Annotated in this window: 81 protein-coding genes and 2 pseudogenes (1 of these 83 running past the window's edge); 49 read left to right on the top strand and 34 right to left on the bottom strand. The window is 50.4% G+C overall.

Annotation, left to right across the window (positions count from 1 at the left end):
* On the bottom strand, window positions 1-201 hold the 5' portion of the coding sequence (locus BN3772_RS11550; RefSeq protein WP_042199538.1) for a GntR family transcriptional regulator. It extends 186 nt beyond the left edge of the window; 201 of the gene's 387 nt are visible here — the first part of the coding sequence; it begins with the start codon at window positions 199-201; the stop codon falls past the left edge of the window.
* Window positions 202-393: 192 nt separating this feature from the next.
* On the opposite strand from BN3772_RS11550, the gene BN3772_RS11545 reads away from it, so the two are divergent.
* Window positions 394-3,414 carry an efflux RND transporter permease subunit gene (locus tag BN3772_RS11545; RefSeq protein WP_042199537.1) on the top strand — a complete coding sequence of 1,007 codons (3,021 nt, stop codon included), beginning with the start codon at window positions 394-396 and terminating at the stop codon, window positions 3,412-3,414.
* A 200-nt stretch (window positions 3,415-3,614) separates the two neighbouring features.
* Here the strand turns inward: BN3772_RS11545 and BN3772_RS11540 are convergent, their stop codons facing one another.
* The 6 genes from BN3772_RS11540 to BN3772_RS11510 all read right to left on the bottom strand — a co-directional run bounded on the left by BN3772_RS11540 (window position 3,615) and on the right by BN3772_RS11510 (window position 11,493).
* Complete coding sequence (locus BN3772_RS11540) at window positions 3,615-4,310, bottom strand: 4'-phosphopantetheinyl transferase family protein (RefSeq protein ID WP_052380465.1); 696 nt, start codon at window positions 4,308-4,310, stop codon at window positions 3,615-3,617.
* 745 nt (window positions 4,311-5,055) lie between these two features.
* Window positions 5,056-8,187, bottom strand: a complete 3,132-nt coding sequence (locus tag BN3772_RS11530) for an amidase family protein (RefSeq protein ID WP_086074527.1) — start codon at window positions 8,185-8,187, stop codon at window positions 5,056-5,058.
* A 395-nt stretch (window positions 8,188-8,582) separates the two neighbouring features.
* Window positions 8,583-8,921 (bottom strand): hypothetical protein, encoded by a 339-nt coding sequence (locus BN3772_RS11525; RefSeq protein ID WP_042199536.1) that lies wholly within the window; start codon window positions 8,919-8,921, stop codon window positions 8,583-8,585.
* A 285-nt stretch (window positions 8,922-9,206) separates the two neighbouring features.
* Entirely contained in the window at window positions 9,207-10,058 is an 852-nt protein-coding gene (locus BN3772_RS11520; protein ID WP_042199534.1) for a DUF4179 domain-containing protein, read from the bottom strand.
* Window positions 10,055-10,348, bottom strand: a complete 294-nt coding sequence (locus tag BN3772_RS11515) for a sigma-70 family RNA polymerase sigma factor (RefSeq protein WP_052380464.1) — start codon at window positions 10,346-10,348, stop codon at window positions 10,055-10,057. Before BN3772_RS11515 ends, BN3772_RS11520 begins: the two co-directional genes overlap by 4 nt.
* A 254-nt stretch (window positions 10,349-10,602) precedes the next feature.
* Window positions 10,603-11,493 (bottom strand): AraC family transcriptional regulator, encoded by an 891-nt coding sequence (locus BN3772_RS11510; RefSeq protein WP_244444723.1) that lies wholly within the window; start codon window positions 11,491-11,493, stop codon window positions 10,603-10,605.
* Window positions 11,494-11,621: 128 nt separating this feature from the next.
* Here BN3772_RS11510 and BN3772_RS11505 point away from each other — a divergent pair, with 128 nt between their 5' ends.
* A complete protein-coding gene (locus BN3772_RS11505) occupies window positions 11,622-14,348 on the top strand; it encodes a glycosyl hydrolase family 95 catalytic domain-containing protein (protein WP_042199532.1) in 2,727 nt (908 codons plus the stop codon).
* 79 nt (window positions 14,349-14,427) lie between these two features.
* Here the strand turns inward: BN3772_RS11505 and BN3772_RS11500 are convergent, their stop codons facing one another.
* Window positions 14,428-14,832, bottom strand: a complete 405-nt coding sequence (locus BN3772_RS11500; RefSeq protein WP_042199531.1) for a hypothetical protein — start codon at window positions 14,830-14,832, stop codon at window positions 14,428-14,430.
* A 193-nt stretch (window positions 14,833-15,025) separates the two neighbouring features.
* Between BN3772_RS11500 and BN3772_RS11495 the strand changes: the two genes are divergently transcribed.
* From BN3772_RS11495 to BN3772_RS11465, 8 genes and pseudogenes are all read left to right on the top strand, one after another.
* Window positions 15,026-16,057 carry an ABC transporter substrate-binding protein gene (locus tag BN3772_RS11495; protein WP_042199529.1) on the top strand — a complete coding sequence of 344 codons (1,032 nt, stop codon included), beginning with the start codon at window positions 15,026-15,028 and terminating at the stop codon, window positions 16,055-16,057.
* Window positions 16,058-16,077: 20 nt separating this feature from the next.
* Complete coding sequence (locus BN3772_RS11490) at window positions 16,078-17,109, top strand: FecCD family ABC transporter permease (protein ID WP_052380463.1); 1,032 nt, start codon at window positions 16,078-16,080, stop codon at window positions 17,107-17,109.
* Window positions 17,102-18,163, top strand: coding sequence for a FecCD family ABC transporter permease (locus BN3772_RS11485; RefSeq protein WP_052380462.1), 1,062 nt, complete (start codon window positions 17,102-17,104; stop codon window positions 18,161-18,163). The genes BN3772_RS11490 and BN3772_RS11485 overlap by 8 nt, the downstream gene beginning before the upstream one ends.
* 232 nt (window positions 18,164-18,395) lie before the next feature.
* Window positions 18,396-19,253, top strand: a pseudogene (locus BN3772_RS31710) (helix-turn-helix domain-containing protein); the annotation flags it as partial.
* Between the two features lie 150 nt (window positions 19,254-19,403).
* Window positions 19,404-20,468, top strand: coding sequence for an iron-siderophore ABC transporter substrate-binding protein (locus BN3772_RS31240; protein ID WP_052380467.1), 1,065 nt, complete (start codon window positions 19,404-19,406; stop codon window positions 20,466-20,468).
* 6 nt (window positions 20,469-20,474) lie between these two features.
* Window positions 20,475-21,509 carry a FecCD family ABC transporter permease gene (locus BN3772_RS11475; RefSeq protein WP_042199527.1) on the top strand — a complete coding sequence of 345 codons (1,035 nt, stop codon included), beginning with the start codon at window positions 20,475-20,477 and terminating at the stop codon, window positions 21,507-21,509.
* A 15-nt stretch (window positions 21,510-21,524) separates the two neighbouring features.
* A complete protein-coding gene (locus BN3772_RS11470; protein ID WP_042199525.1) occupies window positions 21,525-22,583 on the top strand; it encodes a FecCD family ABC transporter permease in 1,059 nt (352 codons plus the stop codon).
* Between the two features lie 49 nt (window positions 22,584-22,632).
* Window positions 22,633-23,475 (top strand): ABC transporter ATP-binding protein, encoded by an 843-nt coding sequence (locus BN3772_RS11465; RefSeq protein WP_042199524.1) that lies wholly within the window; start codon window positions 22,633-22,635, stop codon window positions 23,473-23,475.
* Here the strand turns inward: BN3772_RS11465 and BN3772_RS11460 are convergent.
* The 3 genes from BN3772_RS11460 to BN3772_RS11450 form a co-directional block, all read right to left on the bottom strand.
* Window positions 23,472-25,055: a DUF4179 domain-containing protein gene (locus BN3772_RS11460; RefSeq protein ID WP_042199523.1), complete on the bottom strand. Its 1,584-nt coding sequence runs from the start codon at window positions 25,053-25,055 to the stop codon at window positions 23,472-23,474. The genes BN3772_RS11465 and BN3772_RS11460 overlap by 4 nt on opposite strands.
* A complete protein-coding gene (locus BN3772_RS11455) occupies window positions 25,027-25,611 on the bottom strand; it encodes an RNA polymerase sigma factor (RefSeq protein WP_042199521.1) in 585 nt (194 codons plus the stop codon). Before BN3772_RS11455 ends, BN3772_RS11460 begins: the two co-directional genes overlap by 29 nt.
* A gap of 590 nt (window positions 25,612-26,201) precedes the next feature.
* The gene (locus BN3772_RS11450; RefSeq protein WP_244444722.1) at window positions 26,202-28,943 is read right to left on the bottom strand and encodes a cation-transporting P-type ATPase; all 2,742 of its coding nucleotides are present in this window, start codon (window positions 28,941-28,943) and stop codon (window positions 26,202-26,204) included.
* 194 nt (window positions 28,944-29,137) lie between these two features.
* Here BN3772_RS11450 and BN3772_RS11445 point away from each other — a divergent pair, with 194 nt between their 5' ends.
* On the top strand, window positions 29,138-30,088 hold the full coding sequence (locus BN3772_RS11445) for a helix-turn-helix transcriptional regulator (RefSeq protein WP_042199519.1): 951 nt from the start codon (window positions 29,138-29,140) through the stop codon (window positions 30,086-30,088).
* 103 nt (window positions 30,089-30,191) lie between these two features.
* A complete protein-coding gene (locus BN3772_RS11440) occupies window positions 30,192-30,560 on the top strand; it encodes a VOC family protein (RefSeq protein WP_042174174.1) in 369 nt (122 codons plus the stop codon).
* Between the two features lie 22 nt (window positions 30,561-30,582).
* Here BN3772_RS11440 and BN3772_RS11435 read toward each other — a convergent pair whose 3' ends face one another.
* Both BN3772_RS11435 and BN3772_RS11430 read right to left on the bottom strand, forming a co-directional pair.
* On the bottom strand, window positions 30,583-31,869 hold the full coding sequence (locus BN3772_RS11435) for an MFS transporter (RefSeq protein WP_042199518.1): 1,287 nt from the start codon (window positions 31,867-31,869) through the stop codon (window positions 30,583-30,585).
* Window positions 31,866-34,121, bottom strand: coding sequence for a B12-binding domain-containing radical SAM protein (locus BN3772_RS11430; RefSeq protein ID WP_042199516.1), 2,256 nt, complete (start codon window positions 34,119-34,121; stop codon window positions 31,866-31,868). The genes BN3772_RS11435 and BN3772_RS11430 overlap by 4 nt, the downstream gene beginning before the upstream one ends.
* 322 nt (window positions 34,122-34,443) lie before the next feature.
* On the opposite strand from BN3772_RS11430, the gene BN3772_RS11425 reads away from it, so the two are divergent.
* Window positions 34,444-36,831 carry a GH36-type glycosyl hydrolase domain-containing protein gene (locus tag BN3772_RS11425; protein ID WP_042199515.1) on the top strand — a complete coding sequence of 796 codons (2,388 nt, stop codon included), beginning with the start codon at window positions 34,444-34,446 and terminating at the stop codon, window positions 36,829-36,831.
* A 70-nt stretch (window positions 36,832-36,901) separates the two neighbouring features.
* Here the strand turns inward: BN3772_RS11425 and BN3772_RS11420 are convergent, their stop codons facing one another.
* The 4 genes from BN3772_RS11420 to BN3772_RS11405 form a co-directional block, all read right to left on the bottom strand.
* The gene (locus BN3772_RS11420) at window positions 36,902-37,267 is read right to left on the bottom strand and encodes a GntR family transcriptional regulator (RefSeq protein WP_042174178.1); all 366 of its coding nucleotides are present in this window, start codon (window positions 37,265-37,267) and stop codon (window positions 36,902-36,904) included.
* Complete coding sequence (locus BN3772_RS11415) at window positions 37,267-37,920, bottom strand: ABC-2 transporter permease (protein ID WP_042199514.1); 654 nt, start codon at window positions 37,918-37,920, stop codon at window positions 37,267-37,269. Before BN3772_RS11415 ends, BN3772_RS11420 begins: the two co-directional genes overlap by 1 nt.
* On the bottom strand, window positions 37,913-38,767 hold the full coding sequence (locus tag BN3772_RS11410; RefSeq protein ID WP_042199512.1) for an ABC transporter ATP-binding protein: 855 nt from the start codon (window positions 38,765-38,767) through the stop codon (window positions 37,913-37,915). Before BN3772_RS11410 ends, BN3772_RS11415 begins: the two co-directional genes overlap by 8 nt.
* 158 nt (window positions 38,768-38,925) lie before the next feature.
* On the bottom strand, window positions 38,926-39,360 hold the full coding sequence (locus BN3772_RS11405; RefSeq protein ID WP_042199511.1) for a prolyl-tRNA synthetase associated domain-containing protein: 435 nt from the start codon (window positions 39,358-39,360) through the stop codon (window positions 38,926-38,928).
* A gap of 168 nt (window positions 39,361-39,528) precedes the next feature.
* Between BN3772_RS11405 and dcuS the strand changes: the two genes are divergently transcribed.
* From dcuS to BN3772_RS11375, 6 genes are all read left to right on the top strand, one after another.
* Window positions 39,529-41,136: a DcuS/MalK family sensor histidine kinase gene (gene dcuS / locus BN3772_RS11400; protein WP_042199510.1), complete on the top strand. Its 1,608-nt coding sequence runs from the start codon at window positions 39,529-39,531 to the stop codon at window positions 41,134-41,136.
* 2 nt (window positions 41,137-41,138) lie between these two features.
* A complete protein-coding gene (locus BN3772_RS11395; protein ID WP_042199509.1) occupies window positions 41,139-41,846 on the top strand; it encodes a response regulator in 708 nt (235 codons plus the stop codon).
* A gap of 231 nt (window positions 41,847-42,077) precedes the next feature.
* Window positions 42,078-43,433 carry a 2-hydroxycarboxylate transporter family protein gene (locus BN3772_RS11390; protein WP_042199508.1) on the top strand — a complete coding sequence of 452 codons (1,356 nt, stop codon included), beginning with the start codon at window positions 42,078-42,080 and terminating at the stop codon, window positions 43,431-43,433.
* A gap of 47 nt (window positions 43,434-43,480) precedes the next feature.
* A complete protein-coding gene (locus tag BN3772_RS11385) occupies window positions 43,481-44,902 on the top strand; it encodes an NAD(P)-dependent malic enzyme (protein ID WP_042199506.1) in 1,422 nt (473 codons plus the stop codon).
* Window positions 44,903-44,969: 67 nt separating this feature from the next.
* Window positions 44,970-47,675 carry a pyruvate, phosphate dikinase gene (gene ppdK / locus BN3772_RS11380; protein ID WP_209443641.1) on the top strand — a complete coding sequence of 902 codons (2,706 nt, stop codon included), beginning with the start codon at window positions 44,970-44,972 and terminating at the stop codon, window positions 47,673-47,675.
* Window positions 47,676-47,697: 22 nt separating this feature from the next.
* Window positions 47,698-48,510, top strand: a complete 813-nt coding sequence (locus BN3772_RS11375) for a pyruvate, water dikinase regulatory protein (RefSeq protein WP_042199505.1) — start codon at window positions 47,698-47,700, stop codon at window positions 48,508-48,510.
* Here BN3772_RS11375 and BN3772_RS11370 read toward each other — a convergent pair.
* Window positions 48,486-49,095: pseudogene (locus BN3772_RS11370) on the bottom strand (helix-turn-helix domain-containing protein); the annotation flags it as partial. The gene BN3772_RS11375 and the pseudogene BN3772_RS11370 sit on opposite strands and share 25 nt — an antisense overlap.
* 242 nt (window positions 49,096-49,337) lie before the next feature.
* Here BN3772_RS11370 and BN3772_RS11365 point away from each other — a divergent pair.
* The 3 genes from BN3772_RS11365 (at window position 49,338) to BN3772_RS11355 (ending at window position 53,477) form a co-directional block, all read left to right on the top strand.
* Complete coding sequence (locus tag BN3772_RS11365; protein WP_042199503.1) at window positions 49,338-49,943, top strand: DUF1349 domain-containing protein; 606 nt, start codon at window positions 49,338-49,340, stop codon at window positions 49,941-49,943.
* 211 nt (window positions 49,944-50,154) lie between these two features.
* The gene (locus BN3772_RS11360; protein WP_157643579.1) at window positions 50,155-52,809 is read left to right on the top strand and encodes a glycoside hydrolase family 28 protein; all 2,655 of its coding nucleotides are present in this window, start codon (window positions 50,155-50,157) and stop codon (window positions 52,807-52,809) included.
* Between the two features lie 8 nt (window positions 52,810-52,817).
* Complete coding sequence (locus BN3772_RS11355; RefSeq protein WP_042199555.1) at window positions 52,818-53,477, top strand: YczE/YyaS/YitT family protein; 660 nt, start codon at window positions 52,818-52,820, stop codon at window positions 53,475-53,477.
* Between the two features lie 683 nt (window positions 53,478-54,160).
* Here BN3772_RS11355 and BN3772_RS11345 read toward each other — a convergent pair.
* On the bottom strand, window positions 54,161-54,364 hold the full coding sequence (locus tag BN3772_RS11345; RefSeq protein ID WP_042199501.1) for a hypothetical protein: 204 nt from the start codon (window positions 54,362-54,364) through the stop codon (window positions 54,161-54,163).
* A 262-nt stretch (window positions 54,365-54,626) separates the two neighbouring features.
* Between BN3772_RS11345 and BN3772_RS11340 the strand changes: the two genes are divergently transcribed.
* The gene (locus tag BN3772_RS11340; protein WP_042199499.1) at window positions 54,627-55,499 is read left to right on the top strand and encodes a YitT family protein; all 873 of its coding nucleotides are present in this window, start codon (window positions 54,627-54,629) and stop codon (window positions 55,497-55,499) included.
* A 50-nt stretch (window positions 55,500-55,549) separates the two neighbouring features.
* Here the strand turns inward: BN3772_RS11340 and BN3772_RS11335 are convergent, their stop codons facing one another.
* Entirely contained in the window at window positions 55,550-55,993 is a 444-nt protein-coding gene (locus BN3772_RS11335) for a MerR family transcriptional regulator (protein ID WP_042199497.1), read from the bottom strand.
* A gap of 129 nt (window positions 55,994-56,122) precedes the next feature.
* Here BN3772_RS11335 and BN3772_RS11330 point away from each other — a divergent pair, with 129 nt between their 5' ends.
* The 3 genes from BN3772_RS11330 to BN3772_RS11320 all read left to right on the top strand — a co-directional run bounded on the left by BN3772_RS11330 (window position 56,123) and on the right by BN3772_RS11320 (window position 59,390).
* Window positions 56,123-57,154 carry an SDR family oxidoreductase gene (locus BN3772_RS11330; protein ID WP_042199495.1) on the top strand — a complete coding sequence of 344 codons (1,032 nt, stop codon included), beginning with the start codon at window positions 56,123-56,125 and terminating at the stop codon, window positions 57,152-57,154.
* Between the two features lie 210 nt (window positions 57,155-57,364).
* Window positions 57,365-58,765, top strand: coding sequence for an MFS transporter (locus tag BN3772_RS11325; RefSeq protein WP_042199493.1), 1,401 nt, complete (start codon window positions 57,365-57,367; stop codon window positions 58,763-58,765).
* A 16-nt stretch (window positions 58,766-58,781) separates the two neighbouring features.
* Window positions 58,782-59,390: a TetR/AcrR family transcriptional regulator gene (locus BN3772_RS11320; RefSeq protein ID WP_086074523.1), complete on the top strand. Its 609-nt coding sequence runs from the start codon at window positions 58,782-58,784 to the stop codon at window positions 59,388-59,390.
* 67 nt (window positions 59,391-59,457) lie between these two features.
* Here BN3772_RS11320 and BN3772_RS11315 read toward each other — a convergent pair whose 3' ends face one another.
* From BN3772_RS11315 to BN3772_RS11295, 5 genes are all read right to left on the bottom strand, one after another.
* The gene (locus tag BN3772_RS11315) at window positions 59,458-60,381 is read right to left on the bottom strand and encodes a carbohydrate ABC transporter permease (protein ID WP_042174225.1); all 924 of its coding nucleotides are present in this window, start codon (window positions 60,379-60,381) and stop codon (window positions 59,458-59,460) included.
* 14 nt (window positions 60,382-60,395) lie between these two features.
* Window positions 60,396-61,394 carry an ABC transporter permease gene (locus BN3772_RS11310; RefSeq protein ID WP_244444721.1) on the bottom strand — a complete coding sequence of 333 codons (999 nt, stop codon included), beginning with the start codon at window positions 61,392-61,394 and terminating at the stop codon, window positions 60,396-60,398.
* Between the two features lie 69 nt (window positions 61,395-61,463).
* Window positions 61,464-63,158: an extracellular solute-binding protein gene (locus tag BN3772_RS11305; RefSeq protein WP_042199489.1), complete on the bottom strand. Its 1,695-nt coding sequence runs from the start codon at window positions 63,156-63,158 to the stop codon at window positions 61,464-61,466.
* 127 nt (window positions 63,159-63,285) lie between these two features.
* Window positions 63,286-64,740 (bottom strand): response regulator transcription factor, encoded by a 1,455-nt coding sequence (locus tag BN3772_RS11300; protein WP_042199487.1) that lies wholly within the window; start codon window positions 64,738-64,740, stop codon window positions 63,286-63,288.
* Between the two features lies 1 nt (window position 64,741).
* Window positions 64,742-66,484, bottom strand: coding sequence for a sensor histidine kinase (locus tag BN3772_RS11295; RefSeq protein ID WP_042199486.1), 1,743 nt, complete (start codon window positions 66,482-66,484; stop codon window positions 64,742-64,744).
* Window positions 66,485-66,742: 258 nt separating this feature from the next.
* Here BN3772_RS11295 and BN3772_RS11290 point away from each other — a divergent pair, with 258 nt between their 5' ends.
* From BN3772_RS11290 to BN3772_RS11255, 8 genes are all read left to right on the top strand, one after another.
* Entirely contained in the window at window positions 66,743-69,058 is a 2,316-nt protein-coding gene (locus BN3772_RS11290; RefSeq protein ID WP_086074520.1) for an AraC family transcriptional regulator, read from the top strand.
* Window positions 69,055-70,551, top strand: coding sequence for an extracellular solute-binding protein (locus BN3772_RS11285; protein WP_042199485.1), 1,497 nt, complete (start codon window positions 69,055-69,057; stop codon window positions 70,549-70,551). Before BN3772_RS11290 ends, BN3772_RS11285 begins: the two co-directional genes overlap by 4 nt.
* Before the next feature lie 250 nt (window positions 70,552-70,801).
* Window positions 70,802-71,767, top strand: coding sequence for an ABC transporter permease (locus BN3772_RS11280; protein WP_425280433.1), 966 nt, complete (start codon window positions 70,802-70,804; stop codon window positions 71,765-71,767).
* 41 nt (window positions 71,768-71,808) lie between these two features.
* Window positions 71,809-72,681 (top strand): carbohydrate ABC transporter permease, encoded by an 873-nt coding sequence (locus tag BN3772_RS11275; RefSeq protein ID WP_042199483.1) that lies wholly within the window; start codon window positions 71,809-71,811, stop codon window positions 72,679-72,681.
* 112 nt (window positions 72,682-72,793) lie between these two features.
* On the top strand, window positions 72,794-74,335 hold the full coding sequence (locus tag BN3772_RS11270; RefSeq protein WP_042199482.1) for an extracellular solute-binding protein: 1,542 nt from the start codon (window positions 72,794-72,796) through the stop codon (window positions 74,333-74,335).
* A 124-nt stretch (window positions 74,336-74,459) separates the two neighbouring features.
* Complete coding sequence (locus BN3772_RS11265) at window positions 74,460-79,157, top strand: pectinesterase family protein (RefSeq protein WP_052380460.1); 4,698 nt, start codon at window positions 74,460-74,462, stop codon at window positions 79,155-79,157.
* 18 nt (window positions 79,158-79,175) lie between these two features.
* On the top strand, window positions 79,176-81,776 hold the full coding sequence (locus BN3772_RS11260; RefSeq protein WP_086074519.1) for an Ig-like domain-containing protein: 2,601 nt from the start codon (window positions 79,176-79,178) through the stop codon (window positions 81,774-81,776).
* The gene (locus tag BN3772_RS11255) at window positions 81,773-83,647 is read left to right on the top strand and encodes an S-layer homology domain-containing protein (protein WP_052380459.1); all 1,875 of its coding nucleotides are present in this window, start codon (window positions 81,773-81,775) and stop codon (window positions 83,645-83,647) included. Before BN3772_RS11260 ends, BN3772_RS11255 begins: the two co-directional genes overlap by 4 nt.
* A 78-nt stretch (window positions 83,648-83,725) precedes the next feature.
* Here BN3772_RS11255 and BN3772_RS11250 read toward each other — a convergent pair whose 3' ends face one another.
* Window positions 83,726-84,271, bottom strand: coding sequence for a TetR/AcrR family transcriptional regulator (locus BN3772_RS11250; protein WP_042199481.1), 546 nt, complete (start codon window positions 84,269-84,271; stop codon window positions 83,726-83,728).
* A gap of 166 nt (window positions 84,272-84,437) precedes the next feature.
* Between BN3772_RS11250 and BN3772_RS11245 the strand changes: the two genes are divergently transcribed.
* The 8 genes from BN3772_RS11245 (at window position 84,438) to BN3772_RS11210 (ending at window position 94,819) form a co-directional block, all read left to right on the top strand.
* Window positions 84,438-84,665 carry an MFS transporter gene (locus BN3772_RS11245; RefSeq protein ID WP_042199480.1) on the top strand — a complete coding sequence of 76 codons (228 nt, stop codon included), beginning with the start codon at window positions 84,438-84,440 and terminating at the stop codon, window positions 84,663-84,665.
* A gap of 295 nt (window positions 84,666-84,960) precedes the next feature.
* Window positions 84,961-86,838, top strand: a complete 1,878-nt coding sequence (locus BN3772_RS11240; RefSeq protein WP_244444720.1) for a sensor histidine kinase — start codon at window positions 84,961-84,963, stop codon at window positions 86,836-86,838.
* The gene (locus BN3772_RS11235) at window positions 86,831-88,000 is read left to right on the top strand and encodes a response regulator transcription factor (protein ID WP_042199479.1); all 1,170 of its coding nucleotides are present in this window, start codon (window positions 86,831-86,833) and stop codon (window positions 87,998-88,000) included. Before BN3772_RS11240 ends, BN3772_RS11235 begins: the two co-directional genes overlap by 8 nt.
* A 126-nt stretch (window positions 88,001-88,126) precedes the next feature.
* Window positions 88,127-89,803 (top strand): extracellular solute-binding protein, encoded by a 1,677-nt coding sequence (locus tag BN3772_RS11230; RefSeq protein WP_042199478.1) that lies wholly within the window; start codon window positions 88,127-88,129, stop codon window positions 89,801-89,803.
* Between the two features lie 46 nt (window positions 89,804-89,849).
* The gene (locus tag BN3772_RS11225; protein WP_042199477.1) at window positions 89,850-90,806 is read left to right on the top strand and encodes an ABC transporter permease; all 957 of its coding nucleotides are present in this window, start codon (window positions 89,850-89,852) and stop codon (window positions 90,804-90,806) included.
* A gap of 33 nt (window positions 90,807-90,839) precedes the next feature.
* Window positions 90,840-91,727 carry a carbohydrate ABC transporter permease gene (locus tag BN3772_RS11220; protein ID WP_042199476.1) on the top strand — a complete coding sequence of 296 codons (888 nt, stop codon included), beginning with the start codon at window positions 90,840-90,842 and terminating at the stop codon, window positions 91,725-91,727.
* A 106-nt stretch (window positions 91,728-91,833) separates the two neighbouring features.
* Complete coding sequence (locus BN3772_RS11215; protein ID WP_042199474.1) at window positions 91,834-93,615, top strand: extracellular solute-binding protein; 1,782 nt, start codon at window positions 91,834-91,836, stop codon at window positions 93,613-93,615.
* A gap of 136 nt (window positions 93,616-93,751) precedes the next feature.
* Complete coding sequence (locus BN3772_RS11210; RefSeq protein ID WP_042199472.1) at window positions 93,752-94,819, top strand: SGNH/GDSL hydrolase family protein; 1,068 nt, start codon at window positions 93,752-93,754, stop codon at window positions 94,817-94,819.
* Here the strand turns inward: BN3772_RS11210 and BN3772_RS11205 are convergent.
* Entirely contained in the window at window positions 94,809-96,596 is a 1,788-nt protein-coding gene (locus tag BN3772_RS11205; RefSeq protein ID WP_086074518.1) for an alpha-glycosidase, read from the bottom strand. The two genes, BN3772_RS11210 and BN3772_RS11205, sit on opposite strands and share 11 nt — an antisense overlap.
* A gap of 309 nt (window positions 96,597-96,905) precedes the next feature.
* Here BN3772_RS11205 and BN3772_RS11200 point away from each other — a divergent pair, with 309 nt between their 5' ends.
* Complete coding sequence (locus BN3772_RS11200; protein ID WP_042174258.1) at window positions 96,906-97,205, top strand: heme biosynthesis protein HemY; 300 nt, start codon at window positions 96,906-96,908, stop codon at window positions 97,203-97,205.
* A 69-nt stretch (window positions 97,206-97,274) separates the two neighbouring features.
* Here BN3772_RS11200 and BN3772_RS11195 read toward each other — a convergent pair whose 3' ends face one another.
* Window positions 97,275-98,876 carry a bifunctional metallophosphatase/5'-nucleotidase gene (locus BN3772_RS11195; protein ID WP_042199471.1) on the bottom strand — a complete coding sequence of 534 codons (1,602 nt, stop codon included), beginning with the start codon at window positions 98,874-98,876 and terminating at the stop codon, window positions 97,275-97,277.
* A 194-nt stretch (window positions 98,877-99,070) separates the two neighbouring features.
* Between BN3772_RS11195 and BN3772_RS11190 the strand changes: the two genes are divergently transcribed.
* From BN3772_RS11190 to phnE (BN3772_RS11175), 4 genes are all read left to right on the top strand, one after another.
* Window positions 99,071-100,162 carry a phosphate/phosphite/phosphonate ABC transporter substrate-binding protein gene (locus tag BN3772_RS11190; protein ID WP_042199469.1) on the top strand — a complete coding sequence of 364 codons (1,092 nt, stop codon included), beginning with the start codon at window positions 99,071-99,073 and terminating at the stop codon, window positions 100,160-100,162.
* 105 nt (window positions 100,163-100,267) lie between these two features.
* The gene (gene phnC / locus BN3772_RS11185) at window positions 100,268-101,050 is read left to right on the top strand and encodes a phosphonate ABC transporter ATP-binding protein (RefSeq protein ID WP_042199467.1); all 783 of its coding nucleotides are present in this window, start codon (window positions 100,268-100,270) and stop codon (window positions 101,048-101,050) included.
* Window positions 101,043-101,858: a phosphonate ABC transporter, permease protein PhnE gene (gene phnE, locus BN3772_RS11180; RefSeq protein WP_042199466.1), complete on the top strand. Its 816-nt coding sequence runs from the start codon at window positions 101,043-101,045 to the stop codon at window positions 101,856-101,858. Before phnC ends, phnE (BN3772_RS11180) begins: the two co-directional genes overlap by 8 nt.
* Before the next feature lie 17 nt (window positions 101,859-101,875).
* Window positions 101,876-102,682: a phosphonate ABC transporter, permease protein PhnE gene (gene phnE, locus BN3772_RS11175; protein ID WP_042199465.1), complete on the top strand. Its 807-nt coding sequence runs from the start codon at window positions 101,876-101,878 to the stop codon at window positions 102,680-102,682.
* A gap of 62 nt (window positions 102,683-102,744) precedes the next feature.
* Here the strand turns inward: phnE (BN3772_RS11175) and BN3772_RS11170 are convergent, their stop codons facing one another.
* A complete protein-coding gene (locus BN3772_RS11170) occupies window positions 102,745-103,626 on the bottom strand; it encodes a hypothetical protein (RefSeq protein WP_042199463.1) in 882 nt (293 codons plus the stop codon).
* Window positions 103,627-103,848: 222 nt separating this feature from the next.
* Between BN3772_RS11170 and BN3772_RS11165 the strand changes: the two genes are divergently transcribed.
* The gene (locus BN3772_RS11165; protein ID WP_052380458.1) at window positions 103,849-105,786 is read left to right on the top strand and encodes a DCC1-like thiol-disulfide oxidoreductase family protein; all 1,938 of its coding nucleotides are present in this window, start codon (window positions 103,849-103,851) and stop codon (window positions 105,784-105,786) included.
* A 243-nt stretch (window positions 105,787-106,029) separates the two neighbouring features.
* Here the strand turns inward: BN3772_RS11165 and BN3772_RS11160 are convergent, their stop codons facing one another.
* Complete coding sequence (locus BN3772_RS11160; protein WP_042199462.1) at window positions 106,030-106,854, bottom strand: AraC family transcriptional regulator; 825 nt, start codon at window positions 106,852-106,854, stop codon at window positions 106,030-106,032.
* Between the two features lie 35 nt (window positions 106,855-106,889).
* Here BN3772_RS11160 and BN3772_RS11155 point away from each other — a divergent pair, with 35 nt between their 5' ends.
* On the top strand, window positions 106,890-109,301 hold the full coding sequence (locus BN3772_RS11155) for a glycoside hydrolase family 2 TIM barrel-domain containing protein (RefSeq protein ID WP_341872568.1): 2,412 nt from the start codon (window positions 106,890-106,892) through the stop codon (window positions 109,299-109,301).
* A gap of 64 nt (window positions 109,302-109,365) precedes the next feature.
* Here BN3772_RS11155 and BN3772_RS11150 read toward each other — a convergent pair whose 3' ends face one another.
* From BN3772_RS11150 to BN3772_RS31030, 4 genes are all read right to left on the bottom strand, one after another.
* Window positions 109,366-110,643, bottom strand: a complete 1,278-nt coding sequence (locus BN3772_RS11150; RefSeq protein ID WP_042199459.1) for a glycoside hydrolase family 27 protein — start codon at window positions 110,641-110,643, stop codon at window positions 109,366-109,368.
* Window positions 110,644-110,752: 109 nt separating this feature from the next.
* Entirely contained in the window at window positions 110,753-111,634 is an 882-nt protein-coding gene (locus BN3772_RS11145; protein ID WP_042199457.1) for an AraC family transcriptional regulator, read from the bottom strand.
* A gap of 128 nt (window positions 111,635-111,762) precedes the next feature.
* Window positions 111,763-114,429 carry a cation-translocating P-type ATPase gene (locus tag BN3772_RS11140; RefSeq protein WP_042199456.1) on the bottom strand — a complete coding sequence of 889 codons (2,667 nt, stop codon included), beginning with the start codon at window positions 114,427-114,429 and terminating at the stop codon, window positions 111,763-111,765.
* Window positions 114,430-114,958: 529 nt separating this feature from the next.
* The coding region (locus tag BN3772_RS31030) for a hypothetical protein (protein WP_209443640.1) at window positions 114,959-115,343 on the bottom strand (385 nt) is incomplete at its 5' end.

Here is a 115,343-nt window from a genome sequence, read left to right as displayed (position 1 = left end):
CTCCAATTCCTGATAAGCCCGCATGACTGTATTGGGGTTAACTTTTAGCTCTTTAGCTAGATCACGGACTGAAAGTGTTCTTGTACCCAATGGGATATTCCCCTGTGCAATGTCAAATCGAAATTGGCTGATGATCTGCTCATACAAAGGCTTGCTGTAATCCAACTGGAACGTGAGGTCGCCTACTTGAATAATATCCATTTCACATCCCCCTCACTGACTTTATGACTCCTCATGAATTGTATTATATATGTTAATACAAACAAGTCAATGCATTTACAGTATTTTGAATAAAAAGTTATCATTGACTTAAGTGTATTATGGTATATAATACAATTGTTGATACATAATTTGGTAAAAATTAAATTAATTCTACTTTAAGGAGCTAAAAGGATGCACAGAATCACGAAATGGGCTATGGCGAACAAAGCAGCAATTCTGGTTATCGTTTTTTTAAGTTTGCTTGTCGGCATTTTCAGTTACTCTAAAATGCCAAGGGAATTACAACCTTCTATGGAAGTATCTACAATCAGCATCACAACAGTAGGACAATCCATGGATTCAAATTCGATGCTGGTATCTGCAACAGAACCGATAGAGAGAGCGGTAGCGAATGTGAAGGGGCAATCCTCTGTTATATCTACTACCGGGGACGGTTACTCCCAGGTCACGATAAAGTTCCAGCTCGGAATCAAGATGAAAGAAGCAGTTGCCGAAACAGAAAAAATTGTGAATGGGCTGCAGCTTCCAGCAGGGGTAAGCAAGCCTTATATTTATCAGCCGAGTACAGACAGCATGCCGGTTTCTATCCTGGGAATCGGATTATCAGATCAAATGTCATCCACAGGAATGGATAAAATTAATAACGAAATCATCCCCCGATTACAGAAGATCACAGATGTAGGAAGCATTCGAAATACTGGTGGTGTTACGCAAAATGTGATTATCCGTGTAGATCCAGATGAATTGAGTAAACATCAGATATCAATGGAAAGCCTAATGAGCCTGTTAAGCGGCCAAAATCTAGTCGTGTCCTTAGGCAGCCATGTGGTGGATAATACAGCAGTATCCCTTAAAGTTGTCGGCAACTTAAATGACCTACAATCGCTCGGGGAACTTAATGTTGCGGCTGATGTTAAACTAAGCGATGTTGCGAAGATTAGCCTTTCTAAAGATACAAAGACGATGACTCATTTAAATGGTCAAGATGGTGTTGTTCTTTTAGTGAATAAGGTTGCAGGCGGGAATGCTGTAGAGGTTGGAAAAAATATAGCATCTGAAATCAAGAAAATGAACGAGGATTATAAGGGCGACATTGAGACATCCCTTGTTTGGTCGAGCGACTCTTTCATTACAGGTTCTGTTAATAGTATGATGCGTGAGGTGCTGCTGGGTACTTTGTTCGCAACCTTGATTATCTTTCTGTTCTTAAGAAATTGGAGAATGACACTTATTACAATTATCAGCATACCTTTATCGCTGGCAATTACTTTATTCCTCTTATCGTTATCAGACATAAGTTTGAACGTAATCACTATAGGAGGTATTGCTGTTGCAATCGGACGATTAGTTGATGACAGTATTGTCGTTATAGAAAACCTATACCGCAGATCACAGATAGAAGGCTATACCAAAGACGTTATTATAGACTCAGTCAAAGATGTCGCAGGAGCTATTACACTTTCAACTTTGACCTCCGTTTGTGTATTCTTGCCGCTTGGATTAGTTAAAGGCTTGTCTGCGATGGTTCTGCCCTTTGCTCTGACAGTAACCTATTCCTTGTTGGCTTCATTATTTGTTGCTATAACGGTAGTCCCATTGTTAGGTCATAGTTTCATGAAGAATGCCAAGTCAAAGAAGCATAAGCAGGTGAAATCGTATCAGGCCGTGTTAAAATGGACTTTGAATCACAAATTTATCACACTTGCAGCAACCTTTGTTCTATTGATTGGTTCTATCGTAGCTTATGGGGTTATACCTAAAGGCACGATAAATAATAACGATACCTCACAGATTGATATTAACCTGACCCTTCCAAGCGATACTCCTTATGAGACCGTCAAACAAACTGCACTTCAACTAGAAGATTTGGTAAGGCAGCAACCAGAAACCAAGCATGAATTTATTCATTTAGGTGTTAGTGAAGAGGACCTGAAATTAGGATCTGTTCAGTCGCCGACATCCATCGCATTTACCATCTTCTTGAAAGAGGATGCGAATGCAGACCAATTAATAGACAAGATTATTACCTTCAAAGATCAGTACCCAAATGCTGATTTCGAATATACGGAATCAAGCGGAATGAGTTCAGCCAATAATGCTATCGTTCTTGATCTTTCAGGAAGTCATCAGGAGGATTTGGAAGCAGCGGCTAAAAGTGTTACTGAAGCACTGAACCCAATTGAAGGAATTCAAAAAATCAGCACTAATCTGACGGAGAAGAAAACGATCTACAGTATTAATGTGGATCCCGGCTCAACGAATGTTTCAAACCTGGCAATGCAATTAAATATGCAGTTGAATCAAATACCAATCGGTTCGATGATACTGGATGGAGTTGCGACACCGATTCTATTAGATACAACGAATCCATTACAAACCGGAGACAGTCTGCAAGATTTGAAAGTGATTGGAAAAACAGGTGAGGTTGCATTAAGTGAAGTTGCGAAAATTGAAAAAACGGAGCAACAATCTACGATTCTTAGGAAGAACAGTCATGATTTCATTCGTATCACTGCTACTGTAGATGGAAGCAAATTAAGTACCATTAACAATCAAATTGCCTTGGAAACCTCCTCGCTTAAGCTGCCCGATGGAGTCTCCTTGGATATAGGCGGAGCAGGGGCACAGCAGAGTGTGGATACCAATAACTTATTCACAGCTATGATCGTTTCGATTGGCATTATTTATTTACTTTTAGTCATTATGTTTAAGAATCTTAGAATGCCATTTGTTATTCTTTTCTCGTTGCCATTCGCAGCGGTTGGTTCAATACTGGGTCTGATTATTACTAGAATACCCGTAGATACGTTTGCCTTGATAGGCGCATTGATGCTTATAGGAATTGTAGTTACTAATGCAATTGTTTTGCTGGACCGGGTGAAACAGAACGAAAAAACAATGATCATTCGAGAGGCCCTAATCGAAGCAGGAAATGTCAGACTTCGTCCAATCCTGATGACGGCTGCGGCTACCATATTTGCACTTCTGCCGGTGCTCTTTTCGAAGCCGGAGCTTGGCAGTATCGTTTCAAAAGGCTTGGCAGTTGTTGTAGTCGGCGGGTTGGCGGTATCAACATTACTGACCTTGGTAGTCGTACCTGTAATATATGAAGCTTTTTTCTTCCGGAAATCTAAACGACAACGATTGAATAATATGAATACAAGCGTAGAACAAGATCAGATAAATATGTAAGTAACAAAGCAAAAGGTGTTGATACTGTCTCCTGGCGAGGAGAGTATTGACACCTTTTCTTTAGATGCAGGTAATTAAATATATAATACGCAACGTTTTCTAACGGGGCTGTTCCTTTTTAAGGAAGATCACCGAGAGCGAATTCAACACTCCATGTTGGCTTGTTAGTTAATTAGATGAGCCTGGACTATGGATATATATTATATTTTTGCTGAGAATTGTTTTATAAGCTCATCACATGACTTTATCAATACAATAGAAGGTGGGTTTTGAGATAACGAACATAAGGATAGTTTGTAATCCGGATCAATATCATATTGATTGAAAAAGACACAAGATGCCTCCTCCTGAGAGGTTAGTTTAAATACACCGTTGTCGCAATGGATACTAAACGAGTTCAGATCTTGAGATAATCCTTTTCCGATATATTTGATATAGCTCTCTTTGAGGGTCCACAAGTCATAAAAATATGATAATTGCTCAATTGATGGTTTTCTGATTAGATCGGCATACTCGTTTTTTGTGAAAAAGTATTCTGCTGTTGGAAGATCGAAAGGCTGAATTTTTTCAATATCAATGCCTATTGGGTTCGAATCGATGGCGAGTACAACCCAATGACCGGAATGGGATATATTAAAATGAAAGGGTTCAGGATGTACTAGAAATGGCTTGCCGTAACCATTGGAATTAAATTGGATGCGGTTATTAGGAAGTTGATACATCTCCATTACAGATGTCCGAACTAACAATTCACCAAACAGTGTTCTTAATGCATCCTCGTATCGCCGAAATGAACGAATCTTAGCCTGTTTCTCCACTGGGAGGTAATCCAATAATATACGAAAAGTATTAGAGCTAAGTCTATTATTAATTTCTAATGCGATAATTTGCGGCATGTTCTCATTCCTTTAATAAAAGATTAGCTAGCACGGATTATGAATGGAAAAAATAGATCAAGCGCCTCAGGAGTGGAAGGTTAACTCCCCCGTCCTCAATCGCTCCACAATAAAATCTACTTTTTCTTACGCTTACTTATGAATCCAACCCAACAACTAATAGCCGCGAGGAAAGCAAGAATAACGGGTACCAGCTGATTATTAGTCAAAGTACAACACCCCCATGTTGAAAATATTACCATTGGGTAATTTTGTATTATGTAATTAATGTCACGAGAAGGGATAAAGCAAGGATTCAATGGCTGACTGTATTTCAAATGGTTCTGTCGTTGTTTCGTATCTGTTAAGTATTCGTCCGTTCCGGCCGATCAAAAACTTTGTAATAGCTGCACATACTGGCAGTGTTGACAATAAGGAGTGCTTTCCCTTGGGATGTTGACAATTCTATAGTCTTACCACTGATTGTGTTTACTTGAAAATCACAAATAGACATCAGATCGTTCCCTTTCGCCAGATTATATAAACATAACGGGATTGTACCCGCGGTGGACCCGACAGAATTCCACATTGAGGATATTAACGAAGCACTGAATGTTGTCGCTGCAGCTCATCCTAAAGGGACGGTTGTTATTCGATTTTAAGGGAAGCTGCGGGCTTGAACGATTAGCTGTGTAACCTATCTGCAACCGCAGGAAGGGCCATCCCTTTTGGGATGGCCCTTCCTGTAAATAAGGCTGCATCTGGTTTAATTCACAGTCTCCAGTAATCTGGATACGATTGTTGCAAACTCTGCTCTGGTAATATCTTTTTCAGGCTTAAAGGTGTTGTCTGCGTAGCCTGTAATAATATTATTGGATGCGAGTGCAGCAACGGAATCATAGTACCAGGCATTTCTGTTAACATCTGTGAAGGATACATTACCTGTACCGGTTAATTTAAAAGCTCTGGTTATCAGCGCCGCTAATTCACTACGGCTAATCTTCTGGTCTGGACGGAAGCTTCCATCACTATATCCGTTCATCAAGCCTGATCCGGCAGCTGCACCGATAAAGGAATTCGCCCAATGCGTTGAAGGTACATCCGTAAAGCTACTTGCTTGTCCTTCAAGTCCCATCTGAGTTGCAATGACCTTAATGGCTTCCGCGCGGGTCAAACCTGCATTTGGACGGAAGGTACCATCGGCATAACCCGTTAGTAATCCCTTGGCAATAAGCGTGTCAATACCTGCTCGTGCCCAGTGATTCAGTGTATCGGCAAAACTAACAATTTCCGGCTGAGGTGCTGGTGTTTCTATAGGCGTTGTTGTTGCTGGAGGAGTCACTGTGCCTGCTCCAGTACCTGGAGCCGGGGTGTTTGTTCCATTATCTACGGGATTAGTAGAATTTGAAACGTATTTAAGTGCCGGAGCAAAGGTTGTAAGTATTCTGGCTTTACTCTGCTGCTCAAGGGCATAACCCATGCCGAGAATTTCCGCATCATCCCATGCTCTGCCAACAAGCTGCATAGAGATAGAATATCCGCTGTCATTTGTGCCTACAGGAACTACTACCGTAGGCAATCCGACAGTAGACGTCAGTACGCCTGTTCCACGGTCAGAGCTTAATTGGGAAGCCGCTGCGTCATTGTTATATACGTCACTGATAAATCCTGCGTATACAACAGCATCCACTTTATTATCGTCCATCCACTGTCTGATAACTTCCTTATAGTCCGTTCTGTATTTGATATAATCTTGAACAGCCTGTTCAGTCATACGGGTTGGAGTATTATACGCCCTTTGATTATAAATAAGCACCTTATCTGAAGCCAGTACACTTGCTCCATCAATGTAAGGGAAGTCCGTATGAAGCTCAATATAGCGTGCCCAGCCTTCAGTAGATCCATTAATGCCAGAAGGACGGCTCGGAGCTGATGGTATCGCTGACATTTCAACCATTGTCGCACCCGCTGCTTGAAGCTCTGAGAACTTATCCATTACGGCTTGTCCGGTATCATCATCAGCAAATGTAGAGACAAAGGATGCAGGAATATATCCGATTTTCTTGCCTTGCAATGCATCTGAATCCAGAGCTTCCTTCCAGTCAGAAGGACGTTTATTATCAGCATCGGCAGTCACTGTAAAGATATCGTTTGGATCTGTACCCGTTGTAGCATTTAGAATAATAGCCAGGTCCGTTACTGTTTTGGCAATGGGACCTGCATAATCCTGTCCCCAGGTGAGCGGCATTACACCAGTGACACTTGCTATACCGTCTGTACCGCGGAAGTTAGTTAAGCTTGAACCTGTAGAAGGCGCATAAAGAGATACCCCTGTTTGTGATCCCATTGCTGCCGCTGCGAAATCAGCTGCGACAGACACGGCCGATCCTCCACTGGAGCCAAACGATGTTTTGGATGGATACAGCGCATTCCAGGTTTGCATCCAGCCGCTTTCACTAAAGCTTCCGCTATTGGCGAACTCGGAGGTATTGGTCTTGCCAATAATAACAGCTCCAGCTTCTCTTAGTTTAGCAACCTGGAAGGCATCAGAATCTGGTTTCCAGCCTTCGAGGGCTTTTGTACCGCCTGTAGTCGGCATATCTTTTGTATCATATATATCTTTAATGGCAATTGGAATACCTAGCAGATCTCCTTTTGCGCCTTGTGCCCGGGCATCGTCAGCAGCTTTGGCCTGGGTAAGGGCCGTTTCAGATACATGCAGGAAGGAATGCAATCCCATTTGACCTTCATCGTAAGCCGTAATTCTATCTAAATACGCTTGCGTAATCTGGACAGAAGTCGTTTTACCATTAATCATATCCTGCTGCATTTCTGCTATTGATTTATTCGTCACATCATATGGGGAGGAAGTTACTAATGCTTTGGCTGCAGGAGCATTTGGAATAACCAGGCTATCTCCAGTATCAAGTCCCTCTATACCGGATATATCCCAGTTACTGATGGAACGGATTTGTGCGTTGGTTAATCCGGATACATCCAGCTGGCTATGAAGTCCATTCAGCACGGTAACCAGATTGTTCAGCCCTTCTTCACCAGCTTCTCCAACCTGTACATAATGTACCAAAGATTTCGACTCGCCCGGTCCAATATTTAAGGTATTAATGAACCCGTAGAAATTCGCATCATTTCCAGACTTAGCTAATGGGGTTGTGAATGGATCCTTTTGCTGATTACCCAGACCGGTCAGTCCATTATTAAATGGATATGGAGATCCAACCGCAATACCAAATGGTTTATTGTTTCTGGCACTGCTGTCTACAACAATCCATGAATCATCTGTAGTTACCTCTAGATCATTGGAGTAGGTTGCCTTTACTACTGAAGCATTTGCCGATGTGCCATAACCCAAAGAGCCGCCGAAAGATACATCGACGTTTACAGCTTCCGGATTAATATTAGTGAAGGTATCAAAGAATCTCGTTCTATTATTTTTTGTATCCACGTACACCGCTCTAGTAACAGTTACATTCCCCAGATTTACAGACTGAGTTGAAGTGAAAGTATTAACGCCATCGAATGTCAGGTCAAACCCGCGCATCATTTGACCATTCATCAGTGAAGCTGAAGGAGAGGACACTTTTACAAAAATATTACCGAAGCCCTGTACTTGGGTAGCTCCTACTGTGCGTAAACTTCCTGTGTCTAAACTGGGTGCAAATACATCGTGAATCTCCCATACGGTGCCGCTATCTGAAGTGACTCTAGTTAAAGCATCGGCTGTTTGAAGCGGAATGACTCCGGAAGCTATTACGGATAACGCAATGGAAGTAGCTATGACTTGCTTTTTACTCCAATTCTTTTTTTCGGGAGAATATCCGGACCGGGTAGAATCAAAATGATTGCTTTTAGTTTTACGTAGACGTTTCAACTTACTCATTTGGGTAATCTCCTTTTCCATATGTATGTTTTTTAAATTATGTTAGGGAATATAACACTGGTATTCTATTTAGTCAATTAATATTAAAAAATTAATATACTTACAGGCTTTTCGCAAAAATAAAATACTAGATTCAATATAAATTATAAAAATTATGGCAGAATACATGTTGTTTATATTACACTAAAGGATATATTTGCGTTAGGTTGGTTAAGGGGAAGTTCAATGTGAAATCCAGCCTATTGGGGGAGTCAGACCGGGAAAGACGTCATAGCCTGCCGCTGTGTTGGTGGGATTTCTGAATGCAAGAGACAATTGGAGATAAAGCGGAGGGGTAAGCACAAAAAAAGAGCCCGTTTCAAGGGCTCAGGATGAAAAAATATTTGTTTTTAACATTAAAACATCAGTAAAAGAATCAATGAAGTAATAAAGCTTACGATTGCAATAGAAATATGAAGACAGCTGTATGCGATTTTTTTAAGAAAGCTCTTTCGTTTTTCTTGAATGAAGTACGAGTAGATTAACACTGGAACTACCACAGGGAGATATTGATGTAAATCCGGTCCATGACCACTTGGTAAAATATTATTGATAAATCCACCCGTGCTTTCGGTGCTGATTATAAAGGCGTAAATTATTCCAATCAGCACCGAAGTGACAAATTGCCATTTTAATTGCACCGGACTTTTCATTAACAAAAAGGGTCTAGGCTTATTGGTTTGGTCAGTAACCATAATATTCTGAGCCTCCTATAATTTGAACGATCTCGCTTTTCTATATATTACCACACCGTTCCAAGTGACGGAAATGCTGCTCAGTACTAAGAGACTTTGCGCCCACCTTTGCCAGTCTGCTATTGTACCGGCACTATAAACTCAAGCTCAGGAATATATATTTTATTCTCTCTGGAGCGGATATACGGCTTTACAGTGACCGTGTTCGGCGTGGTCTCCATCGGCTCAAACATGGTTGTATAGGATAAGGAATCCTGAAACTTTATATTTATCCGGAATTTTTTGCTAAAGCTCCTGAATGTCTTCTCCGGGCTCTCCCTTAATCCCGACAACCAAACGGGTTGACGTTTCGCTAAGCTCGATTCGCTTGATTCTTATGTGGATTTGATCGTGTGTTTTCGTTTCTGCCGGGGTCAGCACGATACTGTTCGCAGTATTCTTTTTCACCGGAATATTGAATTCGAAATCCTGGTTAAGCTTTGCTAGTCTGACCACCATGGAAAAATCGAACTCGTCAGGCACCTCTACCGATTCAAAGGTGGTGACAATGAGGGAGTCAGGGGCCTGCTCTCCGCCGGAGGAGAATCCCCAGCTGGTATTTATCAGTTCGCCGTTGATAAAAAAGTCCATGTTGTTCACAAACCCCTCCGGACTTTGCTCGATCCTCCAAAGATCATAAAATGTTTCGTTCGCGTTCTCCGGCATATTGCGGGTTAAAACCAGGGATAAACGGCTCCCGTCGTACATCAGTTCGGATACACTAAGCGTTACTCCTTGATGGGTAACCGTCTGGTGAACAGCGGCAGTCATCCCTTTTTCATTCGCGTGTTGCAGCCCGAGGTCTCCCGCCAACCGGAATACACTGTCTACAAAGGGAAGCTGCTTCAAGGTTTCTGCCATTGCAGGTGAAATGAATGCCAAGCTGATGAAAAGTATGCCTGCAGCCGCCACACTTGCCGCTGTAATTATAACCTTCCGCAGCCAGCGGCTTTTTTTCTGGACAGGGACAGGCTTCGGGGGCACGCTGCTCAGCATTTGATAGGTTTGCTCCATGCGGGCGCGTACTGATTCCGGCATCTCTTCAATTCTCTGCTCTTTCAGAACTTCCAGATCAAGCTCAAATTCCGGATTGCTCATGCGTTCACCTTTCTTTCTGCGGGGTCTGCAAGCCAGCCATGTAACGTTTTCCTTGCCCTGTGCAGCCTTGTCTTTACTGCGCTCTCGGACAACTCCAGGATGTCTGCAATCTGCTGCAGCGGCAGATCCTGAAAATAATGCAGGATAATGATCGTCCGCGACACTTCCTCCAGCCGGTAGACGGCTTCGCGAAGGTCGAGAGCTTCAACTTTGGCGGAAACCGATTGCCTCTGGGGAAGGTCAATCATAATGTTATTCTGTGCACGCTTACGTAAAATCAGATTGCGCACGCCTGACTTGCTCCTCTTGACCGATATCCAACCGTCAGCCTCCATTCTCTATGAGGTCTTGTTATTCATTCGTTATTACCGTTTCTGCTGATTAGATGTACGGGAAGGGGAAAAGGTTACATTTGAATTCATTTATTAAGATCACTCAATGTAAGAAAAGGGAAAAAAGACGCTGGGAATCGTGCCCGGCGTCTTCCCATATTAACTGAAAGAGGATTGCCCTCTCTGTTAATCCCTAACCTTGCGCATTGCTTTCAACGCTTTATCCTATACCCGGTAGCCGTCATTCCGAAATATTTTTTGAACGCATTACTGAATTGTTCCGGTGTGGCGTACCCCACTTGGGCTGAAATTCCGCTAACCGAAGTGTCTGTTGTGAGCAGCAGACGTGAAGCGGCGCCCATTCGCGACTGCAGTTTCTTATCTTTAAAGGGCATGCAGTATTGCTTGTATACCATCCGCTCCGTCTGTCTGGTGCTTAGCCCGAGCTGGTCAGCAAGCTGCTTCAGCGTAATGGAATCATAGTGGTACAGGAAGCTGTTTTCAATCGTTAGCAGTCTGCTGTCGTCAAGGGTCTTTAGCGGGAGGAATTGGGTGGACGCGTGATTCTTACTATATTGTCTTATCAGCCGGATCACAATCATCTCAAGAAGGTTAGTTGCCATATGATGAACACCGGCTTGCTCCAGAGAGAGCTCATCCGCAAGCATTTCAAACAATTCCAGCATATTTCCGCTATCCTGCCCGATCCAGAAGGGCGTGGACATCAGCAGCTCTGGAAGAGCCGGCTCCTTCACGAAGGTTCGTTTGACTGGCGAGAGAACGGAGTTGCCTGGCAAAATCTCGAAAAAGATGCAATATTCCGCCATCGGATCCGCGGGGAGAGGGAGCTGTTCGTGAACGACATCCGGTCCCGTCACATAGATCGTGCCAGGTGTGATGGCATAACGTTTCCCCTGCGCATACAGAATGCCCTGGCCGGCCGGAATATAATGAAGCTCATAGCTATTTTGACTGTGGCTGTGCTCAGGCATCGGTTTGTAAAAATAGCCAAACTTGACATACAGTACGTTCAGCACCATGCCTTCGAGGTTCAGCTTGATATCCATATTTTCAAGGTTGATGCTGGGTAATTTCCTGCTCACAGACGTTCCCTCCTGTAAAAATGCGACACCTTTCCTGCTTCCTTGTCATCTCTAAGGATAACGAAACTAAACGCCCATTGATATAATTATTTTGCATTCAGCCTTAGCCGTTCAGGAGGAGTCCAGAAATGACAAGAGTACCAGGTACAAGACGCATGTATCAGAAAGGGAATTACGCTAACACGTATACAGAGGTTCCTGCCGTCCATCCCGGTAATGCGTGGCGGGAGGGCATGATCAGCGGAAACGGGGAGAACGGGTACATCACCTCCGGCTCGCCGTACTCGGACAGTTTTATTTTTCAGTATATGTGGTTTAATTATCCTTCCAAGGACCCCCGGGTTATTCCGGACGAATTAACCGCTCAGCTCCCGGATGCCCGGCGGAACGTCTTCAGCCTTAATGATGGCTGGAAGATTACGGACGAGGACGGCGGGACGAGAAAGAGAACCTTTTACTATAGCTACCATCCGGGACATCAGCTCAGAGTTAACATGTTCAATAAAGGGGGGGGGTCCGGTTATGAGAGATGGACGAACTATGAAACGGCAGAGACAGGAGTCCGCTACAGCGATAAGTATGGGGACTGGGTCCGTACATCTTTTACTTCCCGGGAGGATAATGTTTCAATTACGAAGCTCACTTCATCCTCTGCAGGGGCCAAGCTTCACTTGACCCTCTCTATAGATGATATTTCCGCTTTGAGCGGGGCATATGCTGGCCCTAACGATTTGAAGGCGCTCCAATATAAAAAGCTTGCAGACTCTAATGCGGATTATCTTGCGCAGGTCGTTCATTACCCGTCCTATCCGGGAAGTGAGCTGGCCTATGGGGGATACGCAGGCTTGACCCGGGTTGTTGCAGTAAACGGTACTAAGGAAAAAGTACTGCTGGATGGCAGCGCCCTTGAACCGATGAACGTGTCCGGGACAGCAACCCCTGGAATTCAGGTTAAGGATGCCGATGCCGTATATCTCATTACACGCTCCAGCAGAACGCATTCTATGGGCAGAATAGAAGATTTCTCCGCAATGACACAATACGATATTATAGACCAGCTCTTCCAAGACGTGAATGCAGTTGTGCACAAATATTCGGCTCCGGACGGCCGGTTCGATTATGACACTGCTCTTGCTGCCCATTCGAAGAAGCATTCAGCAGAATTCAATGCAGTAAGCTTCAGCATTGAAGGCGACGAGCAGGATAGGAATGCTGATAACCCTGCCTTAATTCTTGCGCAACAATCAGATCCGCAAAGGGTCAATCATGCTTTTATGGAGCAGGTGTATAACCAGGGCAGATATGCCATGATCTGCTGCAGCGGTGCAAGCGCACCGCGCTTGTATGGAATGTGGACGGGAGAATGGAATCCCGGGTGGCGCGGGATCTATACACTTGATGCCAATGTAAATTTGCAGGTTGCTGCCATGAACACGGGCCATTTGACACAAGCGCAGCTAGGTTACATTACTTTTTTCTTGAGAAACACTCCCGATTTCGAATATAATGCGCGGATGGCGTACGGTATGCATGATGCGCTGCAAGTATCCGTTAACTCTGACGGCGACCGCGGGATGCACGTGGAATATGACAATGATTATCCGTTTGAATACTGGAACGCAGGGGCCAGCTGGTGTCTTTTGCCTATCTATGAATACTGGCAGTGTTACGGCAATCAGCAGATTCCGATTAACGATAACATGCGGTTCGATGAACTGAAACCGGTTCTTGGTGTTCGTGATGGAGGCCTGCATAATGAGGAATTCAAGCAGCTTATAGAACAAGGCTATTTGAATCTTGCGGAGGATCTTCTGCTCCCCTTGCTGACCAAGCAGGCTAACTTCTGGGAGCAGCTCTGCACGCCGGAATACTACACGGATATTAACGGCAATGCTTGTCACCAGCACGGCAAAACCGCGCTGAATCCGGGTGAAACATACCTGATTATTCCGGCGTATTCACCCGAAAATCATCCCATCGGCTACAACAGCACGATTACAGCTAATGCCACCATGGATATTTCAGCTGCGCGGGATGGTCTATCCATGGTTATCGCAATGGAGCAGGCAGTCAAGAGGGAAGGCTATGAACACGCAGTTGCCAGATGGGAGTCACTGCTTAAGCTGCTGCCGGATTATAAATACGATTCGGACGGTGCCTTACGCGAGTGGGCTATGAATGATTATACGGAGAATAACAACCACCGGCACTTGAGCCATCTCTATGCGGCATGGCCTGGCTATGAAACGCAGAACAATCCGGGGCTGGCCCGGGCTGCCAAGACTGCGATTGCCAACAGAGACCAGTATAACACCGGGGATGATACCGCAGGGCATGGCTGGATGCATAAGGCGCTGGTTCAAGCCAGGCTGAAAAATGGTGACGGCGTGCTCTCCTCACTGCTTCCGATGATGAGGGCTGCCGGATACTACGGTTCCTTGATGACAGATCATGATTCTAACAGAAGATGTAACTGCTATTGTTCGGATACCTCCTTCGGCACAGTGGCAGCCGTCAATGAAGCATTATTATTCTCGAATACCGGAGAAATAGAGGTTCTCCCGGCCTTGCCTTCCGGCTGGCAAACCGGCTCCATCAAAGGACTTATGGCAAGAACGTGGATCGAGGTTAAGGCATTGTCCTGGGATTTGCCCGCAGGAACCGTACACGTGACACTGAACTCTCTCCGGGAGGATAATATCATCCGCTTAAAGATCGGACTTCCATGGACAAAGGCTGTGGTTAACGGGAGTGAGGCCAAGGTGGAACAGAATGAGCAGGGGGAATATATTCAATTGATCCTTGGTGCAGGGGTAGAGGTTGATGTTGCGTGGCAGCTGAGTGCCGAACGTTAAGGTGGGATAAAAGCAAAAATAAACCAATTTGAGCCGGGAACGGCCGGAATTGGTTTATTTATGCGCCATCATCTTTTACTTATTTCGAATCAGTGAGCGTATAGGAGCAGGCCCTTTCCTCATCTTTAATTTTAAACTTTGCCGAGAGCTCATTCCCGTTTCTGCCGATTGTGACAGGAAAGGCGGGAGCTTCAGGATTGGTCAGGCGGATCAGAAGCTGATCGTCCCCGTCGTATTCATAGCTGCCGTAAGACGTCTGGATCGAATTACCCGAGGTTTCTTCTATGGAAACAGCCCCACCGGAGACGGCAGGGTTTTCCATAAACCTTAACCCTGTATAACAGCCTGCATCGCCGGAGGATAAGGTCCATTGTCCTTCTGCCTGCACGCGGTCGGAGCGCTGCATGAACCAGTACATGATGGCAATAGCCACTGCGGCTAACAGAATAAGCGAAAAAATAAGCGGTTTTCTCGATTTGAGCATGTAAGAACCCCCTTTTAGGAAAAAACATTTCATTATCTATTTATTAAACCGTTGATGTGAAAATAACCGCCAGGCCTGTTGAAAGTTATAGCATTCACTAGTGCTGCAAAACATAAGTGTTCAAATCGTAAAGTTTCTGATATAGTTTAAACGTAATTATTACGAATAAACCATAGGTAAGGAGATTTAAACGATGAAGCATACGAAAATCCTGCTATCAATCTCTATGTTGTTAACCGGTATTCTGCTGGCTGCATGCAGCTCGTCCCCTACGGATCAAACGGCTAATCTTCAGCAGTCCGAGCAATCGGAGCCAGCCGCGACACTTGTGGCGGAAGCGCCGGAGGGGTCTTTTGAACCGCAGCAAATCATGGATGCCTCAGGTGAACAGCTTGAATTTCAATCGAAGGTAGAGAAGGTGGCCTGTGTGGTATCCCTTTGTGTAGATATAGCGGCTGAGCTCGGAATGGAGCCGGTGGCGATCGGAGAGAGCGGCGTGCGCACCATTGCTGTCGCAGAGGAATTTTACGGGGAGCATGGGACAACCATTCCTTCCATTGGCGGGAGCTTCTTCGAACCTAATCTGGAGGACATCATAACAGTTAAGCCTGATCTGGTTATTGGATTGCTTGGTGTGCACGATTCCTTGCGTGAGGGGCTTGCAGGTGCAGTGCCTGTGTATCTGGCTCAACCCAAAACATATACAGATTCCGTTAAGCTTCTGGAGGACATCGGAAGGCTTACAGGACGGACAGACGAAGCCAAGGCTGCAGCAGAGAGATTCTTAGGCAAGCTTGAGGAGGCGAAACAGAAAGCGCCAAAGGATAAAAAAGCGCTGATTATGTACGGAACGGATGTCAATTTTTCAATAGTAACCGATAGCGGTCTTGGGGGCTCCGTTTTAAAGGAAGTTAGCCATTACCCGTTCAAGGTGAATGATCCGTCGGAAGATCCTTATGGGGAAGGAAGTATCCAGTATTCACTGGAAAAGCTGCTGGAAGAGAACCCTGATGTTATTTTTGTAGAAAGCTATTCGTACAGCCCGGGTACAAAAGCTTTGTCCGAGCAAATGCAGGAGCTGCCTTTATGGAGTAAGCTGAAAGCCGTTCAGGAACAGAACGTGATTGAAGTCCGTTCCCCGATCTGGGGTGACGGCCGTGGCACCCGTTCGCTTGGGATTCTACTGGATGAAGCGCTGGAAGCCTTGTATCCGGATTTGTTTTAAACAGGAGAAGGTGAATTCGGATGCAAACGGAACCGCAAATCAGCAGGGCGGGCAGGAGAGGTTTTCTTGTTCCGGCAGCTATATTGTGCTCGCTGCTTACAGGGGTGGCTATCTTCAATATTAGCTCGGGATCGCCGGAAATCACGCTTCAGGAGCTTGGCGGCATTCTTTTTCAGCGGACAGGCACTGATCTGCAGAATACCGTTGTCTGGGAGATGAGAATTCCCCGTGTGCTGCTGGGTCTCTTGGTCGGGATGATGCTTGGCGCTGCAGGCACGCTTATGCAGGCGGCAATGAATAACAAGCTGGCAGGACCTGAGATTCTGGGTGTTTCGTCGGGCGCCTCACTTGCCATGGCTGCGGTTACCGTGCTGCATTTGCCGGTTGCAGTCCTTATGCATCCGGTAATCGCCTTATGCGGAGGTCTGCTTGGCGGATTATGCGTCGTGCTGTCGGCAAGAGGGAGCCGGGGGGCGGCTGGTATGCTTCTAATCGGCATGTCTGTGTCTGCAATTCTGAATGGATTGCTAATTGTCCTGATCGCACTGGCGACGAGTAATGACGTGAACCTGCTCTACACCTATCTGCTTGGTTCGCTGGCTAACCGCAGCTGGGATCATATCCTGCCTATGCTGCCGTGGACCCTTATCGCACTCCCTGTTGCTTTTATGTTTGCCCGCACACTTAATTTGCTGCAACTGGGAGATGAGGCAGCCGCAGGGCTGGGGATTAAGGTGCTGCGTGTACGCGTTCTTGTTCTGGGAGTATGTACGGGATTGGTAGCCATAACCGTTGCCCAATGCGGTCCGATCGGGTATATTGCCCTAATCGCGCCTCATATCATCCGTACCTTGCTGGGGACAGCGGATATACGTCAGATCCTGCCGTTAGCGGTGTTGGCGGGTGGCGTTTTGTTAGTCACGGCAGATACGGTTGCGCGGCTGTTGTTTTATCCTATGGAAATTCCGGTCGGAGTGTGGACGACATTGCTCGGCGGGGGCGTGTTCCTGCTGCTTTTTTTGAAGCGTCAAGGAGGAGGTAGTAATGATTAAGAAAGGGGGGAAGGCAGGGGCTCAAGGACTGAGAATAAGAGGCGCCTTTTTTTGTCTTCTGCTGGGCATCTCCGTGATGTTCGTCCTGCATATTGGACTTGGTAAAGCTTCACTGACGCCTGAGCAGGTTATGCAGGCCTTGTTTCATCGCCGCAGCAATGAGGACCTTCGTTACATCGTATGGAATTTAAGATTGCCCCGTGCTCTAATTGCTATTGCTGCCGGATTGATGCTGGGTACTGCCGGGGCCATCCTCCAGGTTGTCATGCGCAATCCGCTTGTGGAGCCCGGCCTTGTAGGTGCATCCTCCGGGGCTGTGCTGTCTGCGGTGCTCTGGCTTATTTTTGCGGCTGATCCTCTCGTCAAGAGTGTACCGCTTACTGTTGTCGCCTTATTTGGCGGACTGGCGGCAGTGTTATTGGTGGTTACACTCAATGCCGGACATGCCGGCAACAGGACAAGGCTTGCGCTCATAGGCCTGATTGTGACAGCTATACTACAGTCAGCAACCTCGCTATTTCTTTTACAGGGTCAGCAAGGCTTGTCTACCATTTTTTTATGGACGTTTGGCTCCCTGAATGGACGAAGCTGGTCCAGCTGGACCTTGCTCTGGCCATGGACGATCCTTGGTCTGCTGCTGTCCCTGATGTATGCAAAAAAAGCGGAGCTGCTGCAATTAGGGGATGCAACCGCCACGGGTTTGGGCCTTAACGTAAACAGGTCCAGGGTAATGCTGCTGATCATCGCCTCGGGGCTGACGGCAGCTACGGTTTCCGTAGTAGGAGCTATAGGCTTTATTGGACTCATAGGACCGCATATTGCTTCACTGCTTGTAGGACGAAAGCCGTTGGTGCTATTTCCGGCCAGCGCTCTGCTCTCAGCCTTATTATTACTGGCTTCCGATTGGATCGGACAAAGCATCACGCTCAGGCTGCCCTTTCCGGGCATGGAGAATCATCAGACCAGCCTGCCGGTGGGGGCGGTTACTACGCTGCTGGGGGCGCCTTTTTTTCTGTTTTTATTACGGAAATCATTGTTGAAAAGTAAAGCTTAAACGGTTTGTCTTCGGACGAGCCGTTTTTTTAATTTAAAAAATTGAGGATCTTAGTTCATGTAGGAGCAGTTGTATTATGCCACTTCATCGTTATTTGCTTTTTAGAAATAGGATTAAATGAAACGGTGGCATTAAAGAGCGTATCGGTTACGATATGGAGTGGTTTATCGGGACTTATTAAAATGCTCTATAAACAGAATTCCTAGTGAGAATTATTATCAAATATAATATAATGAGTTTAGCTTTTTTGGGAAAAAGAAAGAGGTGGGGGATCATGCAAGCGAGCCAGCTATCGCTGGTTTGGAGCCATTCGCATATTAATGTGCTGGATATACGCCGTATTGTGCGATATGAGGACGAGGCCTGTGCATCCTATCGTCTGCCTGCCAACTGTTTTTTGTATGCTATAAAAGGAGAAGCAAGAGTTGGTTTAGGCGAGGGTAAGCATGCTGTTCAGCAGTATCTTGTCTTACACGGGGTTAAGGGAAATAAATTAACAGTCGACAGAATTGAATCCCGATTTGAATACTATCTGATTTTTTATAGTGCTACGTTGCCTGAGCTGCTCAAGCAGAGATTGTTATCCGCAAAAGACCGGCATGCCGCATACTATCAGAACTACAGTGTCACTCCAATTTCTTCCGCTACACTGCTGGATCAGGTAAAAGAGATGCATGCAGCGTGGGAGCACCAGACTTCAGATAAGCTTCAGCGGATTCGTGTGAAATCACTCATGTATCAATTTGTATACGAGGTTCTTCAGCAGGGGAATACCAGTGGTGCTGTGCAGATTCACAGTGAGCTGGTGTCCAGGGCGATTCAATATATGCAGGGTAACTTCCCCAGACCCATTACACTAGAACAACTAGCTGCAGCTTTATATTGCAGTCCACGCCATTTCTCAAGATTATTCAAGAGCGAGACTGGAAAAAGCCCCATTGAGTATCTCATCCATCTCCGTATTTCCAAGTCCAAGCAGTTATTAGTGAGTACAGAGGCAACGCTTCAAGAGATCGCTGAGCGCATCGGTATGCCCGATAGCTATTACTTCAGTAAAATGTTTAAAAAATATGCAGGTATATCACCGCTCCGATACCGGAATGAGCATCGTTCTGAGTCTGTTTGTCCATATATGACATCCGGTTTGGCACGATATGACATGGGAGAGGCTCTTTTGCCACTGTATAGTAATGATAAAGATTATCATTCTTATTTAGGTGCCGAAGAGGAGGCTTCATCCATGTTTCACAGTAAAAAATGGGCAGCTGCCATGCTGCTATGTCTAACGTTAGCCATTAGTGCTTGTTCTACAGGAGGCAATACTACCAATGGGGCAGCAGACAATAATAAGCCGGGGTCGCAGAATACAGCTGTGACTCAGTCCAATGCAGCGAATGTGCCTGCAAATACAGATCAGGCAGCCGTACAGCCTTATCATACCTCTATCGAAACGAAATTCGGTACAGTAGAAATCACAGCAGAGCCCAAACGGATCGTTGCTCTAGGCTGGGGGGATGCAGAGACAGTGCTTAGTCTGGGAGTTGAACCGATCGGGGCCAGTGACTGGGTTGCCTTTGGCGGTGAGGGTGTAGGTCCTTGGCTGGAGGGCAGCTATCAGACAGCGCCGACCATTATCGGCACACTGGAGCCGGATTATGAGCTTATTGCCAGCCTGCAGCCGGACCTGATTCTGGACGTTAAATCTTCGGGAGACGAGGAACGTTATAAGCGGTTGACGGATATTGCGCCTACGGTTGGAATTCCCAGCGGAGCTGACCGCTATAAGACCTCCTCTGAGGATCAGCTTCGCATAATCGCCCAAGCATTAAATAAGGAGGAAGAAGGCGAAAAGCTGCTGGCACAGGTAAGTGATGCCTTTACCAAGGCTGCCGGGGAGCATCCTGAATTCAGCGGAAAAACTGTAGTAGTGGGCTCCTACCAATCAAGCGGCTTCGGTGCCTATGTCACAGGAAGCACACGTATTGATTTTGTGAAACGTCTGGGCTTTGTAACGAAGCCGGAGATTGAAGCGGTTGAGAATACGAATTTTGCGATCAAGATCGCTGACGAACGTCTGGAGCTGCTGGATGCAGACTTAACAATCGTTGTGCCGATTGGCGTTGAGCCGGGCGTTGTGACAGACCAGCCCCTGTTCCAAAAAATCCCTTCTGTAACGGATGGCAGAGCAGTCGTTTTAGACCGTCAATCCTCACGGGCTTTTTCCACGGGAAGTATTCCTGCGCTGCTGTGGGCTGTGGAGCATCTTGTTCCTCAATTCGCCGATGCACTCAAAGGCAAGGAGTAATTTAAGGTGGTAGTTTCTGGTCGATCCGTGCAGCAAGAAGGACAGGAGCAGGCTAGAACAGCGGGTCTGCTTATCCTGCTGTTCTTATTAGGGGGTGGCGTAGTGATCAGCCTGATGGTTGGTGCTAAGCCGCTTTCTGCTGCTACGGTATGGAATGCACTCACCGCCTTCGATGGAAGTTATGATCACACTGCGGTGCAGGAAGCACGAGTGCCGCGCACCATACTGTCATTAGTTGTAGGCGGTGCACTGGGCTTGTCGGGTGCACTTATTCAAGCTTTTACACGAAATCCGCTTGCGGATCCCGGGATTCTGGGCGTCAATGCAGGTGCTGCATTCGCTGTAGCAGCGGGGATAGGTTTATTTTCCGTTTCTACTATATCAGGCTATATGTGGTTTGCCTTTGGCGGGGCTTTGCTGGCGACGGTTGCGGTATACATCATTAGCGGCGGGGCAGGGCGAATGTCTCCGGCACCCGTGCAGATTACACTTGCCGGCGTAGCACTTGGAGCGGTACTTAGCGGGATTACCGCTGTATTCCGGATGATGAACAGCGAGGCTTTTTCCGCAATGCTGGAGTGGAGCGTCGGCTCCTTGGCAAGAAGGAGCTTAAGTGATCTGGTCCCTGTTCTTCCTTTTATACTTGTTGGTGTGGTGCTTACACTTGCTCTATCGCCGGCACTGAATGCAGTTGCTCTTGGCGATGACCGCGCTGCATCTATGGGTGTAAATATTCAGCGTACGCGTCTGATCAGCCTGTTAGGTGTAACCCTGCTCGCAGGCGGGGCTACCGCTATAGCAGGTCCAATCGGATTCATTGGCCTGATGGTTCCCCACAGTGTCCGGTGGGTGACGGGTCCGGATCAGCGCTGGATTTTTGTGTATTCTATTGTGGCTGCGCCGCTTCTGTTGCTTGTATCCGATATTATCGGCAGGGTGCTGATGCCTCCGGCAGAAATTCCAGTGGGCATAATAACCGCCTTCCTTGGGGCTCCTGTCCTAATCGTTCTGATACGCAGAAAAAAAGCAAGCGGCCTGTAACGGGTGATGAAAGGAATGAGACAATTGCGGTCAGCGGAGAATAGCCGCCGGGAGCTGGTGCTCAAGTGGCCAGTATCCATCAGGATAGGATTAAAAGCTATGGTAGCCAGCTTAGTTATGTGTGGAGTGATTGTTGGAATTGCAACACTGTCACTCATGGCAGGGACGATGCAGGTGAGTGTGGCAGATGTACTTCGGGCACTAAACGGGCAAGCAGAGGGTATCATTCATACAGTAGTTGTGGAGTGGAGATTACCAAGAGCCATTGCTGCGATTGTATTTGGAGCAGGACTTGGTGTCAGCGGAGCCATTTTTCAATCATTGACTAAGAATCCGCTCGGCTCGCCTGACATTATCGGTTTTAGTTCAGGGTCTTATACAGGAGCATTGCTGGTGCTGCTGGGTACGGGTTCGATTTCTTTTATCGCAGTGGCTTCAGGTGCAATTGTAGGTGGAATAGGTACGGCTATCCTTGTATACGTTCTTGCTTTTCGCGGCGGATCAAAGGGCTTTCGCCTCATTATCGTTGGTATTGCAATATCCGCGATGTTAAGCAGCGTTAACTCCATCCTTCTATTGCGCGGTGAGGCAGGTGCAGCTTTTACAGCGGCAGCGTGGGGAATTGGTTCGCTGAATGAAGTGAGCCGGGAGCAAGTAACCCCTGCATCGATCATGGTCATTGTAATAATAGCGACAGCTATGCTGCAGAGCAGACCCTTAAGGGAAATGGAACTGGGAGACGACACAGCCAGAGCGCATGGTGTTAGTGTGGAAAAAAGCCGTATACTGCTGATGGCGACTGCAGTTGCCTTGACCGCGATCCCTACAGCAGTCATGGGTCCTGCAACTTTTGTTGCCTTGGCAGCACCACAAATGGCTAAGCGGGTTGCAGGCGCTTCGCGCAGCTTATTCCCCGCTGCTGCAATGGGAGCGCTGCTTCTCCTGGGAGCAGATTTCATTGCACAACGGCTTATCCGCGGAACGATTCTTCCTGTTGGTGCTGTCACCCTATCACTTGGCGGGCTGTACTTGGTATGGTTATTGTTCATGCAGGCACGGCGAAAACCGCTTTAAGCTTAGGTTAATTTTACGTTGAGAAAAGAAAGGAGGAGATCAAGGTACTATGACATCATCTCCGTCCAATGCTACAAATAAGTCTGCCAGCTCCAGCGCTGCCACAGCCTCACCGTTATGGGGAGAAGATATGGCTGTCAGCTATGATAAACGGATCATCATCGGTAACTTGTCTGTAGAAATACCACACCACTCCTTTACCGTTATTATTGGTCCGAATGCCTGCGGCAAATCAACGCTTTTGCGGGCATTATCCGGGCTGTTGAAGCCTGAAAAAGGGGTTGTCATGCTGGACGGAAAGGATATTGCCGCCAGTAAGGGAAAAGAGGTTGCCCGCAAGCTGGGCCTGCTGCCCCAGACAGCCACCGCACCCGAGGGAATAACGGCGGCTGATCTGGTTGCCCGCGGGCGTTATCCTCATCAGAGCCTGTTCCGCCAATGGAGCGAAGAGGATAAGCAGATCGTCGATGCTGCAATGGAGGCGACAGGAACGCTGAGTCTGGCTCAGCGCCAGGTGGATGAATTGTCAGGCGGTCAACGCCAGCGTGTCTGGGTTGCGATGGCGCTTGCCCAACAGACACCGCTGCTGCTTCTGGATGAACCGACCACTTTTCTGGATATCGCTTATCAGATTGAGCTGCTGGAGCTGTTTGCAGAGCTTAACCACAGCGGTCATACCCTGGTTGCGGTCCTGCATGATCTGAATCATGCGGCAAGATATGCCACCCATCTAATTGCGATGAAGGAGGGCAGTATCGTAGCCCAGGGAAGCCCGGAAGATATCGTAACTGAGGAACTGGTTGAACACGTGTTTGATTTATCCTGCAAAATCATTAAAGACCCTGTCACAGGCACACCGCTGGTGGTTCCTGTTGGGAAGCGCAAGGCTTAGTCCTTCGCTCCGGCCGGTTCCGGCAAATCTAAGCTCCAGTCCACATCAGTGTACCTTTTATTAGTAACTGTCCTGATCAGCGTCAGCTTCTCTGGTAGTGCGGTCAGGCCGGGAATATCGAAGTATGAGGGACTGTCAGAATCTGCTTGGGGCGCATTAATGATTACAATCTCTCCAAGCTGTGTATGGCCTGTAAACTGGGCGTTATATGTTTTGCCCGATTCATCCCGAACAACCCAGCGGTCCTCCTGGAAGCTGTTCACAAATTCACCGCTAATCAGCAGTCTGCCGGAAGGCCCGCTGCCTGCCCCGTTATCTTTGATCTCAAAATCATGCAGCTGCAATACATCTTCTTGTCCTTGAAAGACTGCCGGCTGGTTCTTTAAATCCTCAGGAACAAAGGTTACTGAATCGTTTGTCTGAACGGGCAGTGAGTAACCGTCCAGCACGAGCCTGATGCTGCTGCTGTCAAAGGGCAGGTAAGGAAGGGCGAAGGTCCATTGCTGGGCTCTGCCGGCAGGGTCATCGCTCTTGAAGTATCCAATGTCCCAATAGGAGTATCCGTCAAAACCATAATTGTTGATGCGGCCGATTTCCTCACCTGCTTCATTTTCCAAATGAAATTGAAGTGAAAGCTTCTCACTAAGCTCCACCGGACTATGCTTACTGGCTTCATCCGATAAGCCGGTCTCAAGCTGCAGTAAAGCACCGGTCGGCGTCAGGATAAGACGCTGGGCCGTAATACTCAAACCGCCCGGCGTCGTATAAGACTGATCCATTTCAATGGAAGTGGACAGCTCTTTTGACTTGCTTATATCCACTTCATAACTAAAGCTCCAGTCACCGTTTAATCCGGTTGAAGCACCTCCACCTTCCTTAACATTGAGTCTGTTAACATTGCTCTCAATAATGATGTGGTCTCCTGGGAGCTGATCGTACGCATAGGTTAACCAAAGCCTGTCGTTCTCATAGGCCGGGGATTGTTCGTCCCCTCCATCCTGCAGGGGAATATCAGACCGGAAAAAAGCAATTTCCTGCCCGTCCTCATCTTTGATCTGAATCATATTGTGACCAAAAGCATTCTTCCAATTGTGATTCGTCTGTCCCGAAGAATCTGTCAGCAGAAGTGAGAATACAATCCGTGTATCATCAGCAATTACCTCTTCGAGTGACAGTGTGTAGCCCTGATCTGTGATGCTGACAGCAGGCATTTGTACAAGCCCTAGCGATTGGGCATTCTGCATTCCGGGATCTGTCCAGTGCACGAGCTTGTTGAACGGCATCATCGTGTGCGCCTGGAATATTCGTTCGCTCCCCGGTTCATAAGAGGCATCCGTTCTCGTCAAACCATAAAGCACCAGAATTAATGCCATTCCGCCAAGTATGCCCGCTCCCCAGCGCAGTCCGGCGAATCTTTGTTGCTTAGGGGCTGAAGGGAGGGGGGCTATTTCCGTTTGCCGTACCTGGCCCATAACCTGCTCCGTAAAACGTCTGTTAAGCGATGAGGATTTAGATGTTTTGTAAGCTTTTATTTCATTATCCAGCCAATCGTTAGCATTCGTATGATTTGGTTTGGCCATAAGCATCCTCCTTCATGATTTTCCCGGGCCATAGTTTTTTTAGTTTGCGGCGTGCCTGATACAGGCGGTTCTTCACCTGATGCAGGGTCAGGCCTGTCACCGCCGAAATCTCCTCATAGCTTAAATCCTCCGTGTAATAGAGAAGCAGGACAATACGGTAGCGCTGCGGCAGCTTTTGGATCAGACGTTGAAGTTCGACTTCGCTTTCTCTGCGCATGTACCGCTCTTCCGGAGTAGGAGAGCTGTCGATTTGAACATTCAACAGGTCATTTGCAAAGCTGAAGCGCTTGCGCCGCCCGGCTTCTCTGAACACATTGACAGCGATGGCATACAGCCACGCTGAAAAGCTGGATTGCAAACGGTGACTGCGAAGCTTCCTGTAGGCTTGAATAAAAGCTTCCTGAGCCTGGTCCTGTGCATCCTGAGGAGAAGAGCCCATCTCCAGCAGGAAAAAATAGAGCCTTGGGCTATATTTATCAATCAGCACTGCAAATGCCTCCCGGTCTCCCCCCAGCACCCTTTCGATGATCAATCTATCTTCGACTGGTTCTGTCATTACAGCCCTCCCATTGTGACGTTTATATCTATAAGACGGGTTGATGCGTTAAATCTTCTTATTTTTTGAAAAAAATAGGGGATACTGCTTAGGTTCCGATATGGAACGCAATTATATTTATAATCTGCAAACGCGAAAGCTCAATAAATGCGCCGGGCTGAAGTAACAGTACTTTCTGCAACTAAACCTGGCTAAATAGCTCCGCTGCAAGTTTTAACTGCAATCTATACATTTATATTTGCCGAAAACGACCGGAAACGGCTTTTTCGAGGAAAATAGATGTACAGAATACAGTTATCTCCCTATAAAGACTGATTTCCCTTGTTTTAATTGTACCAAGTACACTTATAACGAATTTGACTCTGAGCTGACGGACTGAGGTTAACGCTTGGCAGGGGAGATCAATCCGCCGTCCAACGTTTTGCCTAAGGAGGGAACAGGAGCCGTTTGGTTAGCCTCTTAATCACGTCCTATATATTTTTATTCTAACTGCCGCGTGTTTAAATTAAAAAACAGCAGCCCGGCTATACACATTAACATGTGTACCCGGGCTGCTGCTGTATAGACCCCGAACTCGTGAGCCTCCAGACTCACGATGAAGCCGCATTCTTAACGCCGCCCTCGCCGCTGATGTTGCCTGCGCTTCGGCGGCGGACGATGGTGCGCGTAATGGTCTTTTCGATTTCAATAATGACGAATACCGCAGCCCCCATCATAAGCGGGAACGACCAGTAGGACAGGCCGATCGGCACTGTACCGAACACCTTGTTCATGAACGGCAGATAGGTGATGGACAGCTGGAATAGGATCAGCAGAGCGGATACGACGAATACGGCTTTGTTGGCGAAAAAGCCTTTGCCGAACGCCGGCTCCAGCTCTGTCCGGCAGTTGAATAAATGGAACATCTGGGCCAGAACGATGGTCTGCATTGTAACGGTGTTGACGACGCTCTGGTCATATCCGTTATCCAGCAGGGACATGCTCATCGCCAGCGTCCCGCCGCCTAGCAATACCGACACAAACAGTATTCTGAAGATATAATACTTGCTCAGCAGGGGCGCAGCCGGATTGCGGGGCGGCCGTTTCATGGCACCCGGCTCGATTCGCTCGAACGCCAGCGCCAGGGAAACGGTAACCGAGCTGACCATATTAACCCACAGAATCTGGATAGGCGTCAGCGGAATCACGGTGCCCAGCAGGATGCTCGCCATGATCAGGAAGCTTTCAGCACCGTTAGTCGGCAGAATGAACAGGATGGTTTTTTTCAGATTGTCGTAGACACGCCGGCCTTCCTTCACCGCCTGGACGATGGTGCTGAAGTTGTCATCGGCCAGCACCATTTCCGAAGCATCCTTGGACACCTCTGTTCCCTTAATGCCCATTGCAACGCCTACATCAGCCCGCTTGAGGGCCGGCGCGTCATTCACCCCGTCGCCGGTCATGGCGCAGATGCTGCCGCTGCTTTGCAGCGCTTCGACCAGCTGCAGCTTGTTTTGCGGACTGGTCCGGGCAAAGATAGAGTACTGCCGGGCGGCCTCCTGCAGCTCCTCCTTAGACATACGGTCCAGCTCCCGGCCTTCGATTGAATGCTCGCCGTCACCGATGCCGAGCTGTTTGCCGATCGCCATCGCGGTTTCCTTATGGTCGCCGGTAATCATTTTAACCTCGATGCCTGCATTCTTGCACTCGCGGATAGCGTCCCCCACCTCATCGCGCGGCGGATCGACGATGCCCGCCAGTCCCAGAAATACAAGCCCTTCCTTCAGATCGTCATGATCTACCTGATCAGGGGACGCCCCTTCCGGCAGCTCCTTCATCGCAAGTCCGATGACCCGCTGCCCTTTGCGGGCATGTGCCTGCATCTGGTCACGCCAGAAGCCGGCATTGAACGGGGCTACGCCATCATCCTCCGCCTGGCTGCCAGCCATCTCAAACAGGCGATCAGGTGCACCCTTGACGTAGATAAGCGGTCGGCCCTCATCCTTCGTCAACACCGCCATGTATTTGTACTCGGAGTCGAACGGCAGCTTCGATGTTATTTCCAGTTCAGGCACCCCGGATTGCGCCTTTCCCGCAAGCGTAAGCAGGCAGCCTTCCGTAGGATCACCTTGAAGCGCCCATTTACCATCTTCTTTGGTCAGAACAGAATCGTTGCAGGTTACTCCGCATATCAGCAGATGCTTCAGCGTCCGGTCCTCTTCAGGGTCGGCTTCCTGCTCTTTGTCCCGGCGAATTTCGCCTTCAGGAGCGTAGCCCGTTCCTGTTACCTCGTATTCCCGGGAGGAGGTTACCACAGAGGTGACCGTCATTTCGTTTTTGGTCAGGGTGCCTGTTTTGTCCGAGCAGATGACCGAAACAGCACCGAGCGTTTCTACCGAAGGCAAATTGCGGACAATTGCTTTTCTTTTCGCCATATTTTGTACACCGATTGCTAAGATAATGGACAGAATGGCCGGTAGGCCTTCGGGGATTGCCGCTACAGCCAGACCGATGACCGACAGCAGCAGCTCTCCGACTTCATAATCACGCAGCCAATACCCGAATCCGAACATCAGTGCAGCCACGGCAACTATAACGATGGATACCATCTTGCCGAAATGGGCAGTCTGTTTCAGCAGCGGTGTGCTTTGTTCTTCAACGGAGGCAATCGACTTGTTTATTTTGCCGATTTCCGTCTGATCCCCGGTTGCTACCGCTACGCCGGTCCCCGTGCCGGATGAGACGGTCGTCCCGGAAAAAACAATGTTGGTCCGGTCGCCCAGCGTCACTTCCTTCTCCAGCGCGCCCGTCTGCTTCTCAACAGAGGTGGATTCGCCGGTCAGTGCGGATTCCTCAACCTTCAGGTTATCACTGCTGAGCATTCTGAGATCTGCCGGAATTTTATCCCCCGCACTTAGCAGCACGATATCACCCGGTACGACCTCCGCCGCTTCAATTTTAGTGAGGTTTCCATCGCGCCGCACCTGCGCCTCAGGAGACAGCATATTTTTGATGCCCTCCAGTGCCTGTTCGGCCCGGTGCTCCTGCATGAAACCGATTGTTGCATTAACGATGGCTACGATAACGATGACGACGGTGTCACTAAAGTGGCCCAATATGGCCATAACAACGGCGGCTGCCAGCAAAATGTAAATCAGCACGTCGTTAAAATGCTTTAAAAACTTAAGGATAACCGGTGTTTTCTTTCCCTCCGGCAGCTCATTTTTCCCATACCGGTCCAGGCGGTTCTTAGCCTCGCCACTACTCAAGCCCTGTTCACTGTCGGTCTTCAATGCTTCCAGCGTATGCTGGCTGTCCAAGGCATGCCACAATTTGTCCTGCTTCTCTGCCAAGTCAGTCGCCTCCTCTGGTTTAAATCTTCCCATTCATTAAACGGGATAGCACCGAGGCAAACGCTTCAGAGGGAAGTCGTTATGAAATGTTCACATAAGGAGCAGATAAATGCTAAAGTTGACAGAACAGGTTTCAAAAAAAATCGGTACTGGTGCCGAACAGATGAATTCTACGCAAGGGAGTGCAGCCTGAATTGAATAAAACAGAGCGTCTTTTAGCGATTGTGATAGAGCTGCAGCGAAGCAGATTGCAGACAGCTGATGAATTAGCAGAGGTTTTGGGAGTCAGTGTAAGAACGATTTATCGTGATATGCAGGCTTTGAGTGAGGCAGGTGTTCCCATCATTGGTGAGACAGGATTAGGCTATTCTTTAATGGAAGGCTACTTTCTTCCGCCCATTAGTTTTACAGTAGAAGAAGCGGTGTCACTTGTTCTTGGCGCTGAATTCATCGAAAAACGTTATGATCCGGCTTTTCGCAGCAGTGCCCGTTCTTCCGGCAAAAAAATAGAGGCCATTCTGTCTGGCCCCATCCGTGAGGAGACAAGCCGGATACAAGGAGGCATCCGGCTGCTCCAAAAAGATGAGATGGCCGTCATGCTGCGGGAGAAAGAGCACTTGGGAATCATTCGTGAAGCGATGCTGGAGAGCAAGAAGATTTGTTTTGCCTATAACAAGCGGGTTGCTAAAGCGGACGGGAGCAGGGTAACTGTGCGAACGGTATCGCCATTCGGACTTGCGCATGATGAGCAGAACGGCTGGCTGTTACTTGCCTTCTGTGACCTGCGGAAGGATATTCGCCATTTTCGTGTCTCCAGAATCAGTGAGCTTACCGTGACAGATGAACCGTTTCAGCTTCCTGATCACTTCAACCTGCAATCCTATCGGCCTAAGGATACCCGCGGCATACAGGTCTGCGCCATTTTTAATTCAGACATCGCCGATAGAGTAGAAGAGGCGAACAACTATTATATGGAGACTTCTGAAGCTAGAGAGGATGGGTACCATGCTACTTTTCGTGTCCGTGAGCCGGAGGAGTTGCTGAGCTGGATGCTTGGGTGGGGTGCAGATGTGGTAGTCACTGAACCTGAGTCCTTCAGAAACCGGATCAGAGAAGAAATCAGCAAAATGCAAGAACGCTACTGACATACTGTTGGCAGGAGGGTGCCCGTATAATCAGGATATACAAGAGCTGGTGTTAAGACTTGTATTAGCATCTTACACAAACCCGCATACAAAGGAGAATATTATGTCAGCCATTGGACCCGATTTCATTTCCCTTCAGGTGAGCAATCTGGAGAGCTCAGCAGAATTCTATCAACACTATCTCGGACTGGTCCGCTCGCAAGCCGGACCGCCGCATGCTGTAGTCTTTGATACAAAGCCTATTGCATTTGCACTTCGTGACCTGTTGCCGGGAACAGAGCTTGGTTCAGGCACTCAGCCTGGACTCGGTGTTGCTCTGTGGCTCTATGCCCCTGATACGCAAGAAATCCATGACAAGCTTACTGCAGGAGGCGTAAAGATTGCTTCCGCACCCATTGACGGCCCCTTCGGGCGGACCTTTACCTTTGCCGACCCGGACGGCTATCTGGTTACCCTTCACAGCAAAGGCTAATCCGATATCCTGCACCCTGATATTACCCTGCATGAAATTCCCGGTCAGGTGCACGGGACGATGGCGGAGCCAGAATGTCAAGGCTGCGCAGATGAGGATTGGACAGCCCGGCGGTCAGGCAGACGGCAAACAGGGCAGCGGCAATTCCGAAGCAAACGGCTACACCGATGCTGTCGGCCAGAATACCTACTCCGCCGTAGGTAAACGGGATAGAGAGGTTAAAGGCCAGGGAACTGATGCTGTTGACGCGTCCCCGAAGCTGAGACGGTACCAGGAGCTGAAACAGGGTGCTCATCGGGATTACTGTAACGGTTACTCCGAAGCCCAGAAGCAAGTTGCCGAAGCAGGCCGGCCAGAGTGCAGGAGATAGTGCGATCACGCCCATGCCGAGGCCTTGAATCCCCAGCCCGAGTGAGAACCAGAGGCCGATTCTCCGGGGCGACCTGCTGCCGACAAAGAGTCCGCCCAGAAGCAGACCGGCACCAATAGCTGCATTGAAAAGACCAAGCTCGCGGGAATCGCCCTGCAGCAGCTCCCCGATCAGCATAGGGGGGAGCACATTGCTTGGCCCCAGGGCAATGTTGCTGAGTGTACCGAGAAGGATAAGCAGCAGCAGGGCAGTCTGCCCCCGCAGCCATCCCCAGCCCTCATGAATTTCCGCGAAGATGGACAACCCGGCAGTGCCGGGTTGTCTTTTGGTCCTGCTGCGGAATTTAATCCGCTGAATCAGGGCGAGCGAGAGGATAAAGGATACCGCATCTACAATCACGGCTCCTGAATTTCCAATGGAGGCCACCAGTATTCCGCCGGCAACCGTACCCAGAATACGGGTGACTTGCAGGGAAACAGACATCAGTGAGTTAGCCGGGATAAGATAGGCTTTATCTGCGATGAGCTCGGGCATTAAGGAGCTCTGTGAAGTCCCGAACAGATTGCCCATTATCGCAAGGGCAGCTGTAATCAGATAGATATGCAGCAGCTGCAGCTGACCGGTTAACATGAGCACAGCAAGGGTTCCGGTGAGCAGGGCTTGAGCGGCATCGGAGATCTGCATCAGGATTTTTTTGTTAAAGCGGTCAACCCAGGCCCCGATGAATAGGCCGAGTATCATTTCCGGCAGGAATTTGGTGACGATTACAAGCCCCACCTGGAGTGAGGAGCCAGTCATCGAATACACAAGCCAGCTGATCGCCAGATTGTATAAGGAATCCCCGAAGAAGGAGCAGGCACGGGCCAGCCATAAATAGCGGAAGTCCGCATTATGCTGCAGGAGGAGCCTGTAATTAGGCTTGCTTACTGCGGAATTCAACTGAACATGCCTCCTCTGTCCAAGGCTCCGTATGCCACCGGTACCGGCGGCTGTTTCAGCCGCAGAAACCGGTTGCTGATACAGTGCTGCCACAGCTTGGTATGGAACTCCTGCTGCGAGGAGTGCTGAAGCAGCTCCGTTAAGCTTAAGCCATGCTCGAACCTCCGCAAAAAAACAATCATCGGGGCGGGAAACGGAAAAAGAGTACCGTCCCGCCGGACGAACAGCTGCTGCTCCTGCGGCTCTGCGTAGCCGGGAACATCCGGTTTCCACCACTGAAGCAGCTCTGATATATTTTGTGCGGTGACGGCCTTTCCTTCGCGTTCGGAGGTATCAAGGATGTGGTCGAGGTCCTTTTTGCTGAACAGCTTGTGTACAGGAAGGTAATAATATCCCTCAAGAAGATGACCGTTTAATTCCATGACTGTGTCTACGTTAGCCGGTGTATGATTTGCACCGCCAATGACGCTCAGGATGTTATTTCCGAACCTGTCGTGATAGAACATCGAATGTGCAGTATCCACTCCCCCAACCCATGGACGGTCCAGCAGACTTCCCCGCAAGGAGGCTTTGGCCTCAGTCAGCTCCTTCGGCCCGCAGCGGGAAGAGTCAGCCAGAAGATCCTCAGGCTCACTGTAATGCAGCCGCCATGCCACATCCTCCCCCTCGAACGGCCGGACACCAAGAATATTGAAGCGTTCCGGCTCTTTGGCTATAATGGCACCTTTGGTTAAGACAAATTGGCCGAGTCCGCCAAAGGTCCAATGCCTGGTATTCTTCTCCAAAAAATCAACGGAGTTCAGAGCATCTTCAACCGTTTCCGTAGGGAAGCCGGTAAAGCCCATAATTTGCACGCCAATGCCGGCTTCGCTGAACATTTGAATCGTTTCCTGCAGCCGGTCAACCTGGGTTCCTTTATTAATCAGATTCAATATCCGCTGGTTGCCGGATTCAAAGCCGACCGAGATGGCGGTACAGCCGCTTTGATGCAGCAATTGACAGCGTTCCGGTGTCCAGTATTCCTCAAGCCGGATCTCTGCTCCCCAGCGGATATCGAGCCCTTCTTCCAGAATGGCTGCTGCAAGCTTCAGGAGCAAGGCAGGAGAAAGCACGTCCACTGAGAAATAAATATATTTGAAGGTGACGGCGAGCGTCCTCAAATCTTCGATGATTTTATCCAGCGGGTATTGCCGCCAGGGGCTTGTAGGCGAATCGGTGTTCAAGCCGTAATCACAAAAGGTACACCGGTTCCAGTAGCACCCCCGCGAAGGCGAATAGTAAATGAACGGAAACGGGGACAGATATTTCTCCCAGGGTAGCTTGCTGTACTCCGGCACCGGAAAGGAGCAAATATCTTCATATTTAATGCTCAGAACTGCCGGGTCATGCGCGGCCTGATGCCTTGGGTGCAGAGCGATATTCGGAGAAGAAGGTATAGGAGTACCGTGCTCCAAGGCCTGGAGGATAGAGACAAAGGCACTCTCGCCTTCACCGATAATGCAGGCATCTGCCTGGCCGAATACTGCATAGAAATCTTTTTTGTCCAAAATGTATTTCCAGTAATCCGAGACGGCAGTGCCGCCGAAGATAATCCGGATCTCCGGACAGCTTGTCCGGATAAGGCGTGCCATGCTGAGTGCAAAGGGGATTTGGGCGACATAGGTGATGCTGATGCCGACAAGCGAATAGCCGCCTGTAATTATCCCGGGAATCAATTCCTTGCTGTAATAATCAGCGAACGGCCGGGAGATCATCCCGGTAATTTCAGGATCACGCATATCCTGCGAGCTGAAGATATTATAAAATCCGCTGGTCGCCAGGCTGAACCCCCGGAACTGCCCCGGGTAGCCTTTTAAAGATAAGGCATCCATCCAGAGCATCACGGTCTCAACAGCGCTGGTATACAGCCTGTAGTCAAAAAAAGCAGCTTCGTCTCGGAACGTATGCAGTGCAGCCGGCAGAGCCTCTGCGAAATTCGTACCCTGCACTTTGAGTGCGTAATGCAGCTCCATTTGTTCAACTGGTGTAAGCTGTTCCTTGGTTTGAAGCTGCGCACTCCGTTCTTTGACAGATTGCATCGTCATCCCGATTTGTTCAGGGGCTACTGTATATAGCCACGAGTCAATGTTACTGTCAATAATATCAATGTCTTCAAAGCCGTATTGCCGCGCATAGCCCGCCAAACAGCAAAGGCTGTGATAACCCGATGTAGGATCGCTGACAGGAGGGTATATAAGCGCCGTTTTTACCATTCTAAGACCTCCATAATAAGAGAATACCTCCTCATTAGAAAGCTACAATGAGGAGGCAGGGGCGTGAAAGGCTGCTAGTGGATGTTATTAACGTTGTTCCCGCGTGTAGTAACGCTATCAAACTCTTCGGTGACTTCCAGAATGGCGGCAAGCAGCTCTTGCTCTTCCTTTTTCATACAGATTCACCTCCTTTGGGTATTGTAGAGATTATATGCTAAAAAATACCATTGATATATGAGCTTGAAGATAGACTCTGAAATGATTTACAGATAAACTATTAATTTAGATACGTATAAGAATTCTGGAAAGTGAGGCAAGCGAAATGATAAGAGCATCTGAAGATAATCAATATTATGAGCTGTCGAGTCCGACGATTCTGCCCAAGGCCTCGGGCTTCCTGTGGAATGAGCAGATGATGATCCATGTGAACTGCCGGGGATATGCGGTAGCCCAGTTTATGCAGCCTGAGCCTGCGAAATATTCGTATGCACCGAATCTGGAAGCCAAAACCTTCATGCAGCCGGAGCAGCCGTATTATGCCCATCATCCCGGACGGTTTGTCTATATAAAGGATGAGGAGAGCGGCGAGGTATTCTCTGCTCCGTACGAGCCTGTCCGCATGCCTCCTGACCACTATACCTTTGCTGTAGGCAAACATAATATTGTCTGGAAAATAGAGAAAAACGGCATTGCCATTGAAATGACGCTGAGCCTGCCCAAAAATGAGCCGATGGAGCTGTGGCGGGTGAAGGTGACCAATCTCTCCTCCGCAGCCCGGAAAATCAGCATGTACCCTTATTTCACTATTGGCTATATGTCCTGGATGAACCAGTCCGGTGAATATAAGGAAGCACTGCAGGGAATTGTGGCTACAGCCGTTACGCCTTACCAGAAATACCAGGACTATGACAAGATCAAAGGTCTGAAGGACCGGACTTTCCTGCTCGCTGATCAAGCCCCGGCAGCCTGGGAGGTAAACCAGGAAGCCTTTGAGGGTGAGGGGGGAATCGGTTCGCCGTCAGCACTAAAAAGCGGACGGCTGGCTAACGGGGAAGCGCGCTATGAAACGCCCGCAGCCGTACTGCAATACAGCATTGGCCTTGCTCCGGGCGAAGAGCGGGAGTACCGCTTTGCATTCGGGCCCGCTCATAATGAGCAGGAGATTGCAGCTATCCGCCAGCGTCTCTTCCTGACTACCGATGCAGCCGGTAAGGACGGCTTCGCGCTCGCTGAGCGGGAGTACGAGGAGTACATTAAGGAAGGCAGAGGCATCATTGAAATCACCACTCCGGATGCCGATCTTGATAATCTGGTTAACCACTGGCTGCCCCGGCAGATGTATTATCACGGGCAGACGAACCGCCTGACGACAGACCCCCAGACCCGGAATTATCTGCAGGATAATATGGGGATGAGCTATATTAAGCCGCAGACGGCGAGAGGGGCGTTCCTGACTGCCTTAAGCCAGCAAAATGTAAGCGGAGTCATGCCGGACGGGATTATTTTGCATGAGGCGGCTGAGCTTAAATATATCAATCAGGTTCCGCATACCGACCACTGCGTCTGGCTGCCGGTCTGCCTCATTACGTATCTGGAGGAGACGGATGACTATAGCATTCTGGAGGAGAACGTTCCTTACTCGGGCGGAGAGGAAGCTGGCACTGTCTTCGGACACATCGACCGGGCTATGCACTGGCTGATCTATGAGCGGGACGAAAGAGGACTGAATTATATTAATCAGGGCGACTGGTGTGACCCGATGAATATGGTCGGCTATAAGGGCCGGGGCGTTAGCGGATGGCTGACAATAGCTACAGCGTATGCATGCATGGTATGGGCGGATATTTGCGAACACAGCGGCCGGCCGGAGAATGCCAAGGCCTTCCGCCAGGCTGCGGATGAGACGAATGCTGTAGTCAACCGGTATTTCTGGGATGGAGAGTGGTATGCACGGGGAATCACCGATGAGAATGTAGTGTTTGGCATCAGCGAGGATAAGGAAGGCCGGATCTTCATTAATCCGCAGGGCTGGGCGCTGCTCAGCGGTGCGGCCGATGCGGAGCAGCGGGAGAAGCTGATGAGATCAGTCCGGGAACAGCTGGAGACCCCATATGGTGTGGAAAAGCTGGCACCCTCCTATACCGCTATGCGGGAAGATGTGGGCCGGGTAACGCAGAAGCATCCGGGGACAGCCGAAAACGGGGCGGTCTACAATCATGCCGCAGCCTTTTATATCTATGGCCTGTATGCGGTTGGCGAGCAGGAGGATGCCTACCGGCTGCTGCGTAAAATGCTTCCGGGACCCGATATCGAGGACATTATCCGCCGGGGCCAGCTGCCGGTCTTTATTCCGAACTATTACCGCGGAGCCTACAGACAATTTCCGAAGACTGCCGGACGCTCCAGCCATCTTTTTAATACAGGAACGGTGCCGTGGGTATACCGCTGTCTGATTGACGGGCTGTTCGGACTGCAGGGTAGCCGTGAAGGACTGCGGGTGCGGCCGCAGCTCCCATCGGACTGGAATGAGGCTGTGGTTAAGCGCATCTTCAGAGGCGCACAGCTGCATGTTGAAATGAAGCGTGAAGCCGGAGTATCAGCTATAGAGGTGTATCTGGACGGTGAGCTTATCCCGGATGGTATTCTGAAAGGGCTGGAGGCCGGCGGGCAATATAAGGTGCTTGTTAAGCTTCCGGCGGTTAATGCCTGAGTAACATAAATAGCCCAACTGGTTCGGAGGAGCAGCAGAATCCCGGAACCGGTTGGGTATTATTTTTTCATTAATAAATGTCCTTCAACAGCGCAACCACTTCTTCTAATGTGAGGCCAAAAGATTTGTAATAGTCCGTATCTGTTACCATTTGCTTAAGAATCATTTCATTGCGCTTCTGAAGCTTTGCGTCAGCTGAAAGCCCGGTGACAAAACAGCCTTTACCTGTAACGGTATAGATCAGGCCGCTTCGTTCAAGCTCCTCCCAGGCCTTTTTCACGGTGATGATACTGACGGACAGCTCAACGGCTGCTTGGCGGATGGGCGGCAGAATATAGCCGCTGTCCAGCTCTCCCTTAAGAATCTGTGAACTGATCTGATCAAACAGCTGTTGATAGATTGGTTTATCAGAAGTGTTAGAAATGGCTATGTTCATTAGATTTCCACTTTCAAGAATCGTTTGTAGCCAATATGATAAGCTAAAAATGTGAATATTGCAAAAATCGCAGTGCAGACAAGCAAGATAGAGAGCTGTGTAGTCATGCTGTCAGCACCGCTTCCCTTGAACAGATCATGCACTAACGGGCTTTGGATGCCCAGCCATTCCGCAACTCCGGCGAATAGGGTAGCGGCGGTGATAGATACAGTGGAGGCTGCCCCGTATTTATAGGCTGTTTTGTAATACATAGCAAAAAAGATGAGATTAAAGATTGCCAGCATCACCAGACATAACCCCCAGAAGCCAATAGTCGGTGAGAAGAAATAGTAAGTCATATTCGGATATAAGCGCACACTGATCAGACCGTAGATTATGGCGAATACAATATGCAGCAGCTCCAGAATGACAATGAAAGTTACCTTCGCTTTGACGACATCCCTTTTGGTTACAGGCAGCATGCCGGTGAACATGAGATCATTTTGACTTTTATACCCGGCGAACATATTCGGTACCGTTAAGAAACAAAAGTATAGGATAACAAGGAAATACAGCCAGCCCGGAATTAACATCAATGCGCCTGTCAAAAGAGGGAGCACATAAAAGAACGGGTTTACGCCTAACTTAAATTCTTTGAGCAGCAAATTATACATAGGCTTCCTCCTTTCTAGAATAGTAAATCATAATTTCCTCGAGATTCGGAACTGCGGATATAATACCCTGGGACCGATCGAAATCTTTCGTATAGATCAGGCCGGTAAAGCCGAAGGAATTTGTTTTGTAGGAAATCAGGTGGTCCTTGACCAGCTCCAGCTGCTCTTTTGATCCGTTCAGCAGGCGAAATGCATCGACGAACGCTTCCTTCTCGGCACTGTTAACGATTTCGCCGTCATGGATGTAGGTGATATAGTCAGCGCATTTTTCCAGATCGGAGGTGATATGGGTGGAGAAGAGAATGCTGATTTCGCCGTCCTGTACCAGCTCCTGAAAAATACTCAGAAGATTATCCCTGGCGGCAGGATCGAGTCCGCTTGTCGGCTCATCCAATATAAGGAGCTTAGCACCATGCGACAAAGCGAGGGCCAGGCTGTATTTGACCTTCATTCCGGTTGATAATTCGGCAATTTTTTTATTTTCATTCAGATTGAATTTTTTCAGATACCTGCGGTAGGTTTCATCATCCCAGTTATGGTAAAAGGTTTTGATTACCTTCGTTAACGTTTTGATTTTGTTGCGGTTGTAAAAGTTGACGTCTCCAAAGGCATAGCCGATTTCCTGCTTCAGCTCAAGCTCATGTTGTGTTATGTCTTTGCCCAGAGCATGGATCTCTCCTCCGTCCAAGCTGATTAAATTCAGAATGGATTTGATGGTCGTTGTTTTTCCTGCGCCATTTATTCCGATAAAGCCCATAATATAACCCTGCTCCAGCTGGAAGGACACATTTTTTAATGAAAAATGTTCATATTGCTTATTTACATTTTTGATATCTAATACAAGCATGAGAGTTCCCTCCTTATTGATATTGTGTATGTCGTGCATGCACAATATATCACCGATAAATGAAGGTGTCAATTGCTGGGCCAGGAAAGCACCCGGAATCCAAAAAAAACGGCGCTTGTCCAAAAGGATAAGCCCCGGGGTTTCTTTTCATTATTAGCCTACAGTGTTATTACGCTGATCTCGTTACCATGGGCCGCTACAATGCTAAGCAGATCTTCGGGTGCGAGCCAGACTGTAGCGGTGTTATCGTTGGGATGGACACCGACGGTTTCGCCCTTTTGCAAATCCTCGTCCAGTACGAATTTCACGGTACGCTCGTTGTCGTTCAGTATGCCAAACGGGGAGACAGCGCCCTTGGTAAGTCCCAGCAGTGTGCGCAGCTGCTTCAGGTTAACGGATTTATCCTTTTGGATCGTCAGCAGATAATAGTTTCTTTTTTTGTCATCGCGAATGAACAGATTTTTGGCGATCTGATCTATTCCAGGGAGCTTGAAGCTCTCCATATCGGCGATAGTATAGGCTGCGGGATGCTCAATCACTTCATGGCTTACATTCTGCTGCTTTAACAGCTCAATAACGGCTTCGCGTTTCATCGTGATTACCTTTATCTCTGGATTTAGTAGAGTGGAAACTGCAACTGGACATAATAATATCATTTGTTTATAGAAAATATCAGTAGACGGTTAGGTTTTTTTTCTGTATTTTAAGTTTAATCCTCGCACAGGAGCTTTGAATTCAGATAAATGTAGAAGGTGAAGCACATGAAAATCAGAAAAGTAAGATTGCGCCTTCAGACAACGATTACCCTGATGATCTGTCTGGTTGTTGTCTCCGTCCTGATTATTGTATATGTGATGTTTGGCATGAAGTTCTCCAGACAAGCTCAGGAATCGCTGGAAAATAAGGCCATTACTATTGCCCGTACCGTATCGCGTACACCGCTTGTAATGAATGCTTTGCTGGGGAACCCGGATTCGGGTAGCATTCAGGATTTTACAACCGAGATTAGTGATATTAATGACGTTCAATTTGTAGTAGTAATGGATGTGCAGGGTATTCGTCATTCTCATCCCGATACGGCCTTAATCGGCAAGCATTTTATTGGAGGCGATGAGGCGGATGCCTTACACGGTAAGGAGAAAATATCGGTTGCGAAAGGTTCGCTGGGCTATTCTGTGAGAGCGTTCTCACCTATATTCGGACCAGATGGCAGGCTGATCGGTGCGGTAGCCGTAGGGATCTCGCTCAGTAGTGTTCAATCTGCTGTACATCAGAATCAGTGGATCATTTATTCGGGGATTTTAGTTGGCGGACTTATAGGTGTGGCCGGTGCGGTGCTGCTGGCGCGCACAATCAAGCGGATGATGCTCGGTATGGAGCCCTGGGAAATTTCCAAATTGCTTGAGGAGCGGAGCGCAATGCTTCAATCCACCAAGGAGGGTATTCTGACAATAGACAAAAATTCCTGTATCACACTGGTTAACGCAGAGGCAAGGAGACTGATGGGCAGCAAAGGTATAAGCCAAGATCCGGTCAGGAGGCAGATTGAGGAATTCTGGCCTCTCCTAAGGATGGAGAAAGTACTGGAGAGCGGGGAGCCTTTGCTTGATAAGGAGGTTGAACAAAGCGGAATCACATTGCTGGTAAACGTAGTTCCGGTAAGGGTAAAGGGGGTCATTGAAGGAGCTATTGCCACCTTCCGGGACAAGACGGAAGTTAGTCTGCTGCTGGAGCGTCTTTCAGGGATATCGCTATACGCAGAGGCGCTGCGTGCCCAGACGCATGAATTTATGAACAAGCTGCATGTCATAATGGGACTGACCAGTATGCATAGATATGACCGGCTGGAAGAATATTTGAAGGATATCGTACTTAGCATTCAGACAGAAGCGGATTCCGTAGTAAGGCTGGTCAAAGACCCGGTTATGGTTGGCTTTCTGCTGGGTAAGCTCAGCAGGATGAGGGAGGCGGATGTACGATTGATCATTCTTGAAGATGGGGGGCTGCCCGAGGCTGCCAATCACGAAGCTTCCCGGGAGCTCGTCACGATTGCCGGCAACCTGTTGGATAATGCTCTGGAGGCCGTACAAGGTAAGGATAACAGGCTGATCGAGATCGGCTTCCGTTACAGGAATAATAAACTGGTACTCCTTGTCCGCGACAATGGTACAGGAATTTCTGCAGCCGCTGGAGATCATCTGTACGAACAAGGGTATTCCACCAAAGGGAAAGACCGGGGTATTGGGCTGTACCTGGTGCAGCGAAGCGTAGAGATGCTGGGCGGAAGGATTCACTGGGTCAGCCGGGAGGCTGAAGGAACTGAGTTTACTGTAGAGTTACCCTATACAGCGAAGGGTGATGATCATTAACGATGATAAAGGTGCTTATTGTTGAGGATGATCCGATGGTTTCGGAGATGAATAAATTTTATTTACAGCAGGTTGAGGGCTTTCGGGCTGAAGGCTGGGCCAGCAGCGTGAAAGAGGTGCTGGACCTGCTAAATGAAAAGGTCTATGATCTGATTCTGCTGGATATTTACATGAAAGAGAGCAACGGCCTGGAGCTGCTGTCCGAGATCCGCAGGAAGGGCTTGAAAATGGATGTCATCGTTATTTCGGCGGCCAGTGACAAGGAGAGTATTCAGGAGGCTCTGCAAAACGGGGCTGTAGACTACTTGATCAAGCCGTTCGAGTTCTCGAGATTTCGTGCAGCACTGAACGGATATAGGGAGCAGAACTATTTGTTTCGCACCCAGGACCGGCTGAATCAATCGGAGCTGGATAAGCTGTCCCGGTTCAGGAAGGAGCGGACAGCCTCGCAGGGGCTCGCGAAAGGATTCACACGCCAGACGCTTCAGACGGTCTGGAAAGCGGTAGAGGCCTGTGATAAGGAACTGTTTTCCGCGGAGGATATTTCGGCTATTTCCGGAATTTCCCGGGTTTCTGCCGGTAAGTATCTGCTTGGACTTACGGAAATGGAAGTGCTGGAAATGGATATGACCTATGGTAGTGTGGGCAGGCCGGTACAGAAATACAGAATCGCCCCCAATGGAATAACACTGATTATTCAATACCTCTAACACATATATACAAGCCCCTGCCGTGAAATTGCAGCAGGGGCTTATATATGCGCGAGACAATACATACTGATTTCCGCGGTGTCGGTCGGAATCAGAGGTGTTTCTGCTGCCGTTTTTTGATACCGTTTACTTTAAAAATTTACAAAACTCCTTCATTATTTACACAAAAACAAAAGCGCTTTCATAAACGCTATGATGATTTTGTAAATAAGTTAAGGAGGCCAGAATTATATGCAAAAAGTATTTCAAGCTCCACTTCCGGTGCCGGATCAGCAGCATGCACACAATCCAGAGAAACATGGTTTTGCACAGCGGGTCATGCAATTAAAAGTAGGTGTAATTCCGCTTCCGCTGTACGTAGTATTTGCACTCATCATCTTTGCGGCATCTGTGCTTGGCGAGCTGCCTAACGACATGATCGGCGGATTTGCGGTAATTATCGTCCTGGGTGTACTGCTCAGCGATCTGGGCTTCAAGCTTCCGGTTCTGAAAAATATTGGAGGTCCGGCCATTCTCTCGTTAATGATTCCGTCGTTCCTGGTGTTCTGGAATGTACTGGACCCATCGGTAACCGAATCGGTTAACACACTTATGAAAACGTCTAACTTTCTGTATCTCTACATCTCTGTGCTGGTGGCGGGGAGCATTACCGGTATGAACCGGACTACACTGATAAGCGGCTTCATCCGTATCTTCATCCCTATGATGGCCGGAACTGTCGTTGCAGTTGGCGCAGGTCTGGGTGTAGGAATGCTGCTTGGATACAGTGCGCACCGTACCTTGTTCTACATTATTGTACCGATCATTGGAGGCGGCGTCGGGGAGGGGATACTCCCGCTGTCCATTGCATTCTCGCAGATTCTCGGTGGAGAATCCGGTTCCTATGTGGCCCAAATGATTCCTGCAGCAGTAATAGGAAATGTATTTGCGATTATCGGCGCAGGATTGCTCAAGAAAATGGCTGACAAAAACCCCTCCATTACCGGCAACGGTGTTCTGGTGAAATCGAAGGATGGCCAGGTGTTGGGCGGAAGCACCTATGACAGTGAAAAACCTGATTTCCTGCTGATGGGGGCGGGTCTGTTGTTCGCATGCGGGCTATTTATAACCGGCCATCTGCTGTCGCCATTCATCGGCATTCCCGGTCCGATTCTCATGATTTTTACAGCAGCGCTGCTAAAAATATTAAAGCTGCTTCCGTCAAAAATTGAGCAGGGTGCTTATCAGCTATACAAATTGGTATCCGGTACATTGACCTGGCCGCTCATGGTGGGCCTTGGCATGCTGTATATTCCGCTGGAGGACGTGGCTGCACTGATCTCCATTCCTTATATTATCGTCTGCGCAACCGTTATCGCCGCGATGATTCTGACCGGCTATTTTATCGGCAAGTGGATTAATATGTACCCTGTGGAAGCTGCAATAGTAACAGGCTGCCGGGGCGGCCTTGGCGGAACGGGTGATGTTGCGATTCTGTCAGCCTCCGGACGGATGGAACTTATGCCATTTGCACAGATTTCTACACGGATCGGGGGAGCCATTACGGTTGTTGCAGCAACATTACTGATCTCCGTATGGGGTGGATAATTAACATGGGTTATGGACCTTAGATTATCACGCTGGAGGCGATGAGGATGCATCAAATTAACCGGAATCCGTATACATTTACACTTCGTGTCCAATACCGCAGCAGCGATTATCTTGCGAATCTGGTGAGTATCGCCGAGAACTACAAGGGCACCGTGCTGCATGCTGATGTAAAGGTGCTGCGTGAAAATCTGACAAGTGCCGATGTTGTAATTTCCGTAGAGCAGCCTGAGGATCAGAAGTGGATTGAAAAAGCAGTAAACCAGTTGAACGGGGGAGATATTGTGGAATTATTGGAAGAAATCATGTATTTACACAAAGGCGGTAAGCTCGAAACAACCTTGAAGAATCCGATACGGACTAAAGAGGATTTATCCAAAGTGTATACACCGGGTGTAGCTAAGGTCTGTCAGGCAATCGTGCAGGATCATACCCAGGCTTATGAGCTGACGACCAAGAAGAATACAGTAGCTGTCATATCGGATGGAACCGCTGTGCTGGGCCTCGGGGATATCGGACCGAAGGCAGCCATGCCGGTAATGGAGGGCAAAGCTGCGCTGTTTAAACAGTTTGCAGATGTCGATGCTGTGCCGATCTGCCTGGACACTAAAGATACGGAAGAAATTATTGCGATTGTGAAGGCGCTTGCCCCTACCTTCGGAGGGATCAATCTAGAAGACATTTCCTCCCCGCGTTGCTTCGAGATCGAAACAAGACTGAGAAATGAGCTGGATATTCCGGTGTTTCATGATGATCAGCATGGAACAGCCATCGTGGTCCTTGCCGGACTGCTGAACGCGCTTAAAGTATGCGGCAAGAATATAAAGGATGTCAAAATCGTAGTCAACGGTGTCGGGGCGGCTGGGATTTCTGTCTCCAAAATGCTGCTGCACGCAGGAGCGGTGAATTTAATCGGTGTGGATCGGGAAGGCGCCATCAACCGGCTTCACACCTATGACCGGGCACATTGGAGCGACTTCGCCCAAATCACCAATCCGGGACTTGAAACCGGAGGACTGTCGGATGTAATTAAAGGTGCGGATGTTTTTATCGGGGTATCTGCGCCAGGCGTGCTGAAACTGGATGATGTGCTGAATATGGCAAAGGACCCAATCGTATTTGCAATGGCCAATCCCACTCCTGAAATCGATCCGGCCATTGCTGCGCCGCATGTCAAAATTATGGCAACAGGGCGCTCGGATTTTCCGAACCAGATCAATAATGTACTGTGCTTTCCCGGCATTTTCAGAGGAGCGCTTGATTGTGAAGCCTTTGATATCAATGATGAAATGAAGCTGGCTGCGGCAGAAGCTATCTCCTCCGTTATTGATCCGTCCGAGCTGCATGAGCATTATATTATTCCTGATGCCTTTGATCCCCGGGTAGTCGAGAGAATCCGTACAGCCGTTGCCCGGGCGGCATTTGAAAGCGGGGCCGCCAGAAAGAACCTGTTTAGCGGCATCAACTAATATTTCTAAATAGAGACAACGTATTCTGATAATGCAATATGAGCTAACATAGAGGAGGAAAAATAAGATGTCGGCTGAACACATTACAAAGAAACAGGTATACCTGTTCGAAGAAGGAAATGCCTCTATGGTTAAGCTTCTAGGAGGAAAAGGTGCGAATCTGGCTGAGATGACAGCACTTGGCCTGCCTATCCCGCCGGGATTTACGATCACTACGGATGCTTGCAAAAGCTATTACAAGCAAGGCGGCCAATTGCCCGGGGAGCTGCTGTCTGAGATCAGAACGGCTGTTTCAGTCTTGGAAAAAGCGAAGGGCAGCCGGTTTGGTGATCCGAATCAGCCGCTTATGGTATCCGTCCGCTCGGGTTCGGTTACATCCATGCCTGGTATGATGGATACTATTTTAAATCTTGGCCTTAATGATGAAGCCGTTACAGGACTGGCCCGGCAGACGGAAAGTGAAAGCTTTGCTTATGACTGCTATCGCCGGCTGATTGCGATGTATGGAGAGATCGTTCTTGGTGTGCCTTCCCTGTTATTCAGCAAGCAGCTGGCGAATCTGAAGCTTCAGGCAAGCCGGGAAAGTGAATGGGAATTAAACGCCGATGAGTGGAAAGAATTGATAGTTCGATATAAGCAGGTAATTAAGGAGCACAGCGGCATAGATTTTCCGCAGGATGTCTACCAGCAGCTGAATATGGCGGTACGGGCGGTGTTCCGCAGCTGGAATAACGCGCGGGCAAAAGTCTACCGCAGGCTCTATTCCATCCCGCATGATCAGGGAACTGCAGTAAATGTACAGGCGATGGTATTTGGCAACAAAGGGCCGGACTCCGGGACGGGCGTATTGTTTACGCGCAACCCGTCCACCGGATGCAGTGAACTCTATGGCGAGTACTTGCTTAATGCACAAGGCGAAGATGTAGTCGCCGGTATCCGAACCCCCCGCAAGCTGGAAGAGCTGCGGGAGGAGATGCCCGAAGTCTACAATCATCTTGCTGCCTTGGCAGCCGGTCTGGAGACGCATTACAGGGACATGCAGGATATTGAATTTACGATTGAAAGCGGTAAGTTGTATCTGCTTCAGACCCGCAGTGGCAAGCGTACAGCGCAGGCGGCAGTAAAAATCGCCGTTGATCTGTATGAGGATAGAGTAATATCTAAGGAAGAAGCGGTCAGCCGGATCGATAGCGGTCATTTGGATCAGCTGCTGCACCGTACCATCCGTGAGGAAGAAGAACTGAAGCCTCTGGCAGTCGGACTCCCGGCGTCGCCCGGCGGAGCGTCCGGTAAGATCGCCCTTGATGCTGAAACAGCAGAGGCATGGACAAGAAACGGAGACCATGTCATCCTCGTCAGTGCAGAAACATCGCCTGAGGATATTCATGGCATTCTCGCTGCCGATGGTGTGCTGACGGCAAGAGGAGGTATGACCAGCCATGCGGCTGTTGTAGCAAGGGGCATGGGTAAGCCCTGTGTCTGCGGGTGTGATCAGCTGAATATTGATATGAAGCAGCGGGCTATTCAAGTGGGTGATTACAGCCTCAAAGAAGGGGAGATCATTTCAATTGACGGTGCTTCCGGCCGTGTCTATGCCGGTAACGTGCGGCTAAGCGATCCGCAGATGACGCCTGAACTGTTGAAGCTGCTGGAACTGGCTGATGAGATCAAAGAGCTGAAGATCTACGCAAATGCAGATACTCCTGAGGATACCCGTATTTCACGGGAGCTAGGCGCTGAAGGGGTCGGGTTATGCCGGACGGAGCATATGTTCTTTTCAAATACCCGGCTGCCTACCGTACAGTCCATGATCCTCACCGACAGCCGGGAGGAGCGGCTAAGCCTGCTCGAACGCATTCTTCCTATGCAGCAGTATGATTTTGAAGAAATGTTCACGGCAATGGACGGTTTACCGTTGACGATCCGGCTGCTGGACCCTCCGCTGCATGAGTTTTTGCCTAATCTGGAGCAGCTTGAAGAGCAACAGCGAAAATTGCAGCTAACAAGCGGAGCTGTGGAGGAGCAGAGACGTCTGAAAGGGATGATTACCAAGATTCGTAGCCTGCAGGAAAAAAATCCAATGCTTGGACTGCGGGGCTGCCGGCTGGGCATTCAATTTCCTGAAATCTATGATATGCAGATAGAGGCGGTGTTCCGGGCAGCTAAAGCGGCCGCGCAGCGAGGCATTGAAGTACGGCCGGAAATAATGATTCCGCTGGTAGGAGACCCGCGTGAGCTTAAAGAGCTGCGCGAGCTTGTAGATAAAGTGGCTACAGAGGTACTAGGAGCAGCATTCAAGTCGATTCATTACCGGGTAGGCACAATGATTGAAGTGCCGCGGGCGGCTATAATGGCCGATAAAATCGCAGTGTATGCGGATTTCTTCTCCTTCGGTACCAATGATTTAACACAGATGACGTTCGGCTACAGCCGTGATGATGCGGAAAATAAATTTATGAACAGCTATCTTGATCGAAACATCTTATCCGCAAATCCTTTTCAGATGCTGGATCAGGATGGGGTAGGACAGCTCATTGAATGGGCCGTTGCCAGAGGAAAAACGAAGAAATCCTTTCTTAAAACAGGGCTGTGCGGTGAGCACGGCGGTGATCAAAGCTCAATCTTTTTCTGTCAGCGGATAGGTCTTGATTATGTGAGCTGTTCTCCTTACCGGATACCTTATGCCCGGGTAGCAGCTGCGCAAGCGGTTATTGCCGCCCGTATTGAAGCGCCAGGCAAGAAACGGAAAACGGAGAGCCTTCCAGGGAGGTGAGCCCGGTGAAGGGAGGGCAGCAATGTTAACACAACGGCAGATATTTGTTCTCTCTGATTCGGCTGGTGAGACGGCAGAGCGGGTAGCCCGTGCGGCGGTGCAGCAGTTTGAGCTTGGCAATGCCGCCGTGCGCCGCTTCAGGCGGATACAGTCAGAAGAGGAAATTGCCGGGCTGGTGCAGCTGGCACATATGGAGCAATCCTTTATTGTCTATACGCTCGTTCTGCCTGGCTTGAGGGCAGCGATACAACGTGAAAGTGCCAAATGGAGTGTAGCTATAGTAGACATTATGGGACCTGTTATGGAAACTATTCAGCACCATTTTAAACTTACACCCCTGTTGAAGCCGGGCCTGCTGTATGACATGAATGAGGATTATTACCGGCGGATTGAAGCTATAGAATTTGCAGTAAAGTACGATGATGGGCGTGATGCGCGCGGGCTGTTGTTGGCGGATATTGTGCTAATTGGCGTTTCGCGTACCTCTAAGACACCTCTCAGCATGTATCTGGCCTACAAGGGCTACAAGGTTGCCAACTGGCCGCTTGTTCCTGGAGTGAAGCCTCCCAAGGAGCTGTGGCAGATCAGTAAATCCCGTCTGTTCGCCTTGACTATGGATATAGAGGCACTGATCGCAATACGCACGGAACGCTTGCGCCTGCTCGGACTTGGAATGGGGGCAGGCTATATTTCCGGGCTTCAAGTGCTGGAAGAGTATAGTGAGGCTGAGGCTCTGGTGAAATCCCTGAGCTGTCCGGTTATTGATGTTACAAACACATCTATCGAAGAATCAGCAGAGCTTATTATGGAGTGTGGAGTGCCGGAGGAATTGTAGTCGAAGACGACTTCCAAGCTATCCTTAATCAGCCAGTCATGATATTGCCCGAGCAATTCGCCGGAGTGCCATTTATGGGAGTTGGTTTCTTTTTCGGGCGGAGGGGCAATGAACGGCTTATTAACAAAAACATTAAGGACATGCAGGCCGCCTGGTCTTCTCGATACCCGCATCTGAAATATCCAGGGCGCTGACCTCATACCCGTTCCGGGCCATGAAGACGGCGTCTTTTCCTTCCCCGCAGCCGATATCCAGCACCTTCAAATGTTTGGTGGGAGGCATAAGCTGCAGCACCTGATAACATACCATGTAGGGCTCGGTTCCCCAGTAATATTCCTGCGTTTTGTAGACATCCTCATAGATCGAAATAGGCCGGTCCTGTGAGGTATACCCTAGCAGCTTATCTATGCTTACTTCCAAGGTTGCAGACAGCTGGGGCAGCAGCGAAATGTCGGGCATGGACTGGGCATTTTCCCATTCGGACACGGCCTGAAATGACAGTCCGAGAATTTGTGCAAGCTCCTCTTGGGTAAGTTTCTTTTCCTTGCGGTATATACTGATGTTTCTGGCTAATTTTTCCTTCATGAGTCAGTATTCACGCTCCTTTTCTGTGTAGTCCAATTCTATTGGATATTTATGGAACGGACAATAACCTGTTGTTCGATTATTGCGGGGAGTTCAACTGATGGTTGAGTGCAGCCCGGATTGTTCAGATTGTGCTATCAGGTTGAGAAGAATCGTTCTACACGAAACGGCAGCTCCAGTGATAGAATTATTTACTGTAGTGTGAAAATTTACTAATCCTGAATGAGCTGGAGGGAAATTGAATGGATCACAAGGATTTCAGCAGCTTTAATTGGCTTAATGAAAGCAGCATCCGGTATGAGAACGAAGCAATGGTATTGTACGCTCCGAAGGATAGTGATTTCTTTTGTAACAACGGGACGGTATCTGAAGAAGGAATTACGCCGAGCTCGCTTACCAATGCCCCGTTTTTTTACACAGAGGTTTTCGGTGATTTTGTGATGCGGGTTAAGGTAAGCCATGATTTCCGGGATGTATATGATTCTGCTTCGGTTATGGTTATGAAGGATCTCGGGGTCTGGGCCAAGCTGTGCTTTGAATTGACAGATTTCGATACCCATGCTGTTGTAAGTGTAGTGACGAATCCGTTATCCGACGACGCAAACGGCAACAATATTGACGGGGATTCAGTATGGCTCCAGATTACCCGTGTCGGCCAGGGCTTTGCGTTTCATTATTCGTTGGACGGTGACCAGTTCTACATGGTTAGATTCTTCAATTTACCGGTGGAGGAGAATGTAAAGGTGGGCTTCGTTCCGCAGGCTCCTACTGGTAACGGCGGAGACAGAACCTACTCTGACTTCTCATTAGAGAAGAAAACGGTGAAGAATATCAGAGCAGGCATATAGCTTTGTCCGGCAATCAAACCCGCTAGCGGCATCGAAATAAGCCGGCGGGTTTTTGCATGTATATTTTTGTAGACCAGCCGTTATCGGATCACGCAGGAAATCCCCCGCTTTACGTAGAATGAGAACGGTAGACCAACAGCCAAGAGACAGCAGCAGAGCAAATTGCGGGAGAGAATCTATCAGCATGCTCCCGGATAAAATGGAGGCTATTATGTTTCAGGTAACAGAAGCAACGGGATGCTCTTTTGACAGAACCTATCTATTGAAGGAAGATCGGCGGTTCGATATCCGTGATTTCGGTGCGGGTGCGAAGCATTCAGCGGTGGTGAATACTTCGGCAATTAATAAAGCTATTCAGGCTGCATCAGCAGAAGGCGGTACTGTGGTTATACCTGAAGGCAGCTTCAGAGTGTACACGATCCGTCTCTTGAGCGGCGTTAATCTATACTTGTCCCAAGGCAGTATCCTGTCCGCAGCCAGAACGGATATCACTCAGTCCTATGAGCTTCAGCTTGGTGAGGGCGGCAACTATGACGAGCCGGAGGTCAATCTCTATGTGGGCCTGCAGGATCACGGTCATACGTATTTTGCCAACAGCCTGATATATGGTGCAGATATCCGTGATGTAATGATCTACGGTCCGGGGCTGCTTGATGGAAGCTCGCTGAATGATCAGGGGGAGCTGGAGCAGATTCTGATGGGCGGGGACCCGCATGAGCCAATCCGCCGTAACGGGCCTGGGCATCAGGGTGAATGGTTCGGGAACAAGGCGATTGCACTGGTGCGGTGTGAGAATATAGCCTTCTGCGACTTTTCGATTCTGGCCGGCGGCCATTTTGCGATTATTACGACTTGTGTAAAAAATATGCACGTGGAGCATATTCTGGTCGATACGAACCGCGATGCATTTGATGTAGACTGCTGCGAGAATGTAACGATTGTGCACTCCGCCTTTAATTCTTTGACCGATGACGCCATTGTGTTAAAAGCCTCCTACGGCGGCGGAATATTCATGCCGCTGCGAAACGTGCTGATTGAAGACTGCATCGTCAGCGGCTATGACATAGGCTCCGTATATGCGAAAACGTATACACAGGACAAGCTGATCGCTACCGACCGCTGCGGCCCTACCGCCCGGGTTAAGCTGGGAACGGAATCAACCTGCGGATATGATCTCGTTACGGTGCGCCGTGTCCGGTTTAAACGCTCCAGGGGTTTTGCGCTTGAGGCTGTTGACGGTGCGGATCTGAGCAATATTATATTTGAGGATTCGACTATGGAGGATGTCAGCAGCTCGCCGATCTTCATCAAAGCGGGAGACCGCGGACGGTTCCCTGTTACGGGTAACAGCACCGGGGAGGACTTTATACCGGCCGGGGATGCGGAGCCGAATGTCAGACTGGATCAGAGTCACTGGGTGCTGCCGGCCAAGGAGCCGTATCAGGTGTATCCGGCGAGGCGCTATCTGCCGTCGTATAACAGAACACGTATCGTTTCTGCAGACGGCTCCTCCTCTTTTACCATTGTAGATTCTGAGCAGCCTCTCCGGCTGAATCCGGCCAATGTCCATGAAGAGAACGGCAGATGGTATGCTGTCTGCTACGATGAGCTGACGAAGAAATATGTGCCGGATTATAGTAAAGAGCTGAAGGAAAGCGAGCTTCCCCTTTACGCCAATGCGAACGGCAGCGAGCATATTGCTTATGTTCACGACATTATCATCCGTAATATTACGGTTAAGAATGCCGATCCCCGTTATCCGATTGAACTGATGGGCCTGATGGGCAGCCGGATTAAGAATGTATCCATTAGCAACCTTAAGGTGGAGTACCGCGGCGGCCTGAGTCTGGAGCATGCGGTGGAGCAGCGTCAGCTGAATACGAACTGGGAATATGCCCTGTATCGCGGTCAGAAGCGCAGTGTGCAATCGCTGCCGTGGCTGGTGAACACCTTTTTTCTGAAAAATGAAGGCCTGCTGCCCCGGGTGGAATGGAATCCGGAAGCCGGAGTGTGGAAGGACGCGCCGTTTAATGTACCGGAGCTGCCGGAGGTTTATCCGGAGCCGAGCAACTGGGGAATTCTGCCGGCCTACGGGCTGTACGCGAGACATGTAGACAATCTGTATCTGGATAACATAGAGCTGCGTTACCTGACAGAGGATACCCGGTATCCTGTTGTACTCGATGATGTAGTGCACGGCTCGCTTCAAAATATCCGCGTTGACCATGCTGAAGGCGTTGAAGAGGTTGTACTGGTGAAGAACCGGTGTAAACGCCCGGCAGGACTGGAATATGTAACGGACTATCCGTATGAGCAGACTGCTGTGGTGGATGTAACGATAGACAGTGGGCTGTCTGTCACAACGGTAGAAGTCACTGCACCGGCTCCGGGTACGCCGAAGGACAGGCTGTATCCGTACGAAACGGTAGCTATTCCGGATAATGGCTATAGCCTCCCGGTTGAGACGGGAGAGTATCCTTTGCCGCAGACAGTATTCCGGCCTTTCTTTGCATATGTACCGGAGCAGAGTGTTCAGGCGGGGGAAGAGTTATCTTTTACTATTGTGGCCAGACAGCCGGCATATGAGGTGTCTGCTTACGAAACGGACGGCAGGATTTATAATGAAACCAGCTCCGTCAAGGACCCGGTAGTGCGGGGGATTGCGGAGCCGATGATTTTGACAGCAGGGGCGCTGCCGGAGGGGGCTTGCTTTGATACAGCCTCTTTTGTTCCGGGACAGGCCTGTACGTTCAGCTGGACGCCAGCTGCTGATGCGGTACGCGACGAGGCTTATGTAGTAGAATTCATTGCTGATGACGGGATCCTTCCGGTTAAGCTGGAAGTCAGCATTAAGGTGACGGGATGAGCCGGACGATGGGATATATTAAGGGACTAGATCCCAGACGGCTGATCATTATGATTATCGGCAATATATTTTTGGGGATGGGGATTAGCATTTTTAAGCTGTCCGGTATGGGGAATGATCCCTTTAGCGGCATGGTAATGGCCCTGGCAGACCTCAGTTTTATCAGCTATGCTAATTTTCTTATCCTGCTAAATGTAGTGCTGTTCGTAGTGGAATGGATTACCGGAAGGAAGTTTATCGGAGCGGGGACGTTCGTTAATGCTATTCTTCTGGGGTATATCGCCACCTTCTTTTATGACATCTGGATCGATGTGCTGGGTGAGCCTCGGCAGCTCTGGTATAAGGTGATCACAGTGGCAATCGGCGTAGTGGTCTGCAGCTTTGGAGTCTCCCTGTATCAGTCCTCGGATGTGGGGGTAGCCCCGTATGATGCACTGTCTCTGATTATGAAACTCCGCTTTCCGAAGGTTTCGTATTTCTGGCACCGGATGTTCACCGACGCGCTTTGTGCGCTGGTCTGCTTCCTGGCAGGAGGGATCGTTGGACTCGGAACGCTCGTATCCGCATTTGGACTGGGACCAATCATTCATTTCTTTGATGTGCAGTTTACGAACAAGCTGCTGGGCAAAAAGAGTACACACACAAACGGCGGCCCCGTCTCTCTGTAAAGGCTGTCGGCGATAATAGAGAGCGACTGAAGGATGATGCAGAGCGATAGTGTGTGAAGAATGATGCGGAGCGATAGTGCTTAATGATAATAAGGTATCCTGGGCCAGCAGTCAGCTGCGGACCGGGATACCTTGTTTAATATGTGTGGTAAACCCCAATACGCCAATGCGCCGACTGAATTTGGTTAGCCCGTACCTGAGTAAAGAGGGAAATCCAGCCAACGGAGCTGAAAACACCCTGTCCGGGTTAAAACAACGTCAAAAATGCCTCTGATTCCGCCGAAAGTGGGCGGAATGAGTAAATGAAAGGCAAAAGTGCCTCTGATTCTGCCGAAAGTGGGCAGAATGGGCGAATGAAAGGCAAAAGTGCCTTTGATTCTGCCGATAGTGGGCAGAATGGGCGAATGAAAGGCAAAAGTGCCTCTGATTCTGCCGAAAGTGGGCAGAATGGGCGAATGAAAGGCAAAAGTGCCTCTGATTCTGCCGATGGTGGGCAGAATGGGCAAATGAAAGGCAAAAGTGCCTCTGATTCTGCCGAAAGCGGGCAGAATGGGCGAATGAAAGGCAAAAGTGCCTCTGATTCCGCCGAAAGCAGGCGGAATGAGCGAATGAAAGGCAAAATTGCCTCTGATTCCGCCAAAAGCAGGCGGAATGGACGAAATAAAGGGAAAAATCCCTGCTGCTTAGTCCGCGCGGTCCTTATTGTCCTCATGATCCGGGGCAATCCCGGGTGCGGTTACCTCATGGTCGTTCCCCAGCACTGCGCCGACGATCTCGTCGAGCTTGCCTGCTGCTCCTGTATCGCTATCCGCCTTGGAATCCGGCTCAGGGATCGGGTGTACACCCGGTTTGCGCCCGTCCAGCGGGGCTTCCTTGTTGTCCTTCATTTGGATAATCTCCTTTCGATGTGCAGACTCTAGCTTAGGATGTGTCACCAAAAGCCGTTCTATGTAACGATAACCGCCACCGGGCACAGTGAACCATGCTGCTGTTGTCCTTTACCCAAACACTCTCCGTCTGGTGCCCCCCAAGCCGCTGCTCTTTTGCCAGAACGGCCCTGCCATTTGCTAAGAAAGTGATAAATATTATAGACTGGTTTCTGTGAGCTTTTTTGTAAGAGGTAAATTTATTCAGAAACGGGGAAGTTTTATGAATGTAAGAAGACAGCCGAAATCGAATAAGCTAAAGGTTTTTTCAAAGGCGGCATTAGTAACCATCGGGGCTATGATCGCTGCGTATGGTCTGGAAGCTGTGTTAATTCCCAATAATGTCTCTGACGGAGGCGTGACAGGTCTAAGTATCGTGGGCTCGCAATTGTTCGGTCTTCCGCTGGGGCTGCTGATTGCGGTTATTAATATCCCTTTTGTGTGGCTCGGTTATAAGCAGATCGGCAAAAGCTTTGCCCTTTATTCCATCCTAGGTATAGCTTCATTAGCGGTCGGCACGGTCCTGATGCATCACGTACCGACGATTATTCAGGGGGATACCCTGCTGGTTACGGTAGTCGGCGGGATTATTATCGGTTTCGGGATGGGTCTAGCTTTGCGTAACGGCGGGGCGCTCGACGGGATTGATATGCTGGCTGTGCTGCTGTCACGGAAGCTGCCTTTTGGTACGAGTGACCTGATCCTGTTCCTGAACACCTTTGTGTTCATTGTCGTGTCAACCGTGTTTGGTCTGCAGGGGGCGATCCTGTCGGCACTCGCTTATTTTATTGCTTCAAAAGTTATACATATCGTAGAGGAAGGTCTGAGCGGCTCCAAAACGTTCAAAATTATTACCAACCAGCCTGAAGTCATGGTCGAAACCATCCGCGACCGGCTTGGCCGGGGAGCAACCTATACTGATGCATACGGCGGCTACTCCAATGAGCAGTTCAAAGAAATTACCTGTGTCATTAACCGTCTGGAAGAAAGCAAGATTAAAGATATCATCCATGAAATTGACCCGGGTGCTTTTGTCGTAGTGTACGATGTGGCTGAGGTTAAGGGCGGTAACTTTAAAAAGAAAGACATTCACTAATTATCATATGACGCGCCCTGCTGGAGGAGCATTTTTCTTCCTCAGGCGCGTTATTTTTGTGCAGCATATGGACTGGGTAGGCCGTTCGCACGTTTTTCCTCTTCCACGAAACGGATCTGCTCTTTAACAATATCGGCAGCCTTAGGGGAAGCATAGATTTCGAGCTTGGAATCAACCTGGTTGAGGTTTTGTGTAAGATTCTCTATATCCCTTAGGATTTTTGCCCGGTGCTCCAACAGCAGGCTTTTTCGGGGATCAATGGTGTCTGCACCCTGCATAACAAAATCAACATAATTTCTGATGGCCTTAATCTCCATTCCTGTATCTTTCAGACAACAGATGGTGCGGATCAGGTACAGGTCTGATTCTGTGAATACCCGCCGGCCCGCTTTATTTCGTGAAACAAACGGCAGCAGTCCTTCTTTATCGTAAAAACGGATCGTATAGATGGACAGGTTGAAAATTTCTGCTACATCCTTGATAGAATATGTCATGTTATAGAGCTCCTTTATTTTTATTTACTGAATATGCTTGACCTCGATATAACTCTAGGTATTAGCATGAGTGTAAATCACCGTTAGATATTATTCAAGCGGTTAACAAACTTAGAGGAGGAACAGCAGATGTCAGCGACGGTAATGGTAACGGGAGGCAGCGGATTTGTCGGCGCACAAATTATTTTTCAATTATTACAGCAAGGGTATAACGTGAAAACAACGCTCCGCTCATTAAGCCGCAGCAATAAAGTGATTGATCTATTAAAGACTAACGGAGTTACCTCCTACGGAAATCTTGCCTTTGTGGAGGCGGATTTGTCCAAAGATGATCATTGGGACGAAGCGATGAAGGGCTGCGATTACGTATTAAGTGTGGCTTCTCCAGTCTTTTTCACAATACCCAAAGATGAGCGTGAAGTGATCCGCCCTGCGGTGGAGGGTATTATCCGTGTACTAAAGGCTGCGCGTAACGCAGGTGTAAAGCGTGTTGTAATGACTTCTAATTTTGGAGCAGTGGGCTTCAGCAATAAAACTCCGGGCAAGGTGACAACGGAGGCAGACTGGACAAATCCGGAGGAAAAGGGCTTATCCGCGTATGAGAAATCAAAGCTGTTAGCAGAACGAGCAGCTTGGGATTTCATTGAAAAGGAGGGCGGAAATCTGGAGTTTGCTGTAATTAATCCTGTGGCGATCCTGGGCCCGGCCTTAAGCGAGCATGTCTCAGGCAGCTTCGGGCTGTTGAAGCATTTATTGGATGGATCGATGAAAGCTGTTCCGAACATCCCGCTCAATGTGGTGGATGTCAGGGATGTAGCTGATTTGCACATACGTGCAATGACCAGTCCTGATGCGAGCGGGCAACGTTTTATAGCATCGGCAGACGGTCAAATCTCCATGCCCCAGATTGCTGCACTGTTACGGAGTAAACGAAGCGGCATTGCGGAAAAGATTTCTGGAAAAACACTGCCTGATTGGGTAATCACCTTGGGGGGGATCTTCAACAAACAGGCTCAGGAGGCTTCCCTGCTGTTAAAGATGAGCCGTACTGTTAGTAATGAAAAGGCAAAGAAGCTGCTTGGCTGGAAGCCGGCTGCCAATAAGGAAGAGGCTATCCTTGCTTCCATTGATAGCATGATCAGGTTCGGAATTATAAGCTGATCTGGAATAGGTTCATACTATGAAAAAGACCTGCCATTCAGGCAGGTCTTTTAATATAAGAGCAGACGGAGCTGTGTTAAGCATGCAGCGGGGATATTCACCTTTGACAAAAAAACAGAAGCGAGTTATGATTCGCTTAAATGTCAGTCAGTACTGACAGTCGATCGAGCCGGGAACGGCAGGTTTATTTTATAGAAAAGAGGCCCTACAATGCAGACAAAGAGCAGCGCACCCGCAAATAACGGCGAGCGGCTAATGCGTATTCTTGTATTTACTCTGATCATCTCGGTGATGAACGGAACGATGTTTAACGTAGTGCTTCCGGTGATCAGCAAGCAATTTCTGCTGTCGCCGTCACAGGTAAGCTGGATGGTATCAGGCTATCTGATTGTATATGCAATCGGCACTGTTACCTTTGGCAAGCTGACGGACAAATACAGCCTGAAGAATCTGCTTACGTTCGGCCTGATCTTTTTAGCGGCGGGTTCCTTAGTGGGAATCGTGTCCACCGAGTACTGGATGATGATCGTGGCGCGTCTGCTGCAGGCCGTCGGGGCATCTGTTATACCGGCGCTGGCAATGATTATCCCGATCCGTTATTTCTCCCCTGAAAAGCGCGGGCGCGCACTGGGGACTTCAGCCATCGGAATAGCGCTTGGCTCTGCAATCGGCCCGATTATTGCCGGGTTTGTGTCTACGGTGTGGAGCTGGCAGGTGCTTTTCGCCATTCCGCTGCTTGCCTTGTTCACGTTGCCGTTCTACCGTAAATACCTGGACGATGAAAAAGGTTCGGACAGCAAAATGGACTTCATTGGCGGTGTTCTGTTAGCAGGGACCGTTGCTGTACTGCTGCTTGGCTTAACTAATGGAGGGGCCTGGTATGCTGTAATCGGATTTGTTCTGCTGGTACTGTTCGTATTACGCATCCGCTATGCAGCTCATCCGTTCATTGATCCGGTTGTTTTCCAGAATAAAGCTTATACCTCCGGTCTGGCTATTGCCTTTGTATTGACTGCCATCAGCTTCAGTACTCCGTTCATTACGCCCCAGCTCCTGTCACAGCTAAACGGTCTGTCACCGGCTGTCATCGGACTGATTATGCTGCCAGCTGCGCTTATCACGGCATATATGGGACGTAAAGGGGGCAGGCTGGCTGATGAAAAAGGGAATTCATTTCTTTTAACCGCGGCAGCAGCCCTGCTGATCTTTGGCTTTATCTGCCTGTCTACGGTTGCGGGTATGCTGCCTGTGTTCGTTGCCGTCTCGCTGATCTTCACTGTGCTCGGCCAATCCTTTATGCAGATTGCTTTATCAAACACCATATCCCGTACCTTATCCAAGGAGCAGGTCGGGATTGGGATGGGCCTGTTCTCCATGTTAAACTTTATTGCAGGAGCGGTATCTACGGCGGCAATAGGCAAAATTCTCGATCTCGGCACAACAACGATAAGGTTTAATCCGATTCCCCGGAATGACGCCGCTTTTGTATACAGTAATATTTTCTTAGCCCTGGCGTTGCTGGTGGCAATCATGGCTTCCCTATATTTCGTTCCATTCGGGCGCGGATCTGATAAGGCCACAGCTGAACGGACGGGAACTGCCAGACTATAATCATGAGGTGGAAATAATGATTGAAGGAAGCAACGCTGCTACAAGTACCGGTGATAAGCTGCTGCTGGCTGCGATTGATCTGATGGCAAGCAAGGGCTATAAGGGGGTAACCACCCAGGAGATTGCCGCTGCCGCCGGGTTGAGCGAGAAGACGCTGTTCCGCCATTTCGGAAGTAAGCAAAACCTGCTGGAGACAGCCTTTGACCGGTTTCATTATGCGGAGGAAATGACCAGACTGTTCAATGAAAAGCTGGTGTGGGAGCTGGAAACTGATCTGCTGCTGATCAGCCGGACTTACCATGAGATCATGAACCGTAACCGCAAAATGATTATGATCAGTGTAAAAGAAGCAGATCATCTGCCGGGCTTTCGTGAGCGCACGATCAAGCACCCGAAGCAATTCATTGAGATTTTGACCCGTTATTTTATGGAGATGACCGCTCAGGGTAAGCTGATCGAGACCAACGCGCAGATGCAGGCCTATTCTTTCATTTCTATGAATTATGGAGTGTTTCTCAATGATTTAGCCGGAGGTGAACATTTCCCTAACCTGACAGTGGAGGAGTTCATCATGGAGAGTGTAGGGACATTTGTGAGGGGATTGGCGCGGCAGGCTTATTGTTAAGCAAGCAAAAGGAGCAGGAAGACCGGTAACGGTGTTTCCTGCTCCTTTTGCTGCTGCCAAAGCTCCATCATCCTTTTACCGAGCCCAGCAGCACCCCTTTAACAAAGAACTTCTGCGCAAACGGGTACAGAATAATCATGGGCAGGGAGGCGATAACCATTGCGGCCAATTCAATCGTTCGTGCCGTGACGTTACCGACTCCGCCGGTATTATTAAGCAGATTGGCAACAGCGAGATTGGTGCCGTTGTTCATGCTCATCATGTTCTCAACCGCACGGTTTGACTGAATGAGCCGCAGAATTAAGTACTGCAGAGTCTGCAGATCGGTAGACTGCGTATAGTAGAGCGTCGCTCCGTAGTCGTTCCAGATGTTAACGGCTGTAAAGACAGACAATGCGGCCAGTACGGGTTTGGATAAGGGCAGGACAATCTGGAAGAAGATGCGGTATTCGCTGGCCCCGTCCATTTTGGCGGATTCAAATAAAGCTTCCGGAATGCCCTTGTAGTTGGCGTTGAAAATAATGACATTCCAGAACCCGCCGAACAGGGCAGGGAGGATATAGACCCAGTAGCTGTCATATAATCCAAGCCAGTTCATCAGCATATAGGAAGGAATCAGGCCGCCGCTGAAATACATGCTGATGAAGCCGATCGTAATGTAAAAGGCCTTGCGCCGCAAATAGGGACGGGAGAAGGCATAGGCAAACATCGACGTATACAGAATGGATACCGCTGTAACAATTACAGTCCGCGAGGCTGTAATCCAGGCCGCGTACAGAATGCCCTGGTCCGACAAGACCGCTTTCCAGCTGGCAAAAGTGAATTCCCGCGGCCAGAGGAACACAGGACCACGGAGTAAGTCTCCTCCGCTGTTAAATGAACTAATGACCGAAAACCAGAAGGGATACACGGTCATGATCATGAGCAGGATCATTATAGCAATGGTTAAACCGTTAAACAGCCGCTCCCCGGCGTGGTTTCCGCCCACCATAAGCGATTTCCTCCTTAGAACAATCCGGTTTTAGTTATTTTGTTAGATATCCAGTTTGACCCGACCAGCAGGACCAGAGCAAAGACAGACTTTGTTAAACCGATCGCGGTCGCAGACGAAAATTGAAAATTGAGAAGTCCGGTCTGATAAACATACGTATCGATAACCTGGCTGGCAGGCAGATTTAGCGTATTCTGCAAGACATAAATCTGGGTAAAGTTGTTATTCAGCATGCCGCTGACAGCAAAAATAATAAGTACCATCAGTGTCGGAAGAATACCTGGTATTGTTACATGGAGCATTCGTTTAAAACGACCTGCGCCGTCGATTGCCGCCGCCTCATGCAGGCTCTGGTCCACTCCGGCCATTGCGGCCAGGTACAGGATAGCACCCCAGCCGAGGTCCTTCAGCAGGCCCGTCGCAATGGCGACACCCCAGAAATATTTCGGATCAGCCAAAAATTGCAGAGGAGAGTCGATGAAGCCCAGTTGAAGCAGTACATAGTTAACGATGCCATCGCTGTTCAGCAGTGTAATAAATAACCCGCCGAATATGACCCAGGACAGAAAATGCGGTAAGTAAGTGACCGTCTGGACGACCGCCTTGAAGCGGGAATTGCGGATTTCATTGAGCAGCAGGGCAAACAGCAGGGTGCACGGAATGCTGACTGCTGCGCCAAGCAGGTTAATGCCCAGGGTGTTGCGGATCATTGGCCAGAACTGGAAATTGGTAAACAGTCTTTTGAAATGGGCCATCCCGTTCCAGTCCGCTGTAAAGATGCCTTTGATACCCATAACCGGCTCAAAATCTTTAAAGGCCATGAGCAGCCCGAACAGCGGTGTGAAATCGAACAGGAAGATCAGGAACACAGCAGGCAGCAGCATCGTTTTGAGCTCCAGCTGTGTGCGGAAGTCGTAGCCGAGCCTGAAGGATTTTTGCTTGCGGGATGCCTTATTCTTCTTCTTAGCAGAAGTTATTGGTTCGATCGTCGCCATACCGGTTTCTTCCTCCAATCCGGCTTGCACCTGCCGCAGTTGTGCCGCCGCAGGCTCAAGCCTGTTTATCTTTGGTTCAGCTGCTTATCAGGAATTGATACCTTTGGTATGAACACCGTATTCATCGCTTTTCTGCTGAATATACAGGTTGCGCTCGGCATCCAGCTTTTCAATCCCCAGCTTCTTCAACTGGTCAATCAGCTCATCGTACAGCCGGTTAAATTCATCATCTGTTTTGGACATCACAATCTTGGCAATCTGTGCTTCTTTATAAGCCTTGATCTGTGTTTCAATATTGGCGTTATCGCTGTTAGCAGGGAAGAGATCGGCTGGCAGTGACAGGGCGGAGCTGTCGTATATATGAGTCTCCTTATCTTTACCGTAAGCTGCCTGGACTTTATTGGCGGTTACAGCTTCCTTATCTGTTTCCTCAGTTGGAGGCTGCTGTACCGAATAAGAGAAGGTAGTGTGATGGAACGGCCAGATCGCACTGACGGCTGTATTCATATAATCTGCCGCGTCCTTCAGACCTTTTTCGGTTTTGACAAGCAAGCCTTTGTCGTCCAGAGTGTAATGTTCACCTTCAAAGCCGTAAATATGCAGCATCATCCCTTCCTTGCTGGTCATATAACTGAGCCATTTAGCCAGCTTCTCAGGGTATTTGGTATCCTTGGAAATCAGAGTTTTCATCCAGCCGCCGCCGGCCCGTTGACTTTTATCCAATGTCGGAGCTTTGCCGCCAGCGGACAGGATGGGACCTGAAGACTGCCAGTAATCGTTAAGCTGGAATGAGGTGTTGGCGGTATTTCCGATAAAGGTGAACACCCGGCCGGAGGCGACATCGGCCTTGACTGCGGCGTTGTCGACAGTCATCTGTCCCGGCTCAAAGTAACCGCTGCGCATGGACTGATTCAGAAAAGACAAAGCATCTTTGGTTTCAGGAGCAAGCAGCAGATCCCTATAGGTTCCGTCTTTATCCACAACCATTGCACCGAAGGTGTCCTGGAGGAACTTGAGAGTGGTGTCCTGATAGCCCTTGCCGTCCACCAGCAGCGGAATCACCGGTGTGCCGTCCACCTTAAGGCCTTTGGCTTTGTCATAAGCAGCCAGCAGCCCTTCTTCGGTACGGATATCCTCAAGTGTCATGCCGATCTGCTCCAGAATGCTGCCGTTTACCATAATGCCCAGATTGGAGGCATAATCCACCAGGTCAACGTAGAACTCACCGGAAGGAGGGTAGACGCTGCGGGCATCTGCTGAATTGATATGGCTCGGGTAGGAATAGAAGCCGCCGTCACGCTCTTCAACCACTGCTTTTACGTCAGCCGGAAAGTCTTTAAGAATGTGGGATTCCGGATCGTATTTGGTCAGGAATTCTTCCAGGTCCCACACCTTATCCGACTGGATCAGCTTCTTCACCATCACATCATTCGTAACCGTCAGCACATCAGGAAAATCCTTGCCGGATACGAGCATCAGATTCAGCTTCGTATCACCGTCCTGGGCCGGAATGTTGAATTCAAAGCTCAAGCCGGTTGCTTCTGAAATTGCGCCCTGCACTGACTTCGGATCTGTGTTCCAGGCGGCCGGGGGATTCCAGAAATCAATGCTGGAGAACCATACGGCCTGATCCAGCTTCCCGCTGTCCGCTCCGGCTGTATCCGGTGACGGTGATGCGGCATTGCCCGCATTACCGTTAGGAGAACCTGAGCCTCCGCATGCTGTAACCAAAAGTGATAAGGCTAATAAACCGCTTAGTGCCAGTGGCTTCATTCTTTTCATTTCTCTTTAAACCTCCCCGTTTGTTGTAATGAGGCATAAGACAATTCTTATGCTAAACGTTCAGCCGTCCAGGGCATAGGGCTGGAGTTTGCTGTTTTGGTGTTTTGTTCACGGTTTGAATCCGCTTTCACAGTTTGCGGTATTTGCTTGGCGTTACACCGAAGTGTTTTTTAAACAGCTTGTTGAAATGGAAATAATCCTTATAGCCGATCCGCTGCACGATCTCATGGATCGACAGCTCCGGGTCTGCGAGCAGCTGACGGGCCAACTGCAGACGTTTGGCAGCCACATAGTCCGAATACGTAGTGCCTGTTTCCCTTTTGACGAGTGCACTTGCATAGCCGGTGCTGAGGCGGAAGTTGCGGGCTACCTCGCTTAGCAGCAGATCTTGGGTAAAGCTGTCATCAATATAATCCAGCACCCGCTTGGCAAGCCCGCTCGGGCTAACAGCCGGTTCACCGGCTGCATTTTCAAAGCTGGCCCCAAGGCGGGCGAAGAGCTCTTCAGAGGTGCAGTGCTGACGGGCGATCGTTTCATAGGTTAACAGCTCCGGACCGGAGTTCCAGGAAGATTCATAGTACTTGTAATACAGGCTGACAATCTGATTGTAGGCAAAAGCGACCTGATCGGCCGGCAGCAAATGAGTCCGGCATATGGAAGCTATAAGCGAGATATCCGAGGTGATATCATCCTGGCTTTGTTCCTTAATAGACACTTCCAGTCTAAGCAGCATTTTACGCAGTTCAGCAGGGGGCAGAACAGGCTTGTAGCGCAGCACATTCTCTGCCCGGTAAAAGGCCGAGCTGTATAGAGCAATGTCAGCTTCCTGATGAAGGCGGGAAAGCGGGGAGTCAAGCAGGCCCAGGCTGCTGATGCCGTTCCATTCCGCAGCTTGCAGATGCTCTGAAATGTAAGTCAGTAAATCAAGCGGATGGTTATCCTCGTCATAATTGATAAGAATGGACAGCTTATTCTGTCCGGTACGCATACGGAGCTCATGAAGCTGTCCCGCGTCTGCAGGACTGGTTAGGGTCGGCCAGTCCGGGGAGATCTCCGGGAACAGGCAATTGATGAAGCGGAAGTGAGGGAAGCTGGCCGGTATCCGCCTGCTTTCAATGAAGCTTGCAATGCTCACACTGTTATCCGGATCAAGCAGCTCGAACAGGTCATCCAGAAAAAGATCCAGACTGCTGTCGGACTGCTCCCTGGAATCCAGAAATTCTCCTACCCGTTTAGCCGCATCCTCCAACTGGTCCTGCTCCACCTGTTTGAGCAGATAATCAAAAGCACCGTGGCGGATTGCCTGCTGGGCATAGCTGAAATCCGCATATCCGCTGATCAGCACAACCTGAGTGGGAAGTCCGCTCCTTTTAATATTTTCAAGCAGTTCAAGGCCATCCAGTCCGGGCATGCGGATATCGGAAATAACCAGCTCAGGCTGTTCCTGCATCACCTGCTGCCATGCACTGGCTCCGTCATAGGCTTCACCGATAATCCTGAAGCCGAGACGCTCCCAGTCAATCAGCTGGGATATGCCATAGGCAACCCAAGGCTCGTCATCGACGATTAATACTTTTCTCATGTTAGTCGGCCTCCGTCTCATCTAAAGGAATATGAATGGGAAAATCCAGCGTAACAATTGTACCTTGAACAGGGCCGGCCTCAATCTTAAGCGCTGCCTGTCCGCCGTAAAACAGCTTAAGCCGGCGGAAGCTGTTAGCGAGGCCGATCCCGGAGCCCAGCAGTTCTGTACGATGGTCGCCTGTAAGCTCAGCGTGCAGCAAAAAAGCCTGGAGCTGTTCCAGCTTGTCCTCACGGAATCCGATCCCGTCATCTGCGACGACAGCCCGGATGAAGTCTGAATGAACGCTATGCAGCGTAACGGTAACCGTGCCGGGTCCGATTTTACGCTCCAGCCCATGGAAGACAGCGTTCTCAACCAATGGCTGAAGCAGCAGCTTCAGTGTCCTCACCTCGGTTAAGGACTCTTCCACCTCAAAGCGGATCGTGATTTTACCTCTGAAACGAAAGTCTATAATACGGGCATATTCCTGCATATGTGCAATCTCTTCACGGACCGTAACAAAGTTATCCCCTTTAACGGAATACCGGAACAGCCTCGATAAGGAGGAGGTAATTTCAGCAATGTCACCTACCTTGTGATAAAGGGATAAAGCCCGGATACTTTCCAGTGTATTGTACAAAAAATGGGGATTAATCTGATTCCGGTAAGCGGTGATCTCCATCTGTTTGCGGTCCAGCTCGGATTCGTACATTCTCCGCTGCGCATTCTGCACGTCATTGCCCAGCTGTACAATCGAATCCAGCATATGATTGATGCTTGTGCCCAGCACGCCAATCTCATTATGGTAGCTGTTATGGAACCGGGCTTGTCCTCCCCTGCGAGCATACGAGTTTACGAAATCCAAGAGGGCGCGTACGGGGCGCAGCAGCTGGAAATAGAACAGCAGCAGAAACAGCAGAAACACCAGTGAAATCACGGCATAAGCAACAACATTCAGCCGTTTGACCAGATCCAGCTCGGACAGAAGCTCGGCACGGGGGATATCACTGACAATGTTCCAGCCGTTGGCCAGTGTCCTGCTCAGCACAATATAGGTTTTGCCGGAGCTATGCTGATCAACATCCGCAAGCATGCGGGGATCAGGCCCGTCGGAGCCGGTTATGATACGGTCCCGGTCATCGGTCAGGAACAGGCGCGAATGCTCGGTCAGCTTCGATTTGCCTAAGACCGAGGTGAAATTTTTGACGTCCATATAAAATACGCACATACCGCGGTAGTCCTTAAGTACACGGTTATTCTGCAAATTGTACACCGGTACTGAAATGGTATAGAAGGTTCTGCCGGCCTGGTCAGAGGAGCCCAGCTCATATTTAATTTCATCTGCTGATCTTTGCTGCACTGGAGCAAAAGGTTTGCCGATACTGGTGGCGAGCTCCCCTTCCCGGTCGTAGAGCTGGATGCCCATTACCTCTTCCTTCAGGGCCAGTGTGCTGGAGAACTCGGCAATGATCTCCGGGTTCATCAGAATCTTCGTGAGCGGATCGTCGCTGCTTAAGTAGTTTTGCAGGACGGTGCTGTAAAGCAGAGAGTAAGAGATTCCGTCCATATCCTTGAAAAAGTTGGCCAGCGTCTCCTCTACCTGGAGCACGATTTTGTCAGCTGAGTCTGCGACCTGCTTCTCTACTGTACGCTCCGCAATTTTATTAGACACAGCGAACGATACCAGTACGATAATAAACGTTACTCCGATCAAGTAGACCAGTTGTCTGAACAAGCCTACATTGTGAAATGGATTGCGCATAGGTTCCCTCCCGGCGATTCTTGCCCATATCATAACTTATTCTTTATTTGTGCGCATAAAAAGCTTAAAAAGCAGCATTTACCTCCCGGCTCAGATTCTGTTGATAAATTAGTGACTGCTTGTGGGATACAGGGAAAATCAGTAAAATGTCAAAGAGGTTATCTGAAGTATATTGTGTGAAATACCATTAGCTGGGATGATAAAGGTTGCCTGGGGATTATGATCTGCTCTACAGAATGGATGTCAGGAGGAATAGAGTTGAGCAAATACTTGCTGAAGCTGCTTGCATATAGTCTGGTGCTGGGCATTCTGCCTACGATCATTATCGGCTTTGCCTCCTATTCTACAGCTTCAAGGGATATGGAGACGAAGGTCAAGGAAATGAATATGCAGTGGCTGGATCAGACGCAGATGCGTGTCGAGCAGATTCTCAGAACCACAGAGAAATCAGCCACACAGTTTGCCAACTCCTCTCTTGTCAGGGAGTCCATAAGCAGCCCGTTATCTTCAAACAACTTTGAAGCCGTCCGCCAGCTAACCAAGGAGCTGTATAACCTGCAGTCAAGTGATGCCATTATTACACAGGCGTATCTGGTCAGCCTGGAGCAGAACTGGGCGCTTAACCTGAATGTAATGAAGCCGCTGGATCAGCTGGAGAACTACGAGGATTTTCTGGAGAATGCCAGACAGCCCAAAAGCATCTTCTGGTATACGGGGGTCTCGGCTTCCGGTACCGATGATTTATACGAACCTGTGGAAACGATTACATTAGTGCATAAAATCCCTATTCTGCCGCGGACCAATGAACCTCAGGGGCTGCTGGTCGTTAGCATTGTTCTATCGGAAATCCAGGATGTCATGCAGCTATCCTCCAATGTATCCAGCCGGAATTATATTCTGGACCGGACGGGGACCGATATTCTGGCAGCCGGACCGGATAAGGCCAGATACAAAGAGATTAACAGCGGGGTGCTTGACCGGCTTAACGCTGATGCGGAACGGCCGACAGGAATACTGAATACGAAGCTGGACGGAAAAGAAGCGGCTGTCATGTACCGTTCCTCAGGCTATAACAGCTGGACCTATATCTCGGTGGTGGATATCGGGGAGATCAAAAGGGATACGCAAAAAATAGCCGGATTCACAATTCTGGTATGCCTGACTATCCTGCTGTTTGTTGTTACTATAGCTCTGTATGGAAGCCGCAGAATGTATCTGCCTATCCGTAATCTGCTGAAGGTGGCGCGGACCTACGGGGATTCCGATTCAGACCAGCGTACCCCGCGCAGCCGGGATGATCTTGAATACATCAAGTCGAGCTTTCAGTCCCTTGCCGGATCACGGGATCTGCTGGAGAAGCAGATAACGGGCCAGACCAGCCATCTGAAGGAATATTTCGTATTAAAGCTGCTCACCGGCCAGATCAGCGAAAACGACTATTTATTCCGCTCAGACAAATACGGCTTTCCTGAAGGCTGGAAGAGCCTCGGGGTGCTTGCCCTGCAGATTGATAATCTGCAGGAGACCCGCTGCCGGGAGGAGGACCGTGAGCTGCTGCTCTATGCGGTCAGCAATATTGCCCAGGAGGTGCTGCCTGCCTCGCTCCGTTTTCCGCCGATTACGCTGAACGGTTCTCAGGTTACGCTGATTGCTACGGATAAGGAAGACAGGGAGGCGGTTAGAAAGATTCTGTATGAGGCTGCAGAGTGTATTAAGCTAAATGCCGAGAAGGTGCTGCAGATTAAGGTGAGCATCGGAATCAGCAATCCGTATGTCCAGCTTACTGATACCGTCTACGCCTATGCAGAAAGCCTGAATGCCCTGAAGGCACGGATCAGTCTGGGACCGGAAATTATTATTCATTACGGGGATACCGGGAACCATGCAGCAGACAGTCATTATGAATACTCCCATCTGAAAATTCTCGAGGACCGGGTGATCTACGCCATCAAGGAGATGCAGCCGGACAGCGCTTCTGAGCTGCTGGGCCAGTATCTGGACACCCTCGTCCATAAGGACCGCCCGCTGTATGAGCATCAGACCATGCTGCTGCAGCTGGCCTCCGGCATCCTGCGGATCGCCCAGGAGCAGGGAATTCCGGTCAAGCAGGTGCTGGAGGGGGAGAGCAGCCTGAGAACCATTTTTCAGCTGCAGACCCGGGAGGAGATCATTCACTGGTTTGAATCCAGATTGTTCAGGCCTCTAATCAGGCTGCTGTCAGACAGCTCCAGAATCCAGTACGTGAAAATTGCCGACAGGCTGGTGAGTCTGATTCATGAGCAGTACGATCAGGATATTACACTGGAAATGTACTCGAAGCTGCTGAGCTATCATCCGGTGTACTTAAGCCGTATTTTCAAGCGGGAGATTGGAGTCTCGTTCAGCGATTACCTGACAGACTACCGGATGAAGATGGCCAAGGAGATGCTGGAGACGACGGATATGAGGATAGCGGAAATCAGCGAGAAAATAAAATACAAAAATATCAGCTCGTTTATCCGCAGCTACAAGAAAACCTATCAGATTACCCCGGGCCAATACCGGGAGAATATGATGAATGGAGTCCAGGAATGAAAATAAATCTCTGCCGTGGTGTAGCTATCCTGATGCTGCCGGCTCTTCTTGCCGGCTGCGGGCCTGTGGACGGAAGCTCCAGGCAATCCGCCGGCCCGGCTCCCTTTCGTCTGTCCATAGGTGCCACCCTGATCGGTGAGCTGCCGCCCAACAATAATGTAGTAGAGCAGGCAATTGAAGCTTATACGGGCACCGAGCTGCAGATTGACTGGATTCCGATGTCTGCTTATGACGATAAGCTGAGGCTGATGATTGCTGCCGGCGAGCTCCCCAAGCTGGTTAAGCTGGGCTATACACCGGACTATATCAGCACGATCAAAGCCGGCCAATTCTGGGAGCTCGGGCCGCTGCTGAAGGATTACCCTCATTTATCAGTACTGGACAGCGAGTACTACAGCAATATCTCGGTGGAAGGGCGGATCTATGGCATCCCCATTGTCCGTGATCTCGGCCGGGCGACCATCCAGTACCGCAAGGACTGGTTCGATAAGCTGGGCCTGAAGGTGCCGGTTACGCTGGAGGACTGGTATACTGTCGTGCGCGCGATGACCCTGGAGGACCCTGACGGGAACGGGAAGCAGGATACGTACGGCATGGTGCTGGATAAAAGATTCAATCAGGATGTCAGCTCGATGCTGACCCGGATTTCCGTCTCCCAGGGCGGGCCGAACAAGTGGCTGGTGGAGAACGGCAAGTTTACCCCCGAATTCCTGACCGGTACCTTTTATGAAACGATGCAATTATTCAGAAGGCTCTACGCGGAGAAGCTGATCAATTCTGATTTTGTAGTTATCGATAATAATGAAGCCTCCAGAATCTATGATTCAGGCCGTGCGGGTATTCAGATCTCCGGAGGGAACGTCCAGAGCTGGATGGATAAATTAATTAAGACAGTGCCGGACGCCAAAGTGGATGTAGCCTTTCTTGCCGGACCGGCAGGCATCCGTCTGCCGGGTGAGCCGGGCAATGCCGGGTTCTTCGCAGTTCCCAAGGATTCTGTAAAAACACTGGAGGAGGTCAGGCAGATCCTCGAATTTCTCGACAAGCTGTTTGAGCCTCCGATGCAGACCGTCATTACAAGAGGAATTGAAGACCGGCATTGGTCTGACCAGGGAGATTATGCCGAGATTACGGACCGCACGCTGGATCTGAGAGAGGTGAAGCCGTACCGGGATCTGCTGCCCAATCTGGCAGAGTATCAGCGTTCGATTAAGCCGGTCCGTCAGCCTGAGCTGTACCAGAAGAATCAGCAGATCGGCAAAATGAACCGGGAATATACCGTAGACAATCCGGCCCTGACACTGGAGTCGGACACCTATAGAGAAAGAGGCAAGGAACTGGAGACCATTATTCTGGATGCCCAGACCAAATTCATTATGGGCATGATCGATGAGGAGGGCTGGCGGGCGGAGCTGGCCAAGTGGCAGGCGGCAGGCGGCACTCAAATGTGTCTTGAATATGAGCAGGCCTACAGCAGCAGGGCGGCGGAATAACCGGCGGGTTGAGATCACGGATCTCGCCCGTTTTTTTTTGTTTATATCACGCTATAACCATGGTTATCTGGAGTCAACGGTAAAGGATATATGAAGGCTATAGCAGGCTGCGGAATCTCCGGAAAGCCTTATGGGCAGCGGCCGGACAGCTACAGCAATGAACAGGTTGCCCCAGCCTTATAGCCGGTCAAGGCAATCTGAAATAAGATGGGGCCAGAAACCAAACAGGACCATAAGGAGGTTACAAAAGGTGAAGCAGAATGTCTCAACTTCTGCAGGGACGCCCGGCATTAAAGCCCCCAGGGGCAAGGCGGGTACCCTGCTGCGGGATATTATCCGGGACAAGTGGCTGTATCTGATGCTGCTGCCCGGTGTCATCTATTTCATTATCTTTAAGTACGTCCCGATGTACGGGGTATCGATGGCTTTTATGGATTATAAGCCGTACACCGGTTTTCTGGGCAGCCCTTGGGTGGGCCTCAAGCATTTTGAACGGTTTTTCTCGGAGCCGCAGTTCGGCATGCTGTTCCGCAATACGGTTATTCTGGCAGTCTACAATCTGGTATTCTTTTTCCCGATGCCGATTATCCTCTCCCTTATGCTTAATGAGGTAAGGAGAGCCAAGTTCAAAAATTTCGTGCAGACCCTGATCTATATTCCGCACTTTGTCTCATGGGTCGTGGTTGTCGGGATCTTCTATATTCTGCTAACAACGGAGAATGGGGTCCTGAATGAGCTTCTGTATCGGATTACCGGCGAAAAAATAGCCTTCCTGCTGGAAGCGGAATGGTTCCGGACGATGATTATCACCCAATCGATCTGGAAGGAAATCGGCTGGGGAACGGTCATATTCCTGGCTGCCCTGGCCGGTGTCGATCTGCAGCAGTATGAAGCAGCACGGATTGACGGGGCCAGCCGCTGGCGCCAGCTGTGGCATATTACACTGCCAGCGATACGCAGCACAATCATCATCCTGTTTATTCTGCGGCTGGGCAACTTCCTGGATTCCGGGTTTGAGCATATCTTCCTGATGATTACGCCGACCAACCGCGAGGTGGGGGAAGTATTCGATACCTACGTGTATACCAAAGGGATGACCCAGGCCCAGTACAGCTACAGTGCGGCGGTCGGATTGTTCAAATCGGCAGTAGGGCTGGTGCTGGTATTAGGGTCGAACTGGCTCGCCAAAAAATTCGGAGAAGAAGGGGTCTACTGAACCCGCTGCATGAACAAGGAACGGAGGAGGAGTATTCTACTATGCTTCAAGATAAAACCATCGGTAACCGGATTTTTGACATTATCAATTACACGCTGTTAATTCTGATCGCGCTGGTCTGTGTGCTGCCCTTTGTATATGTGCTGGCGGTTTCCTTTACCAGTCCGGCAGAAGTCGCGAGGGGCGGGTTAATCCTGTGGCCGAAGGAATGGTCGCTGGCCTCGTACCGGTATATTTTCTCAACGGATACGCTGTTCCGCAGCATGCTGGTGTCCATCTACATTACGGTAGTGGGGACTTTCATCAATCTGCTGTTCACTTCACTTATGGCCTATCCGCTGGCAAAAGCAACACTCAGAGGCCGCCAGTTCATTCTGCTTGCTGTACTGTTCACCATGCTGTTCGGCGGGGGCATGATTCCTACATACTTCGTAGTCAAGGCGATGGGGCTGACGAACAGCCTGTGGTCGCTGATGATCCCGAATGCGATCAGCGCCTTTAACCTGATTGTGCTTAAAAATTTCTTTCAGCAGATTCCTGACGGCCTGGAGGACTCGGCACGGATCGACGGCTGCACCGATGTAGGCGTGCTGTTCCGGATTGTGCTGCCGCTCTCGATGCCGGCGATGGCTACCTTTGGCCTCTTTTATGCGGTCGGTCACTGGAACCAGTTCTTCAGCGCCATTCTGTATATCAACGACAGCCGGCTGTATCCGATTCAGGTACTGCTCCGCCAGATCGTTATTTTAGCGCAGGGCAGCATTGGTGACACCTCGATTGACAACATAGAGATTCAGCCGCTGACGATACGGATGGCCGTAATCGTGTTTGCTACCGTTCCTATTCTGCTGGTCTATCCGTTCCTCCAGAAGCATTTTGCCAAAGGGGTAATGCTCGGATCGGTTAAGGGCTAAGAGGGCTAAAGATGCTTGCAAGGCAATGAACAGGCTATGAATGCTGTAGCTCCTGATAAACGGGCGTTACAGGCTTACCATAGAAATTTCTACAACCGGAGGGGTTAGGTTAATGAAGAAAAGAATGGCGTTACTAATGGGAGGCGCGTTACTGGCCACATCTGTATTGTCGGCATGCGGCAGCAATAATGGACAGAATGCGGCAGGCGGCAAAACGGATGCGGCTAAGGGTAACAGTAATGCACCTGCTGTGGAGGACACTTCACCGCTGGAGCTGTCCATTGCCGTACACCAGGCCGCTGAGGCGCCTGCCAAGGGAAATCCGATGGAGCAGGCTATTGAGAAATATACAAATACCAAGCTCAGCTTCCAGTGGATTCCGAATTCGGGCTATGACGAAAAAATTAACGTTATGATTGCCTCAGGAGAGCTTCCCAAGATCCTGAAGGTCAGCTATGTTCCAACCATTATCAGTGCCATGCAGGCTGATGTGTTCTGGGAGATTGGGCCGTATCTGAAGGATTATCCGAATCTTGCTGCCCAGCCTGAGACTTACTATAACAATATTAAAGTTGACGGAAAGCTGTACGGACTGCCGGTATTCCGCAGTGTAGGCCGCGCTGTTCTGCAGTACCGCAAGGACTGGTTCGATGAATCCGGACAGAAGGTTCCAAAGACGCTGGACGAGTGGTATAACGTGCTGAAGGCTGTAGCGGAGAATGACCCGGACAAGAACGGGAAGAAGGATACCTACGGAATCATGCTGGATAAGAACTACAATCAGGGTGTGGCTTCGACCTTAACCCGATTCTCTGTTATGCAGGGCGGCCCGAATAAATGGGAGGCCGATGAGCAGGGAAACTTCACTCCTGAGTTCATGACAGATGTATTTAACGATACGCTGGATTTATTCAGACGGCTGTATGCCGAGAAGCTGATCAATCAGGATTTTGCTGTGACCGATGCTCAGACCATCGATAAGGCATATGAAGCCGGCCGGGTAGCGCTGCGCATCTCCGGGGGCAATGCCCAGTCCATGCAGACCAATCTCGTGAAGGTTGTGCCTACCGCCGTTATGGATGCGGCTGCACTGGAAGGGCCTGGCGGAATCCGGGTTCCTGCCGAGAGCGGAAATGCCGGAATATTAGCATTGCCGAAGTCCTCCGTTCAGGATGAAGCGGAAATGAAACGGGTGATGACGTTCCTCGATCAGCTGCTCGACAAGGAAATGGTCAATCTGATCAATAAAGGGATCGAAGGGACACATTATTCAGTAGAAGGGGATTTTACCCTTCCGCTGGATAAGGATGCGGATGCCAAGGAAGTGAAGCCTTACCGGGACACGCTGCTTCAGCGCGGAGAGTCCTATAATATGGATAAGCCGATGAAGCAGACAGAGCTGTTCCAGAAGAACAATAAAATCGTATCAGACAACGAACAATATGTCGTGTCCAATCCGGCCCTTACGCTGATCTCGACTACCTATACAGAACGCGGAAGCGAGCTTGAGCAGATGATCACGGACGCGGAAACCAAGTATATCATGGGCAAAATTGATGAAGCGGGCTGGAACGCCGAAATTGAGAAATGGAAGCAGGCCGGCGGCAGCAGCCTGATGGAAGAGTATAAGGAAGCTTATCTGAAAAACAAATAAGATTTGCCGGCTGGAGTAGAACCGTCTTATGAACCTGGAAAGGAAGTAAGGCGGTTTTTTAGAGTAAGCATGAAATCGCTTATATGAGCACCGGTTTATCAATTTTGAAACAAGGAGGACACACATGTACAAGCAGATGAAAAAAGCCATGAGCCAGCTCATGGTGCTTGTGATGCTGGTAACGGCTGTGTTTGGCCTGCAGCCTGCCTCCGCAGAGGCGGAGGGCAATGCACAGGGCGGCCAGGTCGAGGTATGGGACTTCGGAGGCGTACAGGCAGCGGGAGATTCCTATATCAATCACATTACAGTGGATACACTAAATGGTTTAGGCTCCTTTATCGGGGCCGGCTGGTTCAGGGAGAATACCGCGTTCGGCGGCTTAACGGTAATGACCCCAGCCGGGGGCGGTTACCACAGGCTGTATTATTACGACGGTGAAGTGAACGGCGCATTATCCTACGGCAAGCCTACCACCAAGACCTTCAGCGACGGCTATGTCAGCAAGGGCTCTGTCTATTCTGCCGGCAACGGGGATGCTTCAGCCAAATACATCCGGCTGGAGAATGTGAAAGCCGGAGACAAAATAACAGTTTACGGGTTTGTTACCAACGGGTCCGGGCCGGCTACCGTTAATTTTGCCCTGACCAGCAGCACTACCGGTGAAGTGGTGACCAGCAGCACCGACCCGTTTACTTCAGCGGGGCAGATCCTTGAATATCATGCACTGGCCTCGGGAACCCTGCAGCTGTTTTATTCGGAGTCAGGGAGCTATAAACCCAATGTGGCCCGCATTACCAGAACACCGGGTGTCACAGTATCCGGTACGCTGGGCCTGAATGGGCATGCGCTTTCCGGTCATTCCATTGTTTTTCAGAATCAGTCCACCGGGGAGCTGCTGCCGGCTGAGCTTGCTGCTGACGGCACTTACACGGCTGCTCTTACAGCAGGCTACACGTACACCGCCGTTCTCCGTGGCGTCAGCTCTGAGTATGCCATTTCGGATACCTCCAAGAGCGTAGCCGTTACGCTTGCTGATCTGGGCAGCGGCATTAAGAATGTCCATTTAAATGTGGTAAAAACCTCCATGGCGAAGCTCAGCGGTACCCTTAGCGGATTTGAGTCAGGCTACAGCCTGAACAGTCTGAAGGTTACCCTGGTTCCGCCCCAGGGAAGTCTTGCTCCGGTTGTAGAAGCTGTACTGGATACTGCAGCGCTGACTTACTCGGCAGATCTCCGTGCCGGAGAACGTTATACCCTTACCCTTTCCGGCGTGAATGATTACGTGCTTACAGGCGAAGCGGACGTTAACATCAGCAAGGATAACGTGCGGCCCGTCACGGTTGCGAAGGCACCGGTTTATAACGCAACGGGTGCTTTTACCGGATTGCCGTCCGGGGTCACCGTCAGCAGTCTCAAATTTACGAATCTAAATGACGGGTACAGCTATACCGGAAACGTTACGAGCGGCGGTTACTCAGTCAAGCTGAGGGATGGCGCCTATGCAGTGACCGCAGTTTGCTCTGACCCTGCCTACACAACTGCAGGACACACCGTTATTAAGGGAAGCGGCGCGGTAAAGGAGCTCAAATTCTCAACCTCCAAGGCTCCGGCTGCTCTTCCGCTGGTTCAGGATCTGTATGTGGGCGACAGCGCCAAAGAGTATAATTTCAGCTCGGTCAAGGAGGCACTGGCAGCAGCCGCGAGAATGAATCCTTCCAGCGAGGCTGAGCGGATTACGATCCATATTGCCCCCGGCACTTACCGGGCTCAGCTGAAAATCGCCACTCCTTACATCAGCCTCGTCAATGCCGATCCGGGTAAGGAGGTTAAAATCACGTGGTACTACGGGGTTGGCTACGATTATTACAGCGCAGGCCCGGATGGGCTGTACAATGAGGACCGGGCTTTTGATAAATACCTGAAGGGCAATCCGGGCAGCTTCAAATGGGGAGCCACCGTGTTTGTTACAGGTGCTGCCACCGGCTTCCGGGCAGAGAACATCGTGTTTGAGAATTCTTTTAACAAGTACATTACTGAGGAGGAGCTGGAGGACGGAGTTGAGGTCACAACGATTAACACGCCTACCAATCTGACTCCAAGAACAGCTTCCCTGGATGCCAGATCGAGAGGGGCAACGGAACGGGCGGCTGCCATCGCGGTCGAAGCCGATCAGGCTGAATTCTATAAATGCTCCTTTTTGTCCAACCAGGATACGCTGTTCACGGGCAACACCCGCCAGTATTACAAGGACAGCTTCATAGAAGGGAACACCGACTATATTTTCGGCTCGGGCAACGTTGTATTCGATAACAGCACGCTTAACTTCACAGGCTACAGCGACCAGGATTCGGGAGGCCATATTACAGCAGCCAAGCCTTCTTCCGCAGCTGATCCGTCCTTTCACGGCTATCTGTTCAGGGACAGCATAGTCACTGGCAGCTCTGCTAATAACTACAAGGCATCCGGGGATTTCGGGAGACCGTGGGGACAGGATGCCAAGGTGACCTTTCTGGATACCAGACTGGAGAACAGCTCCATCATCTATCCGGAGGGCTGGGCCGGCATGAGCGGCTCCGTTCCGGAAAAGGCAGATTTCTATGAATACAACACGACCTATAACGGTATGCCGGTAGACACTTCAGCCAGAAAAGGGAAGGTGCTTAGCGCCGCATCGGCTGTGGTCGATGTGACCCGATACTTCGGCGCGGACTGGGTGCCTCATTACTATGAGCCGGGTACCTTGACACCGCCTGTGCTGCAGGCTGACTCCGTCAGCGAATCCCGGTCCATAATCAGCTGGCAGGGCGCACTCAGCAGCATCGGCTCCATCCTATATGAGGTATATCAGGATGGAGAGAAGGTCGCCACAACAACTGAAGCTACTTATACGGCGGATAATCTGGCTGCGCTGACGAGCTACACCTTTAAGGTCAATGCCGTCAACACTGCCGGAAATACGGCGGAAAGTAATGCTGTAGAGATTACTACCGCCGAGCAGGGACTGCCTGCTGCACCGGTCATAACGGCTGAACCCGGCGACGGGAATGCCACGATCTCCTGGTCAACAGTAACAGGTGCTACCTACTATACCGTCAAAGGCAGGTCTGCCGGCAGTGACGGATATGACCTGCTGCATACGGTTAGCCCGGCAACGGTTACCTCTTATACGTACTCGGAGTTAACCAACGGAACCGCCTATCATTTTGTTGTCTCCGCTTCCAATGAGCACGGGGAAGGCCCGGATTCCAATGAAGCTGCAGTAACCCCGGAAGCCGGAGCTGCACCCGGCACGGTTATTAAACCGGAGGATTTCACCGGCTATGACATCGGCAGTCCCGGCACACCGGGCTCATCAAGCTTTGATGGAGATACCAACCTGTTCACGCTGACCGGTTCAGGAACGGGAATCAATAAGAATGCCACCGGACTGGATCAGTTTTATATGAAGGCAGTCAAGGTCAAGGGTGACTATACGATCAGCGCCAAAGCGGTCTACAGTGAAGGCCAGCTGGGGGCGATGAGCTTAACGCTCAGAGAGAGCCTGGACCCGAACAGCTACCATTACACACAGGCAGCTACCGCTACAGGCGGACGAAAAATGTTCCGGTACAGCGGCTCCTCCAACGGCTCCAATTCGGTAATGCCCGTGAAGGGAACAGCCTACCTGCAGATCACCAAAACCGGCGACAAAATCCTGTCCATCGTCAGCACCCTGCCGATCCCGGCTAATCCGGTTGCCTCGGAGACGCTTGCGATCAGTACAGCAACCGCCAGCCAGCTGGGCCTGGATGAGAACGGGAATCCCAAGGAGCTGTATGCGGGGCTGATGGTGAATGCCGCCAATGCAGCTTCTTCCCTTACGGCTGTATTCGAGGATGTCAGAATTGTGATGGCTGATGGAACGGTGCTGTTCGATGCCAATGCCGGCAAGCCGGTCGCGCCGAAGAATGTCCAGGCCAAGCCTTATAATGCGGGCGCCCGGATTACCTGGGATGCGTTAAATACAGCCGCTTCCTATACGGTACAACAAAGCATAAGCCCGGAAGGGCCGTTTACAGAAGCGCTGACCGTCGGAGGCTCCGTATATGAAGCTTTCGTTACAGGGCTGGATAATGACAGAACCTACTATTTTGCCGTCACTGCAAAGAATGCCAGCGGGGAAAGCGTGCCGTCACAGGTGGTAAGTGTATCGCCTGACGCTTCAGCGGATTTGCCTCCGGTTGTTACGATGACTTCGGCTGAGCCGGCCGCCGGGGTGTTCAGTGCCCTGCTGCCGCTAAGCGGGACCGTGGATAAGGAGAGCATCCTGACCATCAGAAATAACGGGATTCCTGAAAAGCTGAACGGGACGGAAGAGCATTTACTTTTACACAAAGGGGATACGTTCAGTGCGAAGCTGATTCTGGTGCCGGGACGAAATGAAATTGAAATCAAGGCCACTGATACGTACGGCAATGAAACTGTTATTAATTATGCCGTCACTTACACGTATAGAGCGGGCAGTATTGGCTTCTATGATGCTGAGGGGCAAGCCGTTACTGTACTCGAAGCAGGCCGGGAAATCTGGATACAGGCAGAAGCAGAGAACTATATCGCTGCCACCAAAGATGTCCTGCTGTTTGCCGGACTGTATGACGAACATAACAACCTGATCAAATTCATCAGTGCGGCTGAGACCCTGTACAGCGGTGAGACAGATACCCTCTACGCCCGGCTGAGGCTTCCTGATGATGTGAGCGGCTATACGCTAAAAGCCTTTGTCTGGGACAACATGACTGACATGCAGCCTCTGTCTGAAACGGCCGAGTTACAATCCAATTAATCTGCAGGAGGATGAACCATGAAGAAAAGGATGATCTCAACTGCGTTATGTGCGCTGCTGGGCGCTTCATTCCTGGCGGATGCCGTGCCTGCTCATGCTGCCCAGGCGCCGGCGGCTATACCGGCGTTTCCGGGGGCTGAGGGCGGGGGAATGTATGCCAGCGGCGGCCGGGGCTATGACGTCTATGAAGTAACCAATCTGAATGATTCCGGGCCGGGGTCCTTGAGAGAGGCGATCAGCGGAGATAACCGAATGGTCGTATTCCGGGTGTCCGGGACGATTCAGCTGGCAAGCCCGCTCGGCTTCACCAACAGAAAGAACATTACGGTTGCCGGACAGACCGCTCCGGGAGACGGGATTTGCATTGCCGGCTTTAACACCGATATCAGCAGTGCAACCAATATTATTATCCGGTATTTAAGATTCAGACCCGGTTCGGCCAACATCTCCAGTGAGCCGGATGCCCTGGGCGGCCGGGGCTCAAATTATGTGATGATTGATCATGTCTCAGCCGGCTGGTCGACGGACGAAGGATTATCCTTTTATGAGAATAACAATCTGACCGTGCAGTGGAGCATCATCAGCGAAAGCCTTACTTTATCCGGGCATGTAAAAGGAAAACACGGGTACGGCGGGATCTGGGGCGGGAATGCGACAACCTTCCACCACAATCTGCTTACCAGCCATACCAGCAGAATGCCGAGAATCGGAAACGGCAATACGCCCGGTAATATCACGATGTCTAACAATGTGATTTACAACTGGGGCTTTAACAACACCTATGGCGGCTTAACCACACTGCAGTCCAATGTCATTAATAACTACTACAAGCCGGGGCCCTCTACCCTCCAGTCCGTAAAAGGCAGAATCATCAATCCCGGTGACGGTGAGTTTTTTGTGGACGGGAATTACATGTACGGCAGCCCGGAGATCAGCGCGGACAACAGCAAGGGGATTCAGAATGCAATCCCGGCTACGGTTCTCTCCAACGCCCCGTTTCAGAATGACAGCTATACAACCGTAAAGATCACGGATGCCGGGCAGGCGTACCAGGATGTGCTGGACATGGCTGGTGCGGTGCTGCCAAGAAGAGATGCCGCAGACGCCAGGGCCGTGCAGGATGTAATAGACGGAACCGGCCGGACGATCAACCGGGAATATGAGGTGGGCGGTTACCCGGAATTACGATCCGCTGAGGCTCCGCTGGACAGCGATCATGACGGCATGCCGGATGCCTGGGAAGAGGCTAATGGCCTGAATAAGCTGGACAAAGCGGACGGCAAAACGATCAGTCCGAACGGGTACAGCAATCTGGAGAATTATCTGAACAGTCTGGCCGATATGGCCCATACTGCAGACAATCCTGTGGTCAAGCTGAAATCACCTGTGTATAACGCTTTGTTTGCCGAGGGCGGAGCCATCCGGATGGATGCAGAGGCTGCAGACAAGGACGGCATTGCCAAGGTGCAATTTTACAGCAATGATGTGCTGCTGGGGGAAGTAAAAAAGGCCCCGTACAGCTTTACTCTGGACAATGTGAAGGACGGCACTTATTTTATCTCGGCGCGTGCCTACGATACGAAGGGAAATGTGGCCCAGTCCACCTCCCTGCCGGTGCATGTCAACGGTCCCGAGGTGACTACGGGCTGGACTTCCGCGGATATCGGCAATACGCCGGTGAAGGGCAGCGGAAGCCTGGACGGCTCCGGTACGCTGACTGTGAAAGGGTCCGGAAAAATCACCGGCCGCAGCGACAGCTTCCATTATGTATACCAGCCGGTCAGCGGCAATGCTTCCTTAACCGCCAGACTGGATTCCATTGCCCTGCTGGACAACAACGCTATTTCGGGCCTGATGATCCGGGACAGCCTGGAGCCGGACGCAGCTGCAGCGGTGATCAGCACCTCCATTGTGAAGGCAGACCGGGATGAGCTGGGCAACGGCGATAAGGATGATACGTTCTATGCCACCTACTTCTCATCGCGGATGAACAAAGGGGAGACTATCCGCACACTGAACAGTGCCGATTATCCGCAGGATTATTTGCCGAGCTTAACCGATAACACGTTGCCGATCTGGCTGAAGCTGGAGCGTGTAGGGGATACCATTGTTGCTTTTACCTCCTATGACGGTGAGCATTGGAACGAGCTGTTCAGGGATACCTTTGCTATGGATAAGGAGGCTTATATCGGATTTGCCGTCGACGGGACCCAGCCTGCAATAGGGGATAAATATTACAACACGGCTAAATTCTCGAAAGTGCAGCTCAGCAGCTCCTTTACGGTAACGGATGTTAAGCTTACAGATGCCCTGGGCAATCAGGCAACGGAGCTGGCTCCGGGGCTGACCGCAGCAGCCGCAGTTACCGTTGAACGGAATTCCATTGCTGCCCCGGAGGGAGTCATTGTTATCCAGCTGTGTGACGCAGAGGGCAATATTCTCTCCTCGTCTTATGTGAAGTCAGCCTTTGGGGTGAACGGGACCAAGACTGTAAAAGCCATCTTCAGCACTCCCCTGCAGCTGACAGGGCTGCAGATTAAGGCTTATGTGGTCAACAATGTGCAAGAAGGGCAGCTCATTTCCAACGAGAAGTCCATGCAGTTAGGAGGAGGCTTATGAACAAGAGGATCTTCAGAGCATGCATAGCATGGATCATATTCTCATTACTGGTGCTTCCATTCGGCAGTGCCGGTGTATCTGCAGACGCAGCCTTAACAGCCAGCCTGGAGGTAGATCATAATACAGCAGCAATCAAGGTTACCAGTACAGCCAATGAGCAGGACACAGTAACGGTTTTGATTATGCAAAAGCAGACCGGGTCCATCGCCTATATGAATCAGGCTGAGCTGAAAAACGGACAGCACACCTTTCAGACCGTGCTTCCAAAGGGAGAATATTGCGGCTCCGTGAGCTCGGCCGGCAGCGGGAAGGCAGAGCTGCAGGCTTTCACGGTTGAGCATACCGAGACGATAACCGGCTTCAGGCCTTTGCAGGCTATTACAGTTGCCAAAGGCGGCAAGCTTGTACTGCCCGGCTCCGTGATTGCTGTATTCGACAGCGGGGCTAACCGGGAGGTAGGGGTGAAATGGTCCGGAGTGCCGGATACCGGTACAGCCGGCCAATTCACGGTTACCGGTAATGTGAACGGAAGCCTGCAAACCGTGGAGCTGGTGGTAAAGGTCGGCGGAACGGCAGCAACACCGACTCCAACACCAACATCAACACCGGCGCCGACCGCCTCGCCTGCTGCGACAGCGCCACCTGTACCAGGGGGGCAACCCGGCGCAGCAGCGACACCGAAGCCATCGCTTTCGGCAGACAGCTCTGCCATCACGCTGACTGCGGTGCTTGATCCGGGAACGGCTGTCGCGAAGGCAGAGGTCTCTGCAGCAGCCGTCAGCACAGCCTTGTCCAAGGCGGCAGCGGATGCTAGAGGAATCAGAACGGTGGAGATTATTGTAACGCAGGCAGAAGGAGCCAAGGCGTATGAGCCGGTGCTGCCGGCCAGCCTGTTTGCAGGAGATCTGAAGCAGGTGATCCGGCTGGTTACTCCGGTTGGAACTGCTGAGCTGTCCGGAAATATGTTCGAAACTGCGCTTACAGCAGGAAACTCCACTGTTTCCGTGGTTATCGGCTTAGCGGATGCGGCGGCAATAAATGACCCGTCGCTGAGAGAAAGCGCCAGCGGTAAACCCGTCATCGAGCTGACTGCGAAGGTTGACGGCGCAGCCATTGAATGGAGCAGCAAAAATGCACCGGTTAAAGTATCTGTTCCATACACACCTAAGCAGGACGAACTTAACGGCAGTGAACATATCGTAGTCTGGTATATTGATCCGGCGGGGAAGACAGCCAAGATACCTAATACCAGATATGATGCGGCGGCAGGGAGGGTAACCTTTAGTACTACGCATTTCAGCAAGTTTGCCGTTTCCTATGCATCCAAGACTTTTGCTGATGCCGCTAAATATACATGGGCGCAGCAATCCATAGAAGCACTGGCCTCCAAAGGGGTAATTAACGGGATTTCGGATACGTCCTTTGCCCCCGAAGCGGACATCACCCGGGCGGATTTCCTGGTTATTCTGGTAAGGGGCCTGGGACTTACAGCCAGCTTCAGTGATAACTTCAGCGATGTTAGTCCTGCGAAATACTACTATGAAGCATTGGGAATGGCCAGGGAGCGGGGGATTACAGACGGAGCGGGCAATAACCTCTTCAAGCCGGATACGCCGATCTCCCGCCAGGAGCTGATGGTTCTCGGCAGCAGAGCCCTTTCGCTCAGCGGGGCGTCAATACAAGCGGGCAGCGCTGACGATATCCTTAAGTTTAGCGACCGGGCCAAGCTTGCAGCTTATGCGGTGGAGGATGTGGCTGCGATGGTGAAGGAGGGGATCGTCAGCGGCAGCGGAAGCAGGCTCAATCCGCATGCCAATGCGACCAGAGCAGAAGCTGCGGTTATTGTGTACAGGATTATGAATAAGCTGTAGCTACATTATTCTTTATGGAGCGCCTCCCTTGTGGAGGCGCTTTTTGCGTAGATCTTTTTTTACTACCTTTTTATACTATTAAAGACTTCTTTCCAAAAGAGTGCCAACCTGCTTCGCCATGACCTGAGGGGGATGCGGCATCCCGTTAATAATCCACCACTCAATAATTCCCACATAAGCGGTGCCTGTATATTGCAGCATAACAGCTTCATTTAGCTCCGCATTTTTTCCGCTGTCCCTGTCGATTTCATCATTAAAGCCCTTCATTACATATTCAAGCAGCCGGGCTCTGAAGGTAGGGGCGCCTTTGCTTGCCAGCATGGTCGAGAAGAATAAGTAGTTTTTCTCAAAGTATTCAAAAAAAGGTATGAGCCCGTTGCTCCAATCCAGTCTGCATGCCCATTCATCCATCTCGCTTAATTCATCCATATGGGATTCTATCAGTTTATCCAGAAGATCATATTTATCCTGATAGTGAAGATAGATGGTGCCCCGGTTCAGGTTGGCCCTGTCAGCGATATCCTGGATGGTAATTTCATCAAAGCTTTTTTCGCCCATTAGCTCAAGAACCGCTTTTTTTAAAGCCTCTTGTGTTTTAACAATCCTCCGGTCCACTTTTGCCATACGATTTCCACCAAACCTTCTCAGTTAATTGACAATTCAAGCTGATGTGTTGAGATATCAACAGATTGCCTGCTTTTAACCATTGAATCTGTACATTTTAATTCTATAATAATAGACACGAGTTGTTTTAACAAATGTTTATGGTTATACAGCTGCTGTTGGAATTATGGCTAATCTGAATCAATATCTGATTATGTCGGCTGCCCCTGACGCCCCTGACTTTTCTAATGGATTATTTATTTCTGCGTGTAATGTCGGAACGACTGTAGGTGCAGCTGCGGGCGGAGTCTTTATCTCCCAGCTGGGTACACCCTATGTTAATTGGGTAGGCATATTATCCGTAATGCTCGGTCTTGTAACCATTCTATACCGCAGCTACATGCTCTTTTTTTAGCAAAAAGTATGAGGAAATTCATCAGCAGTATGAATGTAAGGCGTGGGTCTGCGGCAGAGTGACCCTGGAGAAGCATGTTACCTTTGGACACAGATTAGAATTAGGCGATGAAGATATACCACCTATCCCGAGAACAGACTACGTAGCGGATCATGCTGCCGATGCCTACGCAATCGCAGTAGACCCTGGCGGGCTTTGGATCAAATATGTGCAGAAGCTGTAAACGGACAGAAAGCATACTCTCTTTTATTTGCTGTTAGCAGGCAGATGAAAGGGAGTTTTTGGTGTGCTGTATATGCTGAATCAACATGAATGCGAATTCAACATCAACTTATGGTTCCGCTTACATGAATACTCTGTAATTGCCCGCAGGACAGGTGCGATAATGGAGGCAGGTAACTTTGGCTTAAGGGGGATGCCGGTGCGGGGAATGTACAGGTTCATCATGAATTATTTTCAACAGGCAACACTGAAAAAAAGAATCATGTTTATTTTTGCAAGCAGTACCCTGGTTCCCTTTATCTGTGTGGTGCTGCTGTCCTATCATACAATGTCTTCGATTCTGTCGGGGAATCTGGAGAACGGTGTACGCAGTAATCTGAAGCAGGCCGAATTATCGCTGGAACGGACGATCAGCAACCTCAATCATGTTAGCCAGCAGCTTGCGCTCCAGGGAAGCGTCGGCAAAAAGGTAGATGAGCTGCTCACCTCTGACAAGCAGTTTGAGCGGGCTGTGCTGACAGAGGAGATTAATACAGAGCTTAACCTGATTTCTTTTACCAACCCTACGATTGGCCTGATGATGTATTACTCTGCAGACAGTGAAGGCTATATGTTCAACACTACCAACGTTAAGGAGAATTATGAACCCGGACGGCTGCCGCTGCTGGCTGAGTATTTCCGGATTTCCTACTTCGGTCCGCATATCAGCAATGAGCGGTTCAATGATGAATATGTTGTCTCGGCGCTGCGCAAGGTGGATTTGCCCGGTAATCCGGATGATATGTATGTGTACGTGGAGTCGGGCTTCAAGATGACCCCCTCGATCTTTGAGAATAATCTGGAGGATTCCTCCTATTACCTGATTCTCGATAATGATAAGCGGATTGCTTTCAGTGATGTGCCTGCACATTTTGCGGTGGATGATTATTTTGAGGATGGCGGGAGCAGCTTAGGGTCAGGCCTGCAGAACGGCTATTACTGGTTTGAGAGCACGAGCAATCAGGGCTGGAGCGTCGTCTCTCTGATTCCCATGAACGAATATAACCAGGAGAAGAACCGCTGGGTTATTCAGATGACCTATCTGTTCCTGCTGTTTCTGGCTGTGAGTCTGCTGATTGCCTGGTTTCTCTGGAAAATGGTCTATGTGCCGCTGCAGCAGTTCAATCATCAGATCAAGTCTATTACGCAGCGCAATACGGCGCTTGCCGAGGTTCCGCGCATCAAGCTTCCCGAATTCGATTTCCTGCTTAAGCAGCTGCAGAATATGAAGAATCAGATAGCCGGGCTGATCCGGGAGGTGGAGATCAAGGAGAAGGGGCGGGCAGACCTGGAGGTGGAGAAGCTGCTGTACCAGATCAATCCGCATTTTTTGATGAATACGCTGGATACGGTCCACTGGCTGGCGGTGATGAACGGTCAAAAGGATATCGACAGGCTGGTCGTCTCACTCAACAAGCTGCTGTATTATAATCTGGGCAAAAGAGGACAGGTCTCCACAATCCGTGAAGAGATCGACTCCATCAGGCAGTATCTGACGCTTCAGCAGGTCCGTTATGACTTCAACTTTGATGTGCGGATGCATGTTGATGATGAAGTGCTGGACAACGCAATTCCGCGGTTTATTTTGCAGCCGGTGTTGGAGAATTCCCTGTACCACGGGCTTCATGATGAGGGATACATCCAGGTTGAGGTGAGGAAGGACGGCGGGCAGATTATTATCTCGGTCTATGATAACGGTGCAGGCATTTCGCAGGAGGAGATAGGAAGGCTGCTCCATCAGCAGCAGATTGAACAGCAGAAGGCGGGAATGGGCATCGGCATGAGCTATGTCAAAAGAATGCTTGAGAATCAGTACGGCATACAGGCAAGTCTGGAAATTCACAGCGAGCTGGGCTGCGGTACAACTGTTTTTCTGAAAATACCGGGCCGGGAGGTGCTGCCTAATGATTAAGGTGTTGATTGTAGATGACGATAATCTGGTGCGCAAGGGCTTGAGATCAATGCTGCCCTGGGCAGAGTATGGCATGGAAGTGGCGGGGGAGGCGAAGCACGGAGAGAAGGCGCTGGAATTTCTGGCTGTGCAGGAGGTCGATCTCCTGCTTACTGATCTGGCAATGCCGGTCATGTCCGGGATGGAGCTGATGCGGGCGGTCCGCAGGCAATACCCTTATATATCCATCGTAGTACTCACGCTCCACCAGGATTTTGAATATATTCAGGATTGTCTGCGGCTGGGGGCTATTGATTATATCGCCAAGGTGGAGCTGGAGACCGACAGCTACGATGAGGTGATGGGCAGAATCAGGGACAGGGTGCTGGAGGGGAAAAGGAACGGGCCGGCTCCTTCAGCGGCCAGTGAGGCGGAGCGTGGAAATAACAGCTTTTATAATGCAGTTCCCGGCCGGCACCCTGCGGAAGACACAAGCCGGACAACCGCAGATCCGTCTGTGCTGCCGGTTAATGGGGATATGCTGGCTGAACTGAGAACTGCTGGACTGTCGCTGGGCTGGGTTCATAAGCCATCTGAGTTTGACCAGTTTCTGGAGCAGCTGAAAGGAGCGGCTCTGCCGCCTGCGCGGCTGACTGCTTTTCTGAATTCCTTACTGCTTGGCTGGAACCGGATCTATGCTTCGGTGACAGGCCGGCAAATAGAGCTGCCGGAAGCCTTCGGTGCCTGGTTCGAAGTGGAGGGGTGGCTGATTGCTGCGAGGGAATCACTGGCCGCTGCCATCGGCAAGCCCCAGTACTCGGAGGAGGTCAAGGAGTGCATTGCGCGGGCGGTACAGGCTATGCATGAGGAGCTGGCGGAGCCCGTCACCGCTTCGGAGCTGGCCAAAAGAGTGAATATGAGCCGCAGCTACTTCAGCCAGTGCTTCAAGGATATGGTCGGAATGACCTTTAATGAATATTTGCGTTCGATCCGCATCGGCAAGGCCAAGGAATATCTGCAGTATACGCAAAAAAACATCCAATGGATCTCCGAGCATACGGGATATGCGGACCAGAAATATTTCAGCCGTGTATTCTATGAAAAAGCAGGTATGCTTCCGAGCGAGTACCGGCAGTCTGTACAAAGTGGTGGACAAATGTCCGATAATCAGGGGGAGAAATGACTGCTGGTTCAGCGCGTTTGTCCCCATTTCTCTACCCAAACTGAAAGCCGTATTGGGTAACGATGCCCGATACTATCCTATATACTCAGATTACAGGGTGCTTCCACTGAGAGAAGGGAAGGTAAGATGAAGAACAGACAAGGGATAATTACTATGATGCTTATGCTGTTGTTTGTAAGCGCATGCAGCAGGAACGGAGGCTCAAGTAGTGATACAAGCCGGCATTCCCGGCTGCTTCCCGGTCCGTCCGGCAAATATGAGCAGCCTGTTCCCATCAAGATCGGAATAACGGTTGAATCCACCAGATCTCTGCTGGAGGGCGAAACCCTGGTTGATAATCAATACACCCGCAATATCAGGAACAACCTGAATATCATCGTCGATTATTCCTTTAAAGCGTCACCCTCAAATTATAACCAGAAGGTAAGCCTTGCCATCGCCAGCGGCGATCTGCCGGATGCGATGGTCGTCGGCTCTGTAGAACTCAAAGAAATGGTGGAGGCTGACCAGTTGGCAGATCTGACGGAGGTCTATAATACCTATGCTTCCCCGGTTATTAAAGGCATTGTGGACAGCACAGGCGGAGAAGCGCTGGACAGGGTAACCTTTGACGGTAAAATCCTTGCCCTTCCGAATGTACAGCTGCACGCTGACGGCATTCATCTCTTATGGCTCCGCAAGGACTGGCTGGATAAGCTGCAGCTGGAGCCGCCGCAGACGGTGGAGGCGCTTGAAGCGGTTGCCCGTGCCTTTGTGGATCAGGACCCGGACGGTAACGGCAAGCAGGATACGATTGGGCTGGCCGGGCCAAGCGCAACGGGCAGACTGTATGCGAGCTTCCTTCATTCCACTAACAATTTGTATGGGTTTGACGGTATTTTTTCAGCGTACAATGCTTATCCGGGCTATTGGCTGGACAGGAACGGCCAGGCGGAATACGGGTCAGTCCAGCCGGAAACGAAGGAGGCACTGGGGAAATTAAGAGAGATGTATCTGTCCGGCCTCATTGATTCGGAGATGGGGGTGCTTGAGAGTCCTGCTGAATCGGTTGCCGCCGGAAAGACGGGGATGTTCTTCGCGCCATGGTGGGCACCGTACGCGCCTATAGACGATGCAGTCAGGCAGGACCCGGAGGCCAACTGGCAGGCTTATGCGCTTCCGCTGGACAAGAGCGGCGATTACCGCCCGCATATGAGCACAGCGACTAGCCAGTTCGTCGTCGTCCGCAAAGGCTATGAGTATCCTGAAGCTGCAATGCTAATCATTAACAACCTGGTGCTTGGCGAGAGCCAGGGAACCTTCACTACGGAAAGAGGGCCGACCGAATATCCGCTGAGGCTAACCTATGCACCGACAGATGAGACGGAATATGAAGTCAGGGCGCTGCGGCAGATCCTCGCGGGTACCCGAACAGCCAAGGACTTTCTGGATAAGCCGGAATATAAAATGCTGCAGTCCGATATCCGGGGAATCAGGTCTGTGAAGCTTGAGCCGCATGATCAGTATGATATCGGGCATTGGGCACCGGACAATAACCGGGCCATGTGGGTCAGGGCGTACTCGCTGATGGTGGGAGGTTCACCGCTGGTCGACAATGAGATTAAGGGGGTATTCAGCACCATCTATACCCAGACCCCGCTGATGGAGAGCCGATGGCTGAAGCTGCAGCGGCTGGAGGACGAGACCTTTCTGAAGATTATCCTTGGGGGAGCGCCGCTGGAGGCTTTTGACCAGTTCGTTCAGGAGTGGAAAGCGCAGGGCGGCGGGGAGATCACCCGGGAGGTTAATGAACTGGGCGGATAAGTATATCTGACGTTTTCAATTATCATTTCAACAGCGGAGGAGAACTATGGACATCCATACTGCAAGCAAACCGGCGGCGGCAAGACCCCCGAAACGGTTCCAAAACAATGACAAGTACCACCTGTTCCTGATGGCGCTGCCCTTTCTGATTCTGGCTTTTCTGTTCTCTTACCTGCCGCTCTACGGCTGGATTTACGCCTTCTATGATTACCGGCCGGGCATCCCGCTCTCTGCATCCGAATTCATGGGCTTAGACTGGTTTACCTCCATGGTGTCCAATGAGGTTCAGCGCCAGGAAGTGCTGAGAGTGCTGCGCAACACCTTTGCGATAAGCTCGCTGAATATTGCTACTTCCGTTTTGCCGGTAATCTTCGCCGTCTTTCTGGTCGAGCTGAGAAGCACACGGTTCAAGAAAATCGTACAAACCCTTACAACGCTGCCGAACTTTATCAGCTGGGTGCTTGTCTATTCCTTTGCCTTCATGCTGTTCTCGGTCGATAACGGGTTTCTGAACAATCTGCTGCTGGACCTGGGCTGGATCGACCGGCCGCTGAACCTTCTCGCCTCCGATGATCATACCTGGATGGCAATGACGCTATGGAGTGTATGGAAAGGGCTGGGCTGGGGCGCCATTATGTATATCGCAGCGATTACAGGGATAGACCAGGAGATTTATGAGGCGGCCAGAGTGGACGGAGCCGGCCGCTTCCGGCTGATGTGGCATGTCACCGTTCCGGGCATTATGCCGACCTTTTTCGTCCTGCTGCTGCTCTCGATCGGTAACTTCATCAACAACGGCATGGAACAGTTCTATGTGTTCCAGAATGCGATGAATACGAATCATATTGAGGTGCTGGACCTGTATGTGTACAACATCGGGATGACAAATTCCAACTTCGGCTTCGCTACGGCAGTCAGTATGCTGAAGTCACTGGTCAGCCTGTTCCTGCTGTTCATAGCCAATACAATGTCCAAAGTCATCCGCGGGGACAGCATTTTTTAATCCGACATAGGGACAAAGGGGAGAAGCGACATCATGCCTGCCAAAGAGAAATTTACACTGTTTCATTTCATTAATTACGCCGTGTTCGCGGTTATCACGCTGATCTGCGTATTCCCGTTTTATTATCTGTTCATCAATACAATCAGCAACAATGACCTTAGCAGCAGAGGGCTGGTGATGTTCTATCCGAAGGACCTCCACTTCACTAACTATCTGGATGTCTTCAAAATCCCCGGTCTGGGACAGGCGGCGCTGATGTCGGCAGGGCGTACGGTGATCGGGACAATTCTGACAGTGGCCGCTTCCGCTTTTCTGGGCTACCTGTTCACTAAGCAGATGTGGGGCCGCAAATTCTGGTACCGCTTTCTCGTTATTACGATGTACTTTAACGCCGGCCTGATTCCCTGGTATCTGACGATGCTGAATCTCGGCCTGACCAACAATTTTGCCGCATATATATTGCCGTTTATCGTCCAGCCGTTCTTTATCATTCTGGTCAAAACCTTTGTGGAATCTACACCGATTGCCCTGCAGGAATCCGCACAGATTGACGGGGCAGGTTACTTCAAAGTGTTCACCAGCATCATCTTCCCGCTGATTACGCCGATTCTGGCGACTATAGCAATCTTCTCGTCGGTTACCCAGTGGAACAGCTTTACGGATACATTGTTTCTTGTAACGGATCAAAAGCTGTTTACGCTCCAGTTCATCCTCTACCGCTACATGAATGAGGCGACCTCTATTGCCCAGCTGATGAAGCAGTCTTCCGGCTCGATGGATCTGGATCTGGCCAACATGGCGACACCTACCTCCATCCGAACCACTGTATCGATGGTAGTTGTCCTGCCGATTCTGCTGGTATATCCGTTCTTTCAGCGGTTCTTTGTCAAAGGCATTATGATCGGTGCTGTTAAAGGCTAAACCGGCGGCATGTGTATTCTTGAGGGAGGTGAAGCTCTTCTACTGAACGTCTGTTTATGGCAGGAAGAAACAAACCGCACAGCATAACAGGGGAGGAATAATCAATATGAAAAAGAGATGGGCGTATACCGCGCTAACCGCTGCAATGTGTACCATGCTAGTGTTTACATCGGCGTGCAGCAGCGGCAATAATGGAGGGAATTCAGCAAGCAGCGCTACAACTGCTCCAAACACTTCTGGTAACAACGATAATTCAGGATCAGAGGATAGAGAAGAAATTACGGTTGATGTGTTCTCAATGCTGGCTAACTATGCCGGGGAGCAGCCTGGATGGTTCGCCAAGATGGTGAAGGACAAATTCAACATCAAGCTTAATATCATCGCTTCCAACCTGGCAGGCGGACAGCAAAAAATTGCAACCATGATGGCCTCCGGCGATCTGGGTGACCTGGTTGTGTTCGGCAGCAACGGCAAGGATTATCAGGACGCGATCAAAGCAGGCCTGCTGCTGGATTTCACCAAGGATGATCTGCTGAATAAATACGGCCAGAGCCTGCAGGACAATGCCCCGGAAGCCATCAATGCGAATAAAGAGCAGTTCGGCGGCGGGACTGCAGTATACGGAGTGGGCTTTGATGTGGGCACAGGGGAAGGGCCGTCCGAAGGTGCAACAATGACCTACGGTCCGAATCTGCGCTGGGATCTGTACCAGAAGCTGGGCAGCCCGCAAATTAAGACGCTGAATGATTACCTGCCGCTCCTGAAGCAGATGCAGGAGCTGGAGCCGGTCAGCGAGAACGGCCGCCCGACTTACGGGCTCTCATTATGGTCCGATTGGGACGGCACTTATGTAACACTGGCTAAGGTCATCGCCCAGTTCCACGGTTACAATGAAGGGGATGGCCTGAACCCGGCCGGACTGATTCTGACCCACCAGAATAAAGATGAATGGCAGGGTGTCCTGGATGAAGACGGATACTATCTGCAGGCGCTAAAATTCTACTATGATGCGAATCAGATGGGGTTGCTTGATCCCGACTCCTTAACGCAAAAATTCTCGGATGTATCCAACAAGATCAAGGATGGGCAGGTGCTGTTCTCCCATTTCCCTTGGGTTGATAACGTGTATAATACGCCAGAACACACCGCTGAAGGCAAAGGCTTTGCGCTTGTTCCTTTTGCGGAGGAGAAGGTTACTTCTTACGGGCAGAGTCCGTACGGCGGTAACCGGGTATGGGCAATCGGCGCGAAGGCGAAGGACCCCGGCCGTATTATGGAATTCCTGGGCTGGCTGTATTCTCCTGAAGGCGTAATGGAATCCAATTACGGACCCAAGGGCCTGGCGTGGGATATCGATGAGAGCGGCAAGCCCTTTGTAACCGATTTCGGCTGGAAGGCGCTGCCTGCCAATGCTGAGCCGGTACCTGCTGAATTTGGCGGAGGCACGTTCAAGGACGGGACGAATCAGATTAACAATACAACGCTGAAGCTGACTAACATTAACCCGGATACCGGGGAGACGTATGATTACAACCTCTGGCCGTCGACGCTTAACCATGATCCTGACCCGGTTACGCAGAGCTGGCGTGAAGCTACAGGAGTGATGACGGCGAAGGAGTATTTTGTTAAGAATAACATGATTGAAGTCTCGAAGCCGTTCTTTACAACAGAAACCCCGGTTACCGTACCTGCCCAGCTGCAGCAGAAGATTGACGGAATCGGCAAGATCATCAAGGAATATTCCTGGAAAATGATCTTTGCCAAGAACGAGGCAGATTACAACAAGCTCAGGGAAGAGATGATTACGAAGTCCAAAGGCCTCGGGTATGACGAAGCAGTGGCCTTTGAAGTCGGCAATGCTGAAAAGATGGTATTCCCCTACAGATAAGCTACATCTGGAAATTCCCGTGCCGGTGCAGACCGGTACGGGAATTTGCGGTTGTCCATAGCTATTGCCAAAAAATCAGTTTTAGGAGTACATTACTACTGGTACAGAGAAGCTGAGAAGGAAGGTAGTTGTAAATATGACAGAAGCCATTCAGGTTTATCAGGCAACAGAGGATAATGTGAAAATCATCGGAAGGACTCATTATTATAAGGATGTGCGGTGGCTGGCTCTCTCCGGCAGCGGCGTTGAGTTCAGCTTTTATGGGCGGAAAGCGGAAATTACGCTGCTCGGCGATGCTATTGCCCTAACCGGCAATAACCTGGCCCGGATTGCGGTCTGTGTTAACGGCGTGCGGGTAATTGATGATCAGCTTAATCAGCCGGAGATAACGTACACTGTATTTGAAAGCGATACCGAGCAGGAGGTTACAGTAACCATCATTAAGCTGTCCGAGGCGGCAATGTCAACTGCAGGAATTCAAGCCATTACAGTGGATGCTGTGGAAGGCATTAAGCCCTCACCGGCCGCTATACATAAAATTGAATTCATCGGCGATTCCATTACCTGCGGCTATGGCGTGGATGATGAAGCCGGCACGCAGGCTTTTTCCACAGCTACTGAAGATGTTACCAAGGCTTATGCCTATCAGACCGCCCGGAAGCTTCAGGCAGACTACAGCATGGTATCCTTCAGCGGATATGGCATCATCACAGGCTATACGGAGAATGATCAGAAGCTGCTTACACATCTGCTTCCGGATTACTATGAGAAGGTAGGGAAATCCGAGGGCAAATTTGCTGATACGCTTCTGCCCCAGGAGCTGCTCTGGGATTTCAATCGGCTTGTCCCCGACCTGATTGTTATTAATCTGGGTACTAATGATGATTCCTATACTAAAGATGATCCCGGCCGGCAAGCCGAGTACGCCCGTGAATATGCCGGATTTCTAACAACAGTCCGGCGCTGTAATCCCGATTCGAAGATACTGTGTACGCTGGGAATCATGGGCGACAGACTGTATCCTTATGTGGAGCAGGCGGTTAGCCGATACTCTGCTGAAACCGGGGACAGCAATATATCTGCGATGAAGTTTGAAGTGCAGCTGGCGGAGGACGGTTATGGTTCGGACTCTCACCCGTCCCCGGTTACTCATCTTAAAGCGGCTGATAGACTGGCTGCCCATATCCAGGAGCTTAGTCTTTGAACAGAATTCTGAAGCTGAAGGGCTCAAGCGTAAGCCTGATCCCGCCATTGTCAGCAGCGGCGGCTTCTCCGGTAAAGGCATCCTTCCATTTGCCCTTAAGGGCCTGCACCAGAGTAGCCGGTTCTGCGGACGGATTCATCCAGACCGTACAATGCTCTTGGTCATTATAACGTTCATAGATTAGGGCACGTTCCTGCTGGTTGCTCTTAAGGAAGCCGAACTCCCCTGTACGGAGAACCGGATGGTCCTTGCGGAGCTTAATCAGCTGTTTGTAGCTTTGATGCAGATCGCGGTCCTGACGCTCCTTCTCCCAAATCATGCATTTCCGGCAATCCGGATCATCCTCGCCTTCAAGGCCAATTTCATCCCCGTAATAAATACAAGGTGTTCCGGTAAAAGTAAGCAGAAAGGCAATCGCCAGCTTGAGCTTTCTTTTATCGCCGCCCAGCTGGGTAAGCACCCGCGGGGTATCATGGCTGGCCATCAGATTGAATAATACTTCATTGGCCTGCTGCGGATACCGCATCAGAAGGGCGCTGATATATTGTGAGAAGGTCTGCGCATCCATATCATCGCTTTGCAGAAATTCAATCAGCCGTTTGGACAGCGGATAATTCATGACGGAATCGAACTGGTCGCCGTGCAGCCAGCGCAGGGAGTCGTTCCAGTTCTCCCCGATAATATAGGCATCCGGATTAGCAGCCTTAATACGGCTGCGGAATTCCTTCCAGAACTGATGGTCGATTTCATTGGCGACGTCCAGCCGCCAGCCGTCCATCCCGAGCTCCTTGAGCCAGTATTCGGCGATATTAAGCAGATATTCACGGGTTTCCGGATTGGCAGTATTCAGCTTGGGCATCTCGGCGAAGAACCCGAAGGCGTCATAGGTGGGTCTACCATCTTTGACCTGAACCGGAAATTCATTAATATGAAACCAGTCCGCATATTTGGACTTTTCCCCGTGCAGGGTAACATCCCTGAACTGTGAAGAATTGGAGCCGATATGGTTAAACACGGCATCAAGAACGACCCGGATTCCTTTGGCATGGGCCTCGTCAACCATCTTCTTTAACAGCTCCGTATCACCGAAATGCGGGTCAATCTTCATATAATCAGTGGTGTCATACTTATGATTGGTAGGTGCCTCAAATATAGGTGTCAGATAAATGGCCGTAATGCCCAAGTCCTCCAGGTAATCAAGATGATCGATTATCCCCTGCAGATCCCCGCCGAAAAAATTGTCTGTAGCAGGCTTATCCCCCCACGGCATCACGTCTTCCGGATCATTTCCGGGATCTCCATTGGCAAACCGCTCAGGCATAATCTGATAAAATACGGCTGATTTTGCCCATTCCGGTGCTTGGAAAATATCAATTTCATGGATATAAGGCCAGTCAAAAAAACCGCCCGGAGCTTCGGGCTCTTCTGCCATTATCCCGTTCTCCGTCATCCAAACCGTCTCACCGCCGGCAAGAAGGCGGAAAGCATAGGAGAACCGGCGGTGATCCGGCTTCACCGTTGTCTGCCAGTAATCAAACAGCCGGTCGGTGCCTACTTTGCGCATTTCATATTCGTGATGATAGGTTTCCCAGTCATATTTATCGCCTGTCAGCGCATAGATACGTTCTACATTCTGCTTTTTGGTCCGGATGCGTAAATGAAAGGTATCTTTATCATATGGATAGGACCAGTTGCCGTACGGAACATGATGCAGGCTTTCCAGATGAATGCAGGTCGTAAGATCGGCGCAGCTGATGGCTTGTTCATTAGAGATCATTCCAGTCCCTCCCGGATCTGTATAGTTGGTATATGCCTAGCAGTATTACCTTTCTAGAAAGGAATCAGCCGGAGCCTCAGATTTGCCTTAAACAGGCTGCCGGAAATCATGTTAATTTGAAACACTAGAGGAAATGCTACATTATAAATAACCTGTGCCGAAGTAAATAAACACATGGATTTATATATCTGGATGCAGGTGGAGTACTGGTCATTGTATAAGCGGTCACACTTAATTATATATAGTACCTTATAATATGTTATAATGGATTTCTTACTGCAAAATATGAAGAATAGAGGTCGCCAGAGGATGAAATGTAAAATTAACCGTAACGCCGCCAAAGTCTTGAAGGATATGCTGAACACACCGGAAGCGGAAGGCAAGAAGATCCGCGTAGTGATTACCCAGAATCACGGGGATCACGGCCACTATGATGTGACCCTGGATACACCGACTGAGCATGATGAGCTTGTAGCAACCGACAAGGATATCGAGGTGCTGCTGGATACACGTGAGCCGCTGCTGGACGGGGTATGGATTCAATACTTCTACGTGCCGCAGGAGGGCTTCTTCATCACCAATCCATCTACCGGTTTCCTTGAAAAATAAGCATTACACGTTAAAAGCGTTCAACCCTTACAACGGGTTGAACGCTTTTTTGGGCTGGTCAGGCAATAATCAGGAGCTCCCGTTCCTGTTCATACCGTTCACTACACTCCAGTTAAGATTAACCGACGCGGTAATACGCCCCTGTCTCCCCAGATAATCCGCGATCAGCTCGACCATATCTGTCGGGATGTCCTTCACGACCGGCTTATTCTGGAACATGGCGAAGTTTCCGCCGCCAGCCGCCCGGTAATTATTCATAACCACATCATATTCGGCGTCAGCTATGAGCGGCTGTCCGTTCTGCTCAAGCCGGGCAACACGCTGTCCGGCAGGCTGCGAAATGTCCAGAATATAGTCTATGCCTTCCCACATGTCATAATTGAAATGCTGGGGCTTGGGCATGAGGAACGACGGATTCACGGCAATCTGCCCCTCAGCATTGATTTCGAAGTATTCTGCTGATTGCTCCAGTGCCGCTTTAATATCACTTCCCGACACACGCAGCACTTTTAACGTATTGGGGTAGATGTAATTAGCCACGATCTCGCGCATGGTGATGCATTCCCCAAAGCCCGGCGACACGTTATCGAACAGGGCGGCAGCCGAGATGCCTGCTCCGGAGGCATCCATCTGCACGTGGTGGATAAATTCAATTAACGGGTGCTCCTGAAGACGCGCCCGGGCATGGGAATGCACCGTCATGTCGCCGTCAAGGAAGCCGAAGGGCTGATCAAGCCAGGTCTGTGTCAGCTCCTCCATTTCATGGACAAGCTGCAGAATGGCCGGGTCAGGCTCATAATCCGCAGAAGCGATCAGCTCAGACCGGCAGCCGGTCATGCTCCAGCCTTCGGGATTCTTCTCCACATGCAATGTCACCTTACCCAAGTACCGGCCCTCGTTCCCGGGCTGAATCACATGTACCCCGTTAATGCAAGCCGTTAGAACCCGGTGCTGGTGGCCCGTGAACAGTACATCTATACCCTGTACCTGTTCACAGAGGGCATAACCTGTATTCTCCCCGGTCAAAGGCTCGGTTGCCTGTCCGGTTTCAGGATCCCGCTCTAGCCCCCCATGATAGGATACGACTACTATATCTGCCTGCTCCTCTGCTCTGATAACAGGAATCCATTTCTGCGCTGCCGCTACCGGATCTTCGAACTGCAGCCCGGTAATATGGTCCGGCTGTTCCCAGACAGGTATATAAGAGGTGGTCAGCCCCAGAATGCCAATGCGCAGACCGTTCTCCAGCTCCCGCATGATATAAGGCTTCCCGAAGGCAGGTTCTCCCGTGGATGAATCCACAATATTGGCCGACAGCCACGGAAAGTTCGAAGCATCTGCTGCGCTCCGCAGATACTTCTGGCCGTAATTGAACTCGTGATTGCCGGGGACAGCCGCATCGTAGCCCAGCTCATTCAGGCAGGCGATGACCGGATTCGGCAATGAGGGATTTACTTTGGCATGATAATAGGTCAGCGGGGTGCCCTGCAGACAATCGCCGTTATCAATTAGTATTGTATCTGGTGCGGAGCGCCGGATATCCTTGATTATACCGGCAATCCGGGCCAGTCCGTATCCGGCCTCTTTCCGCGTAGCATAGCTGGCTGGCAGGATAAATCCATGCAGATCGCTGGTTTCTAACAACACAATTTCATAGTGCTGAGTGGGCATGTTGTCTCTCCTTTGCAGGCTAATCTAGAAAACTTTGCTTATTCTATCACACTATTTGGCGAATCAACAGACTCTGGAAGTTTTATCATAGTGATTACAAATTCACGCCAGATAGTTAACAAATGAATTATATAGTGATTAAGCACCAGTAAAATTCCAGTCTTGTAAAAGACAAAAAAGTGGAGGGTCTTTAAGTGAAAAAAAGAATCCAGCATTTGTTCACAGGAGTACTTGCAATCGGGCTATTGGCAGGTTGCGGCAACAACAACACAGGCAGCAACGGAGCTGCGAATGCAGCTGCAAATAATGCAACACCGGCAGCGACAGCACAACAGGAGACAAGCACCGCAATTGATGTGCTCAAGGTCAGCTTTGTACCGTCGAAGGACCCGGATCAGATCATTACAGCCACTGAGCCGTTAAAGGAGCTGCTGAAAACCCAGCTGGGCACCAAGGGCTTCACCGTAGGCGATGTACAAATTGATGTCGGTACTACATACGAAGCAGTAGGCGAAGCACTCAGTGCCGGAACGACCGATGTCGGGCTGATTCCAGGCGGTACGTATGTACTGTATGATGACGGGGCTGAGGTTCTGCTGACATCAACACGCAAGGCACTTTCCAATGACTCCGAGAATCCGAAGGACTGGAATGACAATAAGCCGACTACCGGACTTGACGACAAACAGGCTTCCTATTACCGTTCCCTGCTTATTGCCGGACCTTCCGCTAAAGGCCAGGAGCTTGCAGCTAAAGTAAACAACGGCGAAGAGCTGACATGGGAAGATCTGAACAGCGCAACCTGGGCAGTAATGTCCACTTCTTCTTCCGCAGGCTACATCTACCCGACACTGTGGCTGCAGGAGAAATATCAGAAGGGATTGACCGATCTGGCCAAAGTAACCCAGTCGGATTCCTACGGAAGCTCGTTTGCACGTCTTGCCGCAGGACAGGCTGATATCGTGGTTGCCTTCGCAGACGCACGCCGCGATAACGAAGAGAAATGGACAAGCGAGTACGGCGGTACAGGCCCGATCTGGGATCAGACGAACGTAATTGGTGTAACGCAGCCAATCTACAATGACACAGTCAGCGTAAGCAAAAATTCCCCGATCATGACGGACGAGCTGAAGAAGGCGCTGCAGGAATCCTTCATGGAGATTTCCGAAACGCCAGAAGGTAAAGAAGTTATTGCCATCTATTCGCACGAAGGCTACAAAGTAGCCCAATCTTCCGATTATGACGGTGAACGCCAGGCGCAGGAACTGATCCGCAGCATGAAATAAACAGCAAGTCCATACACGTGAAACCTGAAATGAGAGCATCATGATTTCATGATGCTCTCATTTTTTCCACTTTATAAAATATGTGCAAAAGGATTGGATGCCCTCATGATTCAGTTTATCGATGTGAATAAAACCTACAATAACGGTACCACTGCTCTCAGCAATATCAATTTGACAATCGGGCAAGGTGAATTCGTTGCCGTAATCGGCCTCTCCGGTGCCGGCAAATCGACATTGATCCGTTGCATTAACCGTATACATGATATTTCCGGCGGCCAGCTGCTGGTCGACGAGGTAGACGTGTCCAAGCTCAGAGGACGGCATATCCGCAGATTCCGGCGCAGAATCGGGATGATTTTTCAGTCCTTTAATCTGGTAACACGCACTAGCGTAATCAATAATGTGCTGGTATCCTTTGTGCCGGGGCTGCCCTGGTGGAGAAAGCTGACGGGAATCTTCCGCAAGGAGCACAAGGTTCTGGCGCTGGAGGCGCTCGACAAGGTCGGCATTCTGGACAAGGCCTTTGTCCGGGTGGACCAGCTGTCGGGAGGCCAGCAGCAGCGGGTAGCCCTGGCGCGGACGCTGGCCCAGAATCCCGATATCATTCTGGCGGACGAGCCGATTGCTTCCCTTGATCCTGTTACTGCACGGATCGTGATGGACGACTTCAAGAAGATCAACCAGGAGATGAACATCTCTGTCATTATGAATATCCACCATGTCGAGATCGCGCTTGAATATGCGGACCGCATTATCGGAATCCGCAAGGGCGAGGTTGTGTTCGACGGGGCAACCGGCGGGGTAACCCAGGACATTCTGCAGGAGATTTACGGCGGGAAATGGGATGCGGAAAAAGCAGCCATGGAGGAGCAGCCGGCCTATGTATGATAAACTTTTTCCTCCGCGCAAAATCGAGCTTCCCAGCGGTAAAATAGTGCTGCAGAAACGGTCGCGCACGCCGCTTGTCGTCCTGCTGCTGGTTATCTGCACGATAGCCTCTGCACAGTTCACGGGCTTCAGCCTCCGGCTGCTGGTTACACGGATTCATGAATTTTTTACAATCATCATTGCCATGATTCCGCCGGACTGGCAGAGCCTGTCCCGGATCTGGTCCCCGCTGCTGGATACGATCAAGATGTCCCTGCTCGGCTCCATTATCGGGGCCGTAGTGGCACTTCCGGTTGCTGTTGCAGCTTCCGCTAATATTGTCCAGTCCAAGCTGCTCATTGTGCTCAGCAAAGCGGTGCTCAGCCTGCTCCGCACCCTGCCGACGCTCGTATCCGCGCTGATAGCCACCTTCGTATTTGGCCTCGGACCGATGGCCGGAACAGTGGCAATAACGCTGTTTACGATTTCCTATGTCGGCAAGCTGCTGTACGAGCAGATCGAGAATGTGGATATGGGTCCCTTTGAAGCGATGGAGTCGCTTGGAATGACCAGAATTGAGGCTTTTCGTTTCGCGGTTATGCCGCAGGTGCTTCCGGGTTATATCTCAACCTCACTGTACTGCTTTGAAGGTAATGTGCGTTATGCGGCAATTCTCGGCTATGTCGGGGCGGGAGGCATCGGCCTGCTGATTAATGAGGGGCTGGGCTGGCGGGATTATCCTGCAGTCGGCATGATTATATTCGTTCTGATTATAACGGTATATCTGATTGAAAGAGTCAGCGAGCATTTCCGCAAGAAGCTTATTTAAGGGAGACGTTTACATTCATGAATACCATTGAAAAGCAGCTGGGAGCCGCTCCCCGCCGTTCATTATATCTGGGCACCATTGCGGTCATTGTCGGTGCGCTGTTCATCTGGTCGCTCACGGCAGTGAATTTCAACCAGATTGAGCAGAACAGTCTTAAGATTGCCAAAAATATTATATACGGGCTTACTCATCCGGATACAGAGCTGCTGTTCAATGTATCGAAGCAAAGTGTGCTGTATCTGCTGCTTGAGACAGTGGCTATAGCCTTTCTTGGAACAGTAGTAGGCGCAGTGCTTGCGGTACCGCTTGCCTTCCTTGCTGCCTCCAACATCGTACCGAAGCCGGTATCCTGGCTTACGAGACTGGTGCTGATCGTCATCCGTACCGTACCGGCGCTTGTCTACGGCTTGATGCTGATCCGGGTAACCGGTCCGGGTGCCTTTGCCGGAGTGCTGACGGTGGGCATAACCTCCATAGGGATGCTGGCTAAGCTCTATGTAGATGCGATTGAGGAGCTGGACAAGCGGGTTCTGGAGTCGATGACCTCGGTGGGCTGCAGCACCTTTGAGAAGATCAGGTTCGGCATTGTGCCCCAGCTTCTCTCGACGTTCCTCTCCGTTATGATCTACCGCTTCGATATGAACATGCGGGAGGCTTCGATACTGGGACTGGTTAGCGCCGGAGGCATTGGGGCTCCGCTGATCTTCGCCATGCGGAGCTACAAGTGGGATCAGGTCGGCTCGATTCTGATCGGGCTGGTTGTATTTATCCTCATTATTGAGTTCTTCTCCAACAAGATCCGTGCAAGACTGGTAAAGGGATAACGATAAAAGCGCTGTGAGCCGGTGTTGCCTGTTCACAGCGCTTTTTACATGCAAAGGGGGGATTACAGGTAACACAAAATAGATTGTTCAATCCAATACATGAACTGTGTGTTCGGGCTTAATGGCTCATATTCCTTCATCCGCAGATACATGTCCATGCCGTCCGAGACATCATGCCAAAGATCGGTAAAGACAAAATCATATTGCCCGCCAGGCATCTGCTGCTCCGCATATTCAAAGGCATCGGCCTGAATGACTGTGATCTTGTGCTTATTGCCGAACTGGGGCAGGATATGTGTGCGGAACAGCCGGATCACATCCTCATTGCTGTCCACGATTGTAACGCTGCGAACCTCAGCTTTTTCCGAAGCCATATAGGCATAGTAGCCCATCCCCAGCCCGTAGGTCAGCACATTGCCGGACGCCCCGGCGACAGCCTCCTTCATTGTCTCGATTTCATTCGGGGTAATCGTCATCCAGATCCGGTTATTCTCCAGCACTGCCGGATAGCGGAATTCCGTCTCAAAGAAGCCGATCTGCGGGATCATCCGTCCTGCTGAGGCAGTGATGATGTCATTGCAGACAAAAGCCTCATAAGGCTTGTACAGCTCCATTTTTAGCTCACTGCCGCCAATCGTGGCCGCGGGTATCTGAATGTTCTTGAAATACGGGTTATCGTAGTACTCCCGGACATCGAGCCTGTGCAGCATTTTGCTGAAATAGCGGTTGTACAAGTCTGTATCCTCCGCATTATCCACAATATCCAGACCCAGTGCAGCCGCGAAAAGAACACCGAAGGCATACTCCGCAGATACGCCAAGCCCGGTAATCTCCGCAATCTCTTCCCGGCTGATGTAGTCAGGCCTGTTATTTAAAAAGCGGCTTAGCAGGGTCAATATTCTGTAGTTATCGTCCTTAATCTTACCGGTTGTAGTCTCGTTCATAATGTCACCTTTCTGGAATGGCGCCGTTGTCCGGCAGCTTGTATTGTCCGCCGAGACGCTGATAATCTGATTAACATGTAATATATCACATATTAATCGTAATCCCGGTATCTAATTTTTAGCTGAAACGGCGGCATCATCCTATTGTTTGCCCTGCGGGTAATCGGTTAATGATTAATGATGATTGATTGAACACCAAGACAGGCGCAAGGGGGTTATGCGATGTTGAAGAGGATTAAAGAGAGGCTGTATGACCGGAAGGAGCAGGCCTTTCCGCTGGCGGTGTTCCGGATCGGTTTCTCACTTGTAATGATACTTGAATTGCTGCAGATGATGACGCTCAGAGATCTGATTTTTCAAAAAGACAGCCTAGCTGCGACCATACCGGCCTTCCTGACCGCATTGTTTGTGTTATGGATAATAGCGCTGGTGCTGCTGTTAATCGGATATCTGACCCGTCCGGCTGCCATTGTCAATTATGCAATCAGCGTGTATCTGCTGGGCTTTGTTGTGGTGAATGAAGCGAATAACTGGCAGGTGGACTCGCTGTTTCTGACAGGAGCATTCCTGCTAATGTTCATGCCTGTGTCAGTGTGCGTGTCAATAGAAAGTCTAATGGAACGCCGCCGCCAGGCCAGAGTCCGTGTGCGCAAGCTGCCGCGTCCGCAGGTACGGTTCGTCCATACCGCGTTTCTGATTCTGCTGATCGGACTGTTTTATCTCGATTCGATGCTCTACAAGCTTTCCTCCGATATGTATCTGTCGGGACTGGGCTTATGGGCTCCGGCGTCTCTTCCATTTGCCACTTATTATGATGTCTCCTGGCTGATCAATCATGAGTGGCTGGTGCGTATCCTCGGTTATTCTCTGCTGCTCTATGAAGGTCTGTATATTTTCCTTGTGTGGTTCAAGCCGCTCCGGGTGTGGATGAGTCTTGCCGGAATACTCCTGCATGCCGGAGTGCTGGTAGTCTTCCCGATTCCGGTAATGAGCCTGCTGGTAATTACGATTCATCTGGCAATCATTCCGGAGAGTGCCTACCGTAAGCTGTATGACCGGTGGATCGCGGCGAAGCACAAACAGCTGGCCGTCTATTATGACCGGCTCTGCCCGCTGTGCCGCCAGACCGTCGGCATCCTCTCGGCACTGGATTTCCGCAAGGCGATTGAGTGGAAAGCGCTGCAGGATTTTGCGGCTGAGGAAAAGCTGCTGGCTGACATCCCCGAGGCCGACCTGCTCCATGATATATATGCGGTGGAGAACGGAACCAGGCTGCATAAAGGTGTGGACACCTACGCTGCGGTTCTGCGGTCGATGGGCTGGGCTTATCCGGCCGGTCTGCTGCTTGGCCTGCCGCCGTTTCATGGCATTGCCGCCCGTATTTACGGGAAGGTGGCAGCCAGACGCAAACGCGAGGGCGGCTGCACAGACAGCACCTGCGGTATAGGGATTGTGGCTCCGCCGGAGAAGGCGGGGACTCCGTTTAGCGGAAAGTTCTGGCCTGCCGGGACCTTCCTGCTGCTGTGGGCCGTTTCATTTTTTATCATTTCCTTCGCAACACCGGCCTACGGTAAGTATCTTACCGGTGAGAACAGCAGCCTGACGGCTACCCTGAGGGATATGGCGGCAGTCTACAAGCGGATTACCTATCCTGTACTGGGCTGGACTAACCATGGTGTGTATACGGAGACGCATTATGCGGAGTACGATTTTCAGACCCGGCTGGTCTATGTAGACGGCGATTCATCTGTACCGCTGCCGATAATGGACGAGGAAGGCTTTTCCCGGGGCTATAAGGTCGGCCGGCAATGGGATAACTGGGCCTACGCCACGGTCAAGCCGGATGTTTCATACGGGCAGGCCAGCAGCAGCATGCTGGGTTACGCCGCCTTCTGGGCGAAAGACAGCGGTACGGACTTGCACTCAGGCAACGGGCATATTGAAATCCAGCGGAAGCCGGTTGAAGTGTCCATGAAGGATTTCCGCCCCGGCCTGCTGCGGGACAATATGGGCCAGCCGTGGAGCCGGATCGGCGAAATTGCAGCCAGCGGCGGCAGCCTGAAGCTTGCGCTGGACGGCGCTGCCGGCAGCCAAGAGCAGGGGACCTGGGGGGAGGCCGTTGACGCCGCGGTAAATGCTACTGCAGCTGCATTGCAGTAGCATCCCAACAGCATCGTGATAGCATGGTAACAGTATCGCAATAGCATGGCAACAGCATCGTAATAGCATGGCAACAGTATCGCAATAGCATGGCAACAGTATTGCAATAGCATGGCAACAGCATCGTAATAGCATGGCAACAGTATCGCAACGTTACAGCAGCCGCAGGCGCATCCGCGTTTGCGGCTGCAATACGTTCATCCTCAGCTGCATCCGCCCGGCATCGACCGCCCCCGAACGAGCTCAGTAATACAGCTTTCTGAACTGATTCGGACTAAGCTGCTCGTGTTTTTTGAACACGGTGCAGAAATAGTTGGGGTCCTCGAACCCGGACAGGAGGGCAACCTCTTTTACCGGCATATTGGGACTGCGCAGCAGCAGCTCCTTGCTGTTCTTGATCCGCACCGAATGGATGTACTGGACAATCCGGATGTTCGTCGTCTTCTTGAACACGGTGCACAGGTGCTGCGGCGTAATGCCGGCCACTCCGGCCAGCTCCTCCAGCGTCAGCGGTTTGTGGGCATTCTGCCCGATATAGTCGAACAGCGGCTTCAGCTTCAGATTGAGGCTTGAGGGACTGTTGTGCGGGTGGACAGAGGCATATTGGACCACTTCAATGAGCAGGGTATAGATTTGTGCGGACCATTCCAGGCTCCGCAGGGCATATTCCGACTGCTGAATCTCCATAATGCTCTGGATTCTGGCCGTAAAAACCTCAGGCTTCGAAATATAGTAAACTCCCGGAGCGGTAATCCCCGCCGTCCGCTTCAGAAAGCTCTCCACCTGATGGCCGTCGAACACAATCCAGTTCACCCGCCAGGACGGGCTGACCGCATAATATTCATGGGGAGTCCCCTTGAGCAGCAGCATCGCGGTGCCTTCTTTTACCCGGAAGGTTCTGCCGCCGGTGATCAGCTCGCCTTCGCCTTCCACGCATTGAATCCATTGATACAAGTAGCCGTCCGGACGGACAATATGCTCCTGCTCCCAGTGAACGCCCGCATCCACAAGGTAGTAGGGAAGCTCCTTGTCTGATTCCGTGATGAGGGGAAGAAGCCGCCTGTACATAGGATCACGACCTTAATATTTTAATGTTGTTATGAATATCCTTAGATTGTCCGCAGGGAACAACATCACTACAATATAAATATAACAAAGTTTGCGTAGCGCTTACAAATATAGATAAAGGATGGGATAACACTATGAGCAGGCTTGAAACCAAAATCATGGACGGCTGGGAATTCACCCTGCAGCAGCCAGAGGACGGAAATTTCGCACCCGTAAAGCTGCCGCATGACTGGGCGATCACCGCGCCGGTGAATACGCAGATGAAGCAGGCGGAGGCTCAGGGCTTCAGGGACCGCTGGGGAACAGGCTGGTACAGAAAGCAGCTGACAATCAGCGGAATGAAGGAAGGCTATGTGTACAAGCTGCATTTTGGCGGAATCTATGAAAATAGTACAGTGTGGGTCAACGGCAAAGAAGCAGGCGGCCATAAATACGGCTATACCAGCTTTGAACTGGATATTACGGATCTGATCCATGAAGGCGATAACCGGATTCTGGTTAAGGCAGATAACACCGTGTTCCCGGCGGACAGATGGTATTCAGGTGCAGGCATTTACCGTGATGTAACGCTGCTCGAGCTGCCGCAGAATCATCTGGTGCCTTATGAAGTTCAGGTAACAACGAATATTGAGGATAGTACAGGCATTGTCACTGTAAAAACCGGCACCACAGCCCTCGTAAAAGCCATTCTTACTGATACAGACGCAGAGACCTCCTACACGGAAGAGTCTGATGATCAGGGTGTTATCCGCTTTGAGGTTCCATCAGCGAGGCTGTGGAGTCCGGAGCAGCCGCATTTGTACCGTCTGGAGCTGTCGCTTTTGCAGGGGGATGAAGCTGTTGACCATTACGGTTTGAACGTTGGTATCAGAGAAATTAAGATGGTTCCGCACAAGGGGATGTACATCAACGGGCAGCTCACCAAGGTCAAGGGGCTGTGTATCCACCAGGATGCAGGCTGTCTCGGAACGGCTGTAACGGCGGAGATCTGGAGAGACCGGCTGATTGCCTTCAAAAAAATCGGCTGTAATGCGATCCGCACCTCCCACCATATTTTTATGACAGAGTTACTGGGCCTGTGTGATGAGCTGGGCCTGCTGGTGTACGAGGAGCCTTTTGACAAATGGACCGGCGGGGCTTATGGACGTTACTTCGAGACAGAGTGGCAGCGTGATTTGGAAGGTATGGTGAAGCGCGACCGGAATCATCCGTGCATCTTTATGTGGGGTGTCGGCAATGAGGTGGAGCATCAGGGTCAGGCCTCCATGCTGAAGATTCTTAGTATGCTTAGAGGGCATCTGCTGACGCTGGATGATACGCGGCCGGTGTCGTATGCGATGAACCCGCATTTTAAGGTTGAGAGCAATGTCGATGTGTCGCTGATAGAGGATATCCAGCAGTTTGTGGACGAAGCGGATGATACGGAAATTTATGATGTGGCCGAACGGGTGGAGCGGATCCGCCGGATCGGGGAAATCGTCGATGTGGTCTGCTGCAATTACCAGGAGCAATGGTATCCCGAGATTCATGAAGCTTTGCCGGATAAGCTGATTCTGGGGACAGAGACTTACCAGTTTTTCCGCGGCCACCGCGAGCAGATGCAGAATTTCACGGCAGATATTCCGTGGATGGATGTGGAGCAGCACGATTATGTGATCGGCGGGATGCTGTGGACCGGAATTGACTACCTTGGGGAGTCTATGGGGTATCCGGCCAAAGGCTGGGCGGGCTCGCTATTCTATACGAATAATGAGCGCAAGCCGCTGTCTTATCTCTATGAAAGCTACTGGTCGGATAAGCCGATGGCCTATCTGGCCGTCATGGATTATTCCCTGCAGGATGAGGGGGTGAAGGAGCACTGGGATACGCCGCGGTATGCCGGCCACTGGAACTTCCCGCAGTTCAACAAGACCGTGATTCCATATATGATTGCTACGAACTGCGAAGAGGTTACTCTTGAATTGAACGGTAAAAGCTTTCATGTGGGCAAGCCGTCCGCTTACCCGGGCCGGATGATTACCGGCTATCTGCCTTATCAGCCCGGTACGATTACAGTAAAGGGGTATATCGGCGGCGAAGAAGTGAGCCAATATGTACTGAAGACGGCAGGGCCGGCGGTCAGGCTGGTGTTTGATCAGGAGACTGTGCGTCTGAAAGCGGAGGAGGTATCGCAAAAGCTGCTCACTGTCCGGGCAATAGATGCCGAAGGCGTGCCTGTGTTCCGGGACAGTTCGAAGGTGACCTTTGAGGTTCAAGGCCCGGCTGAGATCATTGCGGTGGACAATGGCGACCTCAGCTCAAGCGAGCCGTACAACCGCAATTGGATGCACCTGTATCATGGCTGTCTCAGCACGGCTATCCGGCTGACCGGAGAGAAGGGTCGCATCGTGTTGTCAGCTTATTCGGAGGGAATGTATCCGGCACAGCTGGTCATTCATGTAATCTAACTTTTGGGTCAAAAAAAGGGGTATCCCGGCCGCCGCTAACGGCTGTCTGGATACCCCTTATTATTTACACGAAGCTGTACAATCTCACGCCATGCGGCGGTACGGTTGTCTGGAGTGTACCCGCGGCAAGCTCAGCCGCTTCACCGCTCCACAGCTCCGTACCGGCTGCTGCACTGAGGCCGATCTCTTTAAGAGCCAGCTCCACCTGCAGCGGGGTTTCACCGGTGTTGAACACCGCAGCATAACGGGTGCCGTCATTATGCTCGGCAGTCCACACGATGAGCTCGCCCTTGCAGAGGGCTTCTCTGGCGCCGTGGCTCTCCTGCTGGATGCGCAGCATTTCGCGGTTGGTCAGCAATGACAGTGTCCACTCGTCATTGTCGCGCAGCTCGCCGCCGAAGATGAGCGGCGAGCGGAAAATGCTCCAGAGCGACATCATTGTCAGCTGCTCGTCACGCGTGAACCGGGTCCAGCGGTCTGCGCCGCCGCCGTCCACCGAACGGATGCCGATATGGCCGAGCGGCAGCATATCGCAGTCCGGCCAGCTGCCGCCCCCGGGTACGCCCTGCCACTTGCGGCAGCGGTCGAACATGTCCAGCAGCAGCGGCCACAGACCCCAGAAGTCATCCGTGACCCGCCACATGTTGGCGTGCTCTACGAAGAAGTCGGCGTATTCCACCGGGGCCGGGCCCGGTGACAGGCTCAGCACCATCGGCCGGCCGCTGCGCTCGATGGCCTTGGAGATCAGGGCAATCTCCGGCTGGTGGGTATCATACAGCCTGGAAGCAGCGATGTCATCCACCTTGACCAGATCGACGCCCCACTGTGCATACAGCTCAAAGAGGGAATCGTAATATTCCTGTGCGCCTTCCTTCGAGGCGTCTACTCCATACATATCCGTGTTCCATGGGCAGATGGAGTTGGTATGGGCGATCTCGCGTGCTGTTGCCGTTGTACCAAGCAATGCCGTACCGGCATGGGCAGCCTGCCGCGGAATGCCGCGCATAATATGAATGCCGAACTTCAGCCCGAGGCTGTGTACGTAATCAGCAAGCGGCTTGAAGCCCTGACCGCCAGCTGCCGAAGGGAAGCGGTTCTCGGCAGGCATCAGCCGTGAATATTCATCCATGACCAGCGGAACGAACGGCCGGTATTGGGAGGAGTTGGCGTAAGGCTCGTACCACTGAATATCAACGGTGATGTAGTTCCAGCCGTAGTCTTTAAGATGCTCTGCCATATATTCCGCATTGCCGCGGATTTCGGCTTCCGTTACGGCTGCGCCGTAACAGTCCCAGCTGTTCCAGCCGAGCGGTGGAGTAGGTGCTGCAAGCTTATGTGTCATTGTAAATCTCCTTTACTGATGGATTATTGCTCTTTGTTAAGAACATCATAAGGTAGGAGAATTGCAATATCTATAGTAATCTTGCAAGCTCTATAGCACTATATTGCGGTCAGTCAAAGAACAGTCTGCGGTAGGTGAGGCTCTCGCCGCCGCTGCGGAATTCACCAGGCGTCAGCCCGGTCAGTCCGCGGAAGGCTTTGATGAAATAGCTTCCGCTGGAATAGCCGATCTTTCCGGCGATCGCTTCAATGCTGAGGCTTGTTCCCCGGAGCAGCTCCATCGCCTTCTCGGTGCGGACCCGGGTCAGATAAGCGACCGGCGTCAGCCCGGTACTGGCTGAGAAACGGCGGATCAGATGGTATTTAGACAGCGCCACATGCTCAGACAGCTGATCGATGCTAATCATCTGCGCATAATGCTGCTCTATATATTCCGCCGCCCGCCGCACGTTATCCGACCAGTTATCCTTGTCCCGCAGGCTGGTCACCTGCATCCTGGCCAGCTCTGTCATGAACTGGTAGATGGAGGAGGAGGCGATCAGCGGGTCGGAGATCCGGCCTGCCGCGGCATCGGCGACAATCAGCTTTAGCAGCCGGATTGGCGCGCTGTCGGCGGGCAGATGAGGGACTTCCCCGGCTTCGCGCAGAAATTTGCGCCAGTGGGGCAGTATCAGGTCGGGGCGGAACAGCAGGAACATGAACTCCCACGGCTCCGAAGCCTCCGGGTCATAATAATAACGGTGGGGTCCGGGAATCTCCGCCAGAAAAGCCTGTCCGGCAGTGACCCGGTAAGTCCGGTTCTTGGACTCAAATACGCCCTCTCCGGAGAGCGTATACTGGAACAGCAGAAGCGGGCCGTCAGTCCGCTCCAGTCCGTCCCAGCGGTAATCCGGCGTGGAGATGGAATCACAGCCGGCGGCGTAGAGCACGCACAGCTTGAGCTCTTTATCTTCGGCGAACCGGAAGCCGTACGTGCCTGCGGACATGTCCATTGCTCTAGGTTGCCTCCTTAGGTGTCCATATATGAATAAGATTATAAATGTAACTTTATCACAGGCACCCGCAAAAAACAGCGCTGCCCCGCATACGGGAACAGCGCTGCTCTAAAGTTTCCGTTTAACTATGCCCGGGCACTTTCGGCTGTTTTGGAGCCAAACGCTCTGCGGACCAGCTTGGTCAGCTCCATCAGGATAACGGCACCCAGTGCCAGACCTGTTGCTGTCAGCCAGTGGGACATACCGAACGTATCCGGGATGGAGAAGATTTGTCTGATACCCGGCAGTACTGCAATACCGTAGAAGGCAAAGCAGACGAGCACGGCACCGATGACATATTTGTTGCTGAAAAAGCCGGCTTCAACCGAAGTCTGAGTGTTGGAGCGGGCGGCAAAGGTCTGAAGCGTACGGGACAGAATCAGTGTAGTGAACGCCATCGCTACACCCATGTCATCGGAATGCTGAAGACCAAGATACAAGGAGACAATTACCGCTGCTCCGATAAGCACACCGCGCGTAATGATTGCCTGCATCAGGCCGCCGGAGAAGATGCCTTCATTAAGCTCTCTCGGTTTTCTGCTCATCACATTCGGCTCAGCTTTTTCCATACCGAGCGCAATGGCAGGCAAGGAGTCATTAGCCAGGTTGATGAACAGCAGCTGAATGGCTGTGAACGGGTTGATCCAGTCAAAGATCAGGGCGAACAGGATGGCGATAATCGCACCGAGGTTGCCCGAGAACAGATAGGCAATCGCTTTTTTAATATTATCGAACACCGTCCGTCCTACGGAGACTGCGTTAACAATCGAGACGAAGTTATCATCGGTCAGAATCATCGCAGCTGCATCCTTGGCTACATCGGTTCCGCTGCCCATCGCCACGCCGATATCGGCCTGCTTCAGGGCTGGTGCGTCGTTCACACCGTCACCGGTCATGGCTGTGACTTTACCTTTACGCTGCCATGCGCGGACAATCCGGATCTTGTTCTCCGGGGAGACACGGGCGTATACGCCAATCTGCTCCAGCTTGTTGTCGAGCTCTGCATCAGACATGGCATCCAGTTCCTGGCCGGTGATAGCAATATCCGTATCACTCATCAGACCGATGTCGCGTCCGATTGCCTGAGCGGTGGTTTTGTGGTCACCGGTAATCATGATTGTACGGATGCCGGCGTTTTTCGATTCAGCGATAGCACTGTATACGGCTTCACGCGGAGGGTCAATCATTGCGGTTAAGCCTACCAGCACCAGATTATTCTCATCCTCAAGCGTAATTTGCGTAGCGGAATTCGATACAGTTTTGTAGGCATACGCCAGAACACGCAGCGCCCTGCTGGAGAAATCCTCATTGATTTTAATGAACCGTTCACGCAGCTCTTCTGTAAAAGGCACTTCGATTTCATCAATCAGCACATGCGAACATAAGCTGAAGAGCACATCCGGTCCGCCTTTGGTAATCATTTTCTTTTGTCCGCCAAACGTATGCAGCGTACTCATCAGCTTACGTTCGGAGTCGAACGGTAGCTCTGCCTCCCGGGGGAAGTTATCGCGGATCTCCTGGTAATTCTTATCAAGGCTGTTACTGAAGGCGATAAGCGCAACCTCTGTCGGGTCGCCCAGCTCCTTGCCTTCTTCATTAATATTGGAGTCATTACAGAGCACGGCAATATGCAGCAGCCTCCGGGCTTCGGGAGACCATTCATGATGCTCAAGCTTGAACTGGTCCTTCTGGCCCTCAGGCAGATAATAATCGACAACGGTCATTTTATTCTGGGTGAGGGTACCTGTTTTATCCGTACAGATGACACCGGCCGAGCCGAGTGCTTCAACAGCAGGCAGCTTACGGATAATTGCGTTTTGCTTGGCCATTTTGTTCGTTCCAACGGACAATACGATTGTCACAATAGAGGAGAGGGCTTCAGGAATCGCCGCTACCGCTACAGCGACAGCGAACATCAGGGCATTGAAGATGGCTTCAGTAGTATCCACATTTGTATCCGACAGCCATACACGGCCTGCCTGAATACCGAAGATAATAACCGACAGGATCAGAATGGCGATACCGAGCTGTTTGCTGAAGGATTCAAGCTTGCGCTGCAGCGGCGTCTGCTTGGCTTCGGCGCTTTCGAGCAGTTCGGCGATTTTACCGATTTCAGTAGTCAGGGCAGTTCCCGTTACGAGAAAAACACCGCGTCCGTAGACCACCAGGGAACCGCTGAAGGCCATATTGCGGCGGTCGCCGAGCGGGGCCTCCTGGTCAATGATATCGGTATGCTTTTCAACAGCCTCAGATTCCCCGGTCAGCATGCCTTCGTTGATCTTCAGGCTCCCTGATTCAATGATACGTCCGTCGGCAGGGACGAAATCCCCGGCTTCCAGAATAACGATATCCCCTCTGACCAGCTCACGGGCAGGAATTGAGAGCAATGCCCCGTCCCGCTGAACTTTGGCCTCCGGTGCAGACATCTGCTGCAGGGCAGCCAGCGAGCTTTCTGCTTTACGGGTTTGAACTACACTGATTACAGCATTAAGGATCAGCACGAGGAATATAATGAGTGATTCCATAACATGTCCCATGAAAATCTGGATGGCCGCTGCAATCAGCAGCACGACCACCATCGGGTCTTTGAAATTTTCCAGAAAAAGCTTCCAGAGCGGGTCTCTGTCCCGGCCTTTGATTTCATTGTAGCCGTCCTTCTCCAGGCGCCTTTGTACCTCCGCAGACGTAAGCCCTTTTGCTGAACTCTGCAGCTCTTGTAAACTGTCGGTCACACTTTTGCGGTAATGCTCCACTAATGATTTCTCCTCTCTCTCCTATACGGGTCTGTGTGTGGTAATTAGCAGCTTCGATTTACTGGACTAATACCCGTTAAATGCTCCTTCTACTCAGGTGTGATATTTCAGTTTGCCCAATAATTCTGCTTTGGAACCTGTTTGTAAAAGTTACGGTTTAAAAACGGAGGAGGTTTCAAGAGAAACGCATTCATTAGGTTTGAAAGGGCTTACATGAAAAAAGTTTCATCTAAGGAATCATCCTTGGAGCGGCTTTTGACCGTCTACACAATGGATAGATAGGGGGAACAATGCTAAATAGGCTGAAAAAGAAACTGAAGCGCGATAAATATCTGTATCTGATGCGGGCTTAAGCTCGCGATTACAGGGAGGAAGTCCATTAAGTGCACGCCGGTTGGGGAAATTCCACTACATGCGTGCGGTCGGAGTCGCTAAAGAGGAGGGCGATCCATTAGATCCGTGGTAGTCGGCCTCCTGGTCGGGGCCAGCTATCAAAGGGAAAACTCCCACTAAATGAGCAAGCCTACGGTCAAGGTCCGCCATCAAAGGGAAAACTCCCAATAAAATGCGCTGAGTTCCGCCTGAGGCCACTCTTAGAGGCGAAAATGCCTCTGATTTGAGCGTACGCGAGCGAAATGGTGAAATGAGAGGCAAAAATGCCCTTGATTTGAGCGCAGGTGAGCGAAATGGCGGAATGAAGGGCAAAAATGCCCTTGATTTGAGCGCAGGTGAGCGAAATGGTGAAATGAGAGGCAAAAATGCCCTTGATTTCAGCGCATGCGAGCGAAAAGGCGGAATGAAGGGCAAAAATGCCCTTGAGTTGAGCGCAGGTGAGCGAAATGGCGGAATGAAGGGCAAAAATGCCCTTGATTTCAGCGCATGCGAGCGAATTGGCGAAATGAAGGGCAAAAATG

The sequence above is a fragment of the Paenibacillus camerounensis genome (genome assembly GCF_000723885.1).
Lineage (GTDB): Bacteria > Bacillota > Bacilli > Paenibacillales > Paenibacillaceae > Paenibacillus_AQ > Paenibacillus_AQ camerounensis.
The sequence above is the reverse complement of the archived record's forward strand: the minus strand, read 5'-3'. Positions and strand labels throughout refer to the sequence as shown.

Bases quoted from the DNA above. Each gene is read 5' to 3' on its own strand.
- BN3772_RS11545 (WP_042199537.1), top strand. From the start codon at position 394: ATGCACAGAATCACGAAATGGGCTATGGCGAACAAAGCAGCAATTCTG.
- BN3772_RS11540 (WP_052380465.1), bottom strand. From the start codon at position 4,310: ATGCCGCAAATTATCGCATTAGAAATTAATAATAGACTTAGCTCTAAT.
- BN3772_RS11530 (WP_086074527.1), bottom strand. From the start codon at position 8,187: ATGAGTAAGTTGAAACGTCTACGTAAAACTAAAAGCAATCATTTTGAT.
- BN3772_RS11525 (WP_042199536.1), bottom strand. From the start codon at position 8,921: ATGGTTACTGACCAAACCAATAAGCCTAGACCCTTTTTGTTAATGAAA.
- BN3772_RS11520 (WP_042199534.1), bottom strand. From the start codon at position 10,058: ATGAGCAATCCGGAATTTGAGCTTGATCTGGAAGTTCTGAAAGAGCAG.
- BN3772_RS11505 (WP_042199532.1), top strand. From the start codon at position 11,622: ATGACAAGAGTACCAGGTACAAGACGCATGTATCAGAAAGGGAATTAC.
- BN3772_RS11500 (WP_042199531.1), bottom strand. From the start codon at position 14,832: ATGCTCAAATCGAGAAAACCGCTTATTTTTTCGCTTATTCTGTTAGCC.
- BN3772_RS11495 (WP_042199529.1), top strand. From the start codon at position 15,026: ATGAAGCATACGAAAATCCTGCTATCAATCTCTATGTTGTTAACCGGT.
- BN3772_RS11490 (WP_052380463.1), top strand. From the start codon at position 16,078: ATGCAAACGGAACCGCAAATCAGCAGGGCGGGCAGGAGAGGTTTTCTT.
- BN3772_RS11485 (WP_052380462.1), top strand. From the start codon at position 17,102: ATGATTAAGAAAGGGGGGAAGGCAGGGGCTCAAGGACTGAGAATAAGA.
- BN3772_RS31240 (WP_052380467.1), top strand. From the start codon at position 19,404: ATGTTTCACAGTAAAAAATGGGCAGCTGCCATGCTGCTATGTCTAACG.
- BN3772_RS11470 (WP_042199525.1), top strand. From the start codon at position 21,525: ATGAGACAATTGCGGTCAGCGGAGAATAGCCGCCGGGAGCTGGTGCTC.
- BN3772_RS11465 (WP_042199524.1), top strand. From the start codon at position 22,633: ATGACATCATCTCCGTCCAATGCTACAAATAAGTCTGCCAGCTCCAGC.
- BN3772_RS11460 (WP_042199523.1), bottom strand. From the start codon at position 25,055: ATGGCCAAACCAAATCATACGAATGCTAACGATTGGCTGGATAATGAA.
- BN3772_RS11455 (WP_042199521.1), bottom strand. From the start codon at position 25,611: ATGACAGAACCAGTCGAAGATAGATTGATCATCGAAAGGGTGCTGGGG.
- BN3772_RS11440 (WP_042174174.1), top strand. From the start codon at position 30,192: ATGTCAGCCATTGGACCCGATTTCATTTCCCTTCAGGTGAGCAATCTG.
- BN3772_RS11430 (WP_042199516.1), bottom strand. From the start codon at position 34,121: ATGGTAAAAACGGCGCTTATATACCCTCCTGTCAGCGATCCTACATCG.
- BN3772_RS11425 (WP_042199515.1), top strand. From the start codon at position 34,444: ATGATAAGAGCATCTGAAGATAATCAATATTATGAGCTGTCGAGTCCG.
- BN3772_RS11420 (WP_042174178.1), bottom strand. From the start codon at position 37,267: ATGAACATAGCCATTTCTAACACTTCTGATAAACCAATCTATCAACAG.
- BN3772_RS11415 (WP_042199514.1), bottom strand. From the start codon at position 37,920: ATGTATAATTTGCTGCTCAAAGAATTTAAGTTAGGCGTAAACCCGTTC.
- BN3772_RS11410 (WP_042199512.1), bottom strand. From the start codon at position 38,767: ATGCTTGTATTAGATATCAAAAATGTAAATAAGCAATATGAACATTTT.
- BN3772_RS11405 (WP_042199511.1), bottom strand. From the start codon at position 39,360: ATGAAACGCGAAGCCGTTATTGAGCTGTTAAAGCAGCAGAATGTAAGC.
- dcuS (WP_042199510.1), top strand. From the start codon at position 39,529: ATGAAAATCAGAAAAGTAAGATTGCGCCTTCAGACAACGATTACCCTG.
- BN3772_RS11395 (WP_042199509.1), top strand. From the start codon at position 41,139: ATGATAAAGGTGCTTATTGTTGAGGATGATCCGATGGTTTCGGAGATG.
- BN3772_RS11390 (WP_042199508.1), top strand. From the start codon at position 42,078: ATGCAAAAAGTATTTCAAGCTCCACTTCCGGTGCCGGATCAGCAGCAT.
- BN3772_RS11385 (WP_042199506.1), top strand. From the start codon at position 43,481: ATGCATCAAATTAACCGGAATCCGTATACATTTACACTTCGTGTCCAA.
- ppdK (WP_209443641.1), top strand. From the start codon at position 44,970: ATGTCGGCTGAACACATTACAAAGAAACAGGTATACCTGTTCGAAGAA.
- BN3772_RS11375 (WP_042199505.1), top strand. From the start codon at position 47,698: ATGTTAACACAACGGCAGATATTTGTTCTCTCTGATTCGGCTGGTGAG.
- BN3772_RS11365 (WP_042199503.1), top strand. From the start codon at position 49,338: ATGGATCACAAGGATTTCAGCAGCTTTAATTGGCTTAATGAAAGCAGC.
- BN3772_RS11360 (WP_157643579.1), top strand. From the start codon at position 50,155: ATGTTTCAGGTAACAGAAGCAACGGGATGCTCTTTTGACAGAACCTAT.
- BN3772_RS11355 (WP_042199555.1), top strand. From the start codon at position 52,818: ATGGGATATATTAAGGGACTAGATCCCAGACGGCTGATCATTATGATT.
- BN3772_RS11345 (WP_042199501.1), bottom strand. From the start codon at position 54,364: ATGAAGGACAACAAGGAAGCCCCGCTGGACGGGCGCAAACCGGGTGTA.
- BN3772_RS11340 (WP_042199499.1), top strand. From the start codon at position 54,627: ATGAATGTAAGAAGACAGCCGAAATCGAATAAGCTAAAGGTTTTTTCA.
- BN3772_RS11335 (WP_042199497.1), bottom strand. From the start codon at position 55,993: ATGACATATTCTATCAAGGATGTAGCAGAAATTTTCAACCTGTCCATC.
- BN3772_RS11330 (WP_042199495.1), top strand. From the start codon at position 56,123: ATGTCAGCGACGGTAATGGTAACGGGAGGCAGCGGATTTGTCGGCGCA.
- BN3772_RS11325 (WP_042199493.1), top strand. From the start codon at position 57,365: ATGCAGACAAAGAGCAGCGCACCCGCAAATAACGGCGAGCGGCTAATG.
- BN3772_RS11320 (WP_086074523.1), top strand. From the start codon at position 58,782: ATGATTGAAGGAAGCAACGCTGCTACAAGTACCGGTGATAAGCTGCTG.
- BN3772_RS11315 (WP_042174225.1), bottom strand. From the start codon at position 60,381: ATGGTGGGCGGAAACCACGCCGGGGAGCGGCTGTTTAACGGTTTAACC.
- BN3772_RS11305 (WP_042199489.1), bottom strand. From the start codon at position 63,158: ATGAAAAGAATGAAGCCACTGGCACTAAGCGGTTTATTAGCCTTATCA.
- BN3772_RS11300 (WP_042199487.1), bottom strand. From the start codon at position 64,740: ATGAGAAAAGTATTAATCGTCGATGACGAGCCTTGGGTTGCCTATGGC.
- BN3772_RS11295 (WP_042199486.1), bottom strand. From the start codon at position 66,484: ATGCGCAATCCATTTCACAATGTAGGCTTGTTCAGACAACTGGTCTAC.
- BN3772_RS11285 (WP_042199485.1), top strand. From the start codon at position 69,055: ATGAAAATAAATCTCTGCCGTGGTGTAGCTATCCTGATGCTGCCGGCT.
- BN3772_RS11275 (WP_042199483.1), top strand. From the start codon at position 71,809: ATGCTTCAAGATAAAACCATCGGTAACCGGATTTTTGACATTATCAAT.
- BN3772_RS11270 (WP_042199482.1), top strand. From the start codon at position 72,794: ATGAAGAAAAGAATGGCGTTACTAATGGGAGGCGCGTTACTGGCCACA.
- BN3772_RS11265 (WP_052380460.1), top strand. From the start codon at position 74,460: ATGTACAAGCAGATGAAAAAAGCCATGAGCCAGCTCATGGTGCTTGTG.
- BN3772_RS11260 (WP_086074519.1), top strand. From the start codon at position 79,176: ATGAAGAAAAGGATGATCTCAACTGCGTTATGTGCGCTGCTGGGCGCT.
- BN3772_RS11255 (WP_052380459.1), top strand. From the start codon at position 81,773: ATGAACAAGAGGATCTTCAGAGCATGCATAGCATGGATCATATTCTCA.
- BN3772_RS11250 (WP_042199481.1), bottom strand. From the start codon at position 84,271: ATGGCAAAAGTGGACCGGAGGATTGTTAAAACACAAGAGGCTTTAAAA.
- BN3772_RS11245 (WP_042199480.1), top strand. From the start codon at position 84,438: ATGGCTAATCTGAATCAATATCTGATTATGTCGGCTGCCCCTGACGCC.
- BN3772_RS11240 (WP_244444720.1), top strand. From the start codon at position 84,961: ATGCTGAATCAACATGAATGCGAATTCAACATCAACTTATGGTTCCGC.
- BN3772_RS11235 (WP_042199479.1), top strand. From the start codon at position 86,831: ATGATTAAGGTGTTGATTGTAGATGACGATAATCTGGTGCGCAAGGGC.
- BN3772_RS11230 (WP_042199478.1), top strand. From the start codon at position 88,127: ATGAAGAACAGACAAGGGATAATTACTATGATGCTTATGCTGTTGTTT.
- BN3772_RS11225 (WP_042199477.1), top strand. From the start codon at position 89,850: ATGGACATCCATACTGCAAGCAAACCGGCGGCGGCAAGACCCCCGAAA.
- BN3772_RS11220 (WP_042199476.1), top strand. From the start codon at position 90,840: ATGCCTGCCAAAGAGAAATTTACACTGTTTCATTTCATTAATTACGCC.
- BN3772_RS11215 (WP_042199474.1), top strand. From the start codon at position 91,834: ATGAAAAAGAGATGGGCGTATACCGCGCTAACCGCTGCAATGTGTACC.
- BN3772_RS11210 (WP_042199472.1), top strand. From the start codon at position 93,752: ATGACAGAAGCCATTCAGGTTTATCAGGCAACAGAGGATAATGTGAAA.
- BN3772_RS11205 (WP_086074518.1), bottom strand. From the start codon at position 96,596: ATGATCTCTAATGAACAAGCCATCAGCTGCGCCGATCTTACGACCTGC.
- BN3772_RS11200 (WP_042174258.1), top strand. From the start codon at position 96,906: ATGAAATGTAAAATTAACCGTAACGCCGCCAAAGTCTTGAAGGATATG.
- BN3772_RS11195 (WP_042199471.1), bottom strand. From the start codon at position 98,876: ATGCCCACTCAGCACTATGAAATTGTGTTGTTAGAAACCAGCGATCTG.
- phnC (WP_042199467.1), top strand. From the start codon at position 100,268: ATGATTCAGTTTATCGATGTGAATAAAACCTACAATAACGGTACCACT.
- phnE (WP_042199466.1), top strand. From the start codon at position 101,043: ATGTATGATAAACTTTTTCCTCCGCGCAAAATCGAGCTTCCCAGCGGT.
- phnE (WP_042199465.1), top strand. From the start codon at position 101,876: ATGAATACCATTGAAAAGCAGCTGGGAGCCGCTCCCCGCCGTTCATTA.
- BN3772_RS11170 (WP_042199463.1), bottom strand. From the start codon at position 103,626: ATGAACGAGACTACAACCGGTAAGATTAAGGACGATAACTACAGAATA.
- BN3772_RS11165 (WP_052380458.1), top strand. From the start codon at position 103,849: ATGTTGAAGAGGATTAAAGAGAGGCTGTATGACCGGAAGGAGCAGGCC.
- BN3772_RS11160 (WP_042199462.1), bottom strand. From the start codon at position 106,854: ATGTACAGGCGGCTTCTTCCCCTCATCACGGAATCAGACAAGGAGCTT.
- BN3772_RS11150 (WP_042199459.1), bottom strand. From the start codon at position 110,643: ATGACACATAAGCTTGCAGCACCTACTCCACCGCTCGGCTGGAACAGC.
- BN3772_RS11145 (WP_042199457.1), bottom strand. From the start codon at position 111,634: ATGGACATGTCCGCAGGCACGTACGGCTTCCGGTTCGCCGAAGATAAA.